The sequence below is a fragment of the Aquimarina sp. ERC-38 genome (assembly GCF_026222555.1).
Lineage (GTDB): Bacteria > Bacteroidota > Bacteroidia > Flavobacteriales > Flavobacteriaceae > Aquimarina.
In genome coordinates, this window is the sequence record NZ_CP098511.1 from 455,857 (window position 1) to 571,199 (window position 115,343).

The 115,343-nt window shown below is 34.9% G+C and carries 100 protein-coding genes and 4 tRNA genes (2 of these 104 only partly in view); 73 read left to right on the plus strand and 31 right to left on the minus strand.

Annotation, left to right across the window (positions count from 1 at the left end; translation table 11 throughout):
- The 6 genes from rpsB to asnS form a co-directional block, all read left to right on the plus strand.
- Nucleotides 1-86: the final stretch of a 30S ribosomal protein S2 gene (rpsB, locus tag NBT05_RS01990; protein WP_265771749.1), read on the plus strand. 772 nt of this gene lie to the left of the window's left edge; the window shows 86 of its 858 coding nt (coding positions 773-858); its start codon lies beyond the left edge, outside the window; its stop codon occupies nt 84-86.
- Between the two features lie 109 nt (nt 87-195).
- Nucleotides 196-1,170: a translation elongation factor Ts gene (gene tsf, locus NBT05_RS01995; RefSeq protein WP_265771750.1), complete on the plus strand. Its 975-nt coding sequence runs from the start codon at nt 196-198 to the stop codon at nt 1,168-1,170.
- Between the two features lie 218 nt (nt 1,171-1,388).
- On the plus strand, nt 1,389-2,096 hold the full coding sequence (pyrH, locus tag NBT05_RS02000; RefSeq protein ID WP_265771751.1) for a UMP kinase: 708 nt from the start codon (nt 1,389-1,391) through the stop codon (nt 2,094-2,096).
- Between the two features lie 66 nt (nt 2,097-2,162).
- Nucleotides 2,163-2,726 (plus strand): ribosome recycling factor, encoded by a 564-nt coding sequence (gene frr, locus NBT05_RS02005; RefSeq protein WP_265771752.1) that lies wholly within the window; start codon nt 2,163-2,165, stop codon nt 2,724-2,726.
- A 436-nt stretch (nt 2,727-3,162) separates the two neighbouring features.
- Nucleotides 3,163-5,562, plus strand: a complete 2,400-nt coding sequence (locus NBT05_RS02010; RefSeq protein ID WP_265771753.1) for an efflux RND transporter permease subunit — start codon at nt 3,163-3,165, stop codon at nt 5,560-5,562.
- A 608-nt stretch (nt 5,563-6,170) separates the two neighbouring features.
- The gene (gene asnS / locus NBT05_RS02015) at nt 6,171-7,616 is read left to right on the plus strand and encodes an asparagine--tRNA ligase (protein WP_265771754.1); all 1,446 of its coding nucleotides are present in this window, start codon (nt 6,171-6,173) and stop codon (nt 7,614-7,616) included.
- A gap of 51 nt (nt 7,617-7,667) precedes the next feature.
- On the opposite strand, the gene NBT05_RS02020 is transcribed toward asnS, so the two are convergent.
- The gene (locus tag NBT05_RS02020; protein ID WP_265771755.1) at nt 7,668-8,135 is read right to left on the minus strand and encodes an ankyrin repeat domain-containing protein; all 468 of its coding nucleotides are present in this window, start codon (nt 8,133-8,135) and stop codon (nt 7,668-7,670) included.
- A gap of 648 nt (nt 8,136-8,783) precedes the next feature.
- On the opposite strand from NBT05_RS02020, the gene rpoN reads away from it, so the two are divergent.
- Together rpoN and NBT05_RS02030 are read left to right on the plus strand one after the other, a co-directional pair.
- The gene (gene rpoN / locus NBT05_RS02025) at nt 8,784-10,244 is read left to right on the plus strand and encodes an RNA polymerase factor sigma-54 (protein WP_265771756.1); all 1,461 of its coding nucleotides are present in this window, start codon (nt 8,784-8,786) and stop codon (nt 10,242-10,244) included.
- A gap of 1 nt (nt 10,245) precedes the next feature.
- Nucleotides 10,246-10,845, plus strand: a complete 600-nt coding sequence (locus NBT05_RS02030) for a hypothetical protein (RefSeq protein ID WP_265771757.1) — start codon at nt 10,246-10,248, stop codon at nt 10,843-10,845.
- On the opposite strand, the gene NBT05_RS02035 is transcribed toward NBT05_RS02030, so the two are convergent.
- From NBT05_RS02035 to NBT05_RS02070, 8 genes are all read right to left on the minus strand, one after another.
- Nucleotides 10,840-11,556, minus strand: coding sequence for a porin family protein (locus NBT05_RS02035; RefSeq protein WP_265771758.1), 717 nt, complete (start codon nt 11,554-11,556; stop codon nt 10,840-10,842). The genes NBT05_RS02030 and NBT05_RS02035 overlap by 6 nt on opposite strands.
- A gap of 380 nt (nt 11,557-11,936) precedes the next feature.
- Entirely contained in the window at nt 11,937-12,419 is a 483-nt protein-coding gene (locus NBT05_RS02040) for an ExbD/TolR family protein (RefSeq protein ID WP_265771759.1), read from the minus strand.
- A gap of 17 nt (nt 12,420-12,436) precedes the next feature.
- On the minus strand, nt 12,437-13,045 hold the full coding sequence (locus NBT05_RS02045) for an ExbD/TolR family protein (RefSeq protein ID WP_265771760.1): 609 nt from the start codon (nt 13,043-13,045) through the stop codon (nt 12,437-12,439).
- A gap of 12 nt (nt 13,046-13,057) precedes the next feature.
- Nucleotides 13,058-13,528: a hypothetical protein gene (locus tag NBT05_RS02050; RefSeq protein WP_265771761.1), complete on the minus strand. Its 471-nt coding sequence runs from the start codon at nt 13,526-13,528 to the stop codon at nt 13,058-13,060.
- A gap of 128 nt (nt 13,529-13,656) precedes the next feature.
- Complete coding sequence (locus NBT05_RS02055; RefSeq protein WP_265771762.1) at nt 13,657-14,457, minus strand: MotA/TolQ/ExbB proton channel family protein; 801 nt, start codon at nt 14,455-14,457, stop codon at nt 13,657-13,659.
- A 230-nt stretch (nt 14,458-14,687) separates the two neighbouring features.
- Nucleotides 14,688-14,775 (minus strand) — tRNA-Ser (locus NBT05_RS02060).
- A gap of 75 nt (nt 14,776-14,850) precedes the next feature.
- Entirely contained in the window at nt 14,851-15,882 is a 1,032-nt protein-coding gene (locus NBT05_RS02065; protein ID WP_265771763.1) for an asparaginase, read from the minus strand.
- Nucleotides 15,883-15,891: 9 nt separating this feature from the next.
- Nucleotides 15,892-16,698, minus strand: a complete 807-nt coding sequence (locus NBT05_RS02070; protein WP_265771764.1) for a TatD family hydrolase — start codon at nt 16,696-16,698, stop codon at nt 15,892-15,894.
- 140 nt (nt 16,699-16,838) lie between these two features.
- On the opposite strand from NBT05_RS02070, the gene NBT05_RS02075 reads away from it, so the two are divergent.
- The 12 genes from NBT05_RS02075 (at nt 16,839) to NBT05_RS02130 (ending at nt 30,776) form a co-directional block, all read left to right on the plus strand.
- Nucleotides 16,839-17,927 carry a hypothetical protein gene (locus tag NBT05_RS02075; protein WP_265771765.1) on the plus strand — a complete coding sequence of 363 codons (1,089 nt, stop codon included), beginning with the start codon at nt 16,839-16,841 and terminating at the stop codon, nt 17,925-17,927.
- 14 nt (nt 17,928-17,941) lie between these two features.
- Nucleotides 17,942-18,376 carry a retropepsin-like aspartic protease gene (locus tag NBT05_RS02080; protein ID WP_265773196.1) on the plus strand — a complete coding sequence of 145 codons (435 nt, stop codon included), beginning with the start codon at nt 17,942-17,944 and terminating at the stop codon, nt 18,374-18,376.
- Nucleotides 18,377-18,615: 239 nt separating this feature from the next.
- Entirely contained in the window at nt 18,616-20,148 is a 1,533-nt protein-coding gene (gene purH / locus NBT05_RS02085; RefSeq protein WP_265771766.1) for a bifunctional phosphoribosylaminoimidazolecarboxamide formyltransferase/IMP cyclohydrolase, read from the plus strand.
- Between the two features lie 43 nt (nt 20,149-20,191).
- Nucleotides 20,192-21,220: a rod shape-determining protein gene (locus tag NBT05_RS02090; RefSeq protein ID WP_265771767.1), complete on the plus strand. Its 1,029-nt coding sequence runs from the start codon at nt 20,192-20,194 to the stop codon at nt 21,218-21,220.
- A 270-nt stretch (nt 21,221-21,490) separates the two neighbouring features.
- Entirely contained in the window at nt 21,491-22,324 is an 834-nt protein-coding gene (gene mreC / locus NBT05_RS02095) for a rod shape-determining protein MreC (protein WP_265771768.1), read from the plus strand.
- Nucleotides 22,317-22,823, plus strand: coding sequence for a rod shape-determining protein MreD (locus tag NBT05_RS02100; RefSeq protein WP_265771769.1), 507 nt, complete (start codon nt 22,317-22,319; stop codon nt 22,821-22,823). Before mreC ends, NBT05_RS02100 begins: the two co-directional genes overlap by 8 nt.
- Complete coding sequence (gene mrdA, locus NBT05_RS02105) at nt 22,820-24,691, plus strand: penicillin-binding protein 2 (RefSeq protein WP_265771770.1); 1,872 nt, start codon at nt 22,820-22,822, stop codon at nt 24,689-24,691. The genes NBT05_RS02100 and mrdA overlap by 4 nt, the downstream gene beginning before the upstream one ends.
- The gene (gene rodA, locus NBT05_RS02110) at nt 24,691-25,944 is read left to right on the plus strand and encodes a rod shape-determining protein RodA (protein WP_265771771.1); all 1,254 of its coding nucleotides are present in this window, start codon (nt 24,691-24,693) and stop codon (nt 25,942-25,944) included. Before mrdA ends, rodA begins: the two co-directional genes overlap by 1 nt.
- Before the next feature lie 130 nt (nt 25,945-26,074).
- A complete protein-coding gene (locus NBT05_RS02115) occupies nt 26,075-26,290 on the plus strand; it encodes a hypothetical protein (RefSeq protein WP_322874194.1) in 216 nt (71 codons plus the stop codon).
- Nucleotides 26,291-26,615: 325 nt separating this feature from the next.
- Complete coding sequence (locus tag NBT05_RS02120) at nt 26,616-28,982, plus strand: outer membrane beta-barrel protein (RefSeq protein ID WP_265771772.1); 2,367 nt, start codon at nt 26,616-26,618, stop codon at nt 28,980-28,982.
- Nucleotides 28,983-28,989: 7 nt separating this feature from the next.
- Complete coding sequence (locus NBT05_RS02125; protein WP_265771773.1) at nt 28,990-29,997, plus strand: sensor histidine kinase; 1,008 nt, start codon at nt 28,990-28,992, stop codon at nt 29,995-29,997.
- Nucleotides 29,998-30,002: 5 nt separating this feature from the next.
- Nucleotides 30,003-30,776: a LytR/AlgR family response regulator transcription factor gene (locus NBT05_RS02130; RefSeq protein ID WP_265771774.1), complete on the plus strand. Its 774-nt coding sequence runs from the start codon at nt 30,003-30,005 to the stop codon at nt 30,774-30,776.
- 26 nt (nt 30,777-30,802) lie between these two features.
- Here NBT05_RS02130 and NBT05_RS02135 read toward each other — a convergent pair whose 3' ends face one another.
- Both NBT05_RS02135 and NBT05_RS02140 read right to left on the minus strand, forming a co-directional pair.
- Entirely contained in the window at nt 30,803-31,915 is a 1,113-nt protein-coding gene (locus tag NBT05_RS02135) for an ABC transporter permease (protein WP_265771775.1), read from the minus strand.
- A gap of 9 nt (nt 31,916-31,924) precedes the next feature.
- A complete protein-coding gene (locus NBT05_RS02140; protein ID WP_265771776.1) occupies nt 31,925-34,063 on the minus strand; it encodes a carboxy terminal-processing peptidase in 2,139 nt (712 codons plus the stop codon).
- Nucleotides 34,064-34,210: 147 nt separating this feature from the next.
- Between NBT05_RS02140 and surE the strand changes: the two genes are divergently transcribed.
- From surE to NBT05_RS02165, 5 genes are all read left to right on the plus strand, one after another.
- Nucleotides 34,211-34,996 carry a 5'/3'-nucleotidase SurE gene (surE, locus tag NBT05_RS02145; protein WP_265771777.1) on the plus strand — a complete coding sequence of 262 codons (786 nt, stop codon included), beginning with the start codon at nt 34,211-34,213 and terminating at the stop codon, nt 34,994-34,996.
- On the plus strand, nt 34,989-35,270 hold the full coding sequence (locus NBT05_RS02150) for a hypothetical protein (protein WP_265771778.1): 282 nt from the start codon (nt 34,989-34,991) through the stop codon (nt 35,268-35,270). The genes surE and NBT05_RS02150 overlap by 8 nt, the downstream gene beginning before the upstream one ends.
- A gap of 45 nt (nt 35,271-35,315) precedes the next feature.
- Nucleotides 35,316-36,431 (plus strand): lipid-A-disaccharide synthase, encoded by a 1,116-nt coding sequence (gene lpxB, locus NBT05_RS02155; RefSeq protein WP_265771779.1) that lies wholly within the window; start codon nt 35,316-35,318, stop codon nt 36,429-36,431.
- A 2-nt stretch (nt 36,432-36,433) separates the two neighbouring features.
- Nucleotides 36,434-36,940, plus strand: coding sequence for a C40 family peptidase (locus tag NBT05_RS02160; protein WP_265771780.1), 507 nt, complete (start codon nt 36,434-36,436; stop codon nt 36,938-36,940).
- Nucleotides 36,941-37,253: 313 nt separating this feature from the next.
- Complete coding sequence (locus tag NBT05_RS02165) at nt 37,254-39,338, plus strand: ComEC/Rec2 family competence protein (protein WP_265771781.1); 2,085 nt, start codon at nt 37,254-37,256, stop codon at nt 39,336-39,338.
- A gap of 6 nt (nt 39,339-39,344) precedes the next feature.
- Here NBT05_RS02165 and NBT05_RS02170 read toward each other — a convergent pair whose 3' ends face one another.
- The 5 genes from NBT05_RS02170 to NBT05_RS02190 form a co-directional block, all read right to left on the minus strand.
- On the minus strand, nt 39,345-40,625 hold the full coding sequence (locus NBT05_RS02170; RefSeq protein ID WP_265771782.1) for a serine hydrolase domain-containing protein: 1,281 nt from the start codon (nt 40,623-40,625) through the stop codon (nt 39,345-39,347).
- A gap of 117 nt (nt 40,626-40,742) precedes the next feature.
- Complete coding sequence (locus NBT05_RS02175) at nt 40,743-41,081, minus strand: hypothetical protein (RefSeq protein ID WP_265771783.1); 339 nt, start codon at nt 41,079-41,081, stop codon at nt 40,743-40,745.
- A 244-nt stretch (nt 41,082-41,325) separates the two neighbouring features.
- A complete protein-coding gene (locus tag NBT05_RS02180) occupies nt 41,326-41,868 on the minus strand; it encodes a thioredoxin family protein (protein ID WP_265771785.1) in 543 nt (180 codons plus the stop codon).
- Between the two features lie 166 nt (nt 41,869-42,034).
- On the minus strand, nt 42,035-43,435 hold the full coding sequence (locus tag NBT05_RS02185; RefSeq protein ID WP_265771787.1) for a peptide MFS transporter: 1,401 nt from the start codon (nt 43,433-43,435) through the stop codon (nt 42,035-42,037).
- Between the two features lie 36 nt (nt 43,436-43,471).
- Nucleotides 43,472-45,592 carry a S9 family peptidase gene (locus NBT05_RS02190; protein WP_265771788.1) on the minus strand — a complete coding sequence of 707 codons (2,121 nt, stop codon included), beginning with the start codon at nt 45,590-45,592 and terminating at the stop codon, nt 43,472-43,474.
- A 306-nt stretch (nt 45,593-45,898) separates the two neighbouring features.
- On the opposite strand from NBT05_RS02190, the gene NBT05_RS02195 reads away from it, so the two are divergent.
- Complete coding sequence (locus NBT05_RS02195; protein WP_265771789.1) at nt 45,899-47,209, plus strand: hydroxymethylglutaryl-CoA reductase, degradative; 1,311 nt, start codon at nt 45,899-45,901, stop codon at nt 47,207-47,209.
- Between the two features lie 3 nt (nt 47,210-47,212).
- The gene (locus NBT05_RS02200; RefSeq protein ID WP_265771791.1) at nt 47,213-48,136 is read left to right on the plus strand and encodes a GYDIA family GHMP kinase; all 924 of its coding nucleotides are present in this window, start codon (nt 47,213-47,215) and stop codon (nt 48,134-48,136) included.
- A 1-nt stretch (nt 48,137) separates the two neighbouring features.
- Here the strand turns inward: NBT05_RS02200 and NBT05_RS02205 are convergent, their stop codons facing one another.
- From NBT05_RS02205 to NBT05_RS02225, 5 genes are all read right to left on the minus strand, one after another.
- Nucleotides 48,138-48,467 (minus strand): DUF3140 domain-containing protein, encoded by a 330-nt coding sequence (locus NBT05_RS02205; RefSeq protein ID WP_265771792.1) that lies wholly within the window; start codon nt 48,465-48,467, stop codon nt 48,138-48,140.
- A 145-nt stretch (nt 48,468-48,612) separates the two neighbouring features.
- The gene (gene odhB, locus NBT05_RS02210) at nt 48,613-49,896 is read right to left on the minus strand and encodes a 2-oxoglutarate dehydrogenase complex dihydrolipoyllysine-residue succinyltransferase (protein WP_265771793.1); all 1,284 of its coding nucleotides are present in this window, start codon (nt 49,894-49,896) and stop codon (nt 48,613-48,615) included.
- Between the two features lie 63 nt (nt 49,897-49,959).
- Nucleotides 49,960-50,304 (minus strand): DUF86 domain-containing protein, encoded by a 345-nt coding sequence (locus tag NBT05_RS02215; RefSeq protein WP_265771794.1) that lies wholly within the window; start codon nt 50,302-50,304, stop codon nt 49,960-49,962.
- Nucleotides 50,288-50,596 carry a nucleotidyltransferase family protein gene (locus NBT05_RS02220; protein ID WP_265771795.1) on the minus strand — a complete coding sequence of 103 codons (309 nt, stop codon included), beginning with the start codon at nt 50,594-50,596 and terminating at the stop codon, nt 50,288-50,290. Before NBT05_RS02220 ends, NBT05_RS02215 begins: the two co-directional genes overlap by 17 nt.
- A gap of 2 nt (nt 50,597-50,598) precedes the next feature.
- The gene (locus NBT05_RS02225; RefSeq protein WP_265771796.1) at nt 50,599-53,382 is read right to left on the minus strand and encodes a 2-oxoglutarate dehydrogenase E1 component; all 2,784 of its coding nucleotides are present in this window, start codon (nt 53,380-53,382) and stop codon (nt 50,599-50,601) included.
- A 282-nt stretch (nt 53,383-53,664) separates the two neighbouring features.
- Between NBT05_RS02225 and NBT05_RS02230 the strand changes: the two genes are divergently transcribed.
- On the plus strand, nt 53,665-54,027 hold the full coding sequence (locus NBT05_RS02230) for a hypothetical protein (protein ID WP_265771797.1): 363 nt from the start codon (nt 53,665-53,667) through the stop codon (nt 54,025-54,027).
- A gap of 10 nt (nt 54,028-54,037) precedes the next feature.
- Here NBT05_RS02230 and NBT05_RS02235 read toward each other — a convergent pair whose 3' ends face one another.
- Together NBT05_RS02235 and NBT05_RS02240 are read right to left on the minus strand one after the other, a co-directional pair.
- A complete protein-coding gene (locus tag NBT05_RS02235) occupies nt 54,038-55,015 on the minus strand; it encodes a polyprenyl synthetase family protein (RefSeq protein ID WP_265771798.1) in 978 nt (325 codons plus the stop codon).
- A 174-nt stretch (nt 55,016-55,189) separates the two neighbouring features.
- Entirely contained in the window at nt 55,190-55,957 is a 768-nt protein-coding gene (locus tag NBT05_RS02240; RefSeq protein WP_265770084.1) for an IS5 family transposase, read from the minus strand.
- Between the two features lie 401 nt (nt 55,958-56,358).
- On the opposite strand from NBT05_RS02240, the gene NBT05_RS02245 reads away from it, so the two are divergent.
- The 10 genes from NBT05_RS02245 (at nt 56,359) to NBT05_RS02290 (ending at nt 67,158) form a co-directional block, all read left to right on the plus strand.
- Nucleotides 56,359-56,613 carry a DUF6364 family protein gene (locus NBT05_RS02245; RefSeq protein WP_265771799.1) on the plus strand — a complete coding sequence of 85 codons (255 nt, stop codon included), beginning with the start codon at nt 56,359-56,361 and terminating at the stop codon, nt 56,611-56,613.
- On the plus strand, nt 56,603-57,034 hold the full coding sequence (locus NBT05_RS02250; protein ID WP_265771800.1) for a type II toxin-antitoxin system VapC family toxin: 432 nt from the start codon (nt 56,603-56,605) through the stop codon (nt 57,032-57,034). Before NBT05_RS02245 ends, NBT05_RS02250 begins: the two co-directional genes overlap by 11 nt.
- A gap of 425 nt (nt 57,035-57,459) precedes the next feature.
- Complete coding sequence (locus NBT05_RS02255) at nt 57,460-58,062, plus strand: TetR/AcrR family transcriptional regulator (protein WP_265771801.1); 603 nt, start codon at nt 57,460-57,462, stop codon at nt 58,060-58,062.
- On the plus strand, nt 58,059-59,429 hold the full coding sequence (locus NBT05_RS02260) for a TolC family protein (protein ID WP_265771802.1): 1,371 nt from the start codon (nt 58,059-58,061) through the stop codon (nt 59,427-59,429). Before NBT05_RS02255 ends, NBT05_RS02260 begins: the two co-directional genes overlap by 4 nt.
- A gap of 2 nt (nt 59,430-59,431) precedes the next feature.
- Nucleotides 59,432-60,610, plus strand: coding sequence for an efflux RND transporter periplasmic adaptor subunit (locus NBT05_RS02265; RefSeq protein WP_265771803.1), 1,179 nt, complete (start codon nt 59,432-59,434; stop codon nt 60,608-60,610).
- The gene (locus NBT05_RS02270; RefSeq protein WP_265771804.1) at nt 60,607-64,113 is read left to right on the plus strand and encodes an efflux RND transporter permease subunit; all 3,507 of its coding nucleotides are present in this window, start codon (nt 60,607-60,609) and stop codon (nt 64,111-64,113) included. Before NBT05_RS02265 ends, NBT05_RS02270 begins: the two co-directional genes overlap by 4 nt.
- Before the next feature lie 142 nt (nt 64,114-64,255).
- Nucleotides 64,256-66,016, plus strand: coding sequence for an aspartate--tRNA ligase (gene aspS, locus NBT05_RS02275; RefSeq protein ID WP_265771805.1), 1,761 nt, complete (start codon nt 64,256-64,258; stop codon nt 66,014-66,016).
- 138 nt (nt 66,017-66,154) lie between these two features.
- The gene (locus NBT05_RS02280) at nt 66,155-66,427 is read left to right on the plus strand and encodes a hypothetical protein (RefSeq protein WP_265771806.1); all 273 of its coding nucleotides are present in this window, start codon (nt 66,155-66,157) and stop codon (nt 66,425-66,427) included.
- Nucleotides 66,428-66,441: 14 nt separating this feature from the next.
- Nucleotides 66,442-66,867, plus strand: coding sequence for a methylmalonyl-CoA epimerase (mce, locus tag NBT05_RS02285; protein ID WP_265771807.1), 426 nt, complete (start codon nt 66,442-66,444; stop codon nt 66,865-66,867).
- Nucleotides 66,868-66,909: 42 nt separating this feature from the next.
- Nucleotides 66,910-67,158, plus strand: coding sequence for a hypothetical protein (locus tag NBT05_RS02290; RefSeq protein ID WP_265771808.1), 249 nt, complete (start codon nt 66,910-66,912; stop codon nt 67,156-67,158).
- A gap of 1,084 nt (nt 67,159-68,242) precedes the next feature.
- Here the strand turns inward: NBT05_RS02290 and NBT05_RS02295 are convergent.
- Nucleotides 68,243-68,316: transfer RNA gene (locus NBT05_RS02295), tRNA-Ile, on the minus strand.
- Between the two features lie 687 nt (nt 68,317-69,003).
- On the minus strand, nt 69,004-69,561 hold the full coding sequence (locus NBT05_RS02300) for an RNA polymerase sigma factor (protein WP_265771809.1): 558 nt from the start codon (nt 69,559-69,561) through the stop codon (nt 69,004-69,006).
- Nucleotides 69,562-69,762: 201 nt separating this feature from the next.
- Between NBT05_RS02300 and NBT05_RS02305 the strand changes: the two genes are divergently transcribed.
- From NBT05_RS02305 to NBT05_RS02330, 6 genes are all read left to right on the plus strand, one after another.
- Nucleotides 69,763-70,791 (plus strand): FecR family protein, encoded by a 1,029-nt coding sequence (locus NBT05_RS02305; RefSeq protein WP_265771810.1) that lies wholly within the window; start codon nt 69,763-69,765, stop codon nt 70,789-70,791.
- Between the two features lie 44 nt (nt 70,792-70,835).
- Nucleotides 70,836-74,393: a SusC/RagA family TonB-linked outer membrane protein gene (locus tag NBT05_RS02310; protein ID WP_265771812.1), complete on the plus strand. Its 3,558-nt coding sequence runs from the start codon at nt 70,836-70,838 to the stop codon at nt 74,391-74,393.
- A gap of 19 nt (nt 74,394-74,412) precedes the next feature.
- On the plus strand, nt 74,413-75,903 hold the full coding sequence (locus NBT05_RS02315) for a SusD/RagB family nutrient-binding outer membrane lipoprotein (RefSeq protein ID WP_265771813.1): 1,491 nt from the start codon (nt 74,413-74,415) through the stop codon (nt 75,901-75,903).
- Between the two features lie 308 nt (nt 75,904-76,211).
- A complete protein-coding gene (locus NBT05_RS02320) occupies nt 76,212-77,357 on the plus strand; it encodes a metallophosphoesterase family protein (protein ID WP_265771814.1) in 1,146 nt (381 codons plus the stop codon).
- A gap of 272 nt (nt 77,358-77,629) precedes the next feature.
- On the plus strand, nt 77,630-79,159 hold the full coding sequence (locus tag NBT05_RS02325) for a T9SS type A sorting domain-containing protein (RefSeq protein ID WP_265771815.1): 1,530 nt from the start codon (nt 77,630-77,632) through the stop codon (nt 79,157-79,159).
- 557 nt (nt 79,160-79,716) lie between these two features.
- Nucleotides 79,717-80,388, plus strand: a complete 672-nt coding sequence (locus tag NBT05_RS02330; RefSeq protein WP_265771816.1) for a 4'-phosphopantetheinyl transferase family protein — start codon at nt 79,717-79,719, stop codon at nt 80,386-80,388.
- A 285-nt stretch (nt 80,389-80,673) separates the two neighbouring features.
- Here NBT05_RS02330 and NBT05_RS02335 read toward each other — a convergent pair whose 3' ends face one another.
- Both NBT05_RS02335 and NBT05_RS02340 read right to left on the minus strand, forming a co-directional pair.
- Entirely contained in the window at nt 80,674-81,537 is an 864-nt protein-coding gene (locus NBT05_RS02335; protein WP_265771817.1) for a DDE-type integrase/transposase/recombinase, read from the minus strand.
- Nucleotides 81,538-81,578: 41 nt separating this feature from the next.
- Complete coding sequence (locus NBT05_RS02340; protein WP_265771818.1) at nt 81,579-81,911, minus strand: transposase; 333 nt, start codon at nt 81,909-81,911, stop codon at nt 81,579-81,581.
- On the opposite strand from NBT05_RS02340, the gene NBT05_RS18425 reads away from it, so the two are divergent.
- The 5 genes from NBT05_RS18425 to NBT05_RS02360 all read left to right on the plus strand — a co-directional run bounded on the left by NBT05_RS18425 (nt 81,871) and on the right by NBT05_RS02360 (nt 86,102).
- Nucleotides 81,871-82,296, plus strand: coding sequence for a recombinase family protein (locus NBT05_RS18425; RefSeq protein WP_416346182.1), 426 nt, complete (start codon nt 81,871-81,873; stop codon nt 82,294-82,296). The genes NBT05_RS02340 and NBT05_RS18425 overlap by 41 nt on opposite strands.
- Nucleotides 82,221-82,466: a recombinase family protein gene (locus NBT05_RS02345; protein ID WP_265771819.1), complete on the plus strand. Its 246-nt coding sequence runs from the start codon at nt 82,221-82,223 to the stop codon at nt 82,464-82,466. The genes NBT05_RS18425 and NBT05_RS02345 overlap by 76 nt, the downstream gene beginning before the upstream one ends.
- A gap of 244 nt (nt 82,467-82,710) precedes the next feature.
- Complete coding sequence (locus NBT05_RS02350; protein ID WP_265771820.1) at nt 82,711-84,429, plus strand: ATP-dependent nuclease; 1,719 nt, start codon at nt 82,711-82,713, stop codon at nt 84,427-84,429.
- A gap of 198 nt (nt 84,430-84,627) precedes the next feature.
- Nucleotides 84,628-85,158 carry a sigma-70 family RNA polymerase sigma factor gene (locus tag NBT05_RS02355; protein ID WP_265771821.1) on the plus strand — a complete coding sequence of 177 codons (531 nt, stop codon included), beginning with the start codon at nt 84,628-84,630 and terminating at the stop codon, nt 85,156-85,158.
- 62 nt (nt 85,159-85,220) lie between these two features.
- Nucleotides 85,221-86,102 (plus strand): PhzF family phenazine biosynthesis protein, encoded by an 882-nt coding sequence (locus NBT05_RS02360; protein WP_265771822.1) that lies wholly within the window; start codon nt 85,221-85,223, stop codon nt 86,100-86,102.
- Between the two features lie 141 nt (nt 86,103-86,243).
- Here NBT05_RS02360 and NBT05_RS02365 read toward each other — a convergent pair whose 3' ends face one another.
- Nucleotides 86,244-87,767, minus strand: a complete 1,524-nt coding sequence (locus tag NBT05_RS02365) for an IS1182 family transposase (RefSeq protein WP_265771823.1) — start codon at nt 87,765-87,767, stop codon at nt 86,244-86,246.
- Between the two features lie 277 nt (nt 87,768-88,044).
- On the opposite strand from NBT05_RS02365, the gene NBT05_RS02370 reads away from it, so the two are divergent.
- The 7 genes from NBT05_RS02370 to NBT05_RS02400 all read left to right on the plus strand — a co-directional run bounded on the left by NBT05_RS02370 (nt 88,045) and on the right by NBT05_RS02400 (nt 96,038).
- On the plus strand, nt 88,045-88,362 hold the full coding sequence (locus tag NBT05_RS02370; RefSeq protein ID WP_265771824.1) for a hypothetical protein: 318 nt from the start codon (nt 88,045-88,047) through the stop codon (nt 88,360-88,362).
- A gap of 133 nt (nt 88,363-88,495) precedes the next feature.
- Nucleotides 88,496-90,487: a hypothetical protein gene (locus NBT05_RS02375; protein WP_265771825.1), complete on the plus strand. Its 1,992-nt coding sequence runs from the start codon at nt 88,496-88,498 to the stop codon at nt 90,485-90,487.
- A 177-nt stretch (nt 90,488-90,664) separates the two neighbouring features.
- Nucleotides 90,665-91,471: a DUF5694 domain-containing protein gene (locus NBT05_RS02380; protein WP_265771826.1), complete on the plus strand. Its 807-nt coding sequence runs from the start codon at nt 90,665-90,667 to the stop codon at nt 91,469-91,471.
- Between the two features lie 138 nt (nt 91,472-91,609).
- Nucleotides 91,610-92,638: a ligand-binding sensor domain-containing protein gene (locus NBT05_RS02385; RefSeq protein WP_265771827.1), complete on the plus strand. Its 1,029-nt coding sequence runs from the start codon at nt 91,610-91,612 to the stop codon at nt 92,636-92,638.
- Between the two features lie 434 nt (nt 92,639-93,072).
- The gene (locus NBT05_RS02390) at nt 93,073-93,720 is read left to right on the plus strand and encodes a hypothetical protein (RefSeq protein ID WP_265771828.1); all 648 of its coding nucleotides are present in this window, start codon (nt 93,073-93,075) and stop codon (nt 93,718-93,720) included.
- Nucleotides 93,721-93,832: 112 nt separating this feature from the next.
- Nucleotides 93,833-94,879, plus strand: a complete 1,047-nt coding sequence (locus NBT05_RS02395; protein WP_265771829.1) for a M14 family metallopeptidase — start codon at nt 93,833-93,835, stop codon at nt 94,877-94,879.
- Nucleotides 94,880-95,126: 247 nt separating this feature from the next.
- Nucleotides 95,127-96,038 carry an Abi family protein gene (locus tag NBT05_RS02400; RefSeq protein ID WP_265771830.1) on the plus strand — a complete coding sequence of 304 codons (912 nt, stop codon included), beginning with the start codon at nt 95,127-95,129 and terminating at the stop codon, nt 96,036-96,038.
- Nucleotides 96,039-96,199: 161 nt separating this feature from the next.
- On the opposite strand, the gene NBT05_RS02405 is transcribed toward NBT05_RS02400, so the two are convergent.
- Nucleotides 96,200-96,281, minus strand: a tRNA-Leu gene (locus NBT05_RS02405).
- 16 nt (nt 96,282-96,297) lie between these two features.
- Complete coding sequence (locus NBT05_RS02410) at nt 96,298-96,483, minus strand: GIY-YIG nuclease family protein (RefSeq protein ID WP_265771831.1); 186 nt, start codon at nt 96,481-96,483, stop codon at nt 96,298-96,300.
- A 261-nt stretch (nt 96,484-96,744) separates the two neighbouring features.
- Between NBT05_RS02410 and NBT05_RS02415 the strand changes: the two genes are divergently transcribed.
- The 17 genes from NBT05_RS02415 to NBT05_RS02495 all read left to right on the plus strand — a co-directional run bounded on the left by NBT05_RS02415 (nt 96,745) and on the right by NBT05_RS02495 (nt 114,694).
- Nucleotides 96,745-97,686 carry a ribose-phosphate pyrophosphokinase gene (locus NBT05_RS02415; RefSeq protein ID WP_265771832.1) on the plus strand — a complete coding sequence of 314 codons (942 nt, stop codon included), beginning with the start codon at nt 96,745-96,747 and terminating at the stop codon, nt 97,684-97,686.
- A 23-nt stretch (nt 97,687-97,709) separates the two neighbouring features.
- On the plus strand, nt 97,710-98,345 hold the full coding sequence (locus NBT05_RS02420) for a 50S ribosomal protein L25/general stress protein Ctc (protein ID WP_265771833.1): 636 nt from the start codon (nt 97,710-97,712) through the stop codon (nt 98,343-98,345).
- Nucleotides 98,346-98,452: 107 nt separating this feature from the next.
- A complete protein-coding gene (pth, locus tag NBT05_RS02425) occupies nt 98,453-99,019 on the plus strand; it encodes an aminoacyl-tRNA hydrolase (protein WP_265771834.1) in 567 nt (188 codons plus the stop codon).
- A 255-nt stretch (nt 99,020-99,274) separates the two neighbouring features.
- The gene (locus NBT05_RS02430; protein WP_265773197.1) at nt 99,275-100,207 is read left to right on the plus strand and encodes a bifunctional riboflavin kinase/FAD synthetase; all 933 of its coding nucleotides are present in this window, start codon (nt 99,275-99,277) and stop codon (nt 100,205-100,207) included.
- Nucleotides 100,207-101,538: an HTTM domain-containing protein gene (locus NBT05_RS02435; RefSeq protein WP_265771835.1), complete on the plus strand. Its 1,332-nt coding sequence runs from the start codon at nt 100,207-100,209 to the stop codon at nt 101,536-101,538. Before NBT05_RS02430 ends, NBT05_RS02435 begins: the two co-directional genes overlap by 1 nt.
- A gap of 55 nt (nt 101,539-101,593) precedes the next feature.
- Nucleotides 101,594-101,836, plus strand: coding sequence for a type II toxin-antitoxin system ParD family antitoxin (locus tag NBT05_RS02440; protein ID WP_265771836.1), 243 nt, complete (start codon nt 101,594-101,596; stop codon nt 101,834-101,836).
- A complete protein-coding gene (locus NBT05_RS02445; RefSeq protein ID WP_265771837.1) occupies nt 101,823-102,116 on the plus strand; it encodes a type II toxin-antitoxin system RelE/ParE family toxin in 294 nt (97 codons plus the stop codon). The genes NBT05_RS02440 and NBT05_RS02445 overlap by 14 nt, the downstream gene beginning before the upstream one ends.
- A gap of 118 nt (nt 102,117-102,234) precedes the next feature.
- The gene (gene serS, locus NBT05_RS02450) at nt 102,235-103,503 is read left to right on the plus strand and encodes a serine--tRNA ligase (protein WP_265771838.1); all 1,269 of its coding nucleotides are present in this window, start codon (nt 102,235-102,237) and stop codon (nt 103,501-103,503) included.
- Nucleotides 103,504-103,792: 289 nt separating this feature from the next.
- Entirely contained in the window at nt 103,793-105,580 is a 1,788-nt protein-coding gene (locus NBT05_RS02455) for a tetratricopeptide repeat protein (RefSeq protein ID WP_265771839.1), read from the plus strand.
- Nucleotides 105,581-105,611: 31 nt separating this feature from the next.
- Nucleotides 105,612-105,932 carry a DUF4286 family protein gene (locus tag NBT05_RS02460; protein WP_265771840.1) on the plus strand — a complete coding sequence of 107 codons (321 nt, stop codon included), beginning with the start codon at nt 105,612-105,614 and terminating at the stop codon, nt 105,930-105,932.
- 21 nt (nt 105,933-105,953) lie between these two features.
- Nucleotides 105,954-106,808: a 16S rRNA (adenine(1518)-N(6)/adenine(1519)-N(6))-dimethyltransferase RsmA gene (gene rsmA / locus NBT05_RS02465; RefSeq protein ID WP_265771841.1), complete on the plus strand. Its 855-nt coding sequence runs from the start codon at nt 105,954-105,956 to the stop codon at nt 106,806-106,808.
- A gap of 102 nt (nt 106,809-106,910) precedes the next feature.
- Entirely contained in the window at nt 106,911-108,266 is a 1,356-nt protein-coding gene (gene mgtE, locus NBT05_RS02470) for a magnesium transporter (RefSeq protein ID WP_265771842.1), read from the plus strand.
- Between the two features lie 97 nt (nt 108,267-108,363).
- Nucleotides 108,364-109,272 (plus strand): ABC transporter substrate-binding protein, encoded by a 909-nt coding sequence (locus tag NBT05_RS02475; RefSeq protein WP_265771843.1) that lies wholly within the window; start codon nt 108,364-108,366, stop codon nt 109,270-109,272.
- Nucleotides 109,273-109,348: 76 nt separating this feature from the next.
- A tRNA-Leu gene (locus NBT05_RS02480) sits at nt 109,349-109,430 on the plus strand.
- 753 nt (nt 109,431-110,183) lie between these two features.
- A complete protein-coding gene (dinB, locus tag NBT05_RS02485; RefSeq protein ID WP_265771844.1) occupies nt 110,184-111,398 on the plus strand; it encodes a DNA polymerase IV in 1,215 nt (404 codons plus the stop codon).
- A 54-nt stretch (nt 111,399-111,452) separates the two neighbouring features.
- Complete coding sequence (locus NBT05_RS02490) at nt 111,453-114,452, plus strand: DNA polymerase III subunit alpha (RefSeq protein ID WP_265771845.1); 3,000 nt, start codon at nt 111,453-111,455, stop codon at nt 114,450-114,452.
- Entirely contained in the window at nt 114,449-114,694 is a 246-nt protein-coding gene (locus NBT05_RS02495) for a hypothetical protein (protein WP_265771846.1), read from the plus strand. Before NBT05_RS02490 ends, NBT05_RS02495 begins: the two co-directional genes overlap by 4 nt.
- A gap of 211 nt (nt 114,695-114,905) precedes the next feature.
- Here NBT05_RS02495 and NBT05_RS02500 read toward each other — a convergent pair whose 3' ends face one another.
- Nucleotides 114,906-115,343 carry the 3' end of a hypothetical protein gene (locus NBT05_RS02500; RefSeq protein WP_265771847.1) on the minus strand. The gene runs 804 nt beyond the window's last position, so 438 of the gene's 1,242 nt are visible here — the last part of the coding sequence; the start codon falls outside the window, past its right edge — the gene reads right to left on this strand; it ends in the stop codon at nt 114,906-114,908.

Consider the following 115,343-nt stretch of genomic DNA (forward strand, 5'->3'; position numbering starts at 1 on the left):
AGGTTGCGGTTCCTGCACCTGCAAAAGCCGAAGCAGCGGTGGAAACGGTGGCTACCGAAGCACCCGCAAAACAAGAAGAAGAATAAATTTGATTCTTAACCAGATTAATTGATACTAATATCCCAAAGCCGTTTAATTTTTTACTGTTACGTATAAATTAAACGGCTTTTTATTAACACTACAAATAAAAAAGATATGGCAAAAATTTCAGCCGCAGAAGTTAGTAAACTTCGTAAAGCTACCGGTGCCGGTATGATGGATTGTAAAAAAGCACTTGTTGAAGCAGAAGGAGATTTTGACAAGGCAATTGCAGTACTACGTAAAAAAGGACAAAAAATAGCCGAAAAAAGAGCGGACCGGGATTCTAGCGAAGGTGCCGTAATTGCAAAAGTAAATGAGCAAAACACAAAAGGTGTGATTGTATCACTGAACTGTGAGACAGATTTTGTAGCCAAAAATGATACGTATGTACAAATGGCTCAAAAAATGGCAGAAATCGCTTTGCAGTCCGGAGCACAATCTAAAGAAGATTTTTTAGCTACCGAATATGAGAACGGGTTGACTGTTCAGGAAAAATTAACGGAACAAACCGGGGTTATTGGTGAGAAAATTGAAGTAGGTGGTTATAAAACCTTAGAAGCCCCTTTTGTAGGTTCTTATATCCATGGAAATAAGATCGGAGCTTTAGTCGGTTTATCAGAAGCAGTAGATAAAGCACCGGAAATCGCTAAAAATGTTTCCATGCAGGTTGCTTCTATGGGAGCTACCACGCTATCTTACCAGGATTTTGACCCTGATTTCGTAGCCTCTGAGACGGATGCACGAATTGCAGCGATTGAAAAAGATAATGAAGAGTTACAACGTTTAGGTAAAACCTTAAAAAACGTACCTCAATTTATTTCCAGATCACAGCTTAGTGACGAAGTAATGGCTAAAGCCAAACAAGATATCGAAGCAGAATTAAAAGCCGAAGGAAAGCCGGAAAAAATCTGGGATAAGATTGTACCTGGTAAGTTAGAAAGGTTTGTTTCTGACAATACTACCTTAGATAATGAAAAGGCCTTACTAGATCAGCGATTTATTATGGATGAAAAACAAAGTGTTGCTCAATATGTAGCTAGCCAGGGTAATGTAAAAGTAGTTGGTTTTGAAAGAGTATCTTTAGGATAACGATCATTCACTGATAATACTATAATGAGAGACTGCTTTAAAAGTGGTCTCTTTTTATTTTAGCAATTTATAGTTTTTTACTATTCTAAGTAAAAAGTCAGGTTTGTCTAAAAATACAACTAGAAAAAGCCTATCATTTATTATTCATCAAAGCCTCTCGTACAATTTCAGATTATCGCTATATTTGCCCAAAATTGAAATAAAAAGCTAACCTTCCTATGAAATACAAAAGAATCTTACTAAAACTCTCCGGGGAAGCTTTAATGGGAGAACGGCAATATGGTATTGATCCTAAAAGACTAGCAGAATATGCCGAAGAAATTAAAAAGATTACGGATGAGAATGTAGAAGTAGCTATTGTTATTGGCGGAGGTAATATATTCAGGGGAGTTGCAGGTGCTAGTAAAGGTATGGATCGGGTACAGGCGGATCATATGGGGATGTTGGCTACGGTTATTAACGGACTTGCTTTACAAAGCGCCTTGGAAGATGCGGACATTCCTACCCGTTTACAATCTGCTATTAAAATTAATGAGGTGGCCGAACCTTTTATCAAAAGAAGGGCTATTCGTCACCTGGAGAAAGGAAGGGTTGTGATTTTTGGAGGAGGTACCGGTAATCCGTATTTTACTACAGATTCTGCTGCCGTGCTTCGGGCTATTGAGATTAATGCAGATGTGATTTTAAAAGGTACTCGGGTAGATGGAATTTACACTGCAGATCCGGAAAAAGATAAAAAAGCAACTAAATTTGATTTTATCACTTTTGATGATGTACTTCGTAAGGGATTAAAAGTAATGGACACCACGGCTTTTACTTTAAGTCAGGAAAATGAGTTGCCTATCATCGTTTTTGATATGAATAAGTCCGGTAACTTATTTAAAGTACTATCTGGAGAAGCAATCGGAACAAAAGTAAATTTATAAAATAACCTGCGTATATATTTTATTCCTATATTCACTTATCGTAAATACCTCTAGTATAATATTGAAATGGAAGAAGAGATTGATTTTATTTTAGACTCAACAAAAGAATCTATGGAAGGTGCTATCAAACACCTTGAAAATAAATTATTAGTAATACGCGCAGGTAAAGCTGCCCCTGCTATGTTAAGTGGAGTAATGGTCGAGTACTACGGCTCTCCTACCCCTTTAAACCAGGTAGGAAATGTAACTACCCCTGATGCCCGAACCTTAAGCATCCAACCTTTTGAAAAATCCATTATTTCTGAAATTGAGAAAGGGATACAAATGGCAAATTTAGGTTTTAACCCAATGAACAATGGGGAGAGTGTGATCATTAGTGTTCCGCCTCTTACGGAAGAAAGAAGAAGGGATTTAGTAAAACAAGCAAAAGCCGAAGCAGAAGATTCTAAAGTCGGGGTTCGAAACGACCGAAAAAATGCAAATAACGAAATTAAAAAACTAGAGAAAGAAGGACTATCAGAAGATATGGCTAAAAATCTGGAAGCTGATGTTCAAGATCTTACTAACAAGTACATTAAGAAAATTGATGATATGCTGGTAGTAAAGGAAAAAGAAATCATGACGGTTTAAAATAGAATCGCGGTTTTATAGGAGTTTTATTTATTAAACGAAAGGGGTTTTAAAATGATCCTTAATGACTTTTTTGATGACCAACTTTCAACATCATAGATTTACTAGTAATTAAAACTTGTTAGAGCATTTCAGATTGTATCAGATAGAGCAGTATTTTTGTATATTCTTTTGGTTCTTTTTTAAAAGAAATTGCCTTTCACATTTAAAACCCCTTGTTAAAAATCAGATATGATAGTTTCAAACTATTTTCAGATTTTAATTTAAGTCACAGACCTTCATACAATACCTACCACCATATAAATATAGAAAACAATTGGATTTTTTAGTTTAGCTTCTACTTTACGACTAAAAATAAGTGTTACTGTCTATATTTTAAAAACCTGGTTCTTTTAAAAGGCTTCAAATTAGTACCTTTGCCAACTTATTTCAACATATGATCAAATTTTTTACTTTAGGATTTTGGGATACCATAGCAGGTATTATCTTAAGAAACAGGGCGATCATATTAGCAGTCATCATAGGCATTACCGTATTCCTTGGGTTTCAGTGGCAACATATGCGCTTTTCATTTTCCGAAGCTAATTTATTACCTGATGATCATGAAGTAAATCAGCAATACGAACAATTTCTTGAACGATTCGGAGATGAAGGAAACCTGATTGTCATGGCAATTAAGGATAGTACTTTGTTTACTCCTGAAAAATTAAAAGCCTGGAATCAATTTAATGCTTCCTTTAAACAGTACAGCGAGATTGACCTGGTGATTTCCTTAAATAATTTAAAAGTACTGGAAAAAAAGGAGAACCCTGCACGTTTTGACATGGTTCCGTTTCTTAAAGATTCCGTATATACGAATGAGACTGTAAACAATTACAAAGAACAGCTCTTTAATCAACTGCCTTTTTATGAAGGATTAATTTATAGTAATAAATCCAAAACGCTACAAAGCGCTTTATATTTAAACAGGGATATCGTTAATACCATTATCCGGAAGAATTTTATTGAAAAAACATTGAATCCAGCCATACGCGAGTTTGAGGAACGCTATCAAACGGATATTAAGGTTTCCGGAATGCCGTATATCCGTACGATGAATTCGCAAAATATTATGGATGAAATTCAGATTTTTATCCTGGCTGCTTTACTAGTAACTTCTCTTATTTTCTTTTTCTTTTTTCGGTCGTTTAGAGCTACGTTTATTTCTATGATTGCTGTGATCATAGGAGTGATGTGGGCATTTGGACTATTAGGATTGTTACAATATGAAATTACGGTTCTTACAGCTATTATTCCCCCTCTGGTTATTGTTATAGGAATTCCCAACTGTATCTTTTTGATTAATAAATACCAACAGGAGATCGAGAAACACGGTAATAAAACTTTATCTTTACAACAGGTAATTACTAAAGTTGGAAATGCTACGTTAATGACCAATATTACCACAGCTTCCGGTTTTGCTACTTTTGCCTTGACTGAAAGTAAATTATTAAAGGAATTTGGTATTGTTGCTGCAATTAATATTGTAGCCCTTTTTATATTATGCCTACTTGTAATTACTATTATATACAGTTATTTACCTACTCCTAAAGAACGCCACTTAAAACACCTGCGGAAGGGCTGGGTAGATCATCTGGTCAACTGGATGGAGCATATGGTTAAGAACCAAAGGATTACTATTTATATAGTGTCAATTCTCATTTTGATTACCAGTATTATCGGTATTTATACGATTCGGGTGTCTGGGAGTTTATTAGAAGATATGCCTAAATCAGCAGGGTTTTATAAGGATATCACTTTTTTTGAAGAAGAGTTTGATGGTATTATGCCTTTAGAGATTTTGATAGATACTAAAAGAGAAAAAGGGGTTTTAAAGCTACCTACACTCCGTAGAATGGATGAACTGGGAGCACTTCTTGCCGAGATTCCGGAATTGTCCAAACCCTTATCCATTGTGAACCTGGTGAAATATGCAAAACAAGCTTATTATAATAATAATCCGGCTTATTATCAATTACCTACCAATCAGGAACGAAACTTTATCTTACCTTATCTTAAAAATTTTGAATCCGAGACTAATACTTTAACAAGTTATGTAGATAGTACAGGTCAATATGCACGTATGACTGTCTTTATGAAAGATGTAGGGACTGAAGAGATGGAACGTATCGAAATGATGATCGGGCCCAAGATTGAAAAGTTATTTCCTAAAGATCGATATAATGTGGCCTTTACCGGAAAAGCACTTATTTTTCAAAAGGGAACGAACTACCTGGTGCGAAATCTGATTTTTTCCTTAGGATTGGCTATTGTACTTATTGCCCTATTTATGGCCTGGATGTTCCGTTCATTTAAAATGATTTTAATATCCTTAGTCCCTAATCTATTACCCCTCTTAATGACCGCAGGATTGATGGGCTTTTTAGGAGTACCTATCAAACCTTCGACCATTTTGGTTTTTAGTATTGCTTTCGGAATTTCCGTAGATGACACTATACATTTTTTAGCAAAATATCGACAGGAATTAAAATCCAATAAATGGAAGATCCGTAAATCTGTTTTTGCTTCTTTACGGGAAACAGGACTAAGTATGTTTTATACTTCTACCGTACTTTTCTTTGGGTTTTCGGTATTTATGCTATCAAGTTTTGGGGGAACCAAAGCTTTGGGAGGATTAATTTCTGCAACTTTGTTATTTGCAATGTTGGCAAACTTATTATTGCTACCTTCCCTTTTACTTTCTTTAGAACGAAATATTGCTAATAAGAAAACTTTAAAAGAACCTACCCTAAACATCATACCGGAAGAAGAAGATATCTCAACTAAAAAGAAGTAATTCTCTGTAATTAACTTATAAAATCTGAGAATTCCGGAAACCCCCTGGTAAATGTATATATTATAAACGTCAAAGCCCCGCCACTTCTGGCGAGGCTTCTGCATGATAGATTACCCCAAAATCTATCAAACGAAACTCAACGTAAACACAATCGTCATAATTGCATTTACAATATACGAGCAGCTTAGGTTTTAAAATATAAGTTCGTACAGGGTTTATACCCCCTCTACTTAAAAAAATATGTATTTGAAGAAAATATTAGAAAATCATTCTATAACCATTTGATTATTAAAACCTTGTTATGCAATTGAATGAATAGAGAAAGAATAAATCCACTTATTATTAGAAGCGATAACCTGTTTTTTAGTTTTCATTAACACAATTGTGAATTTTTTAAAGTCAAAAATGAGATAATCATCCTGTAAAAACTGATCTTATTTTTAGTTTTTCAACAGAAATTAACCAGGTTCATACTTCTACTTTATTTACATACTTTACGAATTGTATTTTAATAGGTTCTACATTTTTAATTAATAAATTATATTTGCACGCTTCTATTTTTGAAAAAAATATATTGTACAAAACTTTTACTCTTATTAAAAGAACGGATGAAAAAAAATACGACCATAGTTGAATTATTAGATAGCGATCAATTGTTACAACAAGTAACGGTACAAGGTTGGGTACGTTCTTTTAGGAATGATAGGTTTATTGCGTTGAATGACGGATCCACACTTAAAAATATACAATGTGTTATTGAGGACGACCTATTAGATGATGCCGTATTGAAGCGTATTACCGTAGGAGCTGCTTTAGTTATATCAGGTACTTTGATAGAAAGCCAGGGAAAAGGTCAAAAGGTAGAAATTCAAGTGGCATCTGTACATATTGAAGGAGATGCTAACCCGGAAGAATTAAAGCTTACCATTCTTTCTCCTAAAAAGCATAGTCTCGAAACTTTACGCGAACAAGCACATTTACGTATACGTACAAATACATTTGGTGCCATTATGCGGGTACGGTCACAATTGTCTTTTGCTATTCATCAATACTTTCAGCAAAACAATTTTCATTACGTACATACACCGGTGATTACCGGTAGTGATGCCGAAGGAGCCGGAGAAGCTTTTAAAGTAACCAATATGGATCTTACTAAAGTTCCCTTGACTGAAAAAGGGGAGGTGGACTATACCAAAGACTTTTTTGGCAGAGAAACTAATTTAACGGTAAGCGGACAATTAGAAGGAGAAACCTATGCAATGGGATTAGGTAAGATATATACCTTTGGTCCTACCTTTAGGGCAGAAAACTCAAACACTTCACGTCATCTGGCAGAATTCTGGATGATCGAACCTGAAATAGCGTTTTGTGACCTGGATCAAAACATGGACCTGGCCGAAGATTTTATTAAAGGTACTATAAAATACCTATTAGAAAATTGCCAGGATGACCTTGAGTTTTTAGAAAATCGATTGATAGAAGAAGATAAAAGAAAAACCCAGGCGGAACGTTCGGAAATGAAGTTACGTGAAAAACTACATTTTGTCTTAGATAACAATTTTAAACGGGTTAGCTATACGGAAGCTATTGAAATACTAAAAAATTCAAAACCTAATAAAAAGAAAAAGTTTAAATATCCGATTCACGAATGGGGAGCGGATTTACAGAGTGAACACGAACGTTTTTTAGTAGAAAAACATTTTAAGTGTCCTGTAATTTTATTTGACTACCCAGCCAACATTAAAGCTTTTTACATGCGTTTAAACGAAGATGGTAAGACGGTAAGGGCTATGGACATTTTATTTCCGGGGATTGGAGAAATTGTAGGAGGGTCGCAAAGAGAAGAGCGCCTGGACGTCTTAAAAGAAAAGATGAAAGCACTGGATATCCCCGAAGAGGACTTATGGTGGTACCTGGATACCCGTAGATTCGGAACTTGTACACATAGTGGTTTTGGCCTGGGCTTTGAAAGGATGGTATTATTTGTAACCGGAATGACAAATATCAGGGATGTAATTCCGTATCCCAGAACACCTTTAAATGCTGAATTTTAATTTACTTCAAATAGTAGAAAAATAGTCATTCTTTTTCTTAAAAGGCAACTATTACTTTTTACTTGAAGTTAATAAATCAAACCCATGATTTTTTGCATGGTCAATAGCCGTTTTTCCGGTGTTGTCTTCAATATACGGATCAGCGCCCTGTTGTAATAAAAATTCGGCCATCTCCCGTTGTCCAAAGGTAGCAGCAAAGATCAATGCGGTTCCCTGGTTAAAATTTTTAATATTCACATCTGCACCTGCTTCAATTAATAATCTGGCAATTTCCAGATATCCTTTAAAACTAACTCCCATTAAAGCAGTATTCCCAGCCGTATCCTGCGCGTTTACTTCCGGAGAAAAAGATAATATAGTTTGAACTACCGGTATATTACCATAATATGTAGCTAATAACAAAGGGGTGGAACCTCGCTGATCCTTACTTTTAACCCAATCAGGATTTGTTTCTAATAAAGTCTTTACTTTATCTGAATTATGGGAACGAATGGCTTCAAATAAAAAATCTGAATTCATAGTTAATAGTTGCAAATTATTTGATGAACAATGATAAACCGGTTCGGATTCTAAATTAGTGAATAAAGTAGCAGGTACAAAAAAGTAGTGCCTTTATTTAGTTTAAATTATAACTTCTGTTGTGTTTATGGAAAAAAGCGTCGATTCGAGTGGTTTTTCGTAATGAAATGAAGAAAAAATGTATCGAGAATAGCTTTTTTAACTAAAATCCTTATCATTTTGGACTTTATTGAAAGACTTGATAGTTCTGATGAACTAGTTGAAGCAGACTTCTTCCTTCGGTCGAAGAAATTGAACCGATGGATTTTATAATAATGATTATTCAAATGCACTATGGGTTTAATTATAAATTACAAAAGGATAATCTTCGCATTCTGATAAAGATGTAAGCAAGTCTTTCTTTTAAAAGGTAGTTACCATTTTTTTAAACCGGGGGTAGTTTCACAATCTAAAAACACATATTTGTTCTTATCAATTTCGGTAAATTATCATTACCATTATGTCATTATTGATAAAACTACTAAAATTGGTTAATAATATAATAATACCCTAGAGTAAGTGTTTTATGATAAGCTTACATTTATAGGATTTACCTATTTTTGTAACGGAAGTTGTCTAAACTACTTCCTTATTTCAAGGCTATTTTATATGTTGAAACAACAATTAAATTTTAAACTTTCTCAAAAGCTCTCGCCTCAACAAATCCAGCTGATGAAATTAATTCAATTGCCTACCCAGGCTTTTGAACAAAGGCTAAAACAAGAAATGGAAGAGAATCCGGCTTTGGATAGCGGTAAAGAGAAAAGTGACGAATTAGAAGATACTTTCAGCAATGAAAACTCAACCGAAGATGACTATGGCTCAGAGAAAATTGAAACGGATATTAATGTAGATGAGTATTTAAGTGACGATGAAATTCCCAATTATCGTTTAAATGCTAATAATTACAGTTCGGATGATGAAGAAAAAAATGTTCCTTATGCTTCCGGCACTTCTTTTCATCAACATTTAATTAATCAGTTAAATACATATAGACTAAATGAACAAGAAAGGGAAATAGCCGAATTTCTGGTGGGAAGTATTGATGAAAGCGGATATATACGTCGACCTTTGGCAGATATTATTGATGATCTTGCTTTTACTCAAAATATCTATACTACCGAAGAAGAAGTTGAAAAAGTACTGGATATTGTTCATCAATTAGACCCTGCCGGTGTAGGTGCACGTAGTCTGCAAGAATGTTTATCTATACAATTGCATCGTAAAGAGACTACCATTCCTATTAAACTTGCCTCTTTAATCATAGATAATGCTTTTGACCACTTTAGCAAGAAACATTACGATAAGTTACTTGCTAAATTTGATATTACCGAAGAACAATTACGGGAATCTATTGAAGAAATTGAACATTTAAATCCCAAACCCGGAGGTTCTTATGCCGGTAACAACCGAATTGTAGAACATGTTGTTCCCGATTTTACCATTCGTATTGTAGATGGTGAACTGGAGTTGACCTTAAATGGTCGTAACGCCCCGGAACTTCATGTCTCCAGAGAATACAATAACATGCTCCAGGGGTATAAAGCAAGTAAAGAAAAGTCAAAATCTCAAAAGGATGCGGTTCTTTTTATAAAACAAAAACTGGATGCGGCTAAATGGTTTATTGAAGCGGTTCGACAACGTCAGCAAACGCTTTTTGTAACTATGAGTGCCATTATGCATTATCAAAAAGAATATTTCTTAAGTGGTGATGAACGAAACTTAAAACCTATGATCCTTAAAGATATTGCCGATGAAATCGGAATGGATGTAAGTACGGTATCCCGGGTTGCAAATAGTAAATATGTAGATACTCCTTATGGAACCAAATTAATTAAAGAATTTTTCTCTGAATCTATGACTAATGATCAGGGAGAAGAAGTCTCCACCCGGGAAATAAAGAAAATTCTTGAAATCACCATCGGAGAAGAAGATAAACGAAAACCACTTACTGATGAGAAACTGGCAAAAATGCTAAAAGAAAAAGGTTATCCTATTGCCAGAAGGACTGTTGCTAAGTATAGAGAACAGTTAGACATCCCCGTAGCAAGGTTACGAAAAAAAATCTAGAATGATTTTCCGTACTATTAATGTTCTTTTTCATCCGATTATCATTCCAGTAGTTGCAGCTACTTTATACTTCTCCATTGCTCCCAGGTTTATTCCTGATGGAATTATTCAGGCAAAAGTTTTTGGGATACTTATTATCACCGTGCTTATCCCAATAGTGCTTTCGTTCTTTTTAAAAAGTATGGGAATCATTCCATCTGTTTCAAATCATTCCATTAAATTTTTAAAAATACCTTTGCTTATCCAATCCCTGCTTTTTTTCTTTGTCATTAAAGCCATCATACATATCTATGAATATCCGGAACTGTACTTCTTTTTCTTAGGAATTTTATTTTCCATACTTACGACTATCTTTATGATCCTCTTCTCAATTCGGGTAAATCTGCATATGTTGGGATTAGGAGCGGTTACGATGTTTTCCATAGCTTTAAGCATCCATTTTAGTATTAATTTGACCCTAATTATTTCGTTACTACTAATGGTTTGTGGTGTTGTAGCTACTTCACAATTGTTTCAGCGAGAGCAATCCTATATTGAAACCATTTTAGGCTTTATCATTGGCCTTCTTCCCCAGTTAACCCTGGTATCTTCCTGGTTATAGTATATAAAATATAAGCCCAAATTTTGCAATACGCATACCAATCGTATTGTCACCGATCACCGCATCATCTTTAAAAAGCGTATTTAGACTATAATACACATAGAAATTAAAGGTGTTCCACCCGAAAGATAAAGTAGCCCCGTACCGTAAACGATTCAGTTCGTTTAATTTGGTCTGATTTACCGTAATTCCAGTATTTGAAGAATACGTAGATTTAAAATAATAAATATACCCAAGCTGCAATCCGGTATATATTCGCCAGAATTTATGACTTTCTGCGACTGAGGTTCGCCATCGAAATTGTAACGGCACTTCTATTAAATGGGTAATAAACCGGTTGGAATCATAACTAATATTTTCTTCTTCTAAATCCAAAAACAAACCTTCTTGAGTGTCCTGTACTTCATCAATATATAAAGATTGATTATAGGTATTACCAGAATAGCCTATACCTAATCCGATAGCAAAATTCCGTTGTGAATTTATTGGCATATCTCTGATAAAACCAGCATGAATACCTCCGGAAAAGCCGGATTGATCTATAGGTGTATCTACTAACAAGTTGAAAGTAACACCTGCATAGAATTGATCTTCACGATATTTCTGGTCTGATGCTGTTGTATCTACAGAGGTTGAAGTAGTTAATTGTTGTCCTATTCCTACAAAACAAAAAGTAAGTAAAAAACAAAGAAGACAACCACTTACTTTCATAGTACAAGTACAGTAAAAAGAATTTAAATTTTTATAGTGCCATATTAGCGTTTGTTAACCAAAGCGTAGTACAAAGTACAAGTAACAAATTAATTTTTGATTGAACAATATAAATTGAATGTAGGCTTGAATTAAATGAACTTTCTAAAAAATAGAGAAAAAATTGTATTAGGTTTAAATTTTACTCCTAAAATTATTTTCGGTATTCTCAAGAAGGTATAGAAAAAGCTATTTTTCATAGGATCAAATAGCTAAACTAATCACATATTTCTTAAACAGACCTACGTTAATATAAAGAAAAATAAATTATAAGTAGTTGTTTTCTACAAACACAAAATCCCGCAGAAAGCGGGATTTTATATTGTAAAGCCTTTTAATAACTATTTTATATTATCCGTAGCATCTCCTTGCCGTGTAGTATAATTAATTTTAAGTGCCTGTACTTCTCTTAATTCCTTTTTGATATCACCTACTAATCCCATATTGGTTTCTCCATCTACTTTTAAAGCTGTAGTTAAGAATGGAATTAATTCTTCTCTTTTGGAAGCACGTTCTGCCAGAATAAAAGGTTTGATATCCCGAACATCGGCAAACTTATCATTTAATTGAATTTTAGCTTGTGTACCCGCACTTGCAGCATAACGCTCACTTGGTTTCCCTGCATAAATATACATTACCAAATCTTTCTTATCCAACTTTTCAATTTGATTGGCAACCGGTAATTTATTATCTATCATCAATGTATTTTGACGCATTACCGTAGCTACCATAAAAAAGAATAATAACATAAATACAATATCTGGTAAGGATGCTGTAGATATTGCCGGTAAATCTCCGCTTTTTTTCTTTTTAAATTTCGACATAATATATCCTTCTTAGATTATTTTTTAGGTTCTGCTTCAGAAAGTTTTTCAGGATACATTAATTGTATCTTCTTAATATTCTCCTTCAATCTTTCTTTATCTCCCGGGTAATTTACATCTTTTACCTCCTGCTCCATTTGTACAAATGTTTTTCCGAACAAACGTTGAGATTCACGGTTTCTTAAAAAATTATAAGCAGCTACCAGTTCATTTTGAACGGCTATATAAGTAGAGTAATCTGTTTCTCTATTATTTCTAAGAGAGATCACCGCTTTATTTGGATTATCAGAAGAAGTAGATGACCTACTACCCTGACAATATTCGCAACGATCGTTTCCACTGCCACCTCCATTATCAAGAAAGGCAATGGCAGCTTCTCTTAAAGCTCCTAATTCCATAGGAACTTCTTCTACCAAAAGGTCATTGTTCTTATTAACCTCTACTACAAAAATATTTTTTTCTTTTAAGATAGGAGGTGTTTCTTCATCTTCTACTGGTGGTGGAAGTTTTCGACTAATCCCACTATCTGTTTCAATAGTAGTAGTAACTAAGAAAAATATTAGCAGTAAAAAGGCAATATCCGCCATAGATCCCGCATTTACTTCCGGTGCTGCTCTTTTCGCCATATTATTTAAAATTTACTTTATTAATTTTTGAACCCCAGACACTATCATCATACCAATCGCTATAATTGCTAAGATGTAAAATGAATATAAACCAGCTCCTACCAATTTTGATTCTGTTGCAGAAAGCATTTCACCATCTTTCATCGTGGTCTCTACTCCTTCTGCCAATACGTACCCTATTCCCAAAATTACTAAAAAAGCAACAATACCAATTAGCGTGTTCTTAAGTCCACCCGGATTTTTAGCTAGTGCTGAAAAAACAGTAATAAGGGTTGCTATAATTGCTATAACAAATACAACTAATGTTAACATATATAAAGGATTAACCGCCCCATAAGCCATATCCTCCGGAAGTTCTCTTGCTTCGGATACGCCATTTTCTTCCATTAGCGTCGAAATAGAACTATTCATCACAAACCATAGAGCAATACCAACAGCTCCTAAGGCCAGTACTATGTATGATAAAATTTTTGAAATCTTCATGTAACTAGATTTTTAACTAAATCCGCGTTATAACGAATACAGTATTAATAGTAAGATTGAATTAATATAAAGTCTTTTCAAATCTAATTTTATAAAAGTAGATTATCAAAGTAACACTTACGGATTAATTATCTTTTTGTTTTGTAAGCAACTAATAGGTCAATTAAGGTAATGGAAGCATCTTCCATATCATTGACAATACTATCAATTTTAGCAACGATGTAATTGTAAAAGATTTGAAGTATAATTGCAACAATCAGACCAAAAACGGTAGTTAATAATGCTACTTTAATACCTCCTGCTACCAATGATGGTTGCATATCACCTGCTGCTTCAATCTTATCAAATGCCTCAATCATACCAATTACCGTACCCATAAACCCAAGCATTGGTGCCAATGCAATAAATAAAGATACCCAGGAAACGTTTTTCTCCAACTGTCCCATTTGTACACCTCCGTAAGCCACTACAGCTTTTTCAGCTGCGTCTATACTTTCATTTGCACGGTCTAAACCTTGATAGTAAATAGAAGCTACCGGCCCTTTTGTATTTCTACAAACTTCTTTTGCTGCCTCAACACCACCTGTATTCAAGGCATCTTCTACATTTTGTTGTAGTTTTTTGGTATTAGTCGTAGCCAGGTTTAAATAGATAATTCTTTCAATAGCAATAGCAAGACCAAGAATTAAACATAATAGTACGATCCCCATAAAACCAGGACCTCCTTCTATAAAACGCTTTTTCAGTTTTTGGTGAAAAGATGCTTCTTCTGCAACTACAGGCTCAGAATCTTGTACTAATGTTGTTGTCAAAGGCGCAATAAGCAACTGCGCGTTAGCCGTTAATAACTGGTTCGATGAAGTTGATGCAGTTGCACTGCCAAAACTCATTATCATTGCGATTGCCAGAATAGAAAATAATCTTTTCATTATGCTGATTTGTAATTTTAATTAGTTAAAGGGTTAAAGATATAAAAATATTGTAAACTTAATATTAATTAAATAATAATGACGAAACCCGGGTTATATCCTATAGGATTCGCAATTTAAAATACATTTGTCCGTACTCGCGAGGTACAAATGTTGATAAAATAAAGAACTTAAACAAACTAGTTAGCTTGCTCTATAATTCTGCATTTACTATGCATTTCAATTCGGAGCAGAGAGGAAGGGATTCGAACCCTCGATACGCTTTTGGCGTATACACACTTTCCAGGCGTGCGCCTTCGACCACTCGGCCACCTCTCTAGTTGTATCTTTTTTCAAATACAGAACGCCAAATAACAAAAAAAATATTGAGTACTAAAATCTGAGCCGTTAATTTTACAGCATTTCACCGCGTAGTGACTTTTCATACTTGGTTTTGAACTGTTTATAACTTAGATTTTGAGATAGTAAAAACATGAGTTTAACGATTGCAGATTCTATAGTAATATCTTTTCCTGATATTACGCCGTATTGCAGCAAATGCTTTCCAGTCTCATAAGCCTTCATATTTACCTCCCCCATTTTGCATTGGGTACAATTGATTACCGGTATTTCTCTTTCCTTCAATTCTTTTAATACAGTGACAAACCATTCTGCCGTCAAGGCATTTCCGGCACCAAAGGTTTCTATAATGACACCACGAACTTTAGAATGCAACATCATTTCAGTCGTAATCTCTTTAGAAATACCCGGGAACAACCTAATAATAATTACTTCCGTACAGAACTGATCTTTATAAAATAATTTTTTGTTTAGGTCTGGTTTTAATAAATCCTTGTGGTTTACTACTAATTTTACTCCGGAAACCGCTAAAGGAGGATAATTATAGGATCGGAACGCTTCAAAATGAGCAGCATTCATTTTAGAGGTTCGGTTACCACGGAGTAGTTTATATTCAAAATATAGCCCTACCTCTTTAATTACCGGTTTCTCCTGATATTGTAAGGCAGCTAATTGAATAGCGGTTATTACATTTTCTTTAGCATCCGTCCGCAAATCTCCAATTGGTAATTGAGATCCGGTACATATAACAGGTTTTTGTAGGTTTTCAAACATAAAACTTAGAGCAGAAGCTGTGTACGACATGGTATCACTTCCATGTAAAACCACAAAACCATCAAAGTCGTGGTAATGATCATGGATAATGTTACCTAGTTGCGCCCATAATAGAGGGTTCATATCAGATGAATCGATAGGTTCTTCAAAACTAATGGTTTCAATATGACAATGTAATAGTTTTAATTCCGGAATATGTTTTAAAAGTTTTTTAAAATTAAAAGCCTTTAAAGCCCCTGACTCAAAATCTTTAATCATTCCTATAGTACCACCTGTATAAATTAATAATATGTTGGGAATGTTGGGATTCATATTTTTTAATTAAGCAAAGTTATCTACTTTTAAACTAAATACGTTTAAGGCAGTTTCCGTAGTAATTTTGGCAACGGCTTCTTCAGAAATATCATAAATATTAGCCACTTTGCTTAAGACTTTGGTTAGATATGCACTTTCATTTCGTTTTCCTCTATACGGTACGGGAGCTAAATAAGGCGCATCAGTTTCTAAAACGATATGTTCTATCGGAATTTGACGTAGAAACCTATCAATTTTACCATTTTTAAAGGTAACTACTCCTCCGATACCTAGTTTCATATTATAAGAAATTGCTTTTTGTGCCTGTTCCAAATCCCCGGTAAAGCAGTGAAAAATTCCAAATAAATCATCCCCTTTTTCTTCTTCCAGTACGTCAAAAACTTCATCAAATGCTTCCCTGCAATGAATAACTATGGGTAGTTGGTATTTTTTTGCCAACCGAATTTGCTTTTTAAAGGCGTCCAGCTGTTCTTTTAAAAAAGTTCGATCCCAGTACAAATCAATTCCGATTTCACCAATGGCATAAAACTTTTTTAATGCTTCGGGTTGCTTCCTTTTTAAAACCTCCTCATAGACATGTTGCAACTCTGATTCGTAGTTTTCTTTTACATGAGTAGGATGCAAACCCATCATTAGAAAGGTGTTTTTGGGATATTTAGCTTCCAGATCATACATACCTTTAGTATAGGTAGCATCTATGGCTGGAATAAAAAAATACTGAATTCCTTCTTCCAATGCCTTTTGAATTACGGCATCCTGATCTTCCTGGAAGGATTCACTGTATAAATGGGTATGGGTATCAACTAAAATCATGAAGTAAAAGTATGGTTTATAGAAATTAACTTTTCGTAATGTTCAAAAATAATAGAGAAGCGTTCATAAATTGTTCAAAATTTTTACTATTTGAAATAAACTTTATCTATTTTCATCTCTTTTAAAATTAGCTTTAACAGATGGAACAAACAATTAAATTAACACTCACAGATACTACCTCAGAGGCTCCTAATAAAAACAACATTGCTATTGCGAAAAAAATTAATAAAATTGAAAGGTTAAAAAAACAAATACAAACCATCAATTCCACTTTAACACAAATTAAAGGGCTATATGATAAAAATTTAAGTTTAACCGAAAAAAAATTGTTTAAAGTTAAAGAAGCACTTATTGTTCGCCTTTATGAGAGATTTCTGCAAAAATCATTTACCGCCTGGCAAAAAGAGATGATATATTCCAAAATTCAGAACGAAATCTTTTTTCTACAAGAAAACCAATATACTTCTGAAAAATTTGAAAATATCCTTAATGAACTACAAAAGCAAGCTAAGGAGGATATAAAAAATATGGATCCTTTAGAAAAAGAGTTTATGGATGAAATTATGGGAAATATGCTGAAAGATTGGGGATTTGATTTTGAGGATGGAACTGTAGATTACGATAAGTTGGACGATGAAGATTATCAACGAGAGTTTTTCAAAAAGCAGCAGGAATCCAGGCAGGATTGGGAGAGAGAAGTTAAAAGAGAGCAAAAGGCTAACCAAAATTTAACAACTGATAAAGAGTTTTATAAACTTTATAAAAGTTTGGTAAAAAAAACACATCCTGATCTGGTAACTGATAAAAAAGAAAAAGAACGCCTAGAAGTGGTTATGAAAGAACTTTCGTTAGCTTGGGAAGATCGTAATTATTATAAACTATTGCTTCTTCAAAAGGAGATTATTAAAGAAGAGGACCTACAGATACAGCTAAGCAAAAACCAGTTAAAATCTGTTTTTACATCTTTAGATAGAGAAATTGAAAAATTAGAAATTGAAAAATATAAATTAAAGCAAGCCCCGGAAAATGAATTTTATTGGAATCATTTTAATGCTCGTTCTCAAAAGGGAATCGAAAAAAAACTAGCTGTACATAAAAACGAAATGCTGGCATTGATTTCCAATCATAATTTCGAGTTACAGCAGTTAAAAAATCAGAAAAGTACCAAAGAAATGCTTAAAGAGATAAGATCAGTTGTACAATATTCAGATCCTTTTGAACTTTATTAAGTTTTGAGATGAATATGTCTATACGCCAATTACTTACTAAAAAGAAATACCATAGAATTCCGCTAACTTTTACTAAAACCAATCATTTTGAAGTAAAAGCAACAATCAATGAAATCGAAGGTAATTTTATCCTGGATACCGGAGCTTCCAATTCTTGTGTAGGCTTTGATGCTATTGAGAAGTTTGATCTTTTTGCTCAAGATAGTGATGTTAAAGCTGCTGGGGCGGGAGCAACGGATATGCTTACACAAGTATCTAAAAAAAACAGTATTCGAATACAATTATGGTCTCGAAAAAATATCCCCTTAGTCCTTTTTGATCTAACCCATGTTAATACCGCATTAATCACCCATGAAGCGGAACCTGTAGATGGAATTATCGGTGCGGACATTCTTAAAAGAGGAAAAGCCATTATTGATTACGAACGTACCTGTTTATATCTTAAATAATCCACTTAACGTAAATACTGTACAATTTTTAAAGAAAATAGCTCCCAACATCTTACTATACATTTAGAAATATAAAACCTAAAATATCGCTGTGAAATTACTGACCGGCCAAAAGTAAACTTGTAGGTTTGGAACACTTCACTCAACATACTTTTATATAAGGTATAAAAACTACTTCCTGCGTGCTTTACAAACTCATCTAAATTACTATTTTTGCGCTTTCTAACTCAAAATAGTTCATGAATACTTCAAAAAAAGTAACTTCTGCATTGATTTCGGTTTTTAGTAAAGACGGATTAGCACCAATTGTTAAAAAATTAAATGAACTCGGTGTTACCTTGTATTCTACAGGAGGTACTGAACAGTTTATTAAAGATTTAGATATTCCCGTCGTACCTGTAGAGGATATTACTTCATATCCCTCTATATTGGGTGGACGAGTTAAAACTTTGCATCCCAAGGTTTTCGGAGGTATTTTAAACCGTCAAAATAATGATAGTGATATCGCTGAATTAGAGCAATATGAAATTCCGCAATTAGACGTTGTCATTGTAGATTTATACCCTTTTGAAAAAACAGTTGCTTCAGGTGCTTCGGAACAGGATATTATTGAAAAAATTGATATCGGAGGTATTTCATTAATTCGGGCAGCAGCCAAAAATTTTGCCGACGTTACCTGTATTTCTTCAATGAATGATTATAAAGACTTTCTAAGGGTGCTGGAAGAAGGTAATGGAGAAATATCTATAGCCGATAGAAAGAAATTTGCCACTCGTGCATTTCAGGTTTCTTCTCATTATGATACGGCAATTTTTAACTATTTTAATAGCGAACAGGAAGAAAACACTTTAAAGATAAGTGAATCTAACGGAAGTGTTTTAAGATATGGAGAGAATCCGCATCAAAAGGGATATTTCTTTGGTAATTTTGATGAAGTATTTGAGAAATTACATGGTAAGGAATTATCTTACAATAACTTACTTGACGTAGATGCCGCTGTACAATTAATGCTAGAATTTAAAGAGGAAGCACCTACTTTTGCTATTCTTAAACATAATAATGCTTGCGGACTGGCCCAACGCAAAACTATTTTACAGGCATATAAAGATGCACTGGCCGGTGATCCGGTTTCAGCTTTTGGAGGGGTTCTAATTAGTAATAGCGAGATTGATAAAGAAACGGCTAACGAAATTCATTCGTTATTTTGTGAAGTGGTAATCGCTCCTACTTTTAGTCCGGAAGCTTTAGATATTTTAAAAGGAAAGAAAAATCGGATAGTATTAGTCCTTAAAAACACCAACTTTGCTTCGCAACAAGTTCGAACTTGTTTAAACGGGTATCTGGTTCAGGATAAAGATTTAAAAACAGATACAAAAAAAGATCTTAAGGTAGTAACGGAGACAGCTCCTACCCCTGAACAGATTGAAGACTTACTATTTGCCTCTAAAATCTGTAAGCATACCAAATCCAACACCATTGTTTTTACAAAAAATAAGCAATTATTAGCCAGTGGTACCGGACAAACCTCTCGTGTGGATGCCCTTAAACAGAGTATTGAAAAAGCAGGTTCTTTTAACTTTAATTTAAACGGAGCTGTTATGGCTAGTGATGCTTTTTTCCCTTTTCCGGATTGTGTGGAATTAGCAGATAATGCGGGAATAAAGGCGGTAATACAACCCGGAGGTTCTATTAAAGACGAATTAAGTATTGAATATTGCAATAAAAACGGAATGGCCATGGTAATGACCGGAACACGCCATTTTAAACATTAATTTTTAGTACATTTATAAATTCTAACCCCTTTTAACGTTTTTTATGGGATTTTTTGACTTCTTTACCGAAGAAATTGCCATTGACTTAGGTACCGCAAATACCTTAATTATCCATAATGATAAAGTTGTTGTAGATAGCCCTTCTATCGTTGCCCGTGATATTGTATCCGGAAAAATTATAGCAGCGGGGAAAGAAGCAGCCATGATGCAAGGAAAAACCCATGAAAACATTAAAACGATCCGACCCTTAAAGGATGGAGTTATCGCTGATTTTGATGCCAGTGAAAAAATGATTAGTATGTTTATCAAAGACATACCAGCGTTACGAAAGAAAATTTTTACTCCTGCTTTACGGATGGTTATCTGTATACCATCCGGAATTACTGAAGTGGAAATGCGTGCGGTAAAAGAAAGTGCGGAACGGGTAAACGGAAAAGAAGTGTACCTGATACACGAACCTATGGCAGCCGCCATTGGTATTGGGGTTGATATTATGCAGCCCAAAGGAAATATGATTGTAGATATCGGTGGAGGTACTACGGAGATTGCTGTCATCGCTTTAGGGGGAATTGTTTGTGACAAATCTATAAAAATTGCAGGTGACGTATTTACCAATGATATTATTTACTACATGAGAACTCAGCACAACCTTTATGTGGGAGAACGAACGGCAGAAAAGATTAAAATTCAGATTGGAGCTGCTACAGAAGACCTTGATCTCCCGCCAGAAGATATGAGTGTACAAGGCCGGGATCTATTGACCGGAAAACCCAAACAGGTTCAGATATCCTATCGGGAAATATCTAAGGCACTAGATAAATCAATCCTGCGAATTGAAGATGCGGTAATGGAAACCTTATCGCAAACCCCACCGGAATTAGCTGCGGATATTTATAATACCGGAATTTACTTAGCCGGTGGTGGATCTATGCTACGGGGACTGGACAAACGATTGTCTCAAAAAACAGACCTGCCCGTATACATTGCCGAAGATCCGTTAAGAGCCGTAGTACGCGGAACCGGAATTACCTTAAAGAATCTAAGCAGGTATAAGAGTGTGTTGATTAAGTAATGAGTTAGTTGATGGTTAATTGTTTTTTGTATGAAGTACAAAGTGAATAGTATTAAATGCTAGGAAGCGGAATGTTAGTGTAAATAGTGAAGAAGGGCTTCGAGTCCCTCAGCCCACGGAGCACGAATAAAAAACAAAAGAGGACTTCGAGTCCCTCAGTCCTCAAAGCACGAGTAAAAAACGATAAACGAGAGGGCTGAGGCCCTCGAAGCCCAAATAAAAAGAAAATAAAAATATGATGAACTAACCTCTGTAAACCTACTTCCCCTTATGCAGCAAATCATAAACTTTTTAGTTCGAAATAAAAATTTCTTACTTTTTTGTTTTTTGTTTTTAATATCTTTTATCCTTACCGTGCAATCACATTCCTATCACCGTAGTAAGGTAATTAGTTCTACCAACTTTTTTACCGGGGGTTTATACGGTTGGCGCTACCATGTAAGTCATTATTTTGGGCTAGATAGTGAAAATAAACGTTTACTGGAAGAAAATGAATATTTAAGGAATCAATTATTACAATTACAAACTACTTATGATACAATACCTACACGTAAGGTAGATACCATTAGCTTTGATAGACCTTATACTTTTTATCGCGGATATGTTTATAAAAACGATTATCATAAAAAAGACAATTACTTACTAATTAATATTGGTGAAAACGATAGTATCTTACCAGATATGGGAGTTATTACTGACAAAGGCATTGTAGGAATTGTAGAAAATACTTCAGCTAACTACAGCAGGGTACTTTCTATTTTAAATAGTAATTCCAGGATTAATGCTGGTTTAAAAAATTCAAATCAGTACGGTTCTTTAATTTGGGACGGTATGGACCCAAATATTGTTCAGTTGGAAACAGTTCCGCGACAAGCGGTATTAAAAAAAGGAGACACGATTATAACCAATGGACGTTCTACTATTTTTCCTAAGGGTATTGGTATCGGTACTATTGAAAATTTTGAATTGGATCAAAGCCAAAGCTATTATTTAATTAATATCCGGCTTTTTAATGATATGACGGATATTGGGTTTGTATATGCCATCAAAAATGCAGATAAGCCTGAAATTAATCAATTAGAAAGGTCTGTAGGGAATGAATAATAGTATTTTACTCTATATTTCGAGGTTTGTAGCACTAGTTTTAGCTCAAGTAATACTATTCAATCATATCAATTTTTTAGGATATATTAATCCTTATATCTACATTATTTATATTGCCCTAGCTCCTCTTAATACTCATAAAAGTTTGTTTCTTTTTGTCAGTTTTTTACTAGGGTTGAGTATTGATATGTTTGGAGATTCCGGGGGGGTGCATGCTGCAGCTTGTGTGTCGACGGCTTTTAGTAGGCCAATTATTTTACGATCGGTATTTGGGTTAAGTTATGAATTTCAAACCATGAAATTGAGTCGGGTAGGATTAGTACCTTTATTCACCTATGTAGCTGCGCTGGTTTCCATACATCATATTATTCTTTTCTCTCTTGAATATTTTAACATTGCGCATATACTTCAAATTGCTAAAAAAACCTTATTTTCAGGTATATTATCCAGTGTTGTTATCACTATAATTTTAATATTTTTTAGAAAGAAAGATTCATGAGAAAGGTGCTGTTGTATCTGATTATTATATCTACCGGACTTATATTTGTTTCCCGTCTATTTTATTTACAGGTTTTAAATACTTCTTTTGCAGCATTGTCTGAAGATAATGCAATCAAAATGATTTATGACTATCCGCAACGAGGTGCTGTTTATGATAGAAACGGTAAATTATTGGTGACCAATCAACCTTCTTACGATGTTATGGTAATTCCCAGGGAAGTCAAAGCTTTTGACACTTTGGAATTCTGCGGAATTTTAGGGATTACTAAAGAACGTTTACTTAAACAACTGAAAAAAGCCAGCGTATATTCTCCACGTGTGCCTTCGGTAGTAATTCCTCAATTAACTAAAGATGAATACGCCTATTTACAGGAAAAAATGCGAAAATTTACCGGTTTTTACATTCAAAAACGTTCACTAAGGGATTACCAAACCGAAAATGCTGCTAATGTACTAGGCTATATCGGTGAAGTTAACGAAGCTTTGATCCGTAAAAATCCATATTACTTATCCGGGGATTTAATTGGAATGAGTGGTGTCGAAAAACAGTATGAAAATGAACTACGCGGTATTAAAGGAGTTAAACGTATTCAAAAAGATCGGTTTAACCGTGACATTGGTCCTTATAAAGATGGAAAATTTGACACCTTGCCGGTCAACGGAAATGATTTAACCATTAGCATAGATATTGATCTGCAAGCCTACGGCGAAAAATTAATGCAGGGGAAAAGAGGGGGTATTGTTGCTATCGAACCGGCCTCCGGCGAAATTCTGGCAATGGTTACCGCACCCAGCTATAAACCGGAATTATTAGTGGGACGAAAACGGTCTCCTAATTTTACTAAAATGTATTACGATACTATTGCGCAACCCCTTTTTGACCGAGGTGTCAAGGGAGCCTATCCACCAGGGTCTCCATTTAAAACCATTAATGCGTTGATTGGGTTACAGGAAGAAGTAGTAACCACCGAGGATCGTTTTAGTTGCCGTAACGGGTATTATTACGGTAAAAGCCGAAGGCGTTTCGGGTGTCATTCGCATCGTAGTCCTTTAAATATGATTCCGGGAATTTCTTACTCTTGTAATGCTTATTTTGCCAATGTATACTTACGAATTATTAATAAATTTGATACTCCGCAGGAAGGTATTGAAACCTGGCGAAAGCATGTAGAAAGTTTTGGGCTTGGTAATTTTTTAAACAACGACTTGCCTACCGGAAATTCAGGAAAAGTACCTACCGCCAAGTATTATGATAAGGTGTACCAATACCCAAAATATAAATGGTTTGCCACTAATACTATTTCTAATTCTATCGGACAAGGGGAAGTCCTGGCTACCCCTTTACAACTGGCAAATATGACGGCTGCTATTGCCAATCGTGGCTATTATATCACTCCGCATATGTTAAAAAAGAGAGAAGGAAAACCGATCACCGACCCGAATTATATGCAACCCAAGTATACGACCATTGATACAAAACATTTTGAACCGGTGGTAGAAGGGATGCACCAAGTATTTACACAAGGTACAGCCAGTTTTTTACAATCCCCCGGTATTGATATCTGTGGAAAAACAGGAACGGCTGAGAATTTTACTAAAATTGATGGCGAACGGGTACAGTTAACGGATCATTCGGTCTTTATTGCTTTTGCTCCCAAAGATAATCCTAAAATTGCCTTATCAGTATTCGTAGAGAATGGACATTATGGTTCAAAATACGCAGGTAGGATGGCTACCTTGATGATTGAAAAATACTTAAAAGAAAAGATTGAACGTACCGACCTGGAAGACTGGGTATTTAGTCATTCCTTAGAAGAAGAATATGCCAAACCTCTTAGCGGGGAACCTTTTAAAATCAACCAATAATGTCAAGATCTACAGTAGCCTCTGTTGATTGGGTTGCCATCTTACTTTTTCTGGCATTGGTATTATTCGGGTGGGCAAATATTTACTCTGCTTCTTACGGAGATCAGGAGTTATCCATTACCGATTTTTCACAGGTAGCCGTAAAACAAGGCTATTGGATCGTTTTAAGTATTACCATGATTATTATGATCATGGCACTTGAAGCAAAATTCTTTGAACGTTTTGCCGGATTGATCTATGTCATTTCTTTACTATCTCTCCTCGGACTCTTTGTATTTGGAAAAACCATTTCCGGAGCAACTTCCTGGTATAATTTAGGTTTTATGAGCTTGCAACCTTCAGAATTTGCTAAAGCTGCAACTGCCCTAGCTCTGGCAAAGTTTTTAAGTGACTTGCAAACCAACTTAAAACTAATGAATCATCAACTTAGGGCATTTTTGATTATAGCCCTACCTGCTTTATTTATCATACCGCAACCTGATCCTGGAAGTGCCTTAGTATACGCTGCTTTCTTTTTTCCGTTATACCGGGAAGGTTTGGCTGCTATGTATTTAATTATTGGAGCTTCTGCCAGTATTTTATTTGTACTTACTTTACTTATTGCCCCGGTTTGGGTGGTCAGTGGAGTTGCTTTACTTATGGGGATTGTTCTATTTGTCCAACGAAAAAAACGTCCGAAATACGCTGTTTTTGCAGGGACTTTATTAGTCATTGTCGCCTTTTGCTTTTCAGTGGACTATATTTTTAACCACGTCTTTGAACAACGGCACCGGGACCGGTTTAATATTGTTTTAGGTAAAGAAGTAGATGCTAAAGGAATTGGGTACAATACCAACCAAAGCGAAATTGCCATTGGTAGTGGCAGTTGGCTAGGTAAAGGCTGGACGGAAGGTACACAAACCAAAGGAGGTTTTGTTCCCGAACAACATACCGATTATATCTTTAGTACCGTGGGTGAAGAATGGGGCTTTTTAGGAGCCACCTCTGTAATCTTACTATTTGTTAGTCTAATGATGCGTCTGATTTACCTGGCCGAACGTCAAAAATCCCAATTCAGCCGGGTGTACGGATACAGTGTGGTAGGGGTGTTATTTATACATTTTGCGGTAAATGTAGGGATGGTTACCGGATTATTTCCTACAGTGGGTATCCCCCTCCCTTTTTTCAGCTACGGAGGTTCCGGACTTTGGGGATTCACTTTATTACTTTTTATTTTTATTAAATTAGATGCGAATCGGGTAAATGAGTGGTAGGTTTTTTTAATTTGGAATTACCCTAGCATTAAAAGAATTTATAAAAATTAGTGCAGGCGGCAATGATCTTTCAGGTGGTCAAAAACAACGAATTCTTATTTCATGAGCAACCTATAAAAATCTAAAATATATGGTTTTAGATGAAGCTACTTCTACCTTGGATGCAACAAACGAAAAAGAAAATCATAATAATCTAAAACGATTATTTAAAAATAAAACTATTGTAATTATAGCACATAGATTGAGTACCGCTCAAAACGCAGATCAAATTATTATGTTATCCGAAGGAAATCTCGTAGAACAAGGAACCCACCAAACACTAATTAGAAAAAAACAGAATGAATAGTTTTTTATTTATAGCAGAATAAGATAAGTATTACATAACATTTTACATGTTTTTTAGGTTTCAATATGTAATAACTGTTCTAGAATTATAAATGAAAAATCGTCATACGCTATCTAGTTCTAGAACAAGCTTTTTCAATACCAGTTCAGTTGAAACGGCTTTTTTATTATGCAATCTCCTTGAAATAATAAAAACTGCAAAACTTAAAATAATTCTTTAACGAAACTTTTTACCATTTTAACTGAAAATAAACCCGGTTGCACGGAAAGCCCTTTCTACATAGTTAGTGACCTTATACTTTCGTTGAAAATTAATTTAATTAGAAATGCGATCATTTATCTCTATTACATTCATACTCTTACTAAAGTTAAACCCAGTTTTAGGGCAGTACGCGATTCAAGGTACAGTTACTGATATGGACAAGCAACCCTTACCTTTTGCAAATGTCATACTTTACCAAAATCAAAATAAAAACCCAGTGAATGCAATGGCTACCAGTACCGAGGGTGGCTATATTTTTTCGGATCTGCCAAAAGGCAATTATAAAATTCAGGTCTCTATGCTTGGATTTGAAACTAAAACCTCCGAATTTAAGGTGTTAGATAAAAACATACCTTTAGTTGAATTAAATTTTATCTTAGTATTCGAACAATTAGATGAAGTAGTGATTACTGTTAAAAAACCAATAATCCGACAAACCGCAGAAAAAATAATCGTAGATATAGAAAATTCTCAGCTTATAAATTCAAATTTACAGGATGTAATGAAGAAGATCCCAGGTGTTATCGTAACTAATAATACTCTTAGCTACGCGGGACAAAGTAATTTAAGAATACTAATCAATGGCAAATCAACTGATTTTATGGATGTGACCTCCTTACTAAGAGAAATGCCTTCAGATAATATTGCCAGGGTCGAACTTATCCAGCAACCCGGAGCAGAATACGATGCCCAGGGTACAGGACCTTTAATTAATATTATATTAAAGAAAAATGTTAACCTTGGGATCAACGGTAATGCCCGGCAACTGGTAGGTTATGATAACGATTGGCTACATTCAACAAGGGCATCCTTATCTAATTATGAGAATCAATTGAACTGGCAGGTAAATGCCGGATACTATAAAAATGCATGGAGAGAAGACTTAATTATATCCAGAAAAGTTAGGGATCAGCGATTTGATCAAGTTTCTATATCCCCTTTTGACCCTCTAAGTATTAATTTGAGCAGTAGACTGGATTATTATATCAATGAGCAGACGACTATCGGAGCTAATATTACTACCAATCAAAGTGAGTCAAAAAGAGAAACAAAAAATACAACAACTATTAGTAATCAAACTGCATCCCAAAAGCTAGTTACTAACAACGCATTAGATGGTAATTGGAGTAATTATACCTTTAATCCCTATTTGGAATACGATGATGATAAAAATAAAATTGTTTTAGATCTCAATTATGTAAATTACAGTTCTGAAGATATTAATCAATTATTTCGGATTGGAAATAGCGGTATTACATTTAGAAATCAGGAATATAATCAAAGTGCTAAGTTTGATATAGTAACGTACAAAGGAGATTATCGACGTCAAATAAGTAAAGACATCACATGGAGCGGAGGTATTAAATATACCGATGTTGATTCTGACAGTAATCTGCTATCGTTCATTCAAGATAATAATGGAATTTTTATTGATAATACTGATCAAACGAATCAATTTCAAATAGATGAAAATATCATTGCTGTATACAACAAATTAGTTCTGGATTATGAAACCTGGACGCTTTCACTAGGGTTGCGGTGGGAAGAAAGCAATACACAAGGAACTTCTATAACCGAAGATCAAACGTTGACCCGAAAAATTTCGAAATGGTTCCCCAGTGTAAGTTTCAGTCATGTGATAAAAGATAACCTGGATGCGAATATCGCGTACAGCTATAGGATTAATAGGCCTGCTTATAATACTTTAAATTCATTTGTATATTATTACGACCCTTTCACTTTTGAAGCTGGCAACCCAACCTTAAAACCTGCGCTAACTAATAGTATGCAATTTAACCTTACCTATGATAAGCAACCCTTTTTTACGGTAGGTTATAAAAACACATCAGATCAATTATTTCAAATTTTAAATCAAAACGATAATACAGGTGACGCATCGAGGACAGTTATAAATATTCAGGAGAATGAAAACTGGAGTTTTAGATTGTTTGGTCCTTTAAATTTTATAAATAAATTAGACGGTTTCACAGGTATAATTGCCAACCATAATAATTACAAGGATGAATCCCTATTGCCAGAATTAGATTTATCTAAGTGGAGTTTGACCTGGTACACGAGTGCTCAATACGAACTACCATTTAAGATTAATTCCGAAATATCAGGATACTATACTTCAGGTGGATTAGAAGGACAAATTGAATATGAATGGCTTGCTGGTCTTGATTTTGCCGTTAGCAAATCATTTTTTGATAACCAAATTAAAGTAACCTTAGAATGGGAAGAAATTTTGGATCGAGAGTTTTTAGGTAATATCAATTATGATAATATCGAAGCAGATATTACCAGTAATTGGTCCCGAAGAAATGTGTATTTTCAAATTAGTTATAATTTTGGATCAAAGTTCAATAAAAGTAATAAAAGAGCTGAAATATCCAAAGAGGAAATTGATAGAATAGGTACTAAAAATTAATCTAAGTATGAACACCAAGATAAATTCAACGGATTATATTCTTCTCGGTGCTTATTTCATGGTATCCGCCCTTATTCAATTTTTTACCTATTATGACGCTAATAGTTTGATCAAAGAGTATTTATTAGATATCCCTATAGATATTATTACTGCACTCATTTTTATTTTTTTATTTATGGGATGGCTTATACCTAATTTTATAGTTCGTAAGAAACAATATTTTAAATTTATAATTTTTGGTTTAGTTATTATGTTAGTTTTAGGCTTTATAGATTATACTGTTAATTTTTACTCCGGAGAAAATGACTGGAATATCTACCCTTCCTTTTGGAAATTATGTAGAATAAGTATTACCGTAATGGCCGAAGAAAGTTCACTACCTCTAGGTTTATTATTAGGGAAAAAGTATTATGAAGGACAGCTCCAGTACTCTGAAATAAAACGAGAACAAAAAGAACATGAACTTAAATTATTACGATCTCAAATTGATCCACATTTTTTATTCAATAATTTAAATACCTTGGATGCTTTAATTGATAGCGACCCAAAAAAAGCAAAGGAGTATATTAACCGGCTATCTTTAATTTATAGGTATTTGATTCAAACTAAGGAAGCAGAAGTGATGGAATTATCTAAGGAAGTACAATTTGCGGAAAATTATATTTTTTTAATTCAAACACGGTTCTATGAGGATTATAATTTTGAAATTATTGAAAATAAAAAAAATCTAAATAAATACATCCCTACTAGCGCTTTACAATCTTTATTAGAAAATATCGTAAAACACAACAAAGCCAGCCATCATCAAAAGATAGAGAGCAAAATAATTATAGATGAGGAATGGTTAACGGTAACAAATACTAAATCTGATATAAATAATATGAAAGAGACGCTAGGAACCGGACTCGAAAATTTAAAAAGAAGGTATGAACTTTTATCAGATCAAAATATTATTATCAAAGATCACCCGAATGAATTTATAATAACCATTCCCATTTTAAAATTAAGTGCGTAAAGAGGATGATAACATTAAAAATTTTAATTTTAGAGGATGAAATTCCCGCATATCAAAAACTATTATCCTATTTAGAAATTTCGTTAAATAATAAATTGAAACATGACTGGGCTCGAACAAATGCGGCAGGAGAAAATTTTTTAAATAATAATCAATATGACCTTATCTTATCTGACATTCAATTATTAGATGGACTTTCTTTTGATTTATTTGAGAAAGCGGATAATAAAACTCCTATTATATTTTGTTCTGCATACGATGACTACTTATTAAAAGCTTTTCATACCTACGGAATTTCATACATCCTAAAACCATATTCCCAAAAAGAGTTAGAAAATGCTTTGCAGAAATACCAATCTCTTTTTGAAGGGAATACGAAAGAAATTCTGGACAACACTACCCTTCAAAAGCTAAAAACGGTACTTTCTGATAATACGATTGAATACAAAAAACGTTTCGTTATTAAAAAACCGAATGGAATTCAATTAATTAACACATCAGATATCAGTTTTATAGAAGCATCTGGAGATTTCTGTATTGCAACTGATGAAAAAGGCAGTCGTCATATAATATCTTCAAAAATAAGTGTGTTATCCAATCAATTGAACCCTAAAGCATTCTTTAAAATTAATAGAAGTCAAGTAGTTAATGTTACCTTTATTGAATCTATAGAAACCCATTTTAAAAACAGATTATTGCTAAAAATGAAAGGTGTTCCAGATAAAGTAATGACAAGTTCTAATACTACTGCAAGTTTTAGAAAGTGGATTGAAAGTTAAATAATTTGAATGTAAGTTCAAGAATTCTACCCCTTCACATCCAACGCATCTCGCAAAGCGTTACCAATCAACATAAACGCCATTACTAAACTCATGATTCCTAATCCGGGAATGATGGCTAAATAGGCTTTTCCTAAAATGATATACGAATAATGATCTTTAATCATGGCACCCCAACTAGCCATAGGAGGTTGGGCTCCGATACCCAAAAAACTTAGCCCACTTTCTATTAAAATTGCTCCGGCAAAATTTGCTGCTGAAATAACAATAACAGGTGCTAAGCTGTTGGGCAAAATATGCCGGGTAATAATACGAAAGTCATTATATCCTAATGTTCTGGCAGCGGTTACATACTGCATTTGCTTGACGGCTAATACCTGACCGCGTACAATACGGGCAACCTCAACCCACATTGTTAAACCTACTGCAATAAATACTTGCCAGTAGCCTTTACCTAAAGCCAACGTAATGGCAATAACCAGTAATAAAGTAGGAATAGACCAGGTGACATTGATCAACCACATAATTACCGCATCTACCCTACCTCCAAAATACCCGGCTATGGCACCTAAAGTAATCCCTAGTAACAATGAAATTAAGACGGCAACAAAACCGATAGAAAAGGAAATCCGGATACCAATTAACATCCGGCTTAATAGATCCCGACCATACTTATCGGTACCAAGTAGAAAAGTTCGGTTGTTAAGATAGTTTTCTTCAATCATCGATAAATTTACTTCTTCACCAAAATCAGATAAAGGAATAGTACGTTCCATACTTTGTAGCGAACCTTCTACAAAAGGTTGAACTTGTAGCATGCTATCTGTTGTTTTATACGAAATAATAGGAAGCTCCGTCGAGTAATCTTTTTTTCCGAAAAAAATACGATCAAAGAAGTTCTGCTCTACTTTGATTTGAGATGGAATGGTTAACATTTTTACTTTAAAACCAGGAGGTTTGGAATGAATGGATAAATGCATCTGATTTGCATTTTGTGAGGCATCAGGCGCTAATACATAAGCAAATATGGTAATAAAGCCACATAAAACAATGTACCAAAAGCTTAAAACGCCCCAAAGATTTTGTCTAAATCGTTGGAGCGCTTTTTGATAAGTACTACCCGAAGCAATGTCCGTCATTTGTTCGGATTAATTCTTTAATGTAAAGGAGTTTTTAGCCTTTGGTTTACTGTTTATTTTCATATCCTCAAGTACGTGTACTGCCTCTTCTACATATACATCTTTACTTAAACTTTCATGCCAGCGTTCACGCTTATCTTTTAACACCTCATCTTTTTGCATTAATTCTTCTTCATACGGTAAGGATTCAAAATTTAAGTTAGTTACGTAGTCATTAATCTTATCGAAGATTTTGGCTTGTTTTTCATTTTCTTCGATGTTCGCTTTATACTCCTGATAATTTAACGAATATTCATTAACATCCCGTTTCCGCTTTACCCACATAGCATTCTCGTCAATAAGACGTAGCTGTGCATTGTCAACCATTCGCTTTTTACTATTCTTAATGGTTTTTTCAAAATCAATATTCCCATTCCATAATACATAATTGGCCGGATTAATTTTATCCCAGGGTAATGGGTTATCCTGATCTTTTTCACCAATATTAATATAACTGTATCGATCCGGAACTACCACATCACTCTTAACTCCTTCTAATTGGGTAGAACCACCATTAACCCGGTAAAATTTCTGAGTCGTCAATTTTAAAGCGCCTAAATCCCCAAAATCATTACTTCGCATCCATCTATTCAAATCCATTACATTTTGTACAGTTCCTTTTCCGTAAGTTTGTCGGCTTCCGATAATAATAGCACGTTTATAATCCTGCATAGCAGCTGCCAGAATTTCAGAGGCGGAGGCAGAAAGTTCGTTAACCAATATAACCAGTGGTCCATCCCATAAAATAGAACTGTCTTTATCTCTTAGTACTTCAGGAGATTCTCCTTTGGATTTTACCTGTACAATAGGACCTTTTTCGATAAATAACCCTGCAATATCAACAACAGTTTGTAAAGATCCGCCTCCATTATCACGTAAATCCATGATAAGACCTTCAATGTTTTGCTCCTTTAACCTTACGATTTCCTGTTTTACATCTTTGGCGGCATTACGCTGGTTATAATCTTTCATGTTAAAATAAAACTTTGGAAGATTGATAATCCCATAAGCTTTACTATCCTTTTTTACTACCGAAGATTTTGCATAAGTTTCTTCTAACTCCACAATATCCCGAACTAACTGAATGTTTTCAAACGTTCCGTCAACTTTTTTTACGGTAAGGTTTACTTTAGTGCCCTTTGGACCTTTAATTAAGCTCACCGCATCATCCAATCGCATCCCGATAAGGCTTACCGGTTCTTCCTCTTTGTCCTGGCGCACTTTCATAATCAGGTCTCCTACTTCTAACTGTTTTCCTCGCCAGGCAGGTCCCCCTGAAATGATCTCTACGATTTTTACATTATCATCTTTTTTCTGTAAACGGGCTCCAATACCTTCTAACTTACCGGACATAGCAATATCAAAACGGTCTTTATCTTGAGGAGCAAAATAATAAGTATGCGGATCAAATTCTTCAACAATAGCATTGATGTAAACTGAAAACCAATCCTTTCTTTCTAAATCATCTAATAGCTCAAAATAATCTTTCATTGAGGACAAGGTAATATCACGGGCTTCTTCCTGAAGTACTACTGCTGATTTACGCTTGTAGTCTTTGTTCTTAGCCAAAGAATCAATTTGTTCTTCTACTTTATCATAGTAATAAGAAAGTGAATTGAATTTAAGATCTTTACGCCAACGATCTATTAATTGATCATCATTTTTAACATAAGACAATTCATCAAATTCCCGGTTAATTTTCTCTTTTAATTCAAAATTAAAGGGTTTTTCCAATATGGTTTTATAAAGTCGGTTTGCATCTGCAATACGATCTTTTAAACGGTTATAAACAAGATCAAAGAAAATAATCTCCTTATCTCGAATCTGATCATCAATAAGGGTTTCGTATTTTTTAAATTCTTTAATATCCGATTCGTAAAAATATCGTTTTAAAGGATCGATATTTTTTATAAAGTCCTTAAATACATTTTTAGAAAATTCATCATTAATAGCCTTTGCATCATAATGTCCTTTATTTAAAACATAACTTATCAGGTCAATAAGAATACGATCTTTATCAGGATCATCAAAATCACGTTTTGTTGTAAAGCTGCAGGAAGCTACTGAAATTATTGAGGCAAGCATCGCTACCCAAAAACTCTTTTTCATATGCTTTGTTTTTTTTCTAAGGGGGTTAACAACTAAAATACAATAAAAATCATGCCAACTACAAACTTTCTCAAGCTTTTTTAAAAAAAGTAGAAAAGCACGTAAATTTATGAAACGAACAGGTTTTAAAATGTATTTTTACGAATTATGGAAGATAAAGAAAAACCCCTAATTTTAGTTACTAATGATGATGGAATTACGGCTCCGGGTATACGGGCTTTAATTCAAGTGGCAAGTACTATTGGTGATGTTGTCGTCGTAGCGCCTGATAGTCCTCAGAGTGCTATGGGTCACGCCATTACTATCCATAATACCTTATATTGTGACCCGGTGGTTATAGATTCGCATGCGACTTATCAGGAATATAGCTGTTCCGGCACCCCCGTAGATTGTGTCAAATTGGCTACTCAGGAAATTATGGAACGTAAACCTGACTTATGTATTAGCGGAATTAATCACGGATCAAACTCGGCTATTAATGTAATTTACTCCGGTACAATGAGTGCTGCCGTTGAAGCCGGTATTGAAGGTATTCCAGCCATTGGTTTTTCTCTTTTAAATTATAGTATGAAAGCTGATTTTAAGCCATCCAAACCTTTTGTTAAAAAAATTATTCAGGAGGTACTGCATAATGGTTTACCAAAAGGGATTGTATTAAATGTAAATATTCCGGATTTATCAAAATCCGAAATAAAAGGTATTCGGGTAGCCCGACAAGCCAATGCCCGATGGCAAGAAAATTTTGATAAAAGAACCAATCCTATGGGTAGGGAATATTACTGGTTAACCGGTGAGTTTATAAATGATGATCTTGGTGAAGATAGTGACGAGTGGGCTTTACAAAATGGGTTTGTATCTGTAGTCCCGACGCAATTTGACCTTACCGCGCACCAATTTATAGACAATTTAAATAACTGGAACTTTAATGATTAAAAAAGAAATTGGTATAGGGTTACTTGTTGGTATTGTGGCAAATAGCATAGGAATATTACTATATATTCTTTTGTTTTCTGACTATACTATAAAAGAAACACTTATGGGTGCGTATCAGAATGGGGTTCTGGGTACTTTAATTGCTTTGGGAGCTATACTAAATCTTGGTGCTTTTTTCTTATTTTTGAAAAATAACAGACCTTATCGTGCACGTGGGGTTTTGTTAGCAACACTTATTGCTGCTATTGCTATCGCAATCAGTAAATTTTCGTGACGGATTTTAAAGACAAGGTACCATGAATTTTCAAAAATTTCTACTGTGAAATATTATCTTCTGGCAGGAGAAGCTTCCGGCGATCTTCATGGTTCGAATTTAATGAAATCTCTAAAAAAAGAAGACCCGGAAGCGGTGTTTCAATTTTGGGGAGGAGACTTAATGCAAGATCAGGGTGGCACGCTGGTAAAACACTATAAAGAATTAGCCTTTATGGGTTTTGCCGAAGTCTTAAAAAATATTTTCAGTATCCTTAAGAATTTTTCACTTTGTAAGAAAGATATTGTCCGTTTCAACCCGGATGTCATTGTATTTATCGACTATCCTGGTTTTAATTTACGTATGGCAAGTTGGGCTAAGGCTCAAGGATATCGCACACATTATTATATCTCTCCTCAAATATGGGCCTGGAAAGAAGGTAGGATCAAGACCATCAAAAGAAATGTTGATGAGATGTATGTAATTCTTCCTTTTGAAAAAGAGTTTTATGAAGAGAAGCATAATTATCCGGTACATTTTGTAGGTCATCCTTTAATCGATGCTATTAACCAGCATGAATTAACAGATCCTAAACAGTTTAGAGAAGAAAATAATCTGGACGATCGACCTATCATTGCACTTTTACCCGGTAGTCGAAAACAGGAAGTTACTAAAATGCTTACTATTATGTTAAGTGTGGTAAGGTTTTTCCCGGAATATCAGTTTGTAATTGCAGGTGCACCTTCCCTGGATGCTTCTTTTTACGAGCAATTTGTAAAGGAAAAGGGTGTATATATGGTAGACAATAAAACGTATGACCTGTTAAGCCTAAGTAATGCCGCCCTGGTTACTTCCGGTACGGCAACTCTAGAGACTGCTTTGTTTAAAGTACCCGAGGTGGTTTGTTATAAAGGAAACTCCATTTCTTATCAAATTGCAAAACGGATTATTGACCTGGATTTTATTTCTCTAGTTAACCTTATTATGAATAAGAAGGTAGTTACCGAATTAATTCAGGCTGATTTCAATACCAGTAGGTTAAAAGAAGAATTAGAGATTATTGTTGATGATTATAAAAGAGCAGTAATGTTTCTGGATTATTATGATTTGGAAAAAGCCTTAGGAGGAAAAGGTGCTAGTGATAAAACTGCCAATTTGATTGTAGAATCCATACGCCCCTAAACATGCGCTATTTAATTATATGTTTACTAGTCTTATCTACATTTTCTTGCGGAAGTAAAAAAAGAACGGTTTCTTCTCGTTCCGGTAAAAAAGTTAAGAAAGAAAGAGTAATTGCTGCAAAAAGCGAAACTAAAGCGGATGCTATCGTTCGATACGCTAAAACTTTTAAAGGAACTAAGTACCGCTATGCCGGAACTACCAAAAAGGGAATGGATTGTTCCGGATTGGTATATGTTTCTTTTTTAGAAAAAGGAATAGAGTTGCCCCGTACCTCTAGATCCATGGCTACTCGTGGTAACAAGGTTTCTTTAGGTAAAGTTGAAGTAGGTGATTTGATTTTTTTTAAAACTATTAAAAGAAAAAATACGATAAGCCACGTTGGAATTGTTACGAATGCTTCAAATCCTATCCGATTTATACATGCTTCCAGTTCTAAAGGGGTTATTGAATCTTCTCTTAATGAATCCTACTGGAACAAGGCTTTTGCCGAAGTAAGACGAATTTTATAGATATACATTAATGTACAATAAAGATTCAAGACCCGACAGCAGACGGGCAGATCACTATCACTTCTAGAATTAAAAATTAAAACTAATCTTATACTATTGAAAATTAATATTATATAATTATTTAAGGCTCTTGTTTGAAATAGGGTAGATAAATTTAATTCATTTAAATTAATCCCATCCTCAGCCCTTCCTAAAGGGAAGGTAGCTAAAAGTCCTTCATTCTTTACTTATTCGACAACAAAAAATTCTGTTTTTCTTCTTTTGTAATTTCCCTTAATTTTGTAGCATTTTTTGGTCATTCAATTTTTTTTTGATGCAAGAGAACATAAAAGCAACATATCAAATTATTAATATTCCTTTGGTATGGATAACGGTAAGTTTAATAATAGGTATTAGTTTACAATATCATCTACAGTTATCGCCTACTATTCTATGCATTTTAGTAGGTTCCACTTTGGGTGTTCTTTTAGGTTGCTGGTGGTATACTAAAAGGGCTTTTGTTACTACTTTATATTTTAAAATAAGCGTTACCTATCTTTTTATTGGCATAGGACTTTTACTTTATACGTATCACCATCCGTTACGAAATAAACTTCATTACACAAATCTTTTAACTCACTCCGATTCCGGCGACCTAAAAACAGTTTACTTTCGGCTTAAAGAAAGGTATAAACCTTCTGACTTTTATCAGAAATTTAAAGTTTCTGTTTTAAGAATTGGAACTTATCCCACCACAGGAGATGCACTACTCCAAATTCCTATTAATGATGACGCTTCTTCCTTTCTGATTGGAGATGAATTTATAGCCAACCTACAGGTAAAATCATTACCGAAAGCGCTTAACCCAGGGCAATTTGATTACGGTCAGTTCTTAAAAAACAAAAATATGTACCAGGTATTACAAGCTGATTGCGGATCGCTGGAAAAGTTAAATTCTTTTGAAAACGGAGTGTTTCGATTATCTGACCGGATACGAAACCGTATTCGAAATGCTTTGGATAAAACTACGATCAGCAGAGAAAACCTGGGTGTTATTTATGCTCTATGTATAGGATATCGGTCCGAACTGGATTCTCAAACGGTAAAGAATTATCAAGATACTGGTACTATCCATCTACTAGCGGTTTCCGGACTTCATGTAGGTATTATTTTGTATCTATTACAATATTGTTTTTTCTTTTTAAACCGCTTCGGAAAAACAGGAAGGTATATAAAGACAATTTTATGTATTATCGGATTATGGTCATTTGCGTTTATTGCCGGGATGAGTCCATCTGTAGTAAGGGCAGTAACTATGTTCAGTTTTTTATCAATAGGCTTAATTTTCAGGGATCGAAGCAGCTCATTCAATCACCTGTTTTTATCTTTATTACTACTCGTTTGTTTAGCACCTAACTGGATCTTTACCATTGGTTTTCAGTTAAGTTATTTAGCGGTTTTTGGTATACTTTGGATACAACCTAAACTGTATACGCTTTATACACCTAAGTTTTGGGTGGTAAAAATTTACTGGAAAGTGACTACGGTAACCGTAGCAGCGCAAATGTTAGTTTTTCCTTTATCCTTATATTACTTCCATCAATTTCCCTTATCATTTTTGTTTGGTAATTTGATCATTATTCCATTTCTAGGGTATATTCTTGGTTATGGATTTTTGATTATTTTCTTATTACTTTTAAATAAGGCACCTCAATTTATGATTACTATTTTGGACACCCTTATTGGTTGGATGAATATAGTTGTAGAAAAAATTAGTGCGTTGGATTATTTGATTGTTAAACATATTTACTTCCCGATTGAAGTAATGATCTGTGTTTATGTTGCTGTTATTCTATTGCTGTATGCACTAATAATAGAAAAGTATCAACGGGTTTATTGGAGCATGATCCCAGTATTTTGTATTTGCATTTTAATTTTTACTAAAAAAATAAAGGAACAAACAGAAGCAAGACTTATTGTTTTTCATCAATACGGACAGACTATTTTAGGAGTTCATGAAAATTTCGGTTTAAAATTACTTTCAAATCAATTCTTAACTTCTGCCACCCGGAAATTTCTTATTAATGGTTATCAAAATCAGACATTACTTCGGGAGATTGATACGGCTTCTCTTAAAAACAGCTATCAATTTAATCAAACTTCTATTTTTATTGTAGATAGTACCGGAACCTATACCAAATCTAATAGAACTATAAATAATGTTGTGCTTTTAAGTAATAATCCCAAGATTCATCTAAAAAGAATGATTGATAGTTTAAAGGCTACACTAATAGTTGCAGACGGGTCAAACTATCCTAGTTTTATAAATCAATGGGAAGAAAAATGCAGATCACATAATATTGCGTTTTATAGGACAGATCAAAAGGGAGCTTATATTTTACCAGCTTCTGAACCATAAGAAAAATTATAAAATTGCAGGAGTATTTGTATCCATTTCCGGTATTGGAGTGCTTAATACATTTCTTACTATTTTCTTTAAATCCGGAATCACTGTTCTTGCCAATCTTGTAGTACAATTGAATAACACGCTAATCCCTAAGTCTTCTTCGGGAAAAAGAGCAATCTCTGTTCGATAGCTACTTACGGTACCTCCATGGTGAATCACTTTTGACACTTTGTTAGTCTTTCTATCCTTAAAATTATGTATCCTCCAACCGAAGGCATAAGCGGAAGACTGATGCCCTTTCCACTTTTGATAATATTTATGTTTTCCGGGTATTTTAACCTGAGGTTGAAAAACCTCTTGAATTCCCTGAGAAGATAATACTTCCTGATTACTCCCTAATAAAAAACGCATCCAATTGGCCATATCGTTTGCACTGGCGTTAATACCTCCGGCAGCCACCGCATTGTAATATTTATTGTTAATCTTCCTGGTTTTAAACCTTCCGTATCTTTTACGATGCGGATATGCAATATTTTCTTCCTTCATTAAATCTTTATAGGTAGCAGAAGCGGTAGTCATTTGTAAGGGACCAAAAATTTTTTCTTGTAAAACCTGAGCCAACGGTTTTTGTTCTGAAGCTTCAATCATTAAACCACTCATAGCATACATGGCATTTTGATAACTATATATTTTTCCAGGCTCCGCTACAAAATTTAACTTGTCAAATTCCTTAGCAACCTTTTGCATAGCTACTCCATCTTCTACCAGGTTAGTAAAACTATGATAAGGTAGCCCGGTAGATTGTGATAGTACGTGTGTCAGATTTATCTTTTGTGTACGTTGGGTTCCTTTTACCTTAAAATTGGGTATAAAATCAACTACTTTACTATTCCAGTTTAAATTTCCTTTTTCCACTTCGATACCAGCAAGAATTCCGGCAAAACCTTTAGACAACGATCCCAATCTAAACACGGTAGCATGATCAATCTTTTTAGGTTCCGTAATTTTTCTTCTACCATAGCCTTCTTTTAATAGTACGGAATCACATTGTACAATACTCACAGCGGCTCCTACAATACTTTTATTCGCAATTGCTTTATAAAAATAGCGTTGTATTTCGTTTTTTAATCTTTGTTGTAAAAATTCAGCTCGATCCTGCTTAATTCTTTCTTTCTTTAAAAAGGCTATAGTAGATTGTTTTTCAGTAAAAGCGCCAATTTTTTTTGCTGATAGTAAGGGAAATATTATAATTAATCCTAAAAAGAGAAACAAGAGGGATACAGGGACTTTCTTCATCATTTGGGGTTGGCACTTTTAGTAATTAGCTTAACATAATTTGATTGAAACATGACAAATATACTACAAATAATTAAATAAATCCGTTAAAAAACAAAAATAATCGACAAAATACACAAATTACAAAAGTGCAATATCTTCTTTAAACAGTTGAAAAATATATCCTCCCTCCTTATCAGCAAAAGAACTATTTTCAGCACAGTGAAATAAAAGATGTATTAAACCATAATCTCCTAAACTATCCCGATACTCGTATCTTTCCTTATTTTTTATCCATAAAATAAAACAGGATAGATGACCTATTTCCCCTAGCTTTTGAGGATTTTTTAAACTTTTAATGAATTTCTTTTTACCCATTGTTACGTATTCATTATATTTTTTCTTACAAAAATTATAATCAAATGTATGTTTGCGGGATTCCAGATTTCGATCTTGTATTTCATAATTTACACCACCCATCTTTCCAGTTTTTATTACAAAACCCACCTCAATTTAAACGTTGAAGTTGTGAATTTCATATGTACCTACTTCGTTTTAATTTTAGTCATATAAACATTTAACACTCTTATAAGATAAAGTGCTTGATAGTATACAAATTTAAGGAAATATTCCATTTATAATAGGAAAAATTCCAAAAATCATATTACACTTTTTCCAGGTAATAATTAGTTAGTGATTAGAAAATTATTTTAAATACCTACTTCTAGTTTACAAATGTATTAGTGAACGATTTTTCGTAAGTTTTCCAGGCGTCTGCCGTAGTTAATTTCTTATAATCATTAGATGCCACCATTTTCAGATATATTTCCAATTGTTTTGGTGTTTTATATCCGGTAACCGGAGTAATCAGATTCCCTGCTTCATCAAAGAAAACAATACTGGGATATCCTTGAATTTTTAAGGCATTGGCAAAAAAGTGTTGACTATTTCTACCCTTTTTCTTAGGATTGTAATTAGGATTGGTATACGTAAAATCATTATACTCTATTACCTCTTCCCCTTCGGCGTTAAACTTTACCGCATAATAGTTTTTATTAATGTAGTTTACCACATCTTTATTATGAAAGGTGTTTTTATCCAACAATTTACATGGACCACACCAACTGGTATATACATCCATTATAATTTTCTTTGGCTCTTTCTTTTGTGCTTCCAGGGCATCATTCATTGAAATCCAATTAACTTCCTGAGCGCTTATTGCGGTCGTAGCAGCAATCCATAGAAAAACAATTGATAAATTTTTCATATTCAATTTCTTTTACAATTAGTCGAAACAAAAACTATTCCCTTAATTAAAAGTAGCAAAACACCTTCTTTAGTTACTATAGCATTACGCCTTATTAGCGTATCGAATATTTAATTTTGATAAAATTAAATATTATCAATTTTAAGCTTCTTTATAAAAGTGTGTATTAGTTTTGAACCTCTTTATCTCCTAATTCGTAACGCTCTGCTACTAATCGTTCATCGTCAGGTTCAATATCCTCAGCACCGTGTGCTAATCTCTTTAAAGGTTTCAACATTAAAATTACACAAATTCCAATTAATGTCCAGATTACTAAGATTCCGGTAAATACTTCAAATTCTCCTAAATCTTGAGATGCTTCTCCTATTAACCCGGCAATTTTATTTCCAATACCTGTAGCTGCCCAAAATAATCCCATAATAATCGATGCATATTTTAAAGGTGCTAATTTTGTAATGTACGATAAGGCTACCGGAGAGGCGCAAAGTTCACCAATAGTATGAAATAAATAAGCTAAAATTAACCAATACATAGCAGAGGATCCTTCATTAGTATATTCTACGGAAGCAATACTCATAAAACCAAATCCTAAGGCCATGATAATTAAGCCTACTGCAATTTTAAATAGAGAAGAAGTTTCTTTTCCTTTTCTCCCCCATTTTATCCAGAAAGCTCCGATAATTGGAGCTAACGTAATAATAAAAAATGAATTGACCGATTGAAATACAGAGGCAGGAACTACAAACAATCCAAAGAAATTACGATCAGTTTTTTGTTCGGCATATAAATTCATTAACCCACCTGCCTGCTCAAAAGCTGCCCAAAATAAAATAATTAAAACAAATGAGATTAGTAATACTTTAACTCTATCAAGTTCTACTTTAGTCAAATTTCTTTCTAAGATTTTACGTTCTTCTTCATTTTCTTTAGTAATTAGATTACCCACATTTTTCAAATATTTTTGACCCCAGATATAAACAATCTGACCTATAAACATACCAATAGCAGCTAAACCAAACCCATAATGCCAGTTTATTTTTTCACCTACATATCCACAGAGTAAAGGCGCTAAAAATCCTCCAATATTAATTCCCATATAAAAAATGTAAAATCCTAGGTCACGACGTTCATCTTTAGCCCGGTACAATCCACCTACCATAGAAGAAATATTTGGTTTTAGACAACCTACTCCTAAAATGATAAACAAGCATCCGATATAAAAGGAAACAACTGAGTTTAGAGCTAGTACCGTATGACCTACACATAAAAGCGCACCTCCTAGCATTACTGTTTTTTTCTGTCCTAGTAACCGATCCGCAATCCAACCACCAGGAATTGAAGATACATAAACCAGCATCGTATACCACCCATATAAAGCCAATGCTTCCTGATTTGTCCAACCGAAACCAGGATTTTGGGAAGTGGTTTCAGCTACTAGAAATAGGGTAAATAAAGCTCGCATTCCATAATATGAAAAGCGTTCCCATAATTCAGTAAAAAATAAGATGTATAAACCTTTAGGATGTCCGAATAGCTCTCCGGTAGATGATTTTTGAATGGTAGACATAGGTATGTTTTAAATTTACAGTGTGAGTGTTATATTTTAAAGGTTACTTTTTATAAAGTTTGTCATTTTTGTATATAAGTGGATACTGGTATTCCCTCCGGAAATTCGGTGGTTTTTATCCGGATAGATTGCCCAGTCAAATTGTTTGTTTGCCTGTACCAATGCTTCTATCAATTGCATGGTGTTCTGAACATGTACATTATCATCAGCACTACCATGTACTAACAGATAGTTTCCTTTTAATCCGTTTACATAATTTATCGGGGAATTGCTATCGTATCCTTTAGCATTTTCCTGAGGAGTGGTAAGATAGCGCTCCGTATAAATAGTATCGTAAAATCTCCAATTGGTCACTGGGGCAACTGCTATTGCCATTTTAAAAGTATCTGGGGCTTTAAATATACAATTACTGGACATAAAGCCTCCGTAACTCCATCCCCAAATACCAATTCGGGACGCGTCTACATACGGAAGATCACTCATTTTTTTAGCTACTGCGATCTGATCCTGTACTTCCAGGTTACCCAGGTCTTTCTGCGTACTTTTCTTAAAAGCTGCTCCTTTAAACCCGGTACCTCTACCATCTACACAAATAAGCATATACCCCTGTTGGGCTAACATCATAAACCAATAATCATTATAACGGTTCCAGGTATTTTGAACCTGTTGCGAACCCGGGCCGGAATATTGATGCATAAAAAGTGGGTATTTTTTTGAAGCATCAAAGTTGGCAGGCTTTATCGTCCACATATTTAACTGTTCCCCATTGATTTCAATAGTAGAAAACTCTTTAGGTAGTACCTTATAATCTTTTAACTTAGTAACTAAAGTATTATTCTCTTTAAGTTCTCTGATTACTTTTCCGGTTTTTGCATCGTTTAATGAAAATAAATAAGGAGTATTAACATCCGAAAAGGTATTTACGTAAGTTTTAAAACCTTTATTAAAATTAGCCTCATTCGAACCTTCTTTTTGACTTAGCTTTTTCTTATTAGAGCCATCTAGCTTTATAGAGTACACCATCCGGTTAATAGAATTTCCTTCCACACTTTGGTAGAAAACGGTTTTTGAATCTTCGTCAAAACCATAATATTGGGTTACATCCCAATCTCCTTTTGTTACCTGATTCTTCAGATTACCATCCTTATTGTAGTGATATATATGATTATACCCATCTTTTTCGCTAGTCCAGATAAAACTATTATCTTTTAAAAAAGTAAGGTTATCCGTAATATCAATATATGCCGGATCTTTTTCTTCTAAAACTATGGTAGGTTTTTTAGATACAGCATCTATAAATACTAAATCCAATTCATTTTGATGCCGGTTGATCACCTGTACGCTTAAAATATTAGCATCTGCCGTCCATTCAATTCGAGGAATATAGAAATCGGTATATGAACCTAACTTGACCTGATCTAACGCCATTGATTCCAGATTTGCAAGATGCAACGAGACTTTTGCGTTCTTTTCTCCTGCTTTAGGATATTTGAACACTTCCTGTTGAGGGTACAACTGAGCACCAAATACATCCATAGAAAACTCCGGAACTTCTTTTTCGTCAAACCTTAGAAAAGCTAGTTTGTTCCCATCTGCACTCCAGTCAAAAGCTCGGACAAAAGCAAACTCTTCTTCGTACACCCAATCGGTTATTCCATTGATAATTTCATTTTTCTTACCATCATCGGTTAGCTGAATTTCTGCTCCGGTTGTAAAATTAAGGACGTATAAATTATTATCCATGACGTAGGCAACTTTACTGCCGTCCGGTGATAATAAAGGAGCCTGTATTTTTTTATCATTCAGTTTAAAACTTCCGTTAGAAGCGACGTCATACACATAATAAATAGCCCGAAAAGAATGCCGGTAGATATTTTCAACTTCAGTAGCCAATAAAATTTTGCTTTCGTTAGTACTATATTCGTAATTATCAATACTAGACAAACCTTTTATAAAGGAAGAACTAATTACCGTTTTTACCTTCTCTCCGGTTTGATAATTATAAAGTTCAATAGAAGATTGCCCGGTTTCTTTATTTTTTTCGAGAACCGTATATTCTGTACCGTTATTCATCGGATGTAAGGATTCTAAAAGCTCCGGTGCGAAGGTATGCTCCCATATATTTTCAACTGTGAATTCTTTTTGTTGTGAATGCATAAAAGGTGTAACAAGAAAAAAAAGTAACCAACTATATTTAATCATACTATTTTCAGTTATTTGTACTTTACGTTAAAATATTTTTGTAAAATACAACAATTCATGATAAATACAATAATAATTTGCTCGTTTGGAATATAAACTTTAACATATTCGTATTAAGATTCTTCTATTACAGATACTTGCTAAAAGGAATACTTAAAGAAGAGCTAAACCCATACTGATTAGTATCTTTGAAATTGTTATATTTTTTCAAAAAACATAACAAAATACACTTTAATTTTCTAATTATTGGCTACCAACTCTATGTCTAAAATTGTGGAAGGATTTTCAAAACTAACCAAAGAAGAAAAAATTGATTGGTTAGTTACTCATTATTTTAATGATAATAAAAAAAGCGTTCAGGTTTTAAAAACCTATTGGAATACGGATGTTCAGCTACAAAAACTACATGAAGAATTTGCTGAAAACACCATATCCAACTACTACCTGCCTTTTTCTATTGCTCCTAATTTTCTTATTAACGACCGTCAATACGCTTTACCGATGACCATTGAAGAAAGTTCAGTGGTAGCAGCAGCGAGCAAAGCAGCGAAATTCTGGTTACAGCGAGGAGGGTTTACGGCAGAAGTACTAAATACGGAAAAAGTAGGACAGGTACATTTCACATTTGACGGCGCATATAAAGACCTTCTTACCTTTTTTGAAAAGCATAAAAACCACTTTTTTACCGGAACTAAAGACCTTACCGCGAATATGGAGAAGCGAGGTGGTGGTATTTTAGATATTCAACTAATGGATAAAAGTGCGAGCATTCCAGGTTATTACCAACTTCATTGCACTTTTCAAACGGTGGATGCCATGGGTGCTAACTTTATTAATTCCTGTCTGGAAAGGTTCGCAGATATCTTGCTTACTGAATCTAAAAATTATATGTTTTTTAAGGAACATAAAATTACGGTAATTATGAGTATTCTCTCTAATTACGTTCCTAATTGCATAGTCAAAGCGCAGGTAAGTTGTGCTATTAAGGATTTACCAAACACTAATAAATTATCTTCTTTAGGCTACGCCGAAAAATTTAAACAAGCAGTGGATATAGCCATGGTGGAACCTTATCGTGCGGTTACTCATAATAAAGGTATTATGAATGGTATTGATGCACTAGTGCTGGCTACGGGTAATGATTTTAGAGCGGTTGAAGCAGGGGTACACGCCTTTGCAGCACGAGACGGAGTTTATAAAAGCCTTACGAATGTGACACTCACGGATGATACGTTTACTTTTTCTATTGAAATTCCATTGGCCTTAGGTACGGTAGGCGGCCTGACTTCGCTACACCCCTTGGTCAAACTTGCTTTAGAATTATTACAACATCCTAATGCTGAAGAACTCATGCAAATCACGGCAGTGGCTGGTTTGGCTCAGAACTTTGCAGCCATTAATTCTTTAATTACCACTGGTATTCAACAGGGACATATGAAAATGCATTTGATGAATATCTTGAATTCGTTACAGGCTTCACCGACTGAAAAAGAAAAGGCTATCACTTATTTTAAAAAAGAACCGGTAAGTTATAGTAAAGCGGTTTCCTTGTTAGAAACTTTACGAAATTGATATATGAAGATCTATTATAGTCATGGAAAATTATTACTTACCGGGGAATACCTGGTTTTAGACGAAGCTCAAGCTTTGGCTGTTCCTACTAAAAGAGGACAACATCTTGAGGTAACCGAAGTAAAGAGCAGTAAGATACAATGGACAAGTAAAACCGAAAAGGATCAGATATGGTTTTCTGCTGAATTTTCTTTGCACAATTTAGAACCTCTAGAAGTAAGTGAAACTCCTGAACAGAAAAAAATTGCTCAAACCCTTTCAAAAATCTTACAGACTGCTCGGCAACTTAATCCTAACTTTTTAAAAAAAAGTGAAGGTGTTGTGGTTACTACCCTTTTGGAATTTCCCAGTAACTGGGGATTAGGATCTTCTTCTACATTAATTAATAACATCGCACAATGGGCAGAAGTGAATCCTTTTAAATTATTGGAATTAAGTTTTGGTGGTAGCGGATATGATATTGCCGTGGCTTCTAGTAAACAACCTGTTCTATACCAGAGAACTGCATCTCAACCTAAGGTAAAATCCATTTCTTTTCATCCGAATTTTTCAGATCACATTTATTTTGTTCATCTTAACCAAAAAAAAGATAGTAAAGAAGCCATACAACATTACCGTTCTTTACCTAAAACCGAATTAACATCAAGTATTTCTAAAATTAATCAGTTCACAAAAGATCTATTAGAAGCTAAAAACATAGAAAGTTTTGAAAAAATCTTAAATAACCATGAATTATTACTTTCTACAATTCTAAAAACATCCACTATAAAATCCGAATTTTTTAAAGAATATCCGCATACCGTCAAAAGCCTGGGAGGTTGGGGCGGTGATTTTGTTATGGTTACCACTCGAACTGACAATGATTTAGATTACTTTAAGCGAAAAGGGTATCAAACGATTATTCCGTATGTAGAGATGGTTCTTTAAATCAACAATCCATTTCTTTACACGGATCATGCCCCCAGTTTTTTAAGCTATATCTCCAATCAGACTCCTTAATATCGTTATAGGGCTTTTGTGCTTTGTGTCTCTTAATGTAGCTAATTACTTTGTTCATATGATCGTATTGATCATCAGATAGATTATCTTTTTTAGTGTTTTTAATATCAACGATCTTTTTACCGCTCTTATGTCCTTTTGATTCGCCATCCCCATCATCTTGTCCAACGCCTTTGGACTTATCCGTTTCTAACCACTCCTCTAATTCTTTAGGTTGCATATTTACTAAATTATAGAACTCATCGTATATTTCATCCATCGTTACTTTTTGACATGCTTTTTTATTTTTAAAGCTACTATGAGTTTAAGCAATGTATTCACTTCAAAAGGAAATCTTTTAACTTAAAAATGAAAAGGGATTGTTTATAAAAGCAATCCCTTTTCATTTTTATTTCGACGTATACTTATAGCTCCAAAGCTCGTTTTACATCGTTATTCATTAGTAACTCTTCCGGGTTTTCCAGAGCTTCTTTTACAGCCACTAAGAAACCTACGGATTCTTTACCGTCAATAATACGGTGGTCATAGGATAAGGCCACGTACATGATAGGGGCTACTACAATACCTCCGTCTCTTACAATTGGGCGTTCTACAATATTGTGCATTCCTAAAATAGCACTTTGTGGTGGATTGATAATAGGAGTAGATAACATACTTCCAAAAACACCTCCGTTAGTAATCGTAAAAGTACCTCCGGTCATTTCATCCACTGTAATTTGTCCTTCCCGGGCTCGAATTGCCAGTCGTTTTACTTCGGTTTCTACTCCTCTAAAGCTTAGATTTTCTGCATTTCTAATTACCGGAACCATTAAGCCTTTTGGCCCTGATACGGCAATGCTAATATCTTGAAAGTCATAAGAAATCATTTCTTTACCATCGATCATTGAATTTACCGCCGGAAATTCCTGTAATGCTTTTACGCAAGCTAAAGTAAAAAACGACATAAAGCCTAAGCTTACGCCATGGCGTTCTTTAAAGGTTTCTTTATATTTGGAACGTAAGTCAAATATCGGTTGCATGTCTACCTCGTTGAACGTAGTTAACATAGCCGTTTCGTTTTTTACTAAAACCAAACGTTCTGCAACTTTACGTCGGAGCATGGATAACTTCTTCCTAGACTCTCCTCTCCGTCCGGCGCCCGGAGTTCCCATAGAAGGCTTGGCTTTTATGGCATCTTCTTTGGTAATACGTCCGTCACGTCCGGTACCAGAAATTTGTGAAGCATCCATATCTTTTTCAGCAAGCACTTTTCGGGCAGCAGGAGAAGCTACTCCTTTTGCATAGGTATCTTGCTTTTGAACCGGGGTGGTAGGTTTAGAAGGTGTTTCAATTTTAGCTTCCGCTTTTTTACTATCACTGGTATTTTCGGTTTTATCTCGTTGCGCATCCACATCTTTAGCGGCATTCCCGCTTCCTCCTTCATCTCCCGCAGAAGAACTGTCCGGTGCTTTAGCTTCCGTATCAATAAGGCAAACTACCTGGCCTACCGCTACCGCATCCCCTTCTTCAGCTTTTAAGGTGATAATACCACTTGCTTCTGCTGGTAATTCTAGGGTTGCTTTATCACTATCTACTTCGGCAATTGCCTGGTCCTTGGTTACATAATCTCCATCCTCAACTAACCATTGTGCAATCTCTACTTCGGTTATCGATTCTCCCGGAGATGGGACTTTCATTTCTAAAGCCATAGTATTTATTCTTTGTTGATTGGTCTTAATTAAAGAAAAGACCTATTTTAAATTCAAATTTATTTATTCTTTTATTTCTTTTAATACTTCTTTTAATTGAAGATGTATATCTGGTATTACATCTGTACAAGTAGTATAAACCGTTTTGTAATCTATATTAAAATATCGATAAGTTCCGTTATCAGCAATTTCTATCATCTTTCCCCAAGGAACTTCAGAATATGTATTTCTTTCTTCTATACTTATACTTTTAGATGCTTCACCAATTACTTCTAAACTTCGAACTAATGCCTTCTGAAGTATTTTTTTATTATAAAATTCATCCTCAGAAAGATCTACTGTATGTTTTTCAATAAAAGCACATTCATCTTTTAGGTGACATAAAAAATTACTAACAGATTTCGACATATTCAACTTCTTTCAGTATTTGCGGTCCAATATATTTACTTAACCCGTTTTTAGTAACTATATCCGCTTTACTGGTAGTAAATAAATCTTCTACGAAATAACAAAAATCCATAAAGCTTCTAAAAGATTTGCTACCCATACTTTCGAAATCAATTAATAAATCAATATCACTTTCTTTCGTTTGTTGTTCTCTTACATAAGAGCCAAACAATCCTAATTCGGAAATACCAAATGCTTTGATTTGTTCTTTATGATCTAAAATTTTTGATATGACTTCTTGCTTGGATAACATCTCTATTTCTTTCTTCGCTTTTGATTGTCTTTTGACTTATCAAATACGTACGCTATTACTTCCTGATGCCTTCTTTTAAAACGGGTAGCACTCCCTGCTGCAGGTGCTCCATAAGAACGTCTGCTGGCGAACCTAAATCCTGAAGCTTTCTCATAGTTTAATAAAATATGACTTAAAGCCCCCATATTTCTGGGTTCTTCTTGTGCCCAAACCACTTCATCCGCTTTATATTTCTTAATAAGTGCATCCAGTTGTTTTACAGGTAATGGGAATAATTGTTCGATTCTAACAATGGCAACATCCTCCCTATTATCTTCTTCCTTTTTCTCTAATAAATCATAGTAAAACTTACCGGTACAGAATACTAAGGACTTTACTTTGGTTGCTTTTGCAACCGGATCATCAATCACGGTTTGAAAACTACCGTTTATCATATCCTCTACCGTAGACACTACTTTAGGATGCCTTAATAAACTTTTCGGTGTAAATACGATCAGGGGTTTGCGATAGGTAGCTTTCATTTGCCTACGCAATAAATGAAATAAGTTAGCAGGGGTAGTTACATCTGCAACAAACATATTATCTTTTGCACATAGTTGAAGATATCGTTCCATCCTCGCCGAAGAATGTTCTGCTCCCTGCCCTTCATACCCATGGGGTAATAACATAATTAGCCCGTTTTGTAATTTCCATTTATCTTCTGCGGAAGAAATATACTGATCAATTACAATTTGTGCTCCGTTACTAAAATCCCCGAACTGCGCTTCCCAAATCGTGAGCGTATCAGGACTTGCCATGGCATATCCGTAATCAAAGCCTACTACGCCATACTCCGAAAGTAAGGAATTATAAATATAAAAATCTCCCTGATCTTTTTGCAGTTGATTAAGAAGTACAATCTCTTCTTCGCTATCTTCCACTTTTATAACCGCATGCCGATGGGAAAAAGTACCTCGTTCTACATCCTGACCGGACATACGAACATCATATCCTTCTTGTAATAGAGAACCGTAAGCTAACAATTCACCCATGGCCCAATCCAGCTTATCTTCTTCAAAAAACATTTTATGACGCTGCTGAACCAATCGTTCTATCTTGCGTAAGAACTTTTTATCTTCCGGAAGTTTTGAAATTACTTTTGCAATTTTGGTTAATTTCTTTTTGTCATACGTAGTATCTACCGCCTCCATCATTTCATCTTCCTGCACCCTGGAAAAACCTTTCCACTCATCTTGCATAAAGGGAGTAATGACTACTTTTTCTTCTTTTCTGGAGTCTTCCAGCTCTTCTTCCAAAGAAGCCTTGTATTCTTTTTCAAGATTAGCTACATACCCTTTATCGATGATACCTTCTGCTATCAATTTCTCCGCATAAATATCCCGTGGGTTTTTATGCTTAGCAATAGCTTTATATAGTTTAGGTTGTGTAAATCTCGGTTCGTCACCTTCATTATGCCCGTATTTACGATAGCCTAACAAGTCAATAAATACGTCACGTTTAAAGTTCATCCGGAACTCCAATGCAAAATTTGCTGCATGTACGACGGCTTCCGCATCATCTGCATTTACATGTAAAACGGGGGAAAGCGTAACCTTTGCTACATCCGTACAATAGGTAGAGGATCTTGCATCCAGGTAATTAGTAGTAAACCCGATTTGGTTATTTACTACTATATGAATGGTACCCCCGGTTTTATATCCGTCCAGTTGCGCCATTTGCACTACTTCATAGACCAATCCCTGTCCGGCAATAGCCGCATCCCCATGTACTACGATAGGCAATACCTGAGAGGTATCTTCATTATAATGACGATCTTGTTTAGCCCTGGTAATCCCTTCTACAATCGCCCCTACGGTTTCCAGATGACTGGGATTAGGTGCAATATTCATATTGATGGCCTTTCCTTTATCAGATTCCCGTTTTGAAGTCCAACCTAAATGATATTTTACATCCCCGTCAAAAATAGTTTCCTGATAATCTTTACCGTCAAACTCGCTAAAGATATCTTTTGCACTTTTACCAAATATATTAGTCAAGGTACTAAGACGACCCCGGTGTGCCATCCCCATTACAAACTCCTTAACTCCGATATCGGCAGCTTTTTCAACTAGGGCATCGAGGGCAGGTATTAAAGACTCTCCCCCTTCTAATGAAAATCGTTTTTGACCTACATATTTAGTATGTAAGAAGCTTTCAAAAGAAACCGCCTGGTTTAATTTTTTAAGAATATGCTTTTTTTCTTCCGTAGAAAACTGAAACTGTGCTTTATTAAAATTAATACGCTTTTGTATCCACTCCCGCTCTTCCGGATTACGGATAAACATATATTCGATTCCGATAGCACCACAATAAACCATTTCCAGGTGATCTATAATTTCCTGAAGTGACGACTTACCGATGGCAATAATTTCACCAGCATTAAACTGTGTTGAAAGGTCAGATGCCGATAACCCGAAGTTCTCAATAGCTAATGTAGGTAAATATGACCTACGCTCTCTTACCGGGTTGGTTTTAGTAAACAAATGACCCCGGGTGCGATACGCATCAATTAATTGTATTACCTGAAATTCTTTTTGAACATTATCCGGTACTTTGACCGAAGTTGTTCCTTCTCTTTCTATATAAACGACTTCCCCTGATTCTTCGGTATTTTCTTGTCCGAAATCAAACCCTTGAAAAAAAGCCCTCCAACTGGGCTCTACACTATCGGGGCTTTCTAGATATTTCTCGTATAAATCTGCAAAAAATGCGGTATGAGCCGCATTCAAAAATGAATAGTTATCCATAAGTAAGTATTCGATTGCCTTTTACCTGACAAATCTCAACAAAAATACAATAATAAGGATAAATTGATAACTGAAAATATGATATTTATTTATGCCTTTTGTTAAGGGTATTCTAATATAAATTAAACTATAATACAAACTTCTCAAATTTTAAGATTTTTATAACGTAATTACGTTACGGTAATCACATAAAATTAATATTTAATTTTCTTAAAAAAGACTTAAAAATTTGGCTAAAGCTTTATAAACCACTAATTTCGATCAACCCTAAAATAAATAAACATGAAAAAATTATTGATTTCTTTTAGTATTTTATTAGCACTTTATGCTTGTGGAACCTCAAAGAAAACCGCACAAAATTCAACAAATGTTTCTAAATCTATACCCCTTGAAACTGAGTTAACCACCGAAGAAGAAATTGCCGAAAGAAAACTAGCAGAATCATTACAACTAAGTGTAATGGTGAATACTATTATTGAGAAAAATACTAGTAGTAAAGCTTCTCAAATTGCCAGATCTCCGGTGACCCAAACTGAATCCGGTTATACCTGGAAATTCACGAATGTTTCTACTGGTAAAAGTTACAAAGTTCAAACCAATGAAAAGTTTGAAGAAGTTGAGATATCTAAACTTTCTACTCCGTAAAAAATTATCTTTACACTTTACGATCCATAAGATCACGACCAAAGTTGTATAGCATCTCTTTTTTATCTTTTGAAATGCTGATCGTGTCTAAAATAGAAAAAGCTTTATCCGTATAGTTTTCAATAGCTGTGCGGGTAACTTTATCAGCTTCTGTTTCTTGATAAAGTGAGGATACCTTTCGGACTTTTTCAACTGGCGAAAGTAAATTTTCAGTAGAAAAATAGTGAAGTAACTCTGCTTTCTGTTCGGTGGTACTATTTTGTATGGCACTAAGGTACAAGTAGGTTTTTTTATTCTCGATAATATCGCCACCCACTTGTTTTCCAAAGGTTTTAGGATCACCAAAAGTATCTAAGTAATCGTCCTGTAGTTGAAAAGCTATACCTAAATACCTGCCGAAATTATAGACGGCTTCCTGATTTTGGTTCGAACTACCCGCCACTAAAGCTCCCATCTGCATGGCTGCCCCTACTAGAACGGCAGTTTTATACTCAATCATATGCAGATAGTCTTCAATAGCGACTTCTTTTTGATCTTCAAAATCCATGTCCAACTGTTGCCCTTCACAAACCTCTAATGCTGTTTTAGAAAATAAACTTACCAGTTTTAAAAATATATCAGAATCATACACTTCAAAAAAGCGATAAGATTCTATTAACATCGAATCTCCGGATAAAATACCCGTATTTACATTCCATTTTTTATGTACGGTAGGTTTTCCTCTACGTAAAGGTGCCGCATCCATTATATCATCATGGATTAAGGAAAAATTATGAAATAATTCAATGGCTAATGCAGCAGGTAACGCCTGTTTATAAGCACCTCCGAAGATTTCAGTGGTTAATAGAGTTAGTACGGGGCGTAAACGTTTTCCTCCTAACTGAAGGATATAGGATATGGGTTCGTATAAAGTAGTAGGGGATTTGGGTTGAATGTTATCCTTTAAAAAGTCAGAAAAGAATTTGTGGTATTCAGGTAAAGTATGCACTTTTTTTAGCGAAGTTACATTTTTTTTGAAAATGTATACCGCTGACTTTCTATTCTACTTTTTGATAATATTGTTTCTTTCCTTCACATTTTACCTCGCCCCAATTGAATTAATAAGGTTTTTTTCTTTATTATAGATTATACTTAGAGCATGTTTAAATAAGATTCTTATAAATTACCTTATTCTATTGAGAATGATTTGACAATTCTGCCATAATACCCAAGATTCTTGACTTTCCTTCGTTTTTTCATAGTCTTTATCGAGTCTTCTGAAGAAGTTGAAGATACCGAAAGTCCTTTCAGTTACCCATCTCCACTTCAAGGGAACAAAACCTTTTGTGGATGGGGGAGTTGATGATATCTTTACCTCAAGTCCAATTACATTTTCTTCAGCCCACCTCTTAAATATTGTTTTGTAGGCATGATCAGCTACTATTTTTTCCATCCTATCCAGGTACCCTAATAAAGGTTCCACAACTTTGTTGGCTACTACCCCATCAGCTTCATTGGCAGCCCCTACAACAACCCCCCAAACTAAACCTAACGTATCAGTAATTACGTGACGTTTACGGCCATTTACCTTTTTATTACCGTCAACCCCTTTTGACATACTTGTAAAAGGACCGGACTTTATGGATTGACTATCAATGGATAACAAGCTAGGTGTTGGTTCTTTCCCTTGTCGGTTCCGCTCCATTTTGTTAAGCTCAATATTTAATCTCTCTTGTGTCCCATCTTTTTGCCATTTGCGAAAGTAATAGTATACACTTTGCCATTTTGGAAAACTATCCGGGAGGTTACGCCACTGAGTACCTGTACGGAGTTGCCATAAAATAGCGTCTACAATATCCCGTAGTTTATAATGCCCCCGGGTTTTCTTAGGTAAAAATAATTCCATATATTCCCATTGCTGGGTAGTTAATCTGTTATATTTAGATTGCATAAACATTGTTGTTTTAGTCAACTACAAAGTTTAGACTATCCAGCTTTTTAACAAAAAAATTATCCGAAAATTTAGTTTAAACATGCTCTTAAAGCCAAGGAACTATAAAATGAAATTTGTTGTTCACTTTTTACACTTTCTAAAAATGAAGGAACAAAATAAAAGTTAAAGAGATTGAGACCCCAAAGGTTTTGAAAACCTTTGGGGTTTCTTTGGTTCGATATTATTTCTAGCTTTCCACAACGTATTTATTCTAATACTTATTGAATTAGAATAAGTACAATTCTCTCTAATAAGACAAGGCTATTTTTGTATTTCTATTCAACACCAACTATTAAACAATTTTACACACGTGTTTTTAATATAAAAATAAATACGTATTTTTAATTAAAAGAAAGTAAATGAACACCAAGTTAACCTTAACTATTGAAAAAGAAGTTATTGAAGTAGCAAAAAAATATGCAAAAGCAAAAGGTCAAAGCCTATCGGAGATGGTGGAGAATTACTTTAAGTTTGTTGCTGTAGATCGGATAAAAGTAAAAGAAAACAGACTTTCACCAAAAGTTAGGAAGCTAAGGGGGATTATAAAAACAGATGAAAATTTTGACTATAAAAAAGTTTTAACCGAAGAACTTTCAAAAAAATATGGCGTTTAAACTTTTTGTTGATTCGGACGTGGTCATCGATTTTTTTTCAGATAGACAACCCTATGCAAATCCCGCTAGTGAACTTTTTGAACTTAGCGAACAAGGATATCTAACCTTATACATATCAGCTATCAGTATCAGTAACGTATACTACATTATAAGAAAGTTTCTAGGTCATAAGAAAACGCTGGAGATTGTAGAGATACTAACGGAAATAACTGAAATTATTGGAACCACAAAGAATGAAATTGTACAAGCACTTACTAATAATTTTTCAGACTTTGAAGATTCTATTCAATATTCATCTGCCTTAAACATAAAAAACTTAGATGCAATTATTACCAGAAATGTAAAAGATTATCGAAATTCTTCTATTGCTGTCATGACACCTTTAAATTTCCTAAACATGAGAGAACAAAATAAAAGTTAAAAAGGTTAACATAAGTTATAAATGAATATTTATCAGAAAACTAGCATCTGATTCTAAACTTTTAAGCATCTCAATTTTTGGAGAGTGGAGACCCCAAAGGTTTTGAAAACCTTAGGGGTCTTTTACGATTACACCCTGTAAATTCTCTCATTTTCCCATTTCCATCATTTTTTCAAGGAAAGGGATTTCTAAACTACATGAATTAATTCGTGTCCCTTGTAATAAACAAGTCCGATATAAAAAGATTCCGTAATAATTCTATTTAACAACATAGTATATGCCAATGCCTTAAACATCTATTGATTCGAGAAAGTCTTACTTAGATTAACTTCAATCCTTAGAATTGTTAAAGTAATGCAAAACTTAGGAAACTTTAATTGTTTTTAAAGTTTCCTATTTATTTTTGAAGCATGTTTACTTGATGTATGAGAGAAAAGATTATTGAAAAGGCTAATGACTTGTTTTTAAATTTTGGATTTAAAAGTATTACCATGGATGACCTTGCTTCGGAAATGGGTATTTCTAAAAAAACCATTTATACGCATTTTCAAAATAAAACAAAATTGGTGGAAGCTACTACAGATCATACTTTTTGCGCTATTCGTACCGGTATTGATACTATTTTAGAAGAAAAACGAGAACCTATTGAAGAGTTGTTTACCATCAAAGCTTTTGTAATAAACCACCTTAAAAATGAAAAAGCTTCTCCTCAATATCAGTTACAAAAGTATTATCCGAAGATTTACGCTACGCTAAAAAAAAAGCAGTTTGAAGTAATGCAGGATTGTGTAATAGAAAATTTAAACCGGGGTATTGCTAACGGCGTATTTTTAAAACATATAAATATTGAATTTATATCCCGAATCTATTTTATGGGAATGAATAGTATCAAAGACCAGGATATGTTTCCAAATAAACAATTTGAAGTTGCTGAATTGCAACAAAATTACCTGGAATACCATATCAGGGGAATTGCAACCAATAAAGGATTACAAATATTAGACAACCTATTAAAAACATTCAGATGATAAAACATGCTTACGTTTTATTGTGTTTTTGCAGCTTTTTCACCTTTTCCGGTTACGGACAAGATGATAGAAAGCCAGTATCCGCACAATATTCGTTTACCCTTGATCAGGCTATTACTTTTGCCCTGGAAAACAGTTACCAGGCAATTAATGCTAGACGCGAGGTTGCCAAAGCCCTAGAACGCAAATGGGAAGCTACTGCTTCCGGATTGCCACAGATAGGTATTGATGCTAATTATCAAAACCAATTAAAACAACCGGTTACTTTAATCCCAGCGGAATTTACAGGAGGACAACCAGGAACTTTTGTACCTGTAATATTTGGTACGCAACATAATGCTTCTGCAACTGCAACGTTAAGTCAATTATTATTTGACGGTTCATACCTGGTAGGTATCGAGGCAGCTAAGAGTTTTTTACAATACGCTAACGATACGGAAGAAAAAACCCGGTTACAGGTTCGAGAAAGTGTCATCAATGCTTATGGTAGTGTTTTAGTAGCTCAACAAAGTGTTGCCATTCTGGAAAGTAACGTGGCTACTCTAGAAAAAAATTATAGGGAAACCAAAATTATTTTTGAAAACGGCCTAGCTGAAGAAGAAGATGTAGAACAATTGCAGGTGACGCTTTTACAAATTAAAAATCAACTTAATAATACGCAACGCCTCACCCGTATTGCTAAAGAAATGTTTAACCTTACGATTGGAGTAGATGTCAATGCTAATACTACGTTAACTGAAAGTCTGGATCAGTTATCATCTGCCTACACAGACCTGAACGTCTTAACCCAAAATTTTACCATTGAAAATAACATTGATTATCGTTTGGGTTATTTGCTAACTGAGCAAAGAAGGTTAGAATTAAAATTGGAACGTAGTAAAGCTTTACCTTCTCTGGGTGCTTTCATTAATTACGGTACTTCCGCTTTTAGTAATGAATTTACTATTTTCGATAGTAGCCAACCTTGGTTTCAATCCTCTATTTTGGGAGTAAATTTATCAATTCCTGTATTTAGTTCTTTTAAACGCAGGGCTAAAACCAGACAAGCCCGGATTGCTTTTGAACAAGCAAACACTTCGTTTGAAGAAATACAGCAACAACTTAAACTTCAATATGATTCCAAGCTAAGTGATTACCAACTTTCTCTAGAAAATTACGAAATATTAAAACAAAACCTGGCACTTGCTAAGCGTATTGAGAATAAAAATCAAATTAAATACGAGCAGGGTTTAGCAACCAGTTTTGAACTTCGCCAGGCGCAACTTCAATTATATTCAGCACAACAAGAAATTTTACAATCCATGTTAGCTATCGTCAATAATAAAGCACAATTAGAAACTATCCTTAACATTCCTGAAAATCAATAAAAATGAAAACATATTTATCCATCTTAACCGCATTTTTTCTGATTCTTTCTTCATGCGGGTCTGAAAACGGCACTTCTATCGAAGACGCTATTGAGAACGGTGACCTGGTCGCTATAAGAGCCAAACGAAAAGAAGTCATTGCACAACAACGAGAAGCTACTGAAAACTTAAAACAACTGGACAATGCCATTGCAAAATTGGATAGTGTTCAGAAACTTCCGTTAGTCACCACTATTAAAGTAAAAGACACCTTGTTTAATCATTACCTGGAATTACAGGGGAATGTAGAAACTAAGAAAAACATTGTACTCTACCCGGAATTTTCAGGCACCTTAACCAAGGTGTATGTAAAAGAAGGTCAACGTGTACGAAGGGGCCAGTTATTAGCCCGTGTGGATGACGGAGGGTTAAGTCAACAATTAGCACAAATGGAGGTACAGGAAGCTTTGGCTAAAACTACTTACGAACGTCAGCAGAAATTATGGGAACAAAAAATCGGATCAGAAATTCAGTTTTTACAGGCTAAAACCAATTATGAAGCACAGCAAAATGCCATTGCCCAGATGAAACAACAATTAGGAAAAAGTACTATTAACGCTCCTTTCTCTGGGATTGTAGATGATGTTATTGCCGAACAGGGAAGTGTGGTTGCAGCCGGGCAAACCCCCGTTTTACGGATTGTAAACCTGGATAATATGTACATTCAAACCGAAGTACCTGAAAGCTATATTAAAAATGTGACGGTGGGTAAAGAAGCTAAAATTTATTTCCCGATACTGGACACTACGATTACTACAAAAATCCGCCAGGTAGGAAATTATATTAATCCTAATAACCGTTCTTTTACAGTTGAAGTGGATATCCCCAACCGTAATGGAGAAATTAAACCGAATTTAACAGCAAGGGTAATGATTAACGATTACACCAGTAAAAAAGCGGTTCTGGTACCTCAAAGTATTTTATCTGAAAATGCAAAAGGTGAACAATATACCTATATTACAAAGAGTACCGGTAAAGCAAACATTGCTGAAGCACAAAGGGTGATTGTAAAAACCGGAAAAACGCAAGGAGATATCATTGAAATCATTGAAGGTATACAACCCGGAGATGAAGTGATTAGTGAGGGTGCTCGTAGTGTTAAAGACGGGCAACAAGTAGAAATTATAAAGGATGTGATATGAGCAAGAAGAAAAAGAACGTAGATAAAGAATTTTTTCTTTCATCGTGGGCGATTGATAACAGCACTACGGTTTATGTAATGATTGCTATTTTCCTGGTACTCGGATTATCCGCTTACTTTGCCATGCCACGGGAAAATTTTCCAGAAATCAATGAGACCAAAATTTATATCAGTGCTCCTTATCCCGGTAATACTTCAGAAGATATTGAACGGCTAATTGTTGATCCTTTAGAAGATCGTTTAAAAAACGTAAGTAATGTGGTAGAAGTATTATCCACTTCGCAGGAAGATTACGCAATAATAACCGTAGAATTCGACGATAAAATCAGCATTCCGGAAGCTAAGCAAAAAGTAAAAGATGAAGTGGATGCGGAGACGGCTAACGAAGATTGGCCTGTATTTAACGGTGCTAAGGTAGAACCTAATGTTTTTGACCTAAGTATTTCTGAAGAAACCCCAATCCTCAATATTAATATTACCGGAAATTACCCGGTTGAAAAATTAAAGGAATATGGGGAATACCTGGAAGATGAGATTGAAGACCTTGTTGAAATTAAAAAAGTAGATATTCGTGGCGCACAGGAAAAAGAAGTAGAAGTTGCCGTGGACATTTATAAAATGATGGCGGCTAAAGTAAGCTTTGATGACGTGCTTAATACCATTAGGAACGGTAACGTCACCATGTCTGCCGGCAATATGATCACCAGTGGGCAACGCCGTACCATCCGTATTGACGGAGAAATTCAGCAACCTTCGCAATTAGAAGACTTCGTAGTAAAGTCACAGGACGGAGCGGTGTATTTAAAAGATATTGCCGAAGTTTCTTTTGAAGAAGAAGATAAAACCACCTACGCCCGTGAGTTTGGGGAGAATGTGGTGATGCTTGAAGTTAAAAAACGATCGGGTAAAAATATGGTGGAAGCCGTTGAAAAAATTGATGAAATTTTAGCAGATGCTAAAGAGAATGTATTTCCAAGCAATCTTCAAGTTTCTAAGGCTAATGACCAATCGGCTAAAACTATTAATCAGGTAGATGACCTGGTTAATAATATCATTTTTGGGATTATCCTGGTGGTAGGCGTATTGATGTTCTTTTTAGGGTTTAGAAATGCTTTATTTGTTGGTTTTGCCATCCCGATGTCCATGTTTATGTCCTTTATGATCTTATCTGCATTGGGATATACTATGAATACTATGATCCTTTTTGCTTTAATTATGGGATTAGGGATGTTAGTTGACAATGGTATTGTGGTGGTAGAAAACGTCTATCGTTTAATGGATGAAGAAGGAATGTCAAGGATTGAAGCTGCCAAAAAAGGAATTGGAGAAATTGCTTTTCCTATTATCATTTCGACAGCAACCACGGTGGCTGCTTTTGTTCCGTTAGGGATGTGGCCTGGTGTGATGGGAGAATTTATGATCTATTTCCCCATTACTTTATCCGTAGTACTGGGATCATCCCTATTTGTTGCCATTTTTATGAATTCCATGCTGGTTTCCCGGTTTATGAGTGTTGAAGAGAAAGAACTTAGTGTGAAACAGCTCATTCGGCTAAGTGCTATTTTGGGAGGCCTGGGTATTTTTATATTATTAGTTGGCGGCCCGGTTCGGGGACTGGGATCTTTATTGATTTTTACAGCGATTATGTTTTGGGTATATAAATACGTATTAAAGAAAGGTGCTACTGTTTTTCAACGAAAGTTTTTAGTTTGGTTGGAAAATAAATACCAGGGGTTCCTACATTTTGCATTGAGTAAGTGGAGACCGTATGCCTTTATCATCGGAAATTTTGTGCTGTTATTTGTGGTTTTTGGTATGTTTGGTGCTTCCGTAGGTAGCCAGAATACAAAAGTGGAATTCTTTCCGGATAATAAACCTAACCAAATCATGGTGTATATTGAATATCCACAGGGTACGGATATTGACAAAACCAATAGTATCACAAAAGCCATTGAAAACCGGGTTTATGATGTCTTAAATAATAATGATTATACGGAAAGCGACGGGTATAATTTCCTGGTTGAATCTGCGGTATCACAGGTAGGAGAAGGCGCCGGTAACCCACAAACGGATGGGGGCAGTAATGCGGAAATGCCACATCGGGCAAAGATTACCGCTACTATGAGAGAATATAAATACCGACAGGGAAAAGACTCTGAAGTACTCCGACAAAAAGTACAGGATGCCTTAAAAGGTATTTACCCCGGAGTAGCAATTTCAGTAGAAAAAGATCCGGTGGGTCCTCCTATTGGGTATCCGGTTAATATCGAACTGGAAGGTCAGGACTACGAAGAATTGATCATCACCGCTGAGAAAATGCGAAATTTTATTGCCAGTAAAAACATTCCGGGAATTGAAGAATTGAAAATCGATGTAAATAAAGGGAAACCTGGAATGCAGGTGGTTGTAGATCGAGAAAAAGCTGGAGAACTGGGGGTTGCCGCCGGACAGGTTGGAAATCAGTTAAGAAGATCTATTTTTGGTGAAAAAGCAGGAATTTATAAGAAAGACGGAGAAGATTATGATATATACGTTCGTTTTAACGAAGCTAATCGATATAATACCAGTGCTTTATTTAATCAAAATATTATTTTTAGAGATCCTGCTACCGGACGTTTAAAAGAAATTCCGGTTTCAGCGGTAGCTTCAGAAAGTAATACTTCTTCTTTTAGTGCTATTAAACATCGGGATGGAAAAAGAGTGGTTACCGTATATTCAGGCCTACAACCCGGGTATACTGATGCAGGTGCTGTAGTTGCACAAGTACAGGATGTAATGCTAAGTTTTAATGATATTCCTAAAGGAGTAGAGGTTAATTATACCGGTCAGATTGAAGAACAAGGTAAACAAATGTCCTTTTTAATGGGGGCGTTCTTTTCAGGTTTAGGCTTGATTATGTTGATTTTAGTTTTTCAGTTTGGTTCTATATCCAAACCTTCGATTATTATGATTGCTATCTTTTTAAGTTTTATAGGTGTATTTGGAGGTATTATCCTTACCGGGTCTTCTTTTGTGATTATGATGACCATGATGGGAATTATATCGCTTGCCGGAATCGTTGTAAATAACGGGGTGGTCCTTTTAGATTACACGCAATTATTAATTGACCGAAAGAAAGTGGAATTAGACCTGAACGATGATGAAGTCCTATCTAACGAAGAAGTTCGGAAATTGATTATACAAGGAGGTAGGGCGCGTTTACGTCCGGTTATTTTAACTGCGATTACTACCGTACTAGGTTTGATTCCGTTAGCCATTGGTTTAAATATTGATTTCTTTTCGTTGTTCGGAAGTTTAGACCCTAAAATTTATATGGGTGGAGACAACGTGATTTTCTGGGGACCTCTGGCTTGGACCGTAATCTACGGTTTGATTATCGCTACGTTTTTAACCTTGATTATTGTGCCTTGCTTGTTCTATACCGTAAACCGTTTTAAGGTTTGGATTAAAAAGAAAAGATCGAGTAAAGCTGTCGAAGTTGTGGGTGAAACAGCAACTGTATAATAGGTTTGTATCAATAGGATCATTTGTACGTATATCTAGGATTAAGAATTCTAAACTGATTCAGATTTTACAAACTCTATTTTATAAACGGAGTGTTAGTTACCGCTAATCTTCTTACTTTTGCAGCCTTAAATTAGGCGTTATGTACAGAAGTCATACTTGCGGAGAATTACAAGCTCAGGATATTAATAAAGAAGTCACCCTTTCCGGATGGGTTCAGAAATCAAGGGATAAAGGATTTATTATCTGGACCGATTTACGAGATCGATACGGGGTTACACAGCTGGTTTTTGATGAACAACGTACACCTAAGGCTGTTTTTAGTGAAGCGCAGTCTTTAGGGCGTGAATTTGTGATCCGGATTAACGGACGAGTAATTGAACGTGAATCTAAAAATCCCAATATGCCTACTGGAGATATTGAGGTTTTAGTAAAAGATTTGACTATTCTAAACAAAGCGGAAACGCCCCCATTTACTATAGAAAACGAAACAGATGGTGGGGAAGATATTCGAATGAAATACCGGTATTTGGATATTCGTCGTAATCCGGTAAGGAACAATTTAGTGTTTAGGCACCAGGTAGCGATGAACGTTCGAAACTACCTTTCTAAGGCTGGTTTTATAGAAGTAGAAACGCCGTATTTAATTAAATCTACTCCGGAAGGGGCTCGTGATTTTGTAGTGCCATCGCGTATGAATGAAGGGCAGTTTTATGCCTTACCTCAATCTCCCCAAACTTTTAAGCAATTGCTAATGGTAGGCGGTATGGATAAATATTTTCAGATTGTAAAATGCTTCCGGGATGAAGATTTACGCGCGGATCGCCAACCTGAATTTACACAGATAGATTGCGAAATGTCTTTTGTAGAACAGGAAGATATCCTAAACATATTTGAAGGGCTTACCCGACATTTATTAAAGGAGATTAAAGATATCTCAATCGCAGAATTTCCTAGAATGACCTATGACGAGGCAATGAAAACTTACGGAAATGATAAACCGGATATTCGGTTTGATATGAAGTTTGGGGATTTAACCGAGCTGGCACAACAAAAAGAGTTTAAAATATTTAAAGAAGCTGAATTGGTGGTAGGGATTGCCGTACCTGGTGCAGCTTCCTTTACCCGTAAAGAAATTGATAAACTGATCGATTGGGTCAAACGCCCGCAGGTGGGAGCTTTAGGAATGGTTTATGCGAAATATAATGAAGACGGAAGTTTTAAGTCTTCGGTAGATAAATTTTACGATCAGGAGGATTTAAAAAAGTGGGCAGAAGTTACCAATGCTAAACCGGGCGATTTAATTTGTGTTTTATCCGGACCTACTCAAAAAACAAGAACACAGTTAAGTGCACTACGAATGGAACTTGCAGAACGCCTGAACCTACGTAATCCGGAAGAATTTGCTCCTTTATGGGTGGTTGATTTTCCGCTGTTAGAATGGGATGAAGAAACGGAGCGGTATCATGCCATGCACCATCCTTTTACTTCTCCCAAACCGGAGGACATTGCTTTACTCGATTCTGATCCTGGGAAAGTACGAGCTAATGCTTACGATTTGGTTCTTAACGGAAACGAAATTGGAGGAGGTTCCATTCGGATTCATGATAAAAAAACCCAAGCTTTGATGTTTAATTATCTTGGATTTATTCCGGAAGAAGCCAAAGCGCAATTTGGGTTTTTAATGGATGCTTTTGAATACGGTGCTCCACCCCATGGGGGAATTGCCTTTGGGTTTGACCGATTGGTTGCTATCTTAGGTGGCCAGGAAACCATTCGGGATTTTATCGCATTTCCTAAAAATAATAACGGTCGGGATGTAATGATTGATGCCCCTGCTCCTATTGACCAGGAACAACTGAACGAATTGGGTTTAGGGATTCGAGAAGTTAGCAAGGCTTAGAAGAATCATCAGTACGGGTAATATAACAGCTATCTTTATTTAGCTTAAAATTAGCTAATTAAATAGGTTGCCAAAATAGTAAGTGACCATTTCGAAACAGTTATACGTATCTTTGTATAAACTTCTTTTTTTAGTTTTATGAAATATGTAATCCGAATTTTATTTTTTGCATTTTTAGGAATGGTTTGCTATGGTTATTACTTTAAAAATATAGGAAACCATGCTGAAGGTGATAAATGGATTGGATTAGGAATTATAGGAGGTGCTTTTATTTTAATGCCTATATTTATCTACCATCGATGGAAGGATCGTAAAGTCAAAGATTATATGTTAACCGAAGATGCGATTAAACGAATGAATGACTTTAATAATAGTACTGATTCCCCTAAGAAATCTTCTGAAAAACTGTAATTAAATTTATTATTTTGATCAATAAAATTGAACATCTGGGAATTGCGGTACATAATATAGAAGAAGCTAACCAAATGTACGAAAAGTTGCTAGGTGTTGCTTCTTATAAACAGGAATTAGTTGAAGAACAAGGAGTACTTACTTCTTTTTTTAAAGTAGGTAAAAGTAAAATAGAATTATTAGCAAGTACAGAGGATGATAGTCCTATTTCTAAATTTATTGCTAAACGAGGAGAAGGCATTCATCATATCGCTTTTGAGGTTGAGGATATAAAGAAAGAATTAAAACGTCTACAATCCGAAGGTTTTCAACTTATTGATAAAGTACCGAAAAAAGGGGCTGATAATAAGTTAATTGCTTTTGTTCATCCTAAAAGTACAAACGGTACGTTGATTGAACTTTGCCAGGAGATTTCTGGTAACATAGCTAAATCAACATAAAATGAAATGAATCTTCATATTAAAAAATTGTATCTTTATTTTATGAATTTACAAACAGAAAAATATAGATTGATTCAACAAATCGTAAATCTACAGGACGAAAAGATAATTGGGGAAATCAAGAAATTTTTGAATTCTCAGGTTGATTCTGATTGGTATACCGAATTGTCTCCTTCTCAGAAAGATTCTATTGAGAAAGGTATTCAAGATTTTAGTAATGGAAATACTTTTACCCATAATGAAGTAACGTCTTTAATTGAAGATAAGGTTAAAGAATTAAGATTGAGATAGTGAAAGTTATTTGGTCAGCTTGGGCAAAATATACATATTTGGATATTCTTGAACAATTATACTTGAAATGGGGGATTTCTATAGTTGAAAAATTCGAGTTAGAAGTTAATGAATTAATTAATAAAATTAAAGATCACAACTATATCTGCCCGAAATCAACATCTGTAGGTCTGCATAAGTGTGTGATAAATAAACACAACTCTTTAATCTACAGAATAGCTGATAAACATATAGAACTGATAACATTTATATTTAATAAAAGTGAACCTATTTTTTAAAGGGTTTTATAAATGTTACTCTCACTTTTGTCCTTACATAAATAAAAATACTCATCATGAATTGATAAGTGTTTTTTATAATGTGGTCCCACATGGGCTCCCTTCAGTTCTCCTGAGTATGATCGAAGGACTCAGGGTAAACTTCTCGCCCATCACCTTTATAGAAATAAGAAAGCACCTACTTTATTTAAGTAAGTGCTTCTAATCGTGGTCCCACACAGGCTTCCCGATATCCGCTTCGCTACATCGGGACATCCCGAGTACTCGGGATCGCCCATCACCTCTGTGTAAATAAAAAACACTTATTAGATAATTGACAAGTGTTTTTCAATTTGTGGTCCCACATGGGCTTCCCGATATCCGCTTCGCTACATCGGGACATCCCGAGTACTCGGGATCGCCCATTACCTCCGTGTAAACAAAAAACACTCATCATGAATTGACAAGTGTTTTTCAATTTGTGGTCCCACATGGGCTTCCCGATATCCGCTTCGCTACATCGGGACCGGCTTCTCGCCCATCACTTCAGTAAAAACAAAAAACACTCATCGTAAATTGACAAGTGCTTTTTATAGTGTGGTCCCACATGGGCTCCCTTCGGTTCGTACCTCACTCAGGGTAAACTTCTCGCCCTTTCAATCCGTAAAAACAAAAAACACTCATCAGATAATTGACAAGTGTTCTTCTAATCGTGGTCCCACATGGGCTCCCTTCGGTTCGTACCTCACTCAGGGTAAACTTCTCGCCCTTTCAATCCGTAAAAACAAAAAACACTCATCATCAATTGATAAGTGTTTTTTATAATGTGGTCCCACATGGGCTCGAACCATGGACTTTCTGATTATGAGTCAGATACTCTAACCAACTGAGTTATAGGACCTGAATTTAAAATATAAATTCTATCAATAACAAAAATTAAAGAATAATCATATGTAATATGAAATTCGCTATTTTATTATTGGTCGGCAAATTTAAGTATTTGAGATGTATGCTACAAGATTAAATAGATAAATTATTTCAAACCTTTAGTAACTCTGGTATCACACTTTACCCCAAATTCTGATTTCTAAAAACAATTCTTACCTTTTAAAGGATAGTAAAATTTGTTATAGTAGATCATGGCATTTTTAAAAACCAATTACTAAAGTTATATTTAGATTAAAAAGTAGTAATATACTTACATTTTTAAATTATTTTAAATTTAAAAATGTTAAAATGTATAATTTTTACGATAAAATACACAAAATGTTTGTTGGATTCGATTTTAGTCGTATCTTTACCATGTGTTAATAAAGAAATAGTTTTTCATTAACCCCAAAATGAAAAACGTTTGGTAAAAGTGAGTTTTAATTTTAGTAAGCCCTTAAATTAAGATGATTTGTGTGAAGTGAAAGAGCGCCGAAAGGTGCTCTTTTTTTGTTATTCATTTATCATAAAATACCCTCTGATTAGTTTAAGAATTAAGCAAAAAAGTTTTTTTTTATCAGTAAATATAATTCTACAGAACTAAAAAAATCATTTTAGATACATTGACAAAAGGGAACTAATCCCTTCCTTTGATAATTCTCTACATAATAGTACAGTCCAAAAAGGATATTCTACTTTTAAGATATTTAATTGCTCTATATACTTGTGTATTTACCGTATTTGGAGAAATATTTAGGATTTTACTTATTTCCAAATGACTAAGGCCATCGTTTCTACTTAGCAAAAAGATAATCCGACATTGTTTTGGCAATTTATTGATAAGATCATCCAGTTGGTTTTTGGTTTGTTGGTATATCATCATCTCGTCCGGTTGTATGTCATTACATTGTAATTCATAATGTACTACTTTATCTAATAATTTACTATGGTCTTTACGTTGTTTAATGACATTTAGGCACCGGTTCTTAGTAGCTTTATACAAATATACTTTGAGCGATAGGTTAATCTCGATTTGGTCTCTTTTTGACCAAAGAAGAAAAAAAATATCAGCAACCACTTCTTCTGCATCATTAAGAGTGATATAAGCATTTGCAAAAGTAAGCAGGACATCATAGTATTTTACAAAAATCGCATTTAAAGATGTACGATCCCCTCCCTTTAAATTTTTCCATAGGAGTCTATCCTCTTCGTATTCCATAAAAAATTTATTCCCAAAAGAAAGAAATTGAAAAGGTTGTTTGTTATCGGGATTGTTAAGTAATTATTACTAAAACCCGATTGTAAAAAATTCGTTATCAAATCAGCATAAAATGTTAGGTAGAAGTTATCCATATTATGTAATCCTTAAATGTCAATTCTTAGGTAATAGCCAATGACAAATTTAGTGTCTTAGGGGTATATGAAGGAACAAGAGTATTACAGTATAATTCTCAAATACCTCAAAGGCGAAGCTTCTTTTCAGGAAAAAGAAAGGGTAAAAACCTTATCTCAAAACCCTGCTTTTAAAAAAATTCTTGAAGAAATAAAGTTGATTTGGAAGCATCCTACGGAAATTAGAAATAGTAATGTAGAGAAGAAGAGCGAAGCGCTTAAAGGACTGAATGATCGAATTGATGCGACTACCCCTATGGTCGGACCTCTGTTACAAATATGCAGAAGAAAAAAGCTTACCAAGAACTTATGTCAGATAGCGGCTTTTGCAATCATACTATTGATCCCTATCTATTTCTTTTACGGTAAAACCAATTTTTTAAAGAACTATAATTCTGGAAATACTATCGTAAGAACTACCCAATCAGGAGAACAACGCACCATAAAACTTTCTGACGGAACGAGAATTACGCTAAATTCTGAAACAACTATAACCTATCCTAAAACATTCCGTGAGGATGTCCGGCAAGTTTATTTAGAAGGAGAAGCATTTTTTGAAGTAGCAAAAGACAGTTTAAGACCCTTCCTAGTAAACACAACAACGATTACTACTAAGGTTTTAGGCACTTCATTTAATACAAAAGCATTCAAAGGAGAACCCAACATGAGTGTATCGCTACTGGAAGGTAAAGTACAAGTATTTGACAAGTCCGATAAGCCTTTAGTAGTATTAGAAGAATGCCATGAATTTATCTATTCAAAAGCTACTAACCAGTATGTAAAAAAAGTCTTCGATCCTTATAAAACACTAGCCTGGACTATTAATGAATTAATTTTTGACGGAGAAACGCTTGAAGAAGTTGTAAGACAATTACAACGATGGTACGGGGTGAAAATAGTACTTAAAAATGACGCCATTAAACTATGTCGATTCAAAGCTACATTTTATGACGAATCCTTACATGAAGTGCTTAACACCTTAAAATATGCCGGAAACCTTCACTATAAGATTGATGATGACCTGATAGAAATTGACGGAGAAGGATGTAGTCAATGATAAAACTAAAATGAACACCACTAAAAACTAAACACAAGACACCAATGAGAAGAAATTTCTTTAAAAAAGTAAAACATGCTTTCATCCTTATCCTTTTTCAACTACTGGCAATACAGTTTTCATCAGCAAGTACAACCTACGCTACTGATATGGATCAAATCTATCTGGATTTTACCCTGGAAGAAGCCAGCTTACAAAAGGTTTTTGAGATGATAGAACAAAAAACAACTTTTCAATTTGCATATATGGAATCCACCATTCCGTTAGATCGTAAAATTAGTATTACAGCAAAGCAGCGAAGTTTACAAAACATTCTGGAGGAAGTAAGTTCCAAATTTGGTTTATACTTTAAAAAAATAAAGAACAAAATTATAATTCAACCCGCACAAAAAAAAATAATGGTAACCGGACAAATTACAGACCAAGAATCCGGAGATTATTTGATAGGCGCAACTGTACAAATTAAGGGAACGAATACTGGTACAACTTCTGATTTTGACGGAAAATTCAATATAGAGGTGATGCCAGATGCCATATTGTTGATATCGTACCTAGGTTATGAAAATAAAGAGGTTCAGGTCACTTCAGAAGCTCCCTTAACGATTGAAATGAATATGAGCGCAAATACGATTGAGGATGTAGTGGTTACTGCCCTTAACATTAAAAGAGCTGAAAAAACCATAGGTTACGCCACACAACAAATTGGTGGTGAAGCCTTAGAAGAAGCAAACGAAACCAACCTAATAAGTACCTTAAGCGGAAAAGTGGCTGGTGTACAAATTACCAATACGAGTGGAGCTGTCGGGTCTTCTTCTTCTATTGTCTTACGAGGATACAATTCCATTTCAGGAAATAATCAACCCTTATTTGTTATTGATGGCATGCCTATAAGTAACGAGGTACATCAAACATCCAGAGCTTTTGGAGGACCTGCTAACCCTAACCAAAGTAGTTTTTTAGGAGAAGGCATTGACGGCGGAGAACAACAGGTAGATTACGGAAATGCAGCTGGAGAGATTAATCCTGCGGATATCGAAAGTATACAAATCCTAAAAGGTGCTAATGCTGCGGCCTTATACGGATCAAGAGCGGCAAATGGAGTAATCCTAATTACCACAAAAAGTGGTTCCTCAAAAAAAGGGATTGGTGTAAACCTAACCTCTTCATTATCCTTTCAGACACCTTTAAAAACCCCGAAATTTCAAACGCAATTTGGAAAAGGGGATAATGGCCTTTATGCCTTTCCTGAACTTAATACGAATGTAGGTAAAAACTTTGGCCCCAGGTTTAACGGCCAACTTATCCCACAATATGACCCCAACAATCCTGAGATTGCTAGAAACAGACCTTGGGTAAATAGATTAGGAGAAGATCCTGTCGGTGACTTTTTACGTACGGGAATTACAAAAATCAACGGGTTCTCTATCACCAATGGTGGGGAAAAGGGAAATTTTAGGCTTTCTTACACTCGTTTTGACCAGGAAGGAATGGTACCAAATACGGACTTGATTCGTAATACGGTCGGATTTAATTCAAGCTATCGCGCTACGGAAAAATTTGAAGTAGGTGCTTCTGTTAATTATATTAGTAGCCGTAGTGATAACCGGCCTAATATCGGTGCTAAGAGTGAGTCGAATATCATCTTTACTTTATTACAATTAGGTGGAAATGAAAGCCTGGATGAATTGAGAAATTACTGGGAACCCTTTGGGGAAAACACGCAACAGGCAACATCTGACCGAAGTGTAAATAACCCGTATTTTTTGGTCAATGAAAATTTAAACGGAAATCGACGAGACCGTGTTTTTGGTAATGTTCATTTTACCTATGATTTTTCTGATCACCTATCACTTCGGGTGAAAACGGGTAGGGATATGTATAGTGATAAAAGAACTACGATTAAAGCATTCTCCCATGTACCATATCAAAATGGTTTTTATTCCGAAGCCAATGTGTTTTTTAAAGAAGATAACTCTGATTTCCTATTTAGCTATGACAATAAGTTCAATGAAAAATTTTCTATTACTGCCATAGCTGGAGCTAATCACTTTGATCAAAAAATAGAGGAACTACGTGGTAATAGTGGTACTGACGGACTGGTAACCCCCGGGTTTTTTAATCTTTCCAACAGTATTTCGATACCAGTAGCACGGAATTTTATTTCCAGAAAACGTATCAATAGTGTATATGGAGGGCTTACTTTGGGTTTTAACGACTATATATTTTTGGATATTACCGGTAGAAATGATTGGTCAAGTACGTTGCCCACAGGGAACAATTCTTATTTTTACCCTTCGGCATCGGTTAGTGCTATCCTAACCGATATGGTGGATCTTTCGGGAATTGGGGCAGATTACTTAAAGGTACGTGCCAGTTACGCTGAAGTAGGTAACGATACAGACCCCTATCAAACCAATCCCTTAACCTTTAACGGTGGCTCTTCCGAAGGTATTGCTATTAATACTATCTCCAGTACTTTAGGAAATAAAGATCTGGTTCCGGAAAATATTGTATCTACAGAATTCGGACTGGAAGCTGGCTTTTTTAACGGAAGATTAGGACTTGATTTTACCTATTATCAAATACAAAACCAGCAACAAATTGCAACTATCCCGCTACCTACAGAATCCGGGTTTTTGAGTCAGGTGATTAATGTCCCGGCAGAAATTACAAATAATGGGATGGAGCTTTCTTTAAACCTGATCCCTGTAAAAACCCCTTCTTTTAAATGGGATTTGACTTTAAACTGGGCGCGAAATAGGAATAAAATTACCGGGCTTACCATCCTTGAAGAAGGAGAAAGAATCACCCTGGCCGAGCGATGGATCAATTTGGATATTACGAATAACGGAAGTTTTGGTGATTTTTACGGAGATTACTTACTTAGAGTTGACGAAAACGGAAACCTGGGTCGTAACGGACTACAAATTTACCGACCTGACGGAAGGTCTGAAGAATCGGATGACGTGGGAAGCCTGGTAGACGAACCAAAACCCCTGCTCGGAAATGCGAATCCGGATTGGATCGGAGGAATACAGAATACACTGACTTATAAAAACTTGAATTTAAGTTTCTTATTTGATATCAATAAAGGGGGACAGGTACATTCCCGAACTTTCGTGGTAGGTAACCAGCTGGGCTCCCTGGAAAAATCAGTTACCTTACAGCAACGAGATGACCCTAATGCCGTACAGGGTGCTATACAAAACGGAAATACGGTCGTCCCGGGGGAACAATGGGTAGAATTACAAGGGGCTACTCTAGACCGTGATACAGGAGATACCTCACCTGCTACCATCTACGCACGAACCTCTAATTTTTACAAACGCTATTATGATAATGATGCTGTCGGTACCTTTGACCGAAGTTTTGTAAAACTAAGAGAACTAAAACTAACATATAATGTTCCGGAATCCTTATTACGATCTATCAAGCTTCAAAACCTTCAGATTGCCATCTTCGGAAGAAACTTATTGCTTTGGGACAATGTACCGCATATTGATCCGGAGGTAGCCGGGTATAGCGGTGAACTGCCTGGTGGAGAATTTTTTGCCATCCCATCAGCTAGAAGCGTTGGAATGTCATTAAATGTAAATTTTTAATCAACTAATTCAACATCTTATGAAAATCTTATTTAAATATACTACAATCATCGCGCTCCTATTATTGTCGGGTTGTGAGGAAAGCCTGGAAGAAATCAATATCAATCCGAATCAATCCGTAGAAAATCCTAGTTTGGACTTGTTGTTTGGTGCTATTGTACCCGGAATGATAGGGCAGTTAGTCCAGTCCTATGAAGTTCCCGGACAATTAGCACAGCAGATTGCAGTAAAAAATTCGGAGGTAGGTACTCTTACTCATGATGAAGATGCTATTAGCCGAAGGTTTTGGGAAACCGTATACTCTGAGAACAACGGAGCTTTGAGAAACGCTGGATTTTTAATTTTTGAAGCCGAAGAAAGAGGCAACCAGGTGTATCAGGCATTGGGAAAAATACTAAAGGCCTATATATTAAGTTATACTACTGATCTTTTCGGGGATATTCCCTATACAGATGCCGCGCAAGGGTTTCGTTTCGGAGAACAATACATTTTTCCTAAATATGATGCGCAGTCAGAGGTGTATCGAGCCATGTTAAGTGATCTTAGAGAAGCAAACACCTTACTAGAAACAGCAGCAGCTAATCAACGTATCGATGAAAGCAGGGATTTACTATTTAAAGGAGATAAAGGGGTCTGGAGAAAATTTGCAAATTCTTTACGCTTACGCTTACTTATGCGAATTTCTGAAGTTCAGGATGTACAAGCTGAAATAGCCACACTATTTGAAAACCCAGGGATGTTCCCCATTTTTGAAAGTATTGAAGAAACTCCCCAGTTTGTTTTTGAAGATATCACCCGTTGGCCCTTTCAACCCGAACGTGTCAATAGTAGTGATATCAGGCTATCCTCAATAGTGGTTGATATTATGAAAGGAGAAGGAAATGAGAATCAAATCAGCACTCGTAGCGATCCCAGGTTGTCTTTTATTGTAGACCCTACGGAAACATCAGTTGCTAACGGAACGCCTGAATTTATCGGGCAACCTGTAGGTATCGCTTCTGATATAGAAGAGGATGCAAATAGATCTTTATTAAGTTCAGCATTTAGAACGCTTAATACCTTTTGGTTGATGACTTATGCAGAGTTATTATTCATAAAATCCGAAGCTATCCATAAAGGTTTTATCACTGGAAATGCACAGGAAGTTTATAGAAACGGAGTACTGGCATCAATTACAAAATACGGGATTGATGAAACCACTGCCGAAAGTATAGCGTACCTGGAGGAAGTTGGTAATAATTTTGTAGGCAATGAAATCAAACATCTTGCGATACAACGATGGTTAGATCAGGTGAATAATGGTTTTGAAGGCTATAGTGTATGGCGTAGGATGAACCATCCTATACTCACTCCGGGTCAGGATGCCGTTGCTCCGCAGATTCCGCTTCGATACTTTTATTCTAGTAAAACAACCGATAAAAATCAAGTTAATGCCGATGAAGCCATTAACCGTCCTCCCCTGAATGGAAGGAATACAACCTTTCAAAAAGTCTGGTGGGATAGGGATTAATATGGTAAAAAACCCGTGGTACATTTGAATAATAATTATTATAAAATCCGTCAGTTCGAGTACTCGACCAAAGGAAGAAGTGTGCTTCAACTAGTTCAGCAGAGCTATCGAGAACAAGGGTTTTAGTCAAAAAAGCTATTCTCGATATCCTCGATCGAGTCAAGGACAGGCTATTTTTTCTTCATTTTATTACGAAAAAATACTCGAATTGACGCTTTTTTCTAAATGCATCAGAGATGGTAAAAGAGATTGCAGTATATTTTTTATACTCAACCACAAATTTTAAAACGTAGTAATTACATAAAACTATGATAAGCCTCCTAAAATTAGTCTGCCAATGCCTATTATCATTAATTATCTTAAGCTTTTATGCATGTAAAGACTCAAATCAAAAATTAGCTATTAGTAGTAGTGAGCCTATAATAAAAAACATATCCGAACCAGAATCTTGGAAGTTTGTTGCTTTTGGGGATTGTAGAGGGCATAGCTCGGAGGATCCGGTCAATGTACCAGTACTTCAAAAGCTGGTTGCAGAAATTATCAAACAAGAAGTAGACCTGGTGATGTTTACCGGTGATATTTGCTATGGTCATGCCAATCGTAAAGAATTAGGAGATCAGGGTGCTTTGGAGGATTTAAAACGCCAGATGTTACTTTTTCGTAAAACGATTGACCCGCTTTATAAAAAGGGGATAAAGGTATACATTGTACGCGGGAATCACGAGGCGACACAACGTTATCCGGATGTAGCTGGAACTGCCGATCACCGCCCTATTTGGCCCGAAACCAAAAAGGTATGGGATAATGTATTCGGCGATAGCTATCAAATGCCTCAAAACGGGCCTGATGGTGAAAAGAACCTAACGTTTTTTGACACCCATAAAAATGCGTTGATCATAGGGCTTGACCTGTATACCGCTCGCGACGATAAGGTCAATGCAGATGGTAGTATCCCAAAACCATCTACTAAAAGAATTCACCAAAAATGGTTGGATAGTATTCTTGCAATTCATGATAAGCCACATGTATTTGCCTTTACGCACGAGCCTGCCTTCAAAGTAGATCATCAGGATTGTATGCACGGTGATACTAGCTATAAGTTAGATTACTCAAAATATAGGGATCAATTTTGGCAAAGTTTACAGGAAGCAGGGGCAAAAGCCTATTTTTGCGGACATGACCATGGCTATGCATTAGCAGCAGTAACTGATACCATTAATACCAAAAAAGATACTATCTATCAGGTAGTGGTAGGGACTGCCGGAGCCGGAAAAAGTATAGCACCAGTATATGATGGCTATAACACCCATCACCGTGTTACCCCTATAAATACTTCAAAATCTTATGGTTTTGTACTTGGTGAGGTTACGGGTACCACAGCTCGTATCTTTTATCGATACCTGGATGAGCAGGAAAACTTTCAAAATCAAAAACCTATCGAATTAATAAAGTAATTAACAAATAAAATTAGAAAATATCCCTAAATTAAGCGTCCGGTAATTTTTTTAGTGTGAGCGGTTATTATAGAAATTCCGTAGTCTAGTACCATAGAGATACAGCTAAATAAATATAAAATGACATAGAAGAGAAGATTTAAAAAGATTCATGTTGTTTAACGTTGATTTAGCTATATAATACCAAGTAAGAGCCCTATAAAAATGCCAAATTAAGAATTATGTTTTCCTATCAATAATTTTATAAATCAACTATTCAAAATACCTTTATTATGAAAAATCGGCTTACTATTACCCTCGTTATCACTTTGATCTCACTACTTTTCATCTATTCAGAATCCTATGCTCAATTTGCTCATAAAATTAATAAACAAAGGAGATATGATGAAATTTCATGGCTTATTACCCATAATGCTAACAACAATAGAATTGATGGTCCGTCCGGTTTTTTTGGTTGTTTAGGAGGCGGGAATCAATCTGCTGGAATATTAAAACAATTACAGGATGGCGTACGGAGCTTTATGGTTGATATTTACCGTGTAAATGGTCAACTAAGGTTAAAACACGGAGCCCCTAATATGTGCATGATGGATGCTAAAAATTTTAATAATATACTTGCTAATTGGCTACAAACGCATCCCCAGGACATTATTACCTTACATATTGAAAGTGGGGCAAATTTGGGTAAATCAGGATTGGATGATATCTTTTTTGGAAGGCGTTCGGGATATAAAAACATGTCTTCTTTTATATATCGCCATAATGCTTTTGTCAGTCCAAAACGACCAGCCGGATCAGGTGCTGATACGTACCCTAGCGTACAGGAAATGCTTAATCAAAGGAAACAACTGGTAATTTTTTCTGAAAGAAATTTTAATAGTGATATCTACCGCCATGAATTTGCGACTACCGTACAAAACAGGTTTCGGGCAGGCCAGGTTAATGAATTATTTAGTGCCGACAAGTTTGTTAAAGACAGAGGTGTAGATCATAAAACTGTTTTAACCGTAAATCATTTTGTGGGGGATGCCCCTACCTTTAACGGTGATGTGAACAAATCTAGGGCGGCCAACAAAGACGTTCAGAGAAAAGCCATTACCGCATGGTTTATGTTTGGGCATAGACCTTCTATTTCGGTGGATTATTATAACCTATCTAATGGTGCTAAACCCATGAACCAAATTGATGAAGTTAATAGAATTAACGAGGTAAGAGGAAGGTTTATTAATAGAAACAACCCGGGAAGACACGTAAGAGATGTGAAAACTTATTTTGCAGAATTTAAAAACGGTTCGTGGAGAAAAATAAAGAATATCGAACAAGATGGGCGTCGGGCTTCCTGGCATGTATTTTATTCTTTCCCTGCCCAAAGTAATGACAACCGGGCTATTTTTTTTGAACACCCTAGCTATAACTTTAATCCTACCCATATAAGAATTGGAGATTATAAGGGTGCTGGCAGTAGAACATTTGTAAAAAATGTGGTAGCTACCAGAAAAGTACAGACAAGGTCTTTAGACAACCTACAAATAGATATAGATGAGGCTGATATCACTATCTATCCCGTACCTTCCATTGAAAATCAACTTACTTTAGCTTATAACCAACAAAACCGGGGGGACATCACATTAGGACTATATGACTTGTCTGGTAAATTAGTTGAAGAAATACTAAACAAAGAAATTGCTCAAGGTTCCGGAGAAATTATCTGGAAAGCTAAGACTAAGAACCTAAATGGTTTTTATATTGTTATGGGAACAATCAATAACCAATCTTATCTAAAAAAGGTGTTATTTAAATAGCACAAAATTTATAGACCTTATCTTCATTGAAGAAAGAAAGAACTAGAAAAGTGCAAATGAACTAAGTAGGAATTTGCACTTTTCTGGTTAAAAGAGGATTGTGTTTTAAGAAGAAGCTAGTTTTGGTTGCAACAAAATATTGTTTATTTAATTGAAGTTATTTTTAAGTTTTTAATCCTAATTAAGGAATCCAAAAATTATTGGAGATCATGGAAAAGTGTTCATTTTAGGTTCGAGTTAAGCATTATTTTATAACCAACTGACCGCAGTTCGAACCACTTTGATAAAGAGGATATTTTATAATAACAAATCATTAATATCCTATTAAAATGAGTAAAAGTTTATACAGCATAGTAAAATAAGGTGATCTCAAACTTTAAGGTATTCGGAGGTTGCTTTTTTACTTTTAAATGAATTTGTTTTTTTAGCTCAAATAATTTTACAATATTAATTTCCCATAGTATAAAGGTTAGTCTTGATTTTTGATTCTAAAAACGATAACGACCTGCCCGTCTGCAGGCGAGTCTTGAATCTTTACCGGACATTAATAATAATAAATGATACACCTATTTTTTACGCACATATCCCAAGAAGAACACGAGTTTTTATTACAAAAGAAACTACCCGAGTTTTCAAAAGATTTCCAAAATAAGATTTTAAAATACCGTCGCTGGCAGGATGCCCAGTTGTCATTATTAGGAAGAATGCTGTTAAACTATGCATTTAAAAAAATAGACAAACAATTCTGTGAAAATAAGTTAGCGTATACTTCCTACGGCAAACCGTTTTTTGAAGGAGAAAATATAAAATTTAATATTTCCCATTCCGGAAACATGGTGGTTTGTGCTATAACCGAAACAAAGGAAATAGGTATAGATTTGGAAGTCATTCAGGATATCCATATAGAAGACTTTAGATCCCAAATGACCGATTTAGAATGGCAAAGAATATTTTCTTCTGATAACATCAAAGCATCTTTTTTTGATTATTGGACCCAAAAAGAAGCAACCATAAAAGCCCATGGTATGGGACTATCTATCCCTTTAAAATCTTTTGAAATTGTGGACAATAGAGTTGAACTAAGTGATGATCTATTTTTACTCAAAAAAGTTGACTTAGCAAGTGATTATAGTTGTCACCTGGCAGTAAAAGAAACTGACAAAAACAAAGCTACGCCTATAATTTGTGCTCAGCAGTTTTTAGATGTTAGATCGCTGATTTTTTGTTAGATGTGTTGTTGGGTTTTTGTACAGGTTTTGATCTCTCATAATATTGTTTGACAGTTTCTACCAAACTACCCAACTTGTTGTTAAGAACTTTTCAGGTTTACTATATTTATTTTTATCATATTTATAATAGCTAGGCAAGCGGAAAAGAGCGCTGCTGAGGAGCAACTCTTCAGGAATACCCTAGTTGGCTGCCGGAATACGCAGTAGATTGGGAAGGCAACTTCCCAATCTTTTTTGTGTTCTGTTTGTTGCATTCTTAAGGCCTTTATGCCTAAAGAAAACCTATTATGCGTTGTCAAAATCATATAATTCTTTTTTAGGTCGCTGGCTAGGTTCCATTTTAGCAATATCCTCTTCGAAATCAATTACTGTTCGGTAACCCAGTTGCTTTACCGCTCTTTGGGCGTTCATCAAATGTACTACCTTTTGACAACACCTTTTGAGTTCTGCCATATTTTTTGGCGCAAAATGGACTAGGTACATATTCTTTATAATATGGTGCATTTGTTCGCAAGAACCGTTTTGTTTACAACTAGCTGCCCTGCTTATCTTCATCCCCAGCTTAGCTAGTAGCTTACGATAAGACAAAGCATTATATTGAGAACCATTGTCCGAATGGTGTATACACCCTTTTAATAAGTCCGGATCTACTAAGCTAAGCCCTTTACTTAGTGCTTGTAAAGCACTCTGGGCTTTTAAATCCCAGCTAGGGTATAAACTTACTAAACGCTGCGAATATGCATCTTTAATTACAAAGAGGTGGCACCACTGGTCCACTAACCAAAAGTAAGTAATATCAACTACTAACAAACGGTAACAATCATTTATAATAAGGCCGTTAGTTAAATTGCTGTAACCAGACTTCCCTTTCCCATCACTGGTCAAGGGAATAAACCTTTTTGGTTTACTTGCCGTTAAACCAAAACGGCTTATCAATTCTTCAAAACGGGTAATACCCATCGGGATCTTTACCCCTTTTGCCTGCAAAGAGTAGTACATAACCCGGCTACCCATCTGAGGATGGGACATGCGCCATGACCTCACCACATTCAAAACAACTGCCTCCTTTTCTTTAAGGTAATCCTTACGCTGACCAGCATAGTAAACCCCCTGGCGGGTTTTACCTATATGTTTATAGAGTTCCTCCATACTATAATCACGATCCAAACTTTGCACATATCTTACCGCACTTAACCAAACTTTTTTTCAATATCTTCCCCATAATGTTTGGTTGCCGAAGCTATCAAACCACGATGATAATCTATCTGTAGTTGTTGATTACCTATTAAACGCTCCATCTTTTCTATACGGTCTTGTAACTCCTTTAATTGCAAATAATCACTCTCAGTCTCGACCACTATACGTTCGGTAGAAGGGGTACTGCGGTAAAGCTCAATCCACCTATAGATAGCTGTCTCACTAACTGCATAAAGCTTCGAAAGTTGGGATACTCGCATCTTTCCTGTCTCGTATAAACGAACCTTGTCACGTTTAAAACTCTCACTAAATACTCGTCTTTTCATCTTAAAGTCTAATTTAATTGAAAAGTTTTTAACCAAACTATATGTTAAGCTATTCTATGAGACATCATTTTTAAAATTCGATTTACAGATTGATACTTTATTAAAAGTTGGAGTAAAAGAAAAAAATATCTATAAGGATATTTCTTCCGGAGTAAAAGCTAATCGTAAATCATTGGATGTATTAATTAGTAAATTAAGAGAAGGAGATACCATAATTGTTTGGAAGACGAACCGAATTGCAAGAAGTGTTTCTCATATGTTGAGACTGGTTGATGATTTTAAATCAAAGGAAGTTTCATTTAAAAGTATATGGAGCCATTTATTGATACTACTTCAGTCCATGGTAAATTTATATTTACAATGTTTAGCGCGGTCGCTCAACTAGAACGAGATATCATTGTTGAAAGAACCCTAGCCGGGCGAGAAAGCGCCAGAAGAAGAGGAGCTATCATTGGAAGAAAAAGAGGATTAGGAGAGGAAGCGAAAAAAAAGCAATATTTGCTGAAACCTATTATCGCGATCAACATAAGCAGCTTTCAATTACTGAGATCATGAAGCTTTTAAGTAAAAAACCTAAGCCAACGTTATATAAATACTTAGCTTACCAGAGCCGAAGAAATGGTGTAAAATGTAAAAAGTTATTTTGGGATAAAGAACAGCCTTGGAATGAAGCTTATTGTAATCAGTACAAATAAGAAAAAGGGAAAAAATAGTGTATTAGTATTTTTATTAATTTAGAGGTCATAATATCGATAATAAAATAAAAGTAAATATGTGTATTGTTACATATATTTTATTATTGGCAGCAACCAAAACTACACTTCAAAAAGAAAAACAAATGATAAAAGTATGGCTTAATGAAATTCAATTTAGTGACGATAGCAAAATCTTAATTGAAGAAAATGATATTGTCGTACTTGTAGGGCCTAATAATTCAGGTAAAAGTGCTACCCTGAAAGAAACGGCACAGATGCTTCAACAAAAAAACAATTCAGGTAAGGTTGTTAAAGACATTTCATTTGAAAAAAGTAGTGACAAAGACCAGCTAATTTCCTTTTTAAACGAATTTTCTCAAAAAATAATAGACACCAATCCACTACCAACCTATCAAGGATTTGGTTTCTATATTTATGAATCAGCTGCCCAATCATATTGGGATAATAGTACAAATGGTTTGTTTGACCTAGTGAGCATTTTTGTCAACTCATTATCTACGGAGAAGAGGTTATCTGCTGCAAATCCACCTCAGAGTATTAAAACAACTTCCGAACCGCCAAAACATCCAATTCATTTTTTACAAAAGAATGATAGCCTAGAACAAAAATTTAACAACTATTTCAAACAAGCATTTGGAGCTGATTTGATTGTTCATAGGAATGCAGGGAAAGAAGTGCCATTATATGTTGGTAAGAAGCCTATTCCGAAAGAAGGAGAAGATAGGGTATCGGAAGGATATTTAAAAAAATTGGAAAAACTCGACCTTCTCCATCAACAAGGTGATGGAATGAGAAGTTTTGTTGGAGTATTATTAAATGCCTTTATATCTAATCATTCCATTCTTTTTATAGATGAACCAGAAGCTTTTTTACATCCACCACAAGCAAGATTGTTAGGGAAAATGATTGCTAAAGACCTTCCTTCTGAAAGACAATTATTCCTTGCCACCCACAGTGAAGATTTCCTAAAAGGGTTATTAGATTCTAATATTCAAAATTTAAAAATAATACGAATTCAACGTAAAGATTCAATAAATGAAGTAAGTGTTTTAAACAGTTTAGATATCAATGAAATATGGTCTGATTCTTTGTTAAGACATTCAAACGTATTAGGCGGATTGTTTCATTCAAAAGTTGTGATTTGCGAAAGTGATTCTGATTGTAGGTTTTTCTCAGCAATACTTTCATCTCTATATGACGATTTAGGGGCAATTGCACCTGATGTTTTATTTATTCACTGTGGTGGAAAACATAGAGTTCCTACTGTTATAAAAGCATTAAAAAAACTTAATGTTCCTATGTCCATAGTTACAGATTTTGATGTATTGAATAATATTAATCCAATAAAGACTATTTATGAGAACCTTGGCGGAACTTGGGATGAAGTAGTAAATGATTGGACTCTTGTGAAAACTGAAATAGAACGAAAAAGACCAGAATTTTTAACGGATGATTTAAAAGATAAAATTAAAGGAGTATTTGATTCCACCTCTGATAGAATTTTCCCTAAAGAAAAAATTTCTGAAATCAATAGAGCACTCAAAAAAGCATCTCCTTGGACAGAAGCCAAGCAAGTTGGTAAAGCATATATTCCTAGTGGCAACGCTACTCAAGCTTTCGAAAGAATTCAAATCAAATTTAAAGAAAAGGGATTTCATATTCTTGAAGTGGGTGAGTTAGAATGTTTTGATAAAAGTATTGGTAATCACGGACCGAAATGGGTCAATGAGGTTTTAACTAAAGATTTAAAAACAGACTCAGAATTAGAGAATGCAAGAAAATTTGTAAATGAAATTATTTAAATAAAAGGCAAGTACGAGTAATGTCAATTTCAGTTATCTTATTTTAGTTAACTTTTCTAGTTGGAGTGATTTCCTTTAGTGTATTTGGGATTTTTAATTTTATAACTAAAGTCTAAATAAACGATAATAAAATAAAAGTAAATATGTGTACTGTTATATATATTTTATTGTTATGTGCAAGCTGAAAAAACCAAAATTATGAAAACTAAAATTAATACTATTTGGCTTGATCTAAATGAAGAACTTTATAAGTTTATTTTGAAAAAAATAAATGATGAACAAACGTCAAAAGATATTCATCAAGAGGTTTTTTTAAAAATTCAAACTAAAATTCATCAATTAAAACATACTTCAAAACTTACATCTTGGGTTTATCAAATTACAAGAAATAGTATTATTGATTATTTTAGAAAAGTAAAAAATAGTAATATATCAATAAATGACTTAGATATTCCAGAAATGGACACTCATAATTTTGATTATTCAAATTTAACAAACTGTATCAATCAAAAAATAGAAAACCTTTCTTCCCAACATAAAGAAGCAATTATTTTAACTTCATTTAAAAACTATTCACAAAAAGAGTTAGCAGAACATTTAAAAATCTCTTATTCGGGGACGAAATCAAGAGTTCAAAAAGCTAAAGAGATTTTAAAAGAAAACATTTTAGATTGCCCAAATGTAGAATCGGATAGTACAGGTAAATTAATAGATTTTGAAAATAATTAAAATTTACTACGTCTTTTTCTAACTAATAGCGTCCATCTTATATAACATATAAAAAAATAAAAATGGACAGTTCGAAAAAAGTTATTAACGTACAAATTCTTAACGCTTTTGCAGAAAACGGTAAAGGTGGTAATCCAGCAGGTGTCGTTTTAAATGCAGATGAATTATCTGATAAAAATAAACTTGAGATTTCTAAAAAAGTAGGTTTATCAGAAACTGCTTTTGTTTCAAAATCTAAAACGGAAGATTTTAAACTAGATTTCTTCACTCCAAATAAACAAATAGCACATTGTGGACACGCTACTGTAGCTACATTTTCTTATTTAAAACAAATAGGAGCTCTAAAAAATGATAGTTCTTCAAAAGAAACCATAGATGGGAAACGAAAAATAGAAATAATTGGTGATTTAGCATTTATGGAACAACTGGCTCCAAAATATACTGATGTAAGTCACAAAGAAAGTATAATTCTAAAATCATTGAGATTAAAGAAAACGGACTTGATTCCAAATACACCAATTCAATTAGTAAACACTGGAAATTCATTCGTACTCGTTCCTGTTAAAAGCACAGAGGTTTTAAAAAATATAATTCCAGATTTTGACTTGATAAAAGAAGTTAGTGATGAATTCGATTTAATTGGTTACTATGTGTTTTCTACAGATACAGAATATGATGCTACTTCAAGGATGTTTGGTCCTCGTTATGGAATATTAGAAGAATCAGGAACAGGTATGGCGGCTGGACCACTTGGATGTTACTTATTTGACATTTTAAAAATCAAGAAAAAAAGTTTTAGCATTCAACAAGGAAAATATATGAAAGAACCTTCTCCAAGTTTAATTATTGTTAAATTACGAATTGATGACAAAAAAATAAAGGATTTAATGGCTGGTGGAAAAGGAATACTAAATAGACAATTAAGAATTGAAATAAACATCTAAAAGCCAGCACATAACAATAGTAACCGTTGCACAAGCCCCTAAAAAGTCAAAGGACAATCAATAATCTTGAGTTTAAGCCCTGATTTTCTAGAGGGATATATTCATAACTACCTCAATACAACTAGCGCTAAATTGCTTATTTTACGCCTTAAAAGGTATTTTAATCGAAAAATTATGGGCTAAACAGACTCCCACTTTACTTATTGGGTTTTTCTTGGTGAATTTCAGGTATTTCTTTGAGTTATAAGCAATAGCCGCCATGTGCATAATCTTGTTTGCTTGCTGGATCCCAATAGTATTAATTTTTCGTAGTCCCATAAATTGGGTAAGAGTCCCAAATACCGGCTCCACAGTACTCTGCCGTTTGGCTTTCATATAGCGCCCCTGTTTACTGTTTACTCTAGCTATGTTACGCTCATATTCCGCCCGGTAATAAGTAACCGTTATTCGTTTCTCCTGACTGCTCTTTAGGCATTCTTTACGCAGTGGACAACCGGTACATATCTTTTTACTGGCTCTGTATTCCTTCTTTCTTGTTTTGGTTCTATAATCTAAAAACTCTTTGGTAAATGGGATTACGTTTCCTTTGGGACACAGATAATGATCTTCTGTTTCTATATACTTAAATCCATCCGGACCACCCTTATAGGTGCCGTGAGGCGGTATAAAACTTTTTATACCTTGACTTTCCAGAAATGCATAGTTCTCTCCACTACTATAACCAGTATCAGCTACACAGTTTTCCCAAATCATACCTTGCTTCCATAACCGCCTTTGTAAGCGCTTTACAATATCAGGTAGTTGCTGGTTATCCTTGCCGTCTGCATGGTAAGCTTTTATATCGGTAATGACGTGGTTGTTTGTATCTACACTGAGTTGGCTTAAATAGTTCAGTTTTCTGGCCTTACCTGGCTTAACACTGATCCTTGCATCCGGATCTGTGGGACTGTAATGAGTTTTATTACTCGTATAACGACTTCCTTTGTTTCCAGCTCCCGGGCGCTGATCCTGATCTTTTGACCATCTTTTGTTCCTGGAAGTGATTCCTTGCAGTTCTTTCTCATTAGCAGTAATGATTCTTTGGTCTTTACTGGATTTATCCTGCTTGGCTTTTCTGAAGGTTTGTTTATCTCTTTTACTGATATGGCGTACTTCTGCCAGGTGGGCATCCAGATCTTGGCTTGGGACTTTAAGCTCTAAACTATCCATGGATGCATTGGCTTTTACAGGGGCGCTGTCAATAGCCTGGGTGTGACCACTGACCATACCTTTTTCCACACACAACTCAAGTACTTTTGTAAAAACCTCTTCAAATATGGACTCCGGAAATAACTGACGTGTTCTCGAGATAGTCGAATGCCAAGGAAGTTCTTCATCAATATCATACCCTAAAAAATAAAGAATATCCAGTCGCATACTACAGTGTTCAATAAGCTTGCGGTCACTTATGATATTCTCCAGATAACCTACCAAACAGAGTTTGAAGAAAACCACTGGATCAATACTTTTTTGACCGCTAGAACCATAAAACTTTGAAGTAAGATTGTATAAATAGTCCAGGTCCAAAGCCTCTTTAAGCCTGCGGTAGAAATTACCTTTGCCAACACGGTCACTAAGCTGGAAACTATTGAACAACTTCTCCTGATATATCTTCTTGCCTTGCATACTTCAAGATAGTAAATCAATGAACTAAACATATTAACCCAATGTTAGCTTTTTACTATCTTGTGCAACAAGCACAATATGTAAGAAAACATAGGGCAGTTTAGGCTTAATTTGAAAACCTGTGTTAATTTATAAAGTTGCTAAATATAAAATTTGGCGTTTATAGAAAAAAAGATAAAAGTAAAATATTTATGTTTAGCTAAGTAATAAACCGAAACGTAAGTGTTTATCACCTGCCCTACATTTCTCATACTAACTGTTAAAGTTCAAATAAACAATGAGTATATCACATCACATTGGAAAACTTTCTGATCACATTTACAGTAATGATAAGCGTGGTATGATTGATAAACACCTTAAAGCAATTGAACATAAATTTTTAGAAGGAGAATTTAAGATTAATTCATCAGATGAGAAGGTGTTTAGTAAAGTTGTACTTAGAATAAGAAAATTTAATAATGGATATTGGCAAAAAGAAAACTGGGAGTATAAAATTTTATATTATTCACTTTGTCATTTGCTAAATCAGAAGTCTAAATTAACGATGCTCGAATTAGAAAGCAATCAAGGACTATATTTAATCAAAAATTCTTGAAATAAGACGCTACATAAAAAGGAAACTAATAGTAAACATCGTGAGGATTAATATTTCCTTAATCGTTAAGAGAATTATTCTTCATATCTTTAATATGGTTTGAATCTTACTAATACTTAAAATTATTTTTATAATGCCTGGATATATAATTATACCTCAAGATTTTGATTTTACCATGATTCCTGATGGCTTTGAAAATGCAGTATGGGAATTAAAATATGAATATGATATACAACAGAAGGACATCCAACTTCCCGATGGAGTTACCTTATATTTTCTTGCAGGTAAATTTATGAACTATAATACGATCAGACTAAATAATACAAAGGTTATAGCTACCAATAAGGTTTTTGATTTACAAGGTGAAATACTTGGTAATTTTGCAGAGCCTATCGATATAGTATGGTTGGGTGCAAAAAGTGATGCTGTTGAATTAAGCGATATTAATTGCGTGGCAGGTTCCTCAATTATAACTTCAAATTCTGATTCTTTTTCTATTTCTGATATTGGAAAAAAAATACAACTCTACGGCGCCGGTCATAATAATTCTTCTTTTCAAGGAACTATAATTTCTTTTAATAGTCCAAAGAGTATAACAATAGAAAATCAAAATATTGATATATCTCCTGAGATAACGCCAAAAAATGATAAAACTACTCCTAGCACCACAAAAAATAATATTCCAGCGGTAATGGGGACAGATTCACAAATGATCATTGAAAAGGCAATTGAATATACAAATCAAAGTAATTTATCCTACCTACATATAAAAGGAAATCTATTGATGGCAGGAATAGATGGGGATCTAGTTGTAAGATTAAAGAACAGCAATTTTGAGGGAGGATATAATTTAAATTTAAAATACTCTAACATTACATACGATTTTAACAATTCTATTATATATGGTGCAATTTTAGTTCAAGATTATGATGGGTTTCCACAAATTAATAATGTAACTGTTAAAAATGCATCCATATACTGTCTTGGAGATACTCTTGATGCCTCTACAGGAAATACAAATTGGAATGCAGCTGGCATTGTGGAGGGGAATAATTGTATATTTCAAAATATCATTGTTAGATGTAATGGAGGTATAAGAGCTTTTAGTTTTCAAAATAACCTTTTAAATGGAGGCTTACACAATTGCACATTATCAAACTTTTATGTTTACGGAATTATAGATGGTGAAAAGTCTGATGGTCTTGATGTTTCGAGTACAGGAGACTTAGGAATTACAAATATTCAGTGTTCGAATCTTGTATTTGATAATTTGGCAAGTGCGGTTATAGTAAGAAATGTAGTTTCAGGAAATTTCTTGAAAAATATAAATGTTTCGAATATAAAAGCCACTAATATTTCTAAAATCATATTACGATATTCTAACATTCTTAACTCATCAATAACAGATATAAGAGGTGAATGTATCAATTATTCACGTGCTACTAATGATCATAGGCCTATTGTATTACAAAATTGTTCTGAGATCGATATTACTAATTGCATTGTGATTAATGAAAGAAATAATTTGGATTATTTATGTTTAATTAGTGGAGGGTCTAAAAATAAAATTAGTAATATCAGGCTAACAAACAAAAATTCTTCTAATCCAACTACAAATGCTATTTATTTAGGTTCAGAAAATCTAGTGGTAAAAGATATCTATATCGATGGTGTAAATATTGGATTATATAAACTTGGGGTTCCATCTCTAATAGATGGATATATTCATATTAACACAGTAGAACCTATTCGCAATAATCCGGCTGATATTAAAACGATGGTCAGGAATGTTTACAAATTGAATGATGATGCTTCACCTATCGATGATGGTCGTAAAGCTAAAGCATTCGTAAGTTTTAATGGCACCTTATCTGGAGCTATACCCATAATAAGACAAACAAATGTTTCTAAAGTTGATAAGGTTAGTGAAGGAGTTTACAGAATCGAATTTACAACCCCTTTAAGCGAGCCACCTATAATTTCAGGAAACGGACGAAAATACCAATTAGATGGAAGAATTATCAGTTTGGATGCAATGCCATCGAATAATGCGGTAATTGTACGTGCTGAAAAGAGAGATGGAATTTTATCCGACTCAGACTTAATCCAAGTAGTGTTTTTCTAGTAACCCTAATTTTTCTTTTAAATTTAATCAATTTCTTTACATGTGATATTATTGAATGCAGGTCATTTAAAAATGGTAATTCTTTAATTTTGAATAAATCTTAGATAAACGATAAAAAGTACTATTAATTAATCCTATTGCTGTTATATTATGGTTGGATACAATGATAAAATGAAAATGAAAACATCTATCTTAATATTTAGCGCGATATTCTTGACTTTAAACCTTAATGCGCAGATTAAGAAAGAAGATAAAATACAAATAGCACTTTTAGGAAGTATGCATTTTAGTCCTTCTACACAAGATGAATATAGTAATGACAAGCTGAACTTGACTGTTCAGAAACAGAACGAAATAGAGGATGTTATCACAAAGCTGACTGAGTATGAACCTACACAAATATGTATCGAAGTACCAGCTTCCAAACAGAATAAAATAAATGAGCAATTCGTAAATTACCTTAAAGGTGATTATGAATTAAAATTGAATGAAATTGATTTGCTTGGTTTTCAAACAGCTAAAAGGCTTCAGCTCAAAAAACTAACCTGTATTAACTATTTGGGAAACTTCGATACAGAACCTGTAAAACTAAAATCTGTAGAATATGGTCAAGAAAAAGTGTTAGAAATGATGCATCATTATGCAAAAGAATTCATTAATGAGATAAATCAAAATAGCGAACACTTGACAATTCTCGAAAACCTCGTTTACTTAAATAGTGATTCGATGCTGCAGAAAAATTTACAGATGTATACAAAATTCTATGCAAGTATTGGAGAGAATAATGATTACGTAGGTACTGAACTGGTATCGGAATGGTATAAAACAAATCTTCATATATATACTAATATTCTTAGAAAGGTAAAGAGTGGCGATGAAAGGATTTTGGTAATTTTTGGACAAGGGCATATCCCAATCCTGAAACATCTGTTCGAATCGAATAGTAATTTTGAAATTGTACCAATTAAAGAAATTTTGAAATAAATATGATTTTAAAAGGTGTCCTATTTAAAGCTCTTTTAAAAATATTCTAAAGCATAGAAAATATTAAAGTTCAAATAAACAATACATTACTAATCTAAATGACCTTTAATTATCAGCAAGCCTTTTAAAAACAATACAATGATACTACGGCAATTCAACTGGATTTTATTTTTGACTTTAATGTTTGCATTTACTTTTTGTAATGGACAAGAAAAAAAAGATTTACCCAAAGGAGCAAAAATAATTACTGATGGATCGTCTAAACTTGTAAAAACACATAACACGCATTCAGGTAATATTCATAATAGTTTGCAGGATAGAAATGGAAAGCTTTGGTTTGCTACTTCAAATGATGGAGTATACCGTTATGACGGAAAAACCTTCACGAATTTTACAACTAAAGATGAGCTCAATAGTAATACTGTTTTATCAATCTTAGAAGATAAAAACGGAGATATCTGGTTCGGTACTGACTATGGTATATCTCGTTTTGATGGAAAATCAATTAGCTGTATTCCGTCATCAGTGTCTCAGGTATTCAGCATGCTAGAAGGTAAAAACGGGAAGCTTTGGTTTGGTACAAACCGTGGTGTTTATTGCTACGACGGGATAGCTTTTACTTCTTTCTTAAGTACTCCTAATCCCTATGGACTTAACCTTAGTACGGTAAATCGTATGTTAGAAGATAAAAATGGAAATATCTGGTTTACTACCAAGATGGAAGGTGTTTGTATGTATGATGGCAAATCTGTAATCAGTTACAAACCTAATGATGAAACTTATTTTTGGGGACTTTTAGAGGATCATAGCGGAAATATTTGGGTTGGTGGAAGAAACAAGGGAGTTTGGCGTTACGATGGAAGAACGTTTGTCAATATCTTACAAAATGGTAAATTTGACAGCTATCTCGCTTTTGACATAATACAGGATAAAACAGGAAATATTTGGTTTGGTACAGAGGCTATTAATCCTTCACAAAGAAAGACTGAGGGAGGCGTTTGGGTTTATAATGGGAAAAACTTTAAAAATTTTTCAAAAAAAGATGGTCTAAGTCACAACGCAGTTTTCAGTATTTTAGAAGATAAGGTCGGAAATTTATGGATGGGTACTAGAAATACTGGTTTGACACGATACGACGGGAAAAACTTTACAAGTTTCTCTGAATAAGATTTGTTTTTATCTAAGAGTAGTTAGTTTTTGGAACAGTAGGATAACTAAAAAAAATTATCTTGGGACAGACAAGTGCTTTCTAAGCTTCAAATAACTAATGAATGAAAATTTAAATAATTAGATAGCATTTTACCTATAGTGCATTTGAGTAATAATTATTATAAAATTCGTTTGTTCGAGCGCTTCGACCGAAGGAAGAAGTGTGCTTCAACCAGTTCAGCAGAACTATCGAGTCTTTCGACCAGGCTCAAGATGATAAGAATTTTAGTCAAAAAAGCTATTTTCGATATCCTCGATCAAGTCAAGGACAGGCTATTTTTTCTTCATTTCATTACGAAAAAACACTCAAATTGATGCTTTTTTCCCTAAAAGAACCAGAGGTATAGCATTATCATTACCTTGTTATATAAAACTTAACCTACCACTCAAATATGGACATAGACCATATCTTTTTATTTTCAGATAATAATGGAAAAGAAGCAGAAAAACTGGTTGAATTTGGTTTAACCGAAGGTAGCAGTCGAATACATCCGGGACAAGGAACTATCAACCGAAAATTTTATTTTGAAAATTTTTTCCTCGAAATTCTATGGGTTGTTGATGAAAGTGAAATTCGAAGTAAATTAACTTCTAAAACAAAACTTTGGGAGCGCTCTCAATTTAAAATTAATAATTTCTCACCTTTCGGACTATGTTTAGTCAATTCAAAGTCAACAGACCAGCTTTTTGAACAAAGCGAGATTTATCAGCCAAACTATTTTCCTGAAGGAATGTTTATTGACATAATCACAAACGAAGAAAACCCAAATTTACCTTGGACTTTTAGACTTCCCTTTCGTAACCAAAAAAAAGCTCCTCAGGAACCTACTAATCATAATAATGGCATACAAAGACTAACTCGTGCAAAATTCGAAATACTTATGAATAAGAAGGATAAGAATTTTAGGAACTATTTTCAAAGTAGTGAGAATGTTAGTTTTAAAAGTAGTCATAGCAATCATTTAATTCTTGAATTTGATAACTTTAATCAAAAGAAAGTAGCTACGTTTAATGAACTGAATCTAACCATAAAATACTAAGCGAACTAGGTTGCACTAATTATAGAGGTTCGATCAAACAAAAGTAGTCATGGCAATTTGTAAATTGCAACCAGATGTAACTATAAAAACCTACTAGTAAAAATCATCAAATATGAGAATGGTACTTCTACTCTATTTTATCCTTTCTACGGTGCAATTTGCAATAGCGCAAAATGACTTTGAGAAAGTAATCAATACTACTACTCGGTCTATTAAAAAGGATATTCGTTTAGAATTTTCAGATAAATCCGGCAATACAGCTCTTCTTCCGATTTCAGTTATTAAAGGTCAAAACAAAAGTCCTGTGTTTGCAATCGTCGCAGGTGTTCACGGATACGAATATCCCCCTATTATCGCTACCCAAGAATTAATGAGTGAGATTGATAGTAAAGAATTGAACGGCACCCTAATTATTATTCCTATGGCTAATACCGCTTCCTTTTATACCCGGACACCTTATATCAACCCTTTAGATGAAAAAAATCTAAACAACGCTTTTCCCGGTAAAGTAGATGGAAGCATTACCGAACAAATTGCATATTTTATAACTACCCATATCATTTCCATAAGTGATGTCTTTTTAGATATACATGGAGGGGATGCTTGCGAAGACTTAATCCCGTTTGTTTGTTATTATAACAACCTCAAAAAGCCTGATCAAACCGCACAGGCAAAAAAACTTTCTGAACGTAGCGGATTTAAATATGTGGTATCTTATCCATACACTATTACAAGCGAAGAACCTGCAAAATACGCTTTTAAGCAAGCGGTTCAGGACGGAAAAACCGCTTTAAGTATGGAATGTGGTAAATTAGGAAATGTCCAAGAAGAAAACGTACAATTAATCAAAAAAGGAGTATATAATATGTTGGATACGGTAGAAATGTATACTAATAGTACCGAAGCTCTCAAACATTTAACCTACTGTAACCAACAAACGTATGTTACGGCAAATGAAAAAGGTATTTTTTATAGTGATCTTAAAGCAGGGGATAAGGTTATAAAAGGTGATATAGTAGGTTATACTACGGATGAATTTGGAAGTATCCTGGAGAAATATAAAGCACCAATGACCGGCACCATCTTATACAAACTCGCCACACCACCCATCAATAAAAATGAAACGGTCATGTGTATAAGTGTTTGCGAGGAATACTAAATTTTTATTAGGGGTTTTGTAAAGTAATGGTGTTTCTTAGCAATAACAGTTCTAATTAGGGGAAGTTTAGATAAAGTTTCCTTTTAGAATCAGGTTTGAACAATTCTAATTTAAATGATGGAAAATATTTAGTTTAATAATATTTTATTATTTATATTTGTAATAACAGTACACACCACGCTACCCATTTGAACAGCGTCCCAGGGTGTGTCTTTTGCTTTATAGACCTTCCGATTCAGCTCCCTATATGTTTAAAAAAGATCCAACAACTATACAGGAACAGATACAAAAACTGAAGGTTAGAGGTCTAATTATTACCCCAGAAGATAATGCTGAACATTATCTATCCCATATAAGCTATTATCGATTAGGTGAATATTGGCACTCTATGCAACATGATAGAGAGCAACACCTTTTTAAAGAAAATAGCCGTTTTTCTGATGTTGTTGCACTTTATAGTTTTGATAGAGAATTGCGAATTCTTCTTTTTGATGTCATTGAAAAAATAGAAATAAGCTTAAGAACTAAACTCATATATCATTTATCGCACGAAGTAGATCCGTGGTGGTTTCAAAACTTTGATTTATTTACAGATAGTATGGCACTTGTAAAAACACTATCTAATCTGGAGGAAGAATTATCACGTTCTAAAGATCCAACTATTAAAAATCACAGGAAAAAGCACAAAGATGATTTACGCTTCCCTACTGCATGGAAATCGTTAGAACAAACAAGTTTTGGTGCGTTATCTAAATTATATGGTAATCTAAAAAACACAGTAAAATCCAAAGATAAAATTGCAAAAAAATACGGTGCTGTAAATCATACTTTTTTACCTAGTTGGCTACAGTCTATAGCGCAAATACGAAATTACTGCGCACATCATTCAAGGCTTTGGAACAGAAACTTGCCAGGAGCTCCAAAACTATTACCAAAACCGCCCAATCCTTGGATAGTTAAAACAGAAAACATACCTAAGCAACACGAGTTCCAAAAATTATATGTACATCTATGTCTAATGAAATATTTACTGAATACGGTACAACCTGGCAGTACCTTTACATCAAAATTAGATGCATTGTTTCAGAAATATCCTAATGTAGACCCGGATGCTCTTGGGATGAAACCTAACTGGCAGGAAGAGCCTCTTTGGAAGTAAGTTTTTATTCAAGGAAATCAAAATTATATAAGATCATTACATTGTTCGTTGTTCTTTCTTATTTACTTTACTGATTTAATTCCATTAGGTTATTTGTCAGTAATTCTGTTAGCACAAAAACAACAAAACCCCTAAAATCAAAATATTTCAGAGGTTTTTCGTACTCAAGGTGGGAATCGAACCCACACTTCCGAAGAAACTGGATTTTGAATCCAGCGCGTCTACCAATTCCGCCACTTGAGCATTTATAATTTATTCTTTAATCTCGAAGCTCTCGAAGTCTTTCTTTTCCAATTCCCGACTTCCAATATTTTTCTCTTTTACGCGCTTCAATTCTATCACTACATTTTTCTATGTAAATCAACTCAAAAGGAGCATAAGCTCTAGTTGTTTTCTCTCTTTTACTATTATGACGTTTAAACCGTTCCGCAAAATCTTTCGTCATCCCAACGTAAATATAGTTTTTTTCTATACTCGATATGGCATACACAAAAATCATAATTTCATTTCCCGCGCGCCTGCCTGTCGGCAGACACGTCTACCAATTCCGCCACTTGAGCTTAATCGGACGGCAAAATTATAAAAATAATCCTTTAGAACCTTAAAAACTGTGTGAAAATAAATTAGGGTAACAAAAATAAATTTATAAATTTGCACCTCGTTTTAAAAACGTAGAGCAATATATTAACAGACAATACCCTACCTCATGTTACCTACCTATCCGGAAGCTAAATTTTTTGCTTGTACCCAAAGTAGGGCACTTGCAGAAAACATAGTGGAAACCTATGGGGCTAAACTAGGTAATATTATTACTTCTACTTATAGTGATGGTGAATTCCAGCCTTCTTTTGAAGAATCTATCCGAGGGGCACGGGTATTTATTATCGGATCTACACACCCCAACTCGGATCATTTAATGGAAATGTTGTTAATGCTAGACGCTGCCAAACGTGCTTCTGCCCGGCATATTACCGCTGTACTACCTTATTACGGGTGGGCACGCCAAGATAGAAAAGATAAGCCTAGAGTACCAATAGCTGCCAAGTTGATTGCAAAAATGCTCGAAACTGCAGGTGCTACCAGGATCATTACTATGGATTTGCATGCGGATCAGATACAGGGATTTTTTGAAAAACCCGTAGATCATCTATTTGCTTCAACCATATTTTTACCGCATTTACAATCCCTAAATTTAGACAACCTGATGATTGCCTCTCCAGATATGGGAGGGTCTAAAAGAGCTTATGCCTATGCAAAAGCCTTGAGCAGTGATGTGGTGATCTGTTATAAACAAAGAGCCAAAGCCAATGTGATCTCCCATATGGAATTGATAGGAGAAGTTACCGGAAAAAATGTAGTGTTGGTAGATGACATGGTAGATACGGCCGGTACACTGACCAAAGCAGCTGACCTTATGATGGAACGTGGGGCTAAAAGCGTCCGCGCTATTTGTACACACCCATTATTATCCGGTGGTGCTTATGAACGTATAGAAAAATCAAAACTACAGGAACTGATTGTTACGGATTCTATTCCTTTAAAACAACAATCCCCTAAAGTCAAAGTAGTAAGCTGTGCCCAATTATTTGCAGATGTAATGAAGCGGGTTCATAGCAATGAGTCTATTAGTTCAAAATTTATTATGTAAATTATTAATTATATATATTTAAAATGAAATCAATAACAATCAATGCATCTCAAAGAGAAAGCGTAGGCAAAAAGTCAACAAAAGCCTTGCGTAATGCTGGACAGGTACCTTGTGTTATATATGGTGGAGACACCGTTGTACACTTTGCTGCACCAGAACTGGCTTTTAAAAACTTAGTGTACACGCCTGATGTCCATACGGTAAAAATCGCTTTGGATAACGGAACCGAATTAAATGCTATCTTACAGGATATTCAGTTTCACCCGGTAACCGATCGAATTTTACATATTGACTTTGTACAAATTTTTGACGATAAACCAATCACTATGGAAATTCCGTTTAGAACCACAGGGGTTTCTAGAGGAGTTCGTAATGGAGGTGTTTTACGATTTAACTTACGTAGAATAAAAGTAAAAGGTTTAGCGTCTGACCTTCCGGATTATATTGAAGGAGATATTACGAATTTAAAAATTGGTAACAAGTTATATGTTACAGACGTAGCAGATGATAAATTTACAATTCTTCACCCAGACAATACGGTAGTATGTCAGGTAAGAACATCTAGAACCGCAGTGGTTGAAGACGATGATGATGAGGATGATGAAACAACAGAAGGAGTAACTGAAACTACGGAGCAAGCTGCCCCGGCTTCAGAATAATTCATATAAATTATACGTAAAAGCACACTGTTTTTTAATAGTGTGCTTTTTTATTTTAGAAATTTACTTTTCTTTCCCTTTTTTATAAACCGAAAACAGTTATCAATATGAAAAAATTCTTAATTGTAGGATTAGGTAATATAGGTGCAAAATATGTAGAAACCCGACACAACATTGGTTTTAAAATTGTAGATCAGGTAGCAAAAAATGCCGAAGCTTCTTTTACTACTGAAAAATTAGGTGACATTTGTAAAATCAAGATTAAAGGTAAAACAACAGTTTTGTTAAAACCTAATACCTATATGAATTTAAGCGGAAAAGCTGTTCGATACTGGTTACAGGCCGAAAATATAGATATAACTAATTTGCTGGTCATTACAGATGATATCAATTTACCCTTCGGTACAATTCGTGTAAAAGGAAAAGGAAGTCCGGGAGGGCATAATGGGTTAAAAGATATTGAAGCGCAATTACAAACTAATACATATCCAAGGTTTCGATTTGGGGTTGGTGCGGAATTTTCTACTGGTAGGCAGGTAGATTATGTTTTAGGAGAATGGAATGCAGAAGAAAATGATGCCTTACCGGAACGCCTGGAAGTAGCAGATAAGCTAGTAACTTCGTTTGTTAACGGCGGATTATCAAATACAATGAATAGCTTTAACGGAAAATAAATAGCAACTTTCGCTTCAATTAACTACATTTATCCACCTAATTAAAAACGATCTTTTAAGGTTAGTTAAAAAGTAAAGTAAGATAGGTTTGAGGTAGCGTTAAAGGATAGGTAAACCTGTTTTTGCTAAAACAAAACTCAAAACTTTACAGAAATATACCTGTTTCTATAAAGGTAATAGAAACTATTTTTAACTGGCTTCTTTGTCATATTGGAGTAATTATATTCCGGATAAAGTAAGATGTATGAACTGCAAATGAAACGTTATACCAGCGCAGAAACCTTTAATAATACAACTCCTTCCATAGCCACTATAGGAACTTTTGACGGGGTACATATCGGACATTCAAAAATTATTGCCAATCTAGTAGAAAATGCTAAAAAAATGGGATTGCAATCTGTAATCCTAACTTTTTTTCCGCATCCCAGGATGGTTTTACAAAAAGACGCGGATATTAAATTGATTAATACGATTGATGAACGTATCCAAATTTTAGAAAAAACCGGACTCAATAGCTTAATTGTTCACCCGTTTACTAAAGAATTTTCCCGTCTAACTGCTAAGGAATATGTAGAAGATATGTTAGTTAAAAAACTGAATGTCCGACATGTCATTATCGGATATGACCACCGTTTTGGACGTAACCGAAACTCAGATATAGTAGACCTGGCTTCTTTTGGAATTCAACATAACTTTACCGTAGAAAAAATTTCGAAGCAAGATATAGAAGATGTCACTATCAGTTCTACAAAAATCCGTCAAGCCTTGCACGACGGCGAAATTGAAAAAGCAAATAAATACCTGGGGTATGAATTTATGCTCACCGGACGGATTGTAAAAGGTAAAGAAATTGGAAGAACGTTGGACTTTCCCACGGCCAACCTTCATATTAAAGAAGAGTATAAACTTATCCCAAAAGAAGGCGTTTATATTGTAAAATCCTGTATCGATAACAAAACCTATTACGGGATGATGAATATTGGTACAAATCCCACGGTTGATGGTAAAAAACAAACTATAGAAACCCATTTTTTTGATGCTTCTTTTAATTTGTATGAAAAGAAAGTTCAGATTTTACTTTTAAAACGTATACGTGATGAAAAAAAGTTTGAATCTATTGAAATCCTAAAAAATGCCATGCAACAAGATGAAGATACCGCCCGGGATTATATCAATAACTTATTGTAATGAACCGCTGGTTATTTACAAAAATAGATAATAGTGCCCTCGTTGTTTTTCGGATTATCTTTGGTTTCCTAATTGCAGCAGAAAGCTTTGGCGCAATTGCTACCGGTTGGGTTCGCAAAACCTTAATTGAGCCACGGTTCACCTTTAACTTTATCGGTTTTGATTTCTTGCAACCACTTCCCGGTAACGGGATGTACTTCTATTTTGCTATTATGGGCATTCTGGGTGTACTGGTTATGATTGGCTATAAATATAAGGCTAGTATGATTGGCTTTAGTGTTTTATGGGCTGGTGTGTACCTTATGCAAAAGTCATCCTACAACAACCACTATTATCTATTGATGTTGCTTAATTTTTTAATGTGCCTGTTACCAGCACATCGATATGCCTCTGTATACGTTAAAATCAATCCGGAACTCAAACAAAACTGGATGCCCAGCTGGTGCGTACTGATCATTATCTTTCAGTTATGGATTGTATATACTTATGCGGCTATCGCCAAAATCTACCCGGACTGGTTGGATTATACCGTTGCTAAAAATTTAATGAGTGCCCGCGCTCAGTATCCAATTATTGGTAATTTTTTACAACAACACTGGGTGCATATTGCCATCACTTACTTTGGGATTTTATTTGATTTATTAGTAATTCCTCTGTTATTATGGAAGCGTTCCCGATGGTTTGCTTTTATCACTGGAATATTTTTTCATTTATTCAATTCCATTGTTTTTCAGATAGGCATTTTCCCTTATTTGTCCCTAGCGTTTTGTCTTTTTTTCTTTCCAAAGAAGAAAGTACAACAATGGTTTTTACCCAGAAAAGAATTTTATGATCAAAATGAAGTGGTAGTCCCCTCCTACCGAAATGTCTTGGTGGGTTTTGCCACCATCTGGTTTATGATCCAGATTGCATTACCCCTCCGGCATTGGTTAATCCCCGGAGATGTTTTATGGACTGAAGAAGGGCACCGGTTAAGTTGGAGAATGATGCTCCGCGGAAAATCCGGCCGAACTTCGTTTTATGTGGTAGAAAAAGACAGTTCCAAACCTACCAAAATACGGGTAAACCAATCCGATTATCTTACCCAAAAACAACAACGAAGAGTAGCCAGTAAACCGGATATGATCTGGCAATTTGCACAATATTTAAAAAAAGAATACCAAAAGCAAGGCAAGGACATTGCAGTTTATGTAACTAGTAGAGTTTCTGTAAACCGGAAAAAATCACAACCATTAATTGACCCCCAAGTAGATTTAACTTCAGTTCCCTGGAATCATTTTACGACCAATCCCTGGGTCATTAAGTATGATACTCATACCGTGAAAAATTAATAGCTTTTAACTAAGTGGTGCGTTTTCTTATTATATTGCATCAAATTGGTGAATTATGAGAACGATCAGAAAATCAATAACGTTTACTGAAAAACAGGATAATTGGATTAAACTACGTATTCAGGATGGTGATTTTACTAATGATAGCGAATATATCAGAGATTTAGTTCGAAAAGATCAAGAACAAAACAAAAAGCTTTTTGAACTAAAAAATGCGATTGATGAAGGTTTACAAAGCGGACAAAGTAGCTTAACAATAAAAGACATTATTAAAAAAGTTGATAATGGGGAATTATAGGCTCTCTTCAAAATCCGAAGCTGACCTTGTAAACATTTATAAATTTGGAATTAAACATTTTGGACCTGACCCTGCTACCATTTATCTAACTGAACTAGAAAGTTTTATTGAGGAATTAGCAAGTCGACCGGATTTAGCCAGAGATGGATCACTTTTAGCAACATCATTAAAATTTTATCGCTACAAAGCTCATGTTATATTTTATAAATTCTTGTCACCTAATACTATCTATGTAGTAAGAATTTTAGGTAAGCGAATGGATTTTATTTCTCATTTATAAATGTAATGTACCGATCAAGCATCAAGATTTAATTTTAAAGGAATTATAAAACTATTCTTAGAAATAAGTGCTTTTAACTACATTTGTGGCTTTAAATTAATCGCTAAAAAACACTGCAATGCTCGTTGTTCAGGATATTATTGCTAACAAAGAAAATTTTATAGAAGCCCTTAAAAAAAGGAATTTTGATACTTCCGTTTTTGACAAAGTCATTCAATTAGACGAACAACGACGTGCTACTCAAACTGAATTAGATCAGACCCTGGCGGAATCTAATAAGATTTCAAAAGAAATAGGACAGCTTTTTAAAAGCGGTAAAGCAGCAGAAGCAAACGAATTAAAAGCTAAAACCGGAACACTTAAAGAGCAAAGCAAAACCTTAACTGATCAGTTGAGCGAAGCTCAAAGTGAACTGGAAAAACTTTTGTATACGATTCCTAATATTCCTCATGATTCTGTACCCAGCGGACAAACCGACGAGGATAATGAGGAAATATTTAGATTTGGGGATATCCCAAAATTGGAAGCGACCGCCCTACCCCACTGGGAATTGGCAAAAAAATACGACATCATAGATTTTGAGTTAGGTGTCACCATTACCGGAGCAGGATTTCCAGTGTATAAAGGGAAGGGAGCACGTTTACAAAGAGCTTTGATCAACTATTTTTTGGATAAAAATACAGAAGCTGGTTATAAAGAATTTCAAGTGCCATATTTGGTGAATGAAGCTTCCGGATTAGGTACTGGTAATTTACCGGATAAAGAAGGACAGATGTATCATATTGGGAATGATGACCTGTATCTAATCCCTACCGCAGAAGTTCCGGTGACTAATATGTTTAGGGATAATTTAATCACCGAAGAAGAACTACCCATTCTTTGCACAGGTTACACCCCTTGTTTTAGAAGAGAAGCCGGTTCATACGGAGCGCATGTAAGAGGACTCAACCGATTACACCAATTTGATAAAGTAGAAATCGTTCGTATAGAAAAACCCGAAAACTCTTACCAAGTCTTAGAGGTCATGGTTGCTCATATTAAAGGTATTCTCGAAGAATTAGAGTTACCTTATCGGGTTTTACGTTTATGTGGGGGTGACCTTGGATTTACTTCTGCCTTAACTTATGATTTTGAGGTATTTTCAACCGCGCAGGATCGTTGGCTGGAAATAAGTTCGGTTTCTAACTTTGAGACTTTTCAAGCCAATCGGTTAAAACTTCGCTATAAAAACAAAGAAGGTAAAAAACAGCTGGTTCATACATTGAATGGCAGTTCATTAGCGCTACCTCGTGTCCTTGCTGGAATTTTAGAAAATTACCAAACTTCTGACGGAATCAGAATACCAAAGGTGTTAATTCCCTATTGCGGGTTTGATATGATTGATTAGTCTGGGTTTTGGCTGGTAGGAAAGCACGTTGTTTTGTGTAAGAGCAGCCTTACTCTTTTTAAGAAGCCGACTTGATTCTAAACAATTTTTGTATGGTTTTTGTTTAGTACTACGTATCTTTAAATCAAGTTTTAGTTAGATAATGATAGTAATGATAGGAAAAGCTATTCTCAATATCCTGAATCAAGTTCAGGACGGGTTATTTTTTTACATTTTATTACGAAAAAACACTCGAATTGACGCTTTTTTTTATTTCAAATTAAAACACTAGGTAACTTTAATAAAAAATATGCGTTTCTTACTAATCTTTATTTTTTTATGGTTTTCCGTTTCAGTTTCCGGGCAATCCGAGCAACTGGCTAAGAACTATATGCAGCAAGGTTCTTACGAAAAAGCTTTGTCTGTTTATAAAAAATTGTATGAAAACTCCCCTAATCGTATCAATTATATTCTTGGGGTAGTTTCCTCGCATCAACAATTAGAGCAGTTTGAAGAAGCCGAAGTTATTTTAAACCTTCAACTGGAAAAAAATCCTAATAATTTATTATTTCTCGTAGAGTTGGGTCATCATTTTGAATTACAACAAAAAAAAGAGCTCGCCAATCAATACTACCAGAAAGCGATCACCGGATTTGATGAAAATAACATCAACCAGGTTTTTTCTTTAGGACAGACTTTTGAAAAATACAGCTTACTCGACCAGGCTGCCATTATCTATGAACGTGGAATGAAAGCAAATCCGGGTTCTAGCTTTAACGTACAGTTAGCTAAAATTTATGGGGAACAAGGTAAAACTGAAGAAATGCTGGAAAAATACCTGTCGTTAATTCTGGAACAACCTAATTATCGTAACGTAGTACAACGTAATATCAGTGAATATATTAATGAAGATCCCGAAAACGAAGCGAATCTTGCCTTTAAAAAAGTACTTTTAAAACGATTACAGCAAAACCCGGATATCTTATATAACGAAATGCTAAGTTGGCTTTTTGTACAACAAAAAGAATTTAAAAAAGCTTTTATTCAAGAAAAAGCAATTTATAAACGTACAGAACAAGGTCTGGACAATATTTTGAATTTGGCTCGAACGGCAATTCAACAGGAGGATTTAAAATCTGCCACGCTTATTTTAAACTACGTATTAGAATCCACCGCTAGTAAAGACTTAAAGTTAAAAGCCCATAAAATTATTTTGAAAGCCGAAACCGAAACGGCTCAACAACAGGATTATCAAAAAATTGAAGAAAAATATAAGCAGGTATTTGAAATCTACGGTAAATCTAGAGAAACTATTGGGTTACAAACAGATTATGCGCATTTTATCGCTTTCTACCAGGACCGGAAAAAAGAAGCGATCACTTTCTTAAAACGCTTGTTAAAAGAATTAGCCTTGTCTAGGTTTCAATCTGCCCGGGTTAAAATGGAAATGGCAGATATTTTGGTTTTAGACCAGAAGTTTAACCAGGCACTTATCTATTACACCCAAGTGCAAAATACCTTAAAAAACAACTTTTTAGCTCAAGATGCCCGATTTAAAGTAGCAAAAACAAGTTATTATAAAGGGGATTTTAAATGGGCGCAAACTCAACTGGACGTTCTTAAATCTTCGGCAACCCAATTGATTGCAAACGATGCTATGGAGTTAAGCCTAATTATTAGTGATAATTCTTTTGAAGATTCTACCCAGACAGCACTTAAAATTTTCGCCAGGGGCGATTTACTTACTTTTCAGCAAAAAAACCAGGAAGCCATCTCTGTCTACGAACAAATATTGACTGATCATAAAGGAGAAAAAATTGAAGATGAAGCCTTTTTTCGGCAAGCACAATTATATGAAAAAGAAAAAATGTACGATAAAGCAAAACTAAACTATCAAAAAATTATTGAATTTTACCCTACTGATATTTTAGTAGATGATGCTTATTATGCGTTGGCTAACTTATATACTTCAGTATATAATGAACCGGAAAAAGCAAAAGAACTATACGAGCGTATTATTTTTAATCATGCTAATAGTATTTATTATGTAGATGCCCGGAAAAAGTACCGGATGCTACGGGGCGATGCCATAGAATAGAAATTTTCTAACTAAAATCAATTACAACTAAGTGGTTATTTATAATGTTACTGTTAATATAGAAGAACAGTCAGAAAAAGAATGGTTGCACTGGATGCAAACCGAACATATCCCGGAAATGCTACAGTTAGAAATGTTTTTAAAAGCCAAACTAACCAAAGTGCGGGTAGAAGAAGAAATGGGTGGAGTCACTTATTCTATTCAGTACACCGCTACTGATCAAAAGGGGTTAGACCAGTATTATCGGGAGCATGCAGAAGTTTTACGGAGTAAGAACCATAAATTTGCAGGTAAGTTTGTAGCTTTCCGAACAGAACTAGAAGTTATTGGAGAATTTGTAAAGCCACACTAAAAGCTTTAGCTAAAGTATTTTATGAGAAATAGAAAAAAGTATGATCAAAATAGTCCTTCCAAAAAAAGAAAAGATGATCCTACTCAAGTAAAAGCAAAAAAACACCTGGGGCAACACTTTTTAAAAGATGAAAGTATCGCCAAAAAAATTGGGGATACGCTTACGTTAACCAATTATAAACATGTGTTAGAAATTGGTCCCGGTATGGGCGTTTTGACTAAATATCTCTTATTAAAAGAGGTAGAAGTAGTGGTTATGGAGCTAGATAGTGAATCTGTGATCTACCTGAACCACAGTTTTCCTCTAGAACACCCTAAATTGGTTAAAGATGACACCTTTACCGTAATTGAAGCGGATTTTTTAAAGTTTGATTTAAGCACTTTATTTCCAAATAAACCTTTTGCTATTACTGGTAACTTCCCTTATAATATTTCTACCCAAATTGTTTTTAAAGTATTGGAAAATAAAGAACGTATTCCGGAATTCACGGGTATGTTTCAAAAAGAAGTAGCCAAACGTATTTGTGAAAAAGAAGGTTCTAAAGCCTACGGTATTTTGTCCGTACTCGTACAGGCTTATTATGAAGTCGAATACCTGTTTACCGTGCACCCTCAGGTTTTTGACCCACCTCCTAAAGTTCAAAGCGGGGTAATTAGGTTGATAAGCAAAAATATTACAGATCTAGGGTGCTCTGATCCGTTATTTTTTAAAGTGGTAAAAGCTGGTTTTAACCAGCGACGTAAAACTTTACGGAATAGTTTAAAATCTTTGGAACTCTCCGATACGCTTAAAGAAAACTCTGTTCTCAACTACAGACCCGAACAGTTATCTGTAGCCCAATTTATAGAATTAACACAATTGATAGAAAAAGGCTAGTTAAATTTGGTTTCAAAATAAAAGCTAAATGGTTTCAACACCTCACCTGATATACTTTACTTATCTTTGACCAGCCGGAAGTAAAACCTATAAACCCACCCCATGGAATTTTTAATATCCAAAGAATTTATAGAGCAAATCAAAGGGTACATTACAAGAAAGGACGAGGTTTTACTGGAAGCTACCCTACAGGAAATTCACTTTGCCGATATCGCCGAAATTATTGACGAGCTTAGCCTGGAAGAAGCGACTTATCTTATCAAACTATTAGATAGTGAAAAAACATCCGAAGCCCTTATGGAGCTTGAAGAGGATGTGCGAAACCGTATTCTTGAAAACCTTTCTGCTAAAGAAATTGCCGAAGAACTGGAAGAAATGGATACGGATGATGCCGCGGATATCATCTCTGAACTTCCAGAAGAACGTGTAGAAAATATAATCGCCGAAATTGAAGATTCGGTACATGCTAATAATATTGTTGAACTCCTTACGTATGATGAAGATTCTGCCGGGGGGTTGATGGCAAAAGAACTGGTTAAAGTAAATGAAAACTGGACCGTAGCCGGATGTGTCAGTGAGATGAGGCAACAAGCTGAAAATGTAACTCGGGTTCATTCTATTTACGTAGTGGACTCTTTGGGGAAATTAAAAGGACGTCTTTCTCTAAAAGATTTATTAACCGCACCTGCAAAAGCACATATCAGCGAAGTATATATTCCCAAAGTAGACTATGTAAGCGTAGAAACTAAGGGAGAAGATGTTGCCCGAATTATGACTAAATATGACCTGGAAGCCATTCCGGTAGTAGATCACGAAGGGGTTTTAGTGGGACGTATAACTATCGATGATATTGTAGATTTTATTCGAGAAGAAGCAGAAAAAGATTATCAAATGGCTGCGGGAATCTCACAAGATGTAGAAGCTGATGATAATGTATGGCAGCTTACCCGCGCCCGTTTACCCTGGCTGATCCTTGGCCTTTTTGGGGGATTAGGCAGTGTTTTTATCATGGAAGGTTTTGAAGAAGTCATGATGAACCCGGAATTCAGAAGCCTGTTTTTTTATACCCCTTTAATCGCAGCGATGGCTGGAAATGTTGGTGTTCAATCATCCGCTATCATTGTTCAGGGATTAGCAAATAACGCGGTTAAAGGCAGTTTACTAAACCGGTTATTAAAAGAAATTGGCTTAAGCTTAATTAACGGAACTGCCCTTGCCGTTTTAATTATCCTTTTTGGACTGGTTATGAAATATGAAATTTCTTTTAGCCTGACTATTGCCATTGCCTTGATGAGTGTCATTATAGTAGCAGCACTTATTGGAACTTTTGTGCCTATAATTTTAGATAAAAGAGGAATTGATCCTGCGATTGCTACCGGGCCCTTTATCACCACAAGTAATGATATTTTTGGGATATTCCTGTTTTTTTATATTGCAAAGTTAATTTTAGGGTTTTAAAATAGATTTTGTCACACTACTAAATTTCTGTTTATCATAGTTAATCCTATTTTAGCATGATATTTCACATTTTCATTCGTATTCAACAACAACCATCATGCAACAAATAACACTAGCCTTAGACTGGACGCCTAATACAAATCATTTAGGTTTTTTTATTGCTAAAGAAAAAGAGTTTTATAAAGAAAAGGGTATTGACCTTAACATTATAGATCCTTCCAAAGATAACTACCAGGAAACTCCGGCAAAAAAAGTAGAACTAGGCAAAGCTGATCTGGCTTTATGTCCGCTGGAAAGTATTATCAGTTACCAAACAAAATCCAAACCCTTTGATTTAATTGCTATAGCCGCACTCTTACAAGAAGATTTAAGTGCAATTGTTACCCGTAATGACGGATCCATAGCAACCCCTAAAGATTTAGATGGAAAAATATATGCCTCTTACAAAGCCCGTTATGAAGACGAAATCGTTAAATGCATGATAAAAAACGACGGTGGCGAAGGCAACTTAGACCTTACATACCCTGAGAAGTTAGGAATTTGGGATACCATTTTAAATGGTGCATACGATGCTACGTGGATTTTTATGAATTGGGAAGCACAGCAAGAAGGTATTTCTAATAAAAACCTAAATTATTTTAAAATGAAGGACTATGGTATTCCTTATTCGTATTCTCCGGTTATTGCAGTAAGTCAAAAAAAGCTTTTAGAGCAAGGTGATACTTACCGCAATTTTTTATCAGCTACTAAAAAAGGGTATATATACGCAAAAGAAAATCAAACCGAAGCATTAGCAATTTTGACGAAAGTAGTTCCTAAAAAAGACCATTTGATCAACCTAGAAAAATCACTGGAAGCTACAATTCCTTATTTTGGAACACAAGATTGGGGGCATATGGATTCTCAAAATGTTACTGATTTTTTAAATTGGTTAGCTGAGCATCAATTAGAAAAACAAGAACTTAAACCCGATCAGTTGTTCACCAATAATTATTTAGAAAAATAAAATCGATTTCTTTACCGTTTCTTTGAATTTTGTATATTTGCACTCACTTTTACAGAATTAGTGGTAAAAGTGATATGCGGGCGTGGTGGAATTGGTAGACACGCTAGACTTAGGATCTAGTGCCGCGAGGTGTGGGAGTTCGAGTCTCCCCGCCCGCACAGCCTAAGAAAACCCAACTTTTCAAAGTTGGGTTTTTTGTTTGGGTAACACGTGGGGTAACACATTTATAGCTATATATTTGTATTAAGGTGTTTCTGTTTTACTTTTTTAATAAATTTATAGTCTATGAAGTAGGTAACACTATGGCAAACTATTACTCTAACGGGGAAGGTAAGTAACAAAGATTTGAACTTGTATTTCTATTATTTTTTGCTTTTCAGTTTACGATTAGGACTTACCAGCATAATTAATATTGAGTTTATATATAGGATCAGACTATAGTATACTGTAAAATTTCAAAATAAAGATATTTTCTAAGAAACTTGCATTGATAATAATAATGCACTACTAAAACAATATCTAACATGAATTCTAACCTTCTTATTTTTAATTTTTATAATTTTCTGTAGTTTGATTTTTGTTTTATTAAACTTGATTTTGCCTTAATTTCTAAAAAAACAAATTATCAACTATTTCTCTTCAAAACAAACGATCTATAAATATTAGAATCAAAACTTTTTTAATTCTATTTAGAAAATATATTACAAATAAAAACCTTTCCAAAAACTTATCCACAGATAATTTCTGTTGTCTTTAAATAACTAAAACCTTTAAATTCAATAAAATACAAATTATATAGTTACGGAATAACCGTAAATACTTATTTGGATATATTCCTAATTAGTGGAATTATTCCTAATAACTAAATATTTGTGGTACATTTACTACAGCAATCCTAAATAACCCGTACCATGAAAACCGCTATTCTACATTTTGACCTGGATACTTTTTTCGTTTCCTGTGAACGTTTAATGAATTCTGAACTGGTGAACAAACCAGTACTGGTAGGGGGTACGGGAGACCGGGGGGTCGTAGCTGCTTGTAGTTATGAAACCCGGCCTTTTGGGGTACATTCCGGAATGTCCATGCGGATCGCCCAACAACTATGCCCTGAAGCCGTTTTTGTAAAAGGGAATTCAATGTCCTACATGCGCTATTCTGAAATGGTAACCCAGATTATTAGGGAAGCCGTACCTGCCTTAGAACGGGCAAGCGTGGATGAGTTTTACGCAGATTTAACGGGTATGGATAGGTTTTTTGGCACCTACAAATTTGCTAAAGAACTGCGTACTAAAATTATTAAGGAAACAGGCTTGCCTATTTCTTTTGGCTTATCACAAAACAAAACCGTCAGTAAAGTAGCTACCGGAGAAGCGAAACCTAATAACCAGATTAAAATTGATGAGGGCTTCGAGAAAAAGTTCTTAGCCCCGTTAGCTATCCGGAAGATACCTATGGTGGGTAAAGCTTCTGCTGAAATTTTACGCAATTTGGGGATCCACGAAGTTCGCTTATTACAGCAAATGCCGGTTGAAATGGTAGAATCCGTACTAGGTAAAAATGGAAGGACTATCTGGGAACGGGCTAATGGTATTGATAACCGGCCTATTGTACTTTTTAACGATAGAAAGTCTATTTCTACCGAGCGAACGTATAACCTGGATACCATTGATGTTGTTAAACTACAGGCAACACTCATTGCCATGGGCGAACATCTGGCCTACAACCTACGCAGGGAAAATAAGTTAACCTCCTGCGTGGCAGTAAAGATCCGGTATTCTAATTTTGATACGGAAACCAAGCAGGTACGTATCCCTTATACCAGTGCGGATCATATCATCTTACCGAAGCTTCAGGATTTATTTGCTAAACTTTACAATCGTAGGTTATTAGTTCGGTTAATTGGAATTCGGTTCTCCAATATTGTAGGCGGTAATTACCAAATCAATATGTTTGACGATAGTACGAGTAAACTTAATCTATACAACGCCTTGGATACGATTAAAAACCGTTACGGGGCTTCGGCTGTAATCCGGGCATCTACTTTGGGAGTGAAAACCATTCGTGACCGGAGAAACCCTTTTAAAGATGCCCCACCTATTCTTTACGCCCATAGAAAACAGTAAGTACTACTAATTTTATAATAAACCTGGATTGATAAACTTTACCTAACCCCCATTATGTATACGAATTGCCATTCATACTATTCTTTAGGCTACGGAACCTTCTCCGAAACCGATCTTTTAGAGTTAGCAGAAGAACATAAAATATTCTACATTACCCTTACCGATATTAATAATACTTCAGCTGTCCTTAATTTTTTAAAGGAAGCAAAAGATTATAAGGTATGGCCTGCAATTGGGGTTGATTTCAGGAACGATATTGACCAACAATACGTGATGATTGCAAAAACCAATAAGGGTTTTGAAGCGATCAACCGTTTCCTATCCGGACACCTTCACGATGAATCGGACTTCCCCACAATTGCCCCTGATTTAGAAGAGGTATATGTGATCTATCCGTTTGAAAGGGTAATGGAACTGGAAAAAACGGACTTTAAAAGTAATGAGTATATAGGCATATCTGTTCGTAACCTTAACCGGCTACCTTTTACTAAGTATAAAAATTATACCGAAAAACTAGTAGTGCAACAGCAGGTAAGTTTTCGGAACAAAGCAGATTTTAATGCACACCGGTTATTGCGCTGTATTGCATTAAATACCTTACTAAGTAAACTTCAGCTAGACGAACAATCAGAATTGGAAAACCGTATGTATTCTAAAGATCAATTATTAGCGCTGTATGCGGAGCATCCGTATGTACTTGAAAATACCAAACGGATGCTACAAAGCTGTAAAGTAGATTTCTTTTTTGGGGACGAGCGTACCAATCAGAACCAATTGATGTATTTTGAAAGTAGGGAAAAAGATTTTAACTACCTGCAACAACTATGTTATCGAAAACTACCGGAACGTTATAAAGAAGTTACCCCAAAGATTATTGCAAGGGTAGAAAAAGAACTGGAAACCATCAAAAAAATGGACTTTGTTTCCTACTTTATGATCAATTATATGATGATCGAACGGGCAAAAAGCCAAGGCTATTATCATATAGGCAGGGGATCTGGCGCGAATAGTATTGTAGCATATATCATCGGGATAACCAATGTAGACCCTATAGAATTGGACTTATATTTTGAACGCTTTATCAATGTTTTTAGGAACAGCCCCCCGGATTTTGATATAGATTTTAGTTGGACAGACCGGGATGAGATGACCGCCTATCTTTTTGATACCTATGATAACGTTGCCCTACTGGGAACCTATGTCACTTTTAAATATAAAAGTACGGTTCGCGAACTGGGAAAAGTCTTTGGGATCCCTAAAATGGAAATCGATGCCTACCTATCGGGTTATCCTACCGTAGGGCAAAACGGAAAATATTTTGAATACGTAGAAAAGTACAGCCACTATATTGAATCGTTCCCAAGGTTTACCAGTGTACATTCTTCCGGGATCATCATTACCGAAAAACCTATCTATTACTTTTCGGCTACCATTATGCCCCCTAAAAACTTTGAAACGGTACAATTCGATATGAATATTGCCGAGGAAGTTGGGATCTACAAATTCGATATTTTGGCACAAAGGGGACTTGCTAAGATAAAAGAGAGTCTGGCACTAATTAGAGAGAACCAACCGGATGCTATCATAAAAGATATTGATGATGTCAAGGAGTTTATAAATGATCCAAAACTCAATAAAATGCTGGAAACCGGGGATTGTATGGGGGTATATTATGTAGAGAGCCCTGCCATGCGCGGGTTGATGACCAAAATGCAAACCAATGATTATATCGGGTTGGTTGCAGCAAGTTCCATTATCCGACCCGGGGTTTCGGGAGGGGGGATGAAAAACGAATTTATCCTCCGGCACCGCTTTCCTGAAAAACGAAAAGAGGCGCATCCGGTAATGTTGGATATTTTACACGAAACCTACGGGGTAATGGTCTATCAGGAAGATGTCCTAAAAGTAGCCCATGAGTTCGCAGGGTTTTCTTTAGCCGAAGCAGATATTTTACGTAGGGGGATGCGTGGTAAAACAAAGTCAAAAGGGGTTATCGCCAAAATGGAAGCGAAGTTTCGGAATAACTGTTTAAAAAAAGGCTTTGAAAGTAAAGTTGTAGGCGAAGTATGGAGCCAGATGCGAGCTTTTGCCGGTTATGCTTTTGCCAAAGGGCATTCGGCTTCTTATGCGGTAGAGAGCTACCAGAGTTTATATTTAAAACAATACTTCCCTATCGAATTCATGGTAGCCGTTTTAAACCAGGGGGGCGGGTTTTATAAAGTAGAAACCTACCTGCATGAACTTAAGAAACGTGGGGCTATTGTAGAGATGCCTTGTGTAAACAATTCAGATCACCCTCACCGGTTGATTGGTAAAACGGTGTATTTGGGATTTGGGTTGATCAAGGGTTTAGAAACTAACGTAATTCAAAAGATCCTAAATGAACGCCAGCTCTATGGTAGTTTTAAAGGTTTGGAAGATTTTTTGTTTAGAGTCAATATAGGGGTTGAGCAGATTAGTATGCTCATACGTATGAATGCTTTTCGGTTTATAGGGGAAGATAAGCATAAAACCATGTGGAAAGCCTACCTTCATTTTTCTAAAACCAAAAAGAAACCCGGAATCCCGTTACTCTTCCAGGAAAAAGCGAAAGAATATACATTACCCAATATTAGAACAAGTCAAACTATCGAAGCCTACGATCAAATTTCGCTCCTAGGCTTTCCCTTAATTTCCCGGTTTGAATTGTTAAAAGATGAAATGGAACCTTCTATTACCGCATCGCAGCTTAAAGGATATAACAAAAGAAGGGTGGTTATCTATGGGAACCTGATTACGGCAAAAGATACCCCAACACAGAATAAAAGGATCATGGCGTTTGGTACTTTCTTTGATCGCGACGGAATGGTGTTTGACACCGTTCACTTTCCAGGGTTTATAGAAAAATACCCCTTAAAAGCAAAAGGGATTTATAAAATAACAGGCATTGTCGCGGAAGAACTAGGGCACTACGCCATCAATGCCGAACAAGCAATTTACCAGGCAATTACACCGGATCCAAGACATCATACCACCAGTAATTCCAATAAAAACAGTAACCTGCTGATCCAATGAAAATAGAGTTGTACCAAGAATTACCCGGGATATCACAACATTTTATGGTTCAGAATAGTGGGGTTTTGTTAAAAATCATTACTAGGGAACCTTTTGATTTTGTCCTTTACGGGATACATAATTTTTACGTTGAAATCATCTATCGAAAAGCTACCCATAAAGTCTTTGCTTTAAACGCTTTTACTATGGACGATGTAAAGCTTGATTTTTATTTGCAAAGTATTGAAATAAAGATACGTTGAAATGAAGTGTAACGATTTGTAGTATTTATGCTTTAACTTCGTTTAAACTACTAACAATGGTCTAGTAGAACTATCAAAACCTAGTATAGGCGCCTTAAATCTTCAACTAATATTAACTAACCTAAAATAAAGACGCCCTTAAAAGAACGTATTTAAAACCAGTTTTTTTAAAATCATCAGGTTGCATAACAGCTACTAATGTTGAAATATATTACTTAAGTGTTAATCCCTTATATTGGTCATAATCATTATTTGATAAAATATCCGTTGATATTGTACCATTAGAAGTGTTAATTTTTAATAGTGTATTAAAATCTACCAGTGCTATGACTTCATTTGTATCAGGATAATAAACCGAACTAATATCTCCTCCATTGGAAGAAAAGTTATCAAAATAATCCGTACCTAATTGTGTTATCACTGTTTCCATTGAAGTATTAAGGTCATATTTAACAAAATTGCGTACTTCTCCGCTTTCATAATTTCGTTTATAAAGATATAGCTCCCCTTCAGAATTTAAAGTTAATCCCTTGTATTGGTCATAATCACTGTTTGATAAAATGTCCGTTGATATTGTACCATTAGAAATGTCAATTTTTAATAGTGTATTGAAATCCACTAATGCTATGACCTCATTTGTGTCAGGATA

Coding starts and splice junctions, on each gene's coding strand:
- NBT05_RS02205 (WP_265771792.1), bottom strand. CDS start 48,467: ATGGATGAAATATACGATGAGTTCTATAATTTAGTAAATATGCAACCT.
- NBT05_RS02455 (WP_265771839.1), top strand. CDS start 103,793: ATGCGTTTCTTACTAATCTTTATTTTTTTATGGTTTTCCGTTTCAGTT.
- NBT05_RS02380 (WP_265771826.1), top strand. CDS start 90,665: ATGAAAACATCTATCTTAATATTTAGCGCGATATTCTTGACTTTAAAC.
- NBT05_RS02140 (WP_265771776.1), bottom strand. CDS start 34,063: ATGAAAAAGAGTTTTTGGGTAGCGATGCTTGCCTCAATAATTTCAGTA.
- NBT05_RS02045 (WP_265771760.1), bottom strand. CDS start 13,045: ATGGCGAAAAGAGCAGCACCGGAAGTAAATGCGGGATCTATGGCGGAT.
- NBT05_RS02375 (WP_265771825.1), top strand. CDS start 88,496: ATGCCTGGATATATAATTATACCTCAAGATTTTGATTTTACCATGATT.
- NBT05_RS02035 (WP_265771758.1), bottom strand. CDS start 11,556: ATGAAAGTAAGTGGTTGTCTTCTTTGTTTTTTACTTACTTTTTGTTTT.
- NBT05_RS02495 (WP_265771846.1), top strand. CDS start 114,449: ATGAAAATAGAGTTGTACCAAGAATTACCCGGGATATCACAACATTTT.
- NBT05_RS02325 (WP_265771815.1), top strand. CDS start 77,630: ATGAAAAATCGGCTTACTATTACCCTCGTTATCACTTTGATCTCACTA.
- NBT05_RS02190 (WP_265771788.1), bottom strand. CDS start 45,592: ATGCATTCACAACAAAAAGAATTCACAGTTGAAAATATATGGGAGCAT.
- NBT05_RS02115 (WP_322874194.1), top strand. CDS start 26,075: ATGGTTTTAGATGAAGCTACTTCTACCTTGGATGCAACAAACGAAAAA.
- NBT05_RS02440 (WP_265771836.1), top strand. CDS start 101,594: ATGAGAACGATCAGAAAATCAATAACGTTTACTGAAAAACAGGATAAT.
- NBT05_RS02305 (WP_265771810.1), top strand. CDS start 69,763: ATGAAGGAACAAGAGTATTACAGTATAATTCTCAAATACCTCAAAGGC.
- NBT05_RS02410 (WP_265771831.1), bottom strand. CDS start 96,483: ATGACGAAAGATTTTGCGGAACGGTTTAAACGTCATAATAGTAAAAGA.
- NBT05_RS02245 (WP_265771799.1), top strand. CDS start 56,359: ATGAACACCAAGTTAACCTTAACTATTGAAAAAGAAGTTATTGAAGTA.
- NBT05_RS02010 (WP_265771753.1), top strand. CDS start 3,163: ATGATCAAATTTTTTACTTTAGGATTTTGGGATACCATAGCAGGTATT.
- NBT05_RS02180 (WP_265771785.1), bottom strand. CDS start 41,868: ATGAAAAATTTATCAATTGTTTTTCTATGGATTGCTGCTACGACCGCA.
- NBT05_RS02320 (WP_265771814.1), top strand. CDS start 76,212: ATGATAAGCCTCCTAAAATTAGTCTGCCAATGCCTATTATCATTAATT.
- NBT05_RS02020 (WP_265771755.1), bottom strand. CDS start 8,135: ATGAATTCAGATTTTTTATTTGAAGCCATTCGTTCCCATAATTCAGAT.
- NBT05_RS02200 (WP_265771791.1), top strand. CDS start 47,213: ATGAAGATCTATTATAGTCATGGAAAATTATTACTTACCGGGGAATAC.
- NBT05_RS02130 (WP_265771774.1), top strand. CDS start 30,003: ATGATAACATTAAAAATTTTAATTTTAGAGGATGAAATTCCCGCATAT.
- rodA (WP_265771771.1), top strand. CDS start 24,691: ATGTCAAGATCTACAGTAGCCTCTGTTGATTGGGTTGCCATCTTACTT.
- NBT05_RS02265 (WP_265771803.1), top strand. CDS start 59,432: ATGAAAACATATTTATCCATCTTAACCGCATTTTTTCTGATTCTTTCT.
- NBT05_RS02365 (WP_265771823.1), bottom strand. CDS start 87,767: ATGCAAGGCAAGAAGATATATCAGGAGAAGTTGTTCAATAGTTTCCAG.
- NBT05_RS02255 (WP_265771801.1), top strand. CDS start 57,460: ATGAGAGAAAAGATTATTGAAAAGGCTAATGACTTGTTTTTAAATTTT.
- NBT05_RS02415 (WP_265771832.1), top strand. CDS start 96,745: ATGTTACCTACCTATCCGGAAGCTAAATTTTTTGCTTGTACCCAAAGT.
- NBT05_RS02125 (WP_265771773.1), top strand. CDS start 28,990: ATGAACACCAAGATAAATTCAACGGATTATATTCTTCTCGGTGCTTAT.
- NBT05_RS02430 (WP_265773197.1), top strand. CDS start 99,275: ATGAAACGTTATACCAGCGCAGAAACCTTTAATAATACAACTCCTTCC.
- NBT05_RS02100 (WP_265771769.1), top strand. CDS start 22,317: ATGAATAATAGTATTTTACTCTATATTTCGAGGTTTGTAGCACTAGTT.
- NBT05_RS02220 (WP_265771795.1), bottom strand. CDS start 50,596: ATGTTATCCAAGCAAGAAGTCATATCAAAAATTTTAGATCATAAAGAA.
- NBT05_RS02150 (WP_265771778.1), top strand. CDS start 34,989: ATGATTAAAAAAGAAATTGGTATAGGGTTACTTGTTGGTATTGTGGCA.
- mreC (WP_265771768.1), top strand. CDS start 21,491: ATGCAGCAAATCATAAACTTTTTAGTTCGAAATAAAAATTTCTTACTT.
- aspS (WP_265771805.1), top strand. CDS start 64,256: ATGTACAGAAGTCATACTTGCGGAGAATTACAAGCTCAGGATATTAAT.
- pth (WP_265771834.1), top strand. CDS start 98,453: ATGAAAAAATTCTTAATTGTAGGATTAGGTAATATAGGTGCAAAATAT.
- NBT05_RS02310 (WP_265771812.1), top strand. CDS start 70,836: ATGAGAAGAAATTTCTTTAAAAAAGTAAAACATGCTTTCATCCTTATC.
- NBT05_RS02080 (WP_265773196.1), top strand. CDS start 17,942: ATGTCTATACGCCAATTACTTACTAAAAAGAAATACCATAGAATTCCG.
- odhB (WP_265771793.1), bottom strand. CDS start 49,896: ATGGCTTTAGAAATGAAAGTCCCATCTCCGGGAGAATCGATAACCGAA.
- NBT05_RS02315 (WP_265771813.1), top strand. CDS start 74,413: ATGAAAATCTTATTTAAATATACTACAATCATCGCGCTCCTATTATTG.
- NBT05_RS02225 (WP_265771796.1), bottom strand. CDS start 53,382: ATGGATAACTATTCATTTTTGAATGCGGCTCATACCGCATTTTTTGCA.
- rpoN (WP_265771756.1), top strand. CDS start 8,784: ATGTTGAAACAACAATTAAATTTTAAACTTTCTCAAAAGCTCTCGCCT.
- NBT05_RS02260 (WP_265771802.1), top strand. CDS start 58,059: ATGATAAAACATGCTTACGTTTTATTGTGTTTTTGCAGCTTTTTCACC.
- NBT05_RS02120 (WP_265771772.1), top strand. CDS start 26,616: ATGCGATCATTTATCTCTATTACATTCATACTCTTACTAAAGTTAAAC.
- purH (WP_265771766.1), top strand. CDS start 18,616: ATGAATACTTCAAAAAAAGTAACTTCTGCATTGATTTCGGTTTTTAGT.
- NBT05_RS02165 (WP_265771781.1), top strand. CDS start 37,254: ATGCAAGAGAACATAAAAGCAACATATCAAATTATTAATATTCCTTTG.
- NBT05_RS02390 (WP_265771828.1), top strand. CDS start 93,073: ATGGACATAGACCATATCTTTTTATTTTCAGATAATAATGGAAAAGAA.
- NBT05_RS02050 (WP_265771761.1), bottom strand. CDS start 13,528: ATGAAGATTTCAAAAATTTTATCATACATAGTACTGGCCTTAGGAGCT.
- asnS (WP_265771754.1), top strand. CDS start 6,171: ATGAAAAAAAATACGACCATAGTTGAATTATTAGATAGCGATCAATTG.
- NBT05_RS02240 (WP_265770084.1), bottom strand. CDS start 55,957: ATGCAATCTAAATATAACAGATTAACTACCCAGCAATGGGAATATATG.
- NBT05_RS02185 (WP_265771787.1), bottom strand. CDS start 43,435: ATGTCTACCATTCAAAAATCATCTACCGGAGAGCTATTCGGACATCCT.
- NBT05_RS02175 (WP_265771783.1), bottom strand. CDS start 41,081: ATGGGTGGTGTAAATTATGAAATACAAGATCGAAATCTGGAATCCCGC.
- NBT05_RS02490 (WP_265771845.1), top strand. CDS start 111,453: ATGTATACGAATTGCCATTCATACTATTCTTTAGGCTACGGAACCTTC.
- NBT05_RS02355 (WP_265771821.1), top strand. CDS start 84,628: ATGAAAACTAAAATTAATACTATTTGGCTTGATCTAAATGAAGAACTT.
- NBT05_RS02170 (WP_265771782.1), bottom strand. CDS start 40,625: ATGATGAAGAAAGTCCCTGTATCCCTCTTGTTTCTCTTTTTAGGATTA.
- NBT05_RS02345 (WP_265771819.1), top strand. CDS start 82,221: ATGGAGCCATTTATTGATACTACTTCAGTCCATGGTAAATTTATATTT.
- NBT05_RS02290 (WP_265771808.1), top strand. CDS start 66,910: ATGAATTTACAAACAGAAAAATATAGATTGATTCAACAAATCGTAAAT.
- NBT05_RS02160 (WP_265771780.1), top strand. CDS start 36,434: ATGCGCTATTTAATTATATGTTTACTAGTCTTATCTACATTTTCTTGC.
- tsf (WP_265771750.1), top strand. CDS start 196: ATGGCAAAAATTTCAGCCGCAGAAGTTAGTAAACTTCGTAAAGCTACC.
- NBT05_RS02230 (WP_265771797.1), top strand. CDS start 53,665: ATGAAAAAATTATTGATTTCTTTTAGTATTTTATTAGCACTTTATGCT.
- NBT05_RS02420 (WP_265771833.1), top strand. CDS start 97,710: ATGAAATCAATAACAATCAATGCATCTCAAAGAGAAAGCGTAGGCAAA.
- NBT05_RS02075 (WP_265771765.1), top strand. CDS start 16,839: ATGGAACAAACAATTAAATTAACACTCACAGATACTACCTCAGAGGCT.
- NBT05_RS02445 (WP_265771837.1), top strand. CDS start 101,823: ATGGGGAATTATAGGCTCTCTTCAAAATCCGAAGCTGACCTTGTAAAC.
- NBT05_RS02030 (WP_265771757.1), top strand. CDS start 10,246: ATGATTTTCCGTACTATTAATGTTCTTTTTCATCCGATTATCATTCCA.
- NBT05_RS02370 (WP_265771824.1), top strand. CDS start 88,045: ATGAGTATATCACATCACATTGGAAAACTTTCTGATCACATTTACAGT.
- NBT05_RS02270 (WP_265771804.1), top strand. CDS start 60,607: ATGAGCAAGAAGAAAAAGAACGTAGATAAAGAATTTTTTCTTTCATCG.
- NBT05_RS02215 (WP_265771794.1), bottom strand. CDS start 50,304: ATGTCGAAATCTGTTAGTAATTTTTTATGTCACCTAAAAGATGAATGT.
- NBT05_RS02340 (WP_265771818.1), bottom strand. CDS start 81,911: ATGAAAAGACGAGTATTTAGTGAGAGTTTTAAACGTGACAAGGTTCGT.
- NBT05_RS02300 (WP_265771809.1), bottom strand. CDS start 69,561: ATGGAATACGAAGAGGATAGACTCCTATGGAAAAATTTAAAGGGAGGG.
- NBT05_RS02135 (WP_265771775.1), bottom strand. CDS start 31,915: ATGACGGACATTGCTTCGGGTAGTACTTATCAAAAAGCGCTCCAACGA.
- NBT05_RS02195 (WP_265771789.1), top strand. CDS start 45,899: ATGTCTAAAATTGTGGAAGGATTTTCAAAACTAACCAAAGAAGAAAAA.
- NBT05_RS02330 (WP_265771816.1), top strand. CDS start 79,717: ATGATACACCTATTTTTTACGCACATATCCCAAGAAGAACACGAGTTT.
- frr (WP_265771752.1), top strand. CDS start 2,163: ATGGAAGAAGAGATTGATTTTATTTTAGACTCAACAAAAGAATCTATG.
- NBT05_RS02400 (WP_265771830.1), top strand. CDS start 95,127: ATGTTTAAAAAAGATCCAACAACTATACAGGAACAGATACAAAAACTG.
- NBT05_RS02040 (WP_265771759.1), bottom strand. CDS start 12,419: ATGTCGAAATTTAAAAAGAAAAAAAGCGGAGATTTACCGGCAATATCT.
- mgtE (WP_265771842.1), top strand. CDS start 106,911: ATGGAATTTTTAATATCCAAAGAATTTATAGAGCAAATCAAAGGGTAC.
- serS (WP_265771838.1), top strand. CDS start 102,235: ATGCTCGTTGTTCAGGATATTATTGCTAACAAAGAAAATTTTATAGAA.
- NBT05_RS02055 (WP_265771762.1), bottom strand. CDS start 14,457: ATGAAAAGATTATTTTCTATTCTGGCAATCGCAATGATAATGAGTTTT.
- NBT05_RS02250 (WP_265771800.1), top strand. CDS start 56,603: ATGGCGTTTAAACTTTTTGTTGATTCGGACGTGGTCATCGATTTTTTT.
- pyrH (WP_265771751.1), top strand. CDS start 1,389: ATGAAATACAAAAGAATCTTACTAAAACTCTCCGGGGAAGCTTTAATG.
- NBT05_RS02090 (WP_265771767.1), top strand. CDS start 20,192: ATGGGATTTTTTGACTTCTTTACCGAAGAAATTGCCATTGACTTAGGT.
- dinB (WP_265771844.1), top strand. CDS start 110,184: ATGAAAACCGCTATTCTACATTTTGACCTGGATACTTTTTTCGTTTCC.
- mrdA (WP_265771770.1), top strand. CDS start 22,820: ATGAGAAAGGTGCTGTTGTATCTGATTATTATATCTACCGGACTTATA.
- NBT05_RS02335 (WP_265771817.1), bottom strand. CDS start 81,537: ATGGAGGAACTCTATAAACATATAGGTAAAACCCGCCAGGGGGTTTAC.
- NBT05_RS02395 (WP_265771829.1), top strand. CDS start 93,833: ATGAGAATGGTACTTCTACTCTATTTTATCCTTTCTACGGTGCAATTT.
- NBT05_RS02070 (WP_265771764.1), bottom strand. CDS start 16,698: ATGATTTTAGTTGATACCCATACCCATTTATACAGTGAATCCTTCCAG.
- NBT05_RS02435 (WP_265771835.1), top strand. CDS start 100,207: ATGAACCGCTGGTTATTTACAAAAATAGATAATAGTGCCCTCGTTGTT.
- NBT05_RS02065 (WP_265771763.1), bottom strand. CDS start 15,882: ATGAATCCCAACATTCCCAACATATTATTAATTTATACAGGTGGTACT.
- NBT05_RS02280 (WP_265771806.1), top strand. CDS start 66,155: ATGAAATATGTAATCCGAATTTTATTTTTTGCATTTTTAGGAATGGTT.
- surE (WP_265771777.1), top strand. CDS start 34,211: ATGGAAGATAAAGAAAAACCCCTAATTTTAGTTACTAATGATGATGGA.
- NBT05_RS02475 (WP_265771843.1), top strand. CDS start 108,364: ATGCAACAAATAACACTAGCCTTAGACTGGACGCCTAATACAAATCAT.
- NBT05_RS02360 (WP_265771822.1), top strand. CDS start 85,221: ATGGACAGTTCGAAAAAAGTTATTAACGTACAAATTCTTAACGCTTTT.
- rsmA (WP_265771841.1), top strand. CDS start 105,954: ATGAGAAATAGAAAAAAGTATGATCAAAATAGTCCTTCCAAAAAAAGA.
- NBT05_RS02385 (WP_265771827.1), top strand. CDS start 91,610: ATGATACTACGGCAATTCAACTGGATTTTATTTTTGACTTTAATGTTT.